This is a genomic window from Streptomyces sp. NPDC016845 (assembly GCF_044332585.1).
GTDB lineage: Bacteria > Actinomycetota > Actinomycetes > Streptomycetales > Streptomycetaceae > Streptomyces.
The window spans coordinates 1-115343 of record NZ_JBIRPI010000012.1 but is presented as its reverse complement, the minus strand read 5'-3'; the positions used below and the strand labels follow the sequence as shown (position 1 = coordinate 115343).

The window sequence follows — 115343 nt, the reverse complement described above, 5'->3', positions numbered from 1 at the left end:
CACGAGGAACGGGTCCTCCGCGAACCCGAGCCGGGCCATCTTCGCCTTGTACGCGTCGAGCCGCCCGCGCAACTCGGCGCGGACGGCCAGGGGCGCGGTCACCGCCGTCAACGACTCGCGGGCGCGCAGCAGTTCGTCGTCGGCCTTCGTCTCCAGGGATTCGAGGAGCGGCGAGAGCCGGTGCCACTGGCCGTGTCTGCGGTAGTCCGCCGCGCGCGCCAACTGCTCCTGCAACGCGATCGGCGGCCCCGACACCGCGGGCACCTCCGACGCGGCGATCTTCGCGAGGACCTCGCCGCGCGCCGATCTCGCCTCGGCGAGCGTACGGTCCGCGCGTGAGAGCACGTCCCGCAGCCGGCCGAGCCGGGCCTCGGCGTCCTGCCGCACCGTGAGCACGGCCTCGATCTCGCGCCGTACCTCTTCGAGGGCGCGCGCCTGCCGGTCGTACGCCGTCGTGTCCGGCCGCCCGCCGCCCGGGGCCGAGCTGCCGGGCGCCTTCTGCCAGTAAGTGAGCGGGTCCGAGACCACTTCCTCGCGCAGCCGGGTCAGCGCGGAGGTGATCCGCTCCAGGTCGTCCCCGGACGGATGCTCCCCGGGCCGTACGCCGACGGAGTGCGCGAGGCGGCGCGTGCGGTGCAGTTCGGCGGCGAGCAGGTCGATCCGGGCGGGCAGCGCCGACCACACCGCGTCGGCGGCGACGACCATGTCGAGGGACGACGCGTACAGCTCGTTCATCCGCTCCACGAGCCCGGCCAGGGTGAAGTGCTCGGACAGCTTCGCGGGACCGGTGATCGACTGCGCGCCGCCCGTGCCGTCACCCGCGCCCGGAGCGACCGTGACGGCCTCGCCGCGCAGCAGCTCCGTCAGCTGCGTGAGGTCCTCCCGGTTCGGCCACTTGCGCCGGGAGCGGACCTCACGCGCGGAGCGCAGCGCGCCCGTGTACGCGTCGAAGTACGTCCAGAGCAGCGTGATCGCCTGCTCGGCGGCGGCCCAGCGCTCCCGGGTGGCCCCGGTCAGCCGCGCGCCTTCGAGCAGGCGCCGCCCGGCGTGGTCCTGGAGCGCGAGCAGCGACGTCTCGATCGCCTCGTGCTCGGCACCGAGCCGGCCGAGGGCACGGTCCGCCTCGTCCCGGTCCATCACCGGACCAGGGGGTCCCGCGACGCCCATCGATCACCTCTCGCTTCTTTCGGTTCCCACATCGGACAGCGTGCCGGGCCGGTCACTTGTACTTGGGCGCGGGCGGTCCCTCCGACGCGCCGAGCGCGGTCTTCAGCCAGCGGTCGTACGACTTCTGCCAGCCGCCGCCCGGCTTGCGGTAGTCCTCCAGGACCTCGTTGACCCGGCGAACCAGGTCGTCCGAACCTTTCTTCATGGCGACGCCGTAGTACTCCTCGGTGAACGGCTCGCCCTTCAGCTGCACCGTGGGGTCCTGCGCGGCCTGGCTCGCCGCGAGGGCGCCGTCGGTGACCACCGCGTCGACCTCGCCGAGCTGGAGGCGCACCAGGCAGTCCAGCTGGTTCGGCACCGTCGTGGAGATGTCCGTGTCGTCGGGGATCTTCTTCTCCACCAGGCCCTGCTTCAGCGCGGTCTCGGCGGTCGAACCGGCCGCGGAGCAGACCCGCTTGCCGCCGAGCGTGTCGTCGAACCCGTCGATCTCCGACGCCTTCGGGGCGAGCACCTGCTGGCCGGTCTGGAAGTACGCGGTGGAGAAGTCGACGTCCTTCAGGCGGTCGCAGCTGATGGTCATCGTGCGGACCACCATGTCGACGTCGCCGCGCTGGATCGCGGGGATGCGCTGGTTCGTCGGGATGGCCTTGAAACGGATCTTGTCGGGGCTGCCGAGGATCTCCTTGGCGATCTCGTGCGCGAGATCGATGTCGAAGCCCTCCAGCTCACTGGAGCTGCCCGTGCTGTTCGGGTCGCGGTAGCCCCACCGGTAGCTGTTCTGGTCGACGCCGACCGACACGTAGCCCCGGTCCTCGATGTCCCGCACCGCGCCGCCGCTGTCGCTGCCGGAACGGCTCACGCTGCGCTCCGGCTCCTTGCCCGGCACGTCCGGATCACAGTCGTCGGCCGCGGCCTGGACACCGGCGGCGACACCACCGGCCCCGAGCCCCGTACTCGCGTCTCCGTGGCCGCCACCGCCGACGCCGCGCTGCGTCAGGGGGAGCACCAGCGCGAACACCACCGTCAGGGCGCAGGCCACCGCCATCGACGCCACGCCGCCCCAGCCGCGCAGACTCACCCCGCGGATGGATCGCTCCCGTCGTCGCCCTCGTGGCCTTCGTTCCCTCATCGCCGCACCCCCTCTCACCGGTACTCCGACAGCCTGCGCCCGATGCCGAGCACCGCGCCCACCGCGGCGAGCACCGCGAGCAGGGCCGCGCCGACGGGCAGCCCCGTCATCGCGTCACGGCCGCCGCCCGCCTCGCTGCTGAACTGACGCTGCTCGTGCGCGAGCGCCTTGTCGAGATTCTGGTCCACCAGATCGAAGCACTCACCCGTCGGCTTGTCCTGCTTCGAGCCGATGATCTTGTCGAGTGCGCCCTGGTAGTCACCCGCGTCGTCCTGCTCGCGCGCGTCCGTGTGGCGCTTGAGCCATTCCTTCATGCTTGCGTTCGCCCCGCCGACGGGCGTACGTCCCGCAGCGTCGTCGGCCAGCCCGTCCGCCGCCGTCAGCTTCGTCGCCAGCACGTCCATCTGCTTCTGGAAGTCGACGTCGTACTTGTCCTTGGTCTCGCCCTTGACGGTCGTCGTCTCGGCACCGCGGCTGACCAGCGTCAGGTTCTCGTTCCCGCGCGCCTTCAGGGAGGCGATGGACGCGTCGTGCAGCACGTTCAACGACCGTACGCCGTGGTCGTACGAGGCGTTGAGCCCGCTGCGCGCGACCGTGTGCCCCACGACGAGCCACAGCAGGACGACGACGGAGGCGGCCGTCGCGGCGAGCATCCCGTGGTTGAACACCCGGTTCGTGCGCCGGTAGTTGCGCCGCTGCGCCCACACCAGGACGCCGAGCGCGACCACGCCGAGCGTGATCGCGATCCAGGGGTACGGGGTCGCCGCGTCGTAGTCGTCGCGCAGCCGCTGGTTCTCGGTCGTGTAGAGATTCTCCGCCTCGGGGAGCATCTCGGTCTGCATCTTCTCGTTCGCGTACCGCAGATAGGCGCCGCCCAGCGGGAAACCCTGCCGGTTGTTGGCGCGGGCGCGCTCGATGAGGCCCTTGTACTGCGGCAGCAGCGTGTTGAGCTTCTTGATCGTCTCGGCCGAGGCGGTGCCCGGGTCGGTGCTGGCCGCGGCGGTCACGAGTTTCTGCGCGGCGGTACGGATGTTCTTCTCGTACCGGTCGCGCACGGCGGCGGGCTCCTGGCCCCCCGCCAGGAACCCGCTGGACGCGGCGGTGTTGGCGTCCGCCAGCGAGCGGTAGATGTCGGCCGCGTCCGCGCTCAGCGGCTGGCTGGAGTGCAGCACGTCGTCGGCCGCCGCCGACCGGTCCGTCATCTGCCACGCCGTCGTCGCCCCGAACGCGACGACGAGCAGCGCGAGCACCGCACCGATGATCCGCAGCCGCCCCGGCTCGGTGGTGGCCGCCGAACGCAGCCGGTCGACGCCTTCCGCCCAGGCGGTACGCCTCGCCGGCGCGGGGGTGGGTGCGGGCATGGCTGGTACCGGCCCCGGCGGCTGCGGTTGCGGCGGGCGCTGCTGCTGCGGAGGCGCGCTCGGCCTCGGCGGCGCGGCGCTTCCGTTCGGCGGGTATGTCACTCGACCCTCCCCCATGGAGTCGTACGTCGGCCGCAAGTATCGCTGCCGCGCCGGACATCCGCACAGCCATTGCCTGGATCTTGTTTTACGGCCCCTCCCTTGAACACGAACTGGGGAGGTGTTCGGTTCCCGAGCGCACGTTTCGCCCCGCGGGTTCGTCGTGGCTGGTCGCGCAGTTCCCCGCGCCCCCAAAATGCGCACTACGTGCGCCATGCCATGGGACCGCGGCTTCATGGGGCTGCGGCGAAGCCGCATGCCCCAGGGGCGCGGGGAACTGCGCGACCAGCCACGACGCAAGGCGCACCCGGCGACGGCCCCCCAGGCCCTACGGCGCGACCCTCACCCGGCGAAAGCGCCGCGCAACCTCGTATGGACCTCGGGCGGAGCCCCAACCGCGTCAAGCCCCAACAATCCCGCCCCCAGAACGGGCCGCTCGGACACCACCCGAACCACCGCCTTCGGCGCCCGCGCCGCCAGCAACTCCCCGATCCGGGAGTCCAGCTGAGGATGGCGCGCGGCCAGCACACTCCCGCCGAGCAGCACCGGAACCGCCTCCTCCAGCAGGCCGAGCCGCCGCAGGGCAACCGTCGACATGGCCACCACTTCCTCGGCCATCCTGTCCACGAGCCGCCGGGCCACCGGATCCCCGTCCGCCGCCGTGGCGAACAGCACAGGCGCACACTCATGCCGCCGCGCCGCGGGCAACCGCCCCAGATGCAACGCCTCGATCAGCGCGTACATGGAGGAGAGCCCGAAGTGCTCGGGGAGCGTGCGCATCAGGGCCGTACGCTCGCCGCGCCCGTCCTCGGCGCGCGCCGCGTACCAGAGCGCCTCGTCGGCGAGCCCTCCGCCGCCGCCCCAGTCCCCGGACATCTTCCCGATCGCGGGGAACCGTGCGGTACGCCCGTCGGGCAGCATGCCCACGCAGTTGATCCCGGCGCCGCACACGACGGCGACCCCGCGCGGCTCGGCGTCCTCCAGGAGCCCGGCCCGCAGCACGGCGAAGGTGTCGTTGCGTACGTCCACGCTCGCGGACCCGGACCAGCCACGCGCGCGTACCGCCCGTGCGAGCCCTTCCTCCTCGACCGGCAGATCGGCGTTGGCGAGACAGGCCGAGACATGGTCGACGGAGTCGACGCCCGCCTGCGCGAACGCCCGGCCGACCGCCTCCGCGAGGACGTCCACGGCCGTCTCGACGCCCACGACGGGCGGCTGGAACCCGCCGCCGCGGGCCAGGGCGACGACACTGCCGTCGGCCGCGACCACCGCTACGTCGGTCTTGCTGTTCCCCGCGTCGATGGCAAGGACGGTCATGCCCACGCGAGATGCTCCCGGTTGTGCGCGATCAGCTGGTCGGTGAGGTGCTCGGCGTACTCGATCTGGCCGATCAGCGGGTGCGCGAGCAGCGCCTTGAAGACACGGTCCCGGCCACCGCGCAGGGCGGCGTCCAGGGCGAGGTCCTCGTAGGCGGTGACATGGGCGACGAGACCCGCGTACAGCGGGTCGAGGCGAGGCACGGGCAGCGGCAGCGCGCCCTTGCCGTCGACGGCGGCCTGCACCTCGATGACGGCGTCGTCGGGGAGGAACGGCAGGGTGCCGTTGTTGTACGTGTTGACGACCTGGTGCGCGGAGCCGCCGCCGCCGAGCAGGGACGCGGCGAGATCCACGGCGGCCTCGCTGTAGAAGGCACCGCCGCGCTTGGCGAGCAGCGCGGGCTTCTCGTCGAGCGCCGGATCGCCGTACATGGCCAGCAGCTCGCGCTCCATCTCGGCGACCTGCGCGGCGCGCGACGGCTTGGTGCGCAGCTCTCGTACGACGGCGTCGTGCTGGTAGTAGTAGCGCAGGTAGTACGAGGGCACGACGCCGAGCCGGTCGACGATCGCGCGCGGCATGTGCAGGTCCTCGGCGATCGCGTCGCCGTGCTCGGCGATGAGGCGCGGCAGCAGGTCCTCGCCGCCCGGGCCGCCGAGGCGGACGCCCAGCTCCCAGGTGAGGTGGTTGAGGCCGACGTGGTCGAGGTGCACGTCACCCGGGGCCACGTCGAGCAGCTTGGCGAACTTGCGCTGGAAGCCGATGGCCACGTTGCACAGCCCGACCGCCTTGTGACCGGCCTGGAGCAACGCGCGCGTGACGATGCCGACCGGGTTGGTGAAGTCGATGATCCAGGCGTTCGGGTTGGTGCGGCGTACACGCTCGGCGATGTCGAGCACGACGGGCACGGTCCGCAACGCCTTCGCCAGGCCGCCGGCGCCGGTCGTCTCCTGGCCGACGCAGCCGCACTCCAGGGGCCACGTCTCGTCCTGGTCGCGCGCGGCCTGGCCGCCTACGCGCAGCTGGAGCAGCACGGCGTCGGCGTCGGCGACGCCCGCGTCCACATCGGACGTGGTACGTATGACGCCCGGGTGGCCCTGCTTGGCGAAGATGCGGCGGGCGAGTCCGCCGACCAGTTCCAGGCGGTCGGCGGCGGGGTCGACGAGCACGAGCTCCTCGACCGGCAGCGTGTCCCTCAGCCGCGCGAAACCGTCGATGAGTTCGGGGGTGTAGGTCGAACCTCCGCCGACCACTGCGAGCTTCATGAGCGAATACCGTCCTTAATCCTTGATCCTCGGTCCTCGGTCCTCAGCCCTTGACTCCGGTGAGGGTGACGCCTTCGACGAAGGCTTTCTGTGCGAAGAAGAAGACGATGCAGACCGGCGCCATCACGAGCAGCGTCGCGGCCATCGTCAGGTTCCAGTTGACGCTGTGCGCGGACTTGAACGATTCGAGCCCGTAACTCAGCGTCCAGGAGGCCGGGTTCTGGGCCGCGTATATCTGCGGCCCGAAGTAGTCGTTCCAGCAGTAGAAGAACTGGAACAGCGCGATCGCGGCGATGCCCGGCTTGGCCATCGGCACGACGATCTTCAGCAGGGTCCGCAGCTCACCGCAGCCGTCGACCTTCGCCGACTCGATGTACTCCTTCGGGATCGTCAGCAGGAACTGCCGGAGGAGGAAGATCGAGTACGCGTCGCCGAACGCCATCGGGATGATCAGCGGCCACAGCGTCCCGGAGAGGTGGAACTGCTGCGCCCAGACCAGGTACATCGGGATGACGATGACCTGCGGCGGCAGCATCATCGTCGAGATGACGAGGAGCATCGCCGTACGCCGCCCGCGGAAGCGGAACTTGGCGAGCGCGTAGGCGACGGGTATCGCCGAGCAGACGGTGAGGAGCGTGCCCAGGCCCGCGTAGAGGAGCGAATTCCTCCACCAGTCGAGGAACCCGTCGGTCAGGAAGACGGTCCTGTAGTTCTCCCAGTGCCAGGAGCTGGGCCACAGCTCGCCGCTCATCGCCTGGTCGTCGCTCATCACGGACGTCAGGAAGACGAAGACGAACGGCAGGACGAACAGCAGCGCGACGGCGACCGCGATGCTGTGCACGGCGATCCAGTGCAGGACGCGCTTGCGGCGGGCGCGGGCACCGGCCGGGCCTCTCTCGGGGGAGGTGGCGGCGGCGGTGGTGGCCGCCGGGCGCAGGGTCGTAGTGGTCATGGGGATCAGTCCTCCGCCGAGAGCAGGCCCGAGCGCTTGCGCATGAGCAGCATGGTCACGGCCATCGCGATGACGAACAGGACGAGCGAGAGCACGCACGCCGCGCCGGTGTTGAAGTTCTGGAAGCCCATCGAGTAGACGAGCTGGGGGACCGTCAGGGTCGAGTGATCGGGGTAGCCCGGCTGGATCACGGACCCGGGCCCGATGGAGACACCGGACGCGATCTTCCCGGCGACCAGCGCCTGCGTGTAGTACTGCATCGTCTGTACGACTCCGGTGACCACGGCGAACATCACGATCGGCGTGATCGACGGCCAGGTCACGAACCGGAACTTGCTCCAGGCACCCGCCCCGTCCAGCTCCGCGGCCTCGTACTGCTCCTTCGGTACGTCGAGGAGCGCGGCCATGAAGATGACCATGAGGTCGCCGATGCCCCAGAGCGAGAGCATGACGAGGGAAGGCTTGGCCCAGGCGGCGTCGTTGAACCAGTTGGGCCCCTCGATGCCGATCTTGCTCAGGACCTCGTTCACCGGCCCGGTGGCGGGGTTGAGCAGGAAGACGAAGGCGACGGTCGCTGCCACCGGCGGCGCCAGATACGGCAGGTAGAACGCGGTCCGGAAGAACCCGACGCCGCTCTTGATCTTCGTGACGAGCAGCCCGAGCGAGAGCCCGAAGACGACCCGCAGCGCCACCATGATCACGACGAGCCACAGCGTGTTCCACAGGGCGGGCCCGAACAGCGGCATGTCCTGGAACACGTACTTCCAGTTCCGCAGCCCCACGAAGGTGGGCGCCTTGATCTGGTTGTAGTGCATGAACGAGAAGTAGACGGTGGCAAGGAGCGGGTACGCGAAGAAAGCGCTGAACCCGATCAGCCAGGGCGAGAGGAAACCCAGCGTGCGCAGTCTGCGGCGCGCGGGCCGGGAGAGTGTGAGTGCCATGCGCGAGTTCCTGATTCTCAGTTCTGCGACTGCAGGGTGTCGGCGTCGATGAGCTTGTCGAGGCGTTGCAGCCCCTTCTTCAGATCCGGGACCTTCCCCGCCTCCTCGGTGTACGAGAAGTCCTGAAGCTGGACGACGTACATCCCGCCATTGGTCGACGGAGGCAGCACCTGGCTGTACTCGTTCTTCGCGATGTCGAGGAACGTACGGAACGTGGGGTCGGCGTCGAGTTCGGGCGAGGCGAGCGCAGCTTTGGTGGACGGCACGTTGTGAATGGCGTTGGCGAACGCGACGACCTGATCGGTGTCGGCGGTCAGGAACTTGACCAGCTCCCATGCGGCGTTCTGATGCTTGCTGCTGTGGGCGATACCGGCGACGGTGCCGGTCAGGTAGCCGCGCCCGTACGTCTCGGCCTGATCGTCGGGAACGGGCAACGGTGCGACGTCCCAGTCGAACTTCGCCTTGGCCTCGTTGAGCATCAGCCCGCGCCATTCACCGTCGAGATGCATGGCGAGCTTCCCGCTGAGGAATGCGTTCTGATTGGACATCTCGTCACCGAAGGAGGTCCGGAACCGCTCAAGGGCGTCGTATCCGCCCTGTGCGTCCATCAGCTTCTTCGCGGTGTCGAAGAACGCGTAGGTCGCCGGGTCCTTCGAGAGCCGCGACTTCCCGTCCTTGTCGAAGTACGTGGGCCCCCACTGGGCGAACAGCCGGTCGGGACTGTTCTGGTAGAGCCGGAAGTCGGGCATGAACCCGACGCGCTTGTACGAGTTGCCGTCCTTCGCCGTGAGCTTTTCGGCGTCGGCGATGAACTGGGACATCGTCTTGGGCGGGTGAGCGATGCCCGCCTCCTTGAAGGCGTCCTTGTTGTAGTACATCCCGAAGGCGTCGGCGAGCAATGGCAGCGCGCACTGGTTGCCTTTGTAGCTCGTGTAGTCGAGAAGGGACTGCGGAAAGACCTTCTCCTTGTCGAGCCCGGTCTTCTTCATGAACGGGTCGAGGTCGACCCACATGCCGGAGTCGCAGTACTGGCCGACGTTGTTGGTGGTGAAGGACGACACGACGTCGGGCGCTTCGTCGCCACCCGCGCGCAGCGCCTGGTTGACGGTGGCGTCGGAGACGTTGCCCGTGGCCTGCACGTGGATGTTCGGATGGGCCTTCTCGAAGCGGGCGATCGAGTCGTTGATCGCCTTGACCTCGCCGGGCGCCGACCAGCCGTGCCAGAACTTGATGGTCACCGGCTTCGTCGGATCGTCGTCGGCGCTGCCGGTACTCGGGTTGGCACAACCGGCGAGCAGCAGTCCGGCCGCGGCGAGCACGACGGGAGCGCGCAGGGGTATACGCCATCGGGGCATGGCGAACGTCCTTTACGTGTACGGGGATTGTTCTTCGAAAGGGGGCGGTTCTCTGGGCCCGTCAGGGGGTGTCAGGCGTCACTGGTGTCGAAGACGGTGGAGCGGGCCTGGGTGAGGGCGGTGCGCAGGGCGCCGGTGAGGATGGGATCGCCGTCGAGTTCGCTGATGCGCAACTGGGGGCGGGGCAGGGCGAGTCCGGTGAGCTCGGCCTCGACGCGCTCGCGCAGGGCGTCACCGCCGGCCTTGGCGACCTGCCCGGACAGGACGACGAGTTCGGGGTCGACCACGGCGACGACGGCGGCGAGCCCGGTGGCGAGCCGCCGGGCGACCTCGTCGAGGACGGGCGCCTGGGCGAGCGCGGCGGCGAGATCGGCGGCATCCGGAGCGAGTTGCCGTACGGCGGGGGCGGCGACGAGGCTCTGGAACCCGCCGCCCGCGTCCGTCCGGGCGGCGACGGCGTCACCGCCACGGGCCAGCGGGGCGCCGGGCAGCGGCATGTAGCCGATCTCCCCGGCACCGCCGGTCGCACCGCGCAGCAGGACGCCGCCGAGGACGATGGCGGCGCCGACGCCCTCATCCACGTAGGCGAGGACGAAGTCGTCATGGTCCTGCGCGGCGCCTTCGTACTGCTCGGCGAGGGCGGCGAGGTTGACGTCGTTCTCGATGGAGACGGGGGTGCCGAGCACTTCGGCGAGTTCGGCGCGCAGGGTGCGGGAGTGCCAGCCCGGCAGGTGGGGCGCGTAACGGAGCTGACCGGTGCCGGGGTCGATCGCGCCCGGCGTGCCGATGACGGTGGCGGTGAGATCGTCGTGCCCGAGCCCCGCCCGGCCGAGAGCCCCGTCGACGGCTTCGGCGACGAGCTGCGCGGTCCGGTGCCGTACGTCCTCGGCGACGGCGTGGGCCTCGATGCGGCACCGGCCGCGCTCGGCCCCGGTGATGTCGGCGACGACGGCGGTGATGCCGGTGGGGTCGGCGGAGAGCGCGGCCACGTGGGCGGCGCCGGGATCGATCTCGTAGAGCATGGCGTTCGGCCCCGGGCGCCCGCTCTGGCTCCCGGTGGTGCGCACGAGCCCGGCGGCTTCGAGCCGCCCGAGGATCTGCGAGGTGGTCGGCTTGGAGAGGCCGGTCAGCTCGCCGATACGGGTGCGGGTCAGCGGGCCGTGGGCGACGAGGAGGTCGAGCGCGGCGCGGTCGTTCATGACGCGCAGGACGCTTGGGGTTCCGGGGGTTCCGGGGGCGCCGGGGGTTGCCGCCATCGCCGCTCTGTCTCCTCGCTGCCACCATTGTTAGGAAAGTTTCCTATCGGCTGCGAGGAACGTAAGTCTCAGGTGACGGGGGCGTCAATAGGGGGTGGAGGCGAGGGGGCCAACTCGTTATCCGGGGTGTCGGCACCGGACGCCGACCGGCCTCAGCCCGCGAACGGGGCGGTGTCGAGGGTCGGGTAGGGCTCGGGCAGGGGAGCGGACGGCCCAGGTCGACCTCGGTGCGGGTCGTGTAGTGACCGTCGACCGGGACGGAGTAGCAGGCGGCCTGCTTGGCGTGCCGGTCGATCAGGACGCGAGCAACGCGCGGGTCCGTCCGTCCCGGTGAGCCACTCTGTACCCGTTGTCCACGCCGGCCAGGTCGAACCCGGCCAGGTGAAACTGGACGATCAGCTTGACTGCTCCGGCATTGTGACCATTCGAAGCTGACGGCATGCCGAGCGGAAGGGGGCGGCCGGACCTGCCTTGCGGCAAGCGGCCGCCCCCCCCACGAACTCTGTGACCCACCCACCCCCCAGACCCCCGCATACACGAAGACCCGGATCGAAGATCAGGCAGACACGCCTTCGATCCGGGCCAGGGCCTCGTCCGCGCCGAACGGCTGCAAGTACGGCAGCCAGCGCGGATCGCGATGTCCGGTCCCGATGATGCGCCAGGCCAGACCCGACGGCGGAGCCGGTTTGTGGCGCAGGCGCCAGCCGATCTCCACGAGGTGGCGGTCGGCCTTGGTGTGGTTGCAGCGGCGGCACGACGCCACCACGTTGTCCCAGGCGTGCAGACCCCCGCGGGAGCGCGGGATCACGTGGTCGACGCTGGTTGCGACGCCACCGCAGTACATGCACCGGCCGCCGTCGCGGGCGAACAGTGCACGCCGGGTCAGAGGAACGGGCCCCCGGTAGGGGACCCTGACGAACCGCTTGAGCCGGACCACGCTGGGAGCGGGGACGGTGCGTGTCGCGCTGTGCATGAAGGCGCCGGACTCCTCGAGGCACGTGGCCTTGTTCTCGAGGACGAGTACGAGCGCGCGGCGGAGCGGTACGACGCCGAGTGGCTCGTACGACGCGTTGAGGACCAGGACATGCGGCACGGATGCCTCCTTGTACGCCGGCGGCGCGTGGCTCGCGCCGGGACGATCTCGTAGCCAGTCTCCCCTCCTGGCTGGTCGTGGCGCCACCATCTCCACGTAACGGCCTTGGAGTGTTTTCGACCACACGTCCTTCATCCCCAGGTGAGCACCGTCTCTCCCTCGAACATCACAACGATCCCCACACAATGCCCCGTTAGTGTGGTGGGTCTGCCCGCTCCTGTCCCAGAGCCGTCCGCAAGGCCGAGCCGACTCAGAGCCGTCCCCCGAGCGGCGGGCATATGGCTACACCTGGAGGTACCTGCCGTGATCTTGTCCGTCCTGTCGGCCGTGGGGGCGAGCGACTCCGCGTCCGACTCCCCGCAACCCACCCTCAAGGACGCCCAGGAACAGGCCGGACAGGCCGCCAGCTGGGTCGAGCAGAACTGGTCCGCCTGGCTGGCCATCGGTCTGCGCGTGCTGCTCATCGTGGTCATCGCGTGCGTACTGCGCGTCGTCATACGCCGCACCATCACCAAGCTCATCGACCGGATGAACCGGACCGCGCAGGCCGTCGACGGCACCGCGCTCGGCGGGCTGCTCGTGAATGTGGAGCGGCGGCGGCAGCGTTCGCACGCGATCGGGTCGGTACTGCGTTCGGTCGCCTCGTTCCTGATCATGGGTACGGCGGCGCTGATGATCCTCGGCACGTTCGAGATCAACCTGGCGCCGCTGCTCGCGTCCGCCGGTGTCGCGGGCGTCGCGATCGGCTTCGGCGCCCGCAACCTGGTCACCGACTTCCTCTCCGGCGTCTTCATGATCCTGGAGGACCAGTACGGCGTCGGGGACAGCATCGACGCGGGCGTCGCCTCCGGCGAGGTGATCGAGGTGGGTCTGCGCGTCACCAAGCTGCGCGGCGACCAGGGCGAGATCTGGTACGTGCGCAACGGCGAGGTCAAGCGGATCGGCAACCTCTCCCAGGGCTGGGCCACCGCCGGTGTCGACGTCACCGTCCGCGCCGACGAGGAGCTGGACCGGGTGAAGGCGGTGCTCTCCGAGGCCGGCGAGGCGATGAGCAAGGCCGAGCCGTGGAACGAGATGCTGTGGGGCCCCGTCGAGGTGCTCGGCCTGGACAGCGTGCTGCTCGACTCGATGGTGGTCCGCGTCACCGCCAAGACCATGCCCGGCAAGTCCCTGACCGTCGAGCGCGAACTGCGCTGGCGGATCAAGCGGGCCTTCGACGAGGCGGGCATCCGGATCGTCGGCGGCGTCCCGGTCCAGGTGGACGGCGAGGCGCCGGTCGCCGACCCGACCGCGGGCATGGCGGCGCCCTCCGCCTACGCCTCCGCCACCTCGCCGCAGTCCCTCGCCGCCTCCCCGATACCGCCGACGAACCTGGCCAAGTAGCCGCCCGGCCCTCCTCGCGTGCGTGAGCCAAGCTCACGCCGTCCGCAGCCGGCCCGGTCGCACCGAGCGGCGCAGCAGCGGCAGCGCCGTCGCCGCCGCCAGGAGGCAGACCGCGTAGACCGCGAGCGGGACGAGGAGGGGCGGCGCCCAGGCGACGGCCTGGCCTGCGACGTCGGCGTACGCGATGTGGATGGCCGTGCCCCCGAGCGTGGCCAGGGCGAGCGCGGGCGCCAGCGGCAGCGCCGTCTCCAGGAGCAGCGCCCGGGTCAGGATCCGGCGCGGCACCCCGGCGGCGACCTGCGCGGCGAGCGCCCGGCGGCGCGTGGACAGCGACTCGGCCGTGCCCACGGCGACCGCCGCCACGCTGATCACCAGGGCGATCAGGACGGCCGCCGCGGTGAGGTCGAGGCCGAAGGTGTAGTAGTCCATCGGCGCGGCGGTACGGCCTTGGCGTTCGATGCCACGCAGGTCGGCCAGGAAGACCTGGCGGACTCCGACCAGGGCGACGCCGACGACCGAGACAAGGACGATCGCGGCGTGGCTGCGGGCCGCCGCCCACGGGTCCTCCTGGAGGCGGGCCGCGGCGAGCAGCACGGCGGGGTCGTCGGTGCGGTCGGCAAGGCGCCGGCCGATGGCCCGCGCCGACGCGCCCGCCACCCAGACGGCGCCCGCGCCGGTCAGCACGACCGCGCCGAGCACGAACAGCGGAAGTCCCGCGACACCGGCCCGGGAACCGCGGCTCATGAGCGCCCCGACGCCGAGGACGACGACGAGCGCGGGCAGGAACAGCGCGGTCAGCGGCCTGGGCCCGTGCCGCGGCCGCTCCCGGCGGACGTGCCCGAGCGGCGACGCGATGACCCGGTGCAGTGCGACCTCGCTCACCAGTGCGGCCAGCACGGGGATCAGCACGACGACGGCGACGAGGACCGGCCAGGCCACACCCGGCGGCGTCCAGCCCACGACCGGCAGCGCCACGGCGAACCCGGCGAACCCGGCCAGGGTCCCCGCCAGGCAGGCGAGCCCCGCCTCGAGCGCCGCGATCCGCCGCACCTGCTTCGGCCCGGCGCCCGCGAGCCGCAGGTTCGCCAGCCGCCGGTCGCGGTGGACCGCGCCGATCCGGGCGCACTGCCCGAGGAAGCCGAGCACGGGGACCAGCAGAAGCAGCAGCCCGGCGACGATCCCGTGCCGGGTGCCCGGCTGGTCGAGCAAGCCGTGGCCGTACGAGAACGAGTACTGGCCCCGGACGCTCAGCAGCGCGACGGCAACCGACGCGAACCCCGTCGCCACGGCCGCGCCGATCGCGGTGAGCGCGGCCCGCCGCCGTTCGAGCCGGTCGGCGCCGTGCGTCAGCAGCCAGGCGAGACGCATATCGGAGCGCAGACGTCTCGAACGCGTCGAACGCATGGGGCTTCTCGGACTCGTCGAACGCATCGGGCTGGACGGACTAGACGGGCTCGCCGGGCCAGACGGGCTCGCCGGACTCGACGAACGCGGCGCACTCGCTGAACTCGACGAACGCGGCGCACTCATCGCGTCACCTCCGCGGATGCGGCATCGCCCGCCACAGCGCCCGGGACCTGGATCCCGTACGCCCCGGAGGCGTCCTGCACACCCCCGTCGCGCAGGCTCACCTCCCGGTCCGCGTACGCCGCCACCTGCGCCTCGTGCGTCACGAGGACCACCGCCGTGTGCGTCTCGTGCGCGGTGTGGACCAGGGAGGTCAGGACCTGCTCCGTCGCGAGGGAGTCGAGCGCGCCGGTCGGCTCGTCGGCGAAGACGACCTTCGGCTCGGTGACCAGGGCGCGCGCGAGGGCGACCCGCTGGGCCTCGCCGCCGCTCATCTCGCCCGGCCGCAGCTCGCGCCGGCCGCGCACCCCGAACCGCTCCAGCCAGGCGTCGGCCTCGCCGCGCGCCGCCGCGCGGGGGCGGCCGGCGAGGAGCAGCGGCAGGGCGACGTTGTCCAGGGCCGTCAGCTCCGGGACGAGCTGCCCGAACTGGAAGACGATGCCGAAGTCGGTGCGGCGCAGCTCGCTCAGCCGTTCCTCGTCGAGCCGGCCGAGGTCGCGCCCGTCGTACGTCACCACGCCCGCGTCCGGGCGGACGATGCCGGCCAGGCAGTGCAGCAGCGTCGACTTGCCGCTGCCGCTGGCGCCCGTGACGGCGAGGATCTCGCCGCTGCGTACCTCGACGTTCGCGCCGCGCAGAGCGGGCGTGCTGCCGTACGACTTCGTGAGCCCCTCGGCGCTCAGCAAGGGGGACAAGGTGGTGCTCATGTGCCGGTGACCTCCGCGGTCAAGGTGGCGAGCCGGGCCGCGGTGGTGGTCATCCAGCGCAGGTCGGCGTCGAGGTGGACAAGGGCGTAGTCGGCGGAGAGGACGGTGGTGAGGTCTGCGCCGGGCGCGCTCTTCACGGCGGTCAGCTCCCGCATGCGCGCCATGTGCGCGGCGCGCTGGGCCAGCAGATGAGCGGCGGGATCGGCGCGCCGGGTGCCGGAGCCCCGCCCCGCGACGAGGATCGACACGACGACCTTGGCGAAGATCTCGTTGGCGACGTGCGGCGCGGGGGGCGTGATCTCACCGGCCCAGCCGAGGAGTTCGTCGCGGCCGCGCTCCGTGGCGCGGTACAGCGTGCGTTCGGGTCCGCCGTCGGAGTCGGTGCCGTCGACCTCCACGAGGCCGTCGCGGACGAGCCGTTGCAGCGTCGTGTAGACCTGCGCGTAGGCGAGGGGGCGGGCCTGCGGGAACCGCTCGTCGTGGCGCCGCTTCAGGTCGTAGCCGTGGCGCGGACCGGCGACGAGCAGACCGAGCAGGACGTGACGGGTGCTCATGCGCCACATTATGTACTGCGTATATGTACTGAGTACATAGCTCGGCAGGGTGGGTGACGAGTGGGCGAAGTTCTTCCGGTTTTCCGCGCTTCCTGGTCAACTTCTTCTTGCCGCCCACAATGTGAGCAGCAACACGTTGTCCGCCCGTACAGGTCTGCGGTCGTGTCCTTTGGGTAGGACTTCGGATCCAGCAGCCCTCTACCGAAGGAGGCCCTCGTGGCCGCATCGGCACACCTTCTGCTCTCGGCTCTCTCCAAACAGGCGGACACCACCACGGTGGGCGCCGACACCACCACCTGCTCCGCCGAGCCCCCGCTGACCAGCGAACCGCCCTTCGCCGACTACGCGCCGCTGACCTCCGAGCCGCCCCTCACCGACGCGGCCCCGCTGACCTCCGAGCCCACTTCGAGCGGCCTGGCCGCGGGATGAGCCTGGGCCGGCTCGCCGAGCTGTACGGCGTCGCCACCTCATACTCCCCAGCGCCGGACACCACCGTCCGCGCCTCCGACAAGGCGGTCACCGCCGCGCTCGCCGCGCTCGGCGTGGACGCGAGCACCCCGGACGCGGTGCGGGGCGCGCTGGCCGCGCGGGAGGCGGAAACGGCGGCGCGGTTGCTCCCGCCGACCGTGGTGTGGTGGCTGGGGCGCCCGAGCGAGGCGGGCCCGAAGGGGCCGGAGCAGCCGAAGGGATCCGAGGGGCCGGAGCGGCCGGAGCGGCCCGAATGGCTGAAAGGGCTGCCGGACGGCACGCGGTTGACCCTGACATCGAGCACGGCGTCCACGGCATCGGGTGCGTCACCGGCAGCGGAGCCGGGCGGCTGGACATACCGCCTCCGGAGCGGCGAGGGCCAGGCCGCCGACCAGCGACAGCCCCCGCCCGGCGTACACACGCTGACCGTCGAGACCCCGGCCGGCGTCACCGCGACGGCCCACCTCGTCGCCGCCCCGCGCAAGGCCCCGCTCCCGCCCGAGCGGACGCACGGCCTGCTCGTCCAGCTCTATTCCCTGCTCTCCAGCCGTTCCTGGGGCATGGGCGACCTCGCCGACCTGGCCGATCTGGCGTCCTGGTCGGCGCGTACGCACGGCACCGGTTTTCTGCAGGTCAACCCGTTGCACGCGGCGGTTCCCGCCGGTCCTGAGGGCGGCACGGACCCGTCCCCGTACCGGCCGTCCTCCCGCCGTTTCCCCGACCCCGTGCACCTGCGGATCGAGGACATCCCGGAGTACGCGTACGTCCCGTCGTACGCGGGCGAGGCCGCCCCGCTGCGTGACGCCGTGCTGCGCGACGCGGGCGGGCTCATCGACCGGGACGCCGTCTGGGCGCTGAAGCGGCAGGCGCTCGAAGCGGTGCACGCCGTTCCGCTCACGCCCGGACGCCGCGCCGCCTACTGGGACTTCCTCGCGGAGCAGGGCACGGCCCTGGAGGACCATGCCACGTACAGCGCGCTCGCCGAGGTGCACGGGCCCGACCGGCGGACCTGGCCGATCGCGCTCCAGGACCCGCGGTCCCCGGAGACGGCGCACGTGCGGCGCGAGCTGATGGACCGGGTCGACTTCCACAGCTGGCTGGCCTGGTTGACCGACACGCAGCTGGTCGCCGCGCAGCGGGCCGCCCGTGACGCGGGCATGCCGGTCGGGCTCGTGCACGACCTCGCGGTCGGGGTGCACCCGGGCGGCGCCGACGCGTGGGCGCAGCGCGACGTCTTCGCGCAGGGGATGAGCGTCGGGGCGCCGCCGGACGCGTTCAACGCGCGCGGCCAGGACTGGGGCCTGCCGCCCTGGCGCCCCGACCGCCTCGCCGAGACCGGCTACGCGCCCTTCCGCGACCTCCTGCGCCACCTGATGCGGCATGCGGGAGCCGTCCGTATCGACCATGTGATGGGCCTGTTCCGGCTCTGGTGGATCCCCGAGGGCGAGGAGCCGACCGAGGGGACGTACATCCATTACGACGCCGAGGCGATGCTGGCGGTGCTGCTCCTGGAGGCGTCGCGTTCGGGCACGTACGTCATCGGCGAGGACCTGGGCACGGTCGAGCCGGGCGTGCGGGAGCGGCTGCGCGAGGGCGGCGTCCTCGGCACGTCGGTGCTGTGGTTCGAGCGGAACTACCCGCCCGTCGGCGACGGCAGCCCGGTCCCGGCCGAGGAGTGGCGCACCGACTGCGTGGCCACGGCCACCACCCACGACCTGCCGTCCACGGCGGCCCGGCTCTCCGGCGACGACGTACGGCTGCGCGAGCAGCTCGCGCTCTCCACGGCGACGCCCGCCGAGGCGGCGGCGGAGATCGCGGAGTGGCTCGCCCTGTTCGCGCGGCTCGGGCTGCTGCCGCGCGGGTGTCAGGACGACGAGGAGGAGGCCGTGCGGGCGGTGCACCGTTTCCTGCTGCGCACTCCGGCGCGGCTCGTCGGCGTCTGGCTGCCCGACCTCGTGGGCGACCGGCGGCCGCAGAACCTGCCCGGCACCTGGGCCGAGTACCCCAACTGGCGGCTGCCGGTCGCCGACGCCACCGGTCGCCCCGTCACCCTGGAGGAGCTGACCGCCTCACCGCGCGCGCACGCGCTGCTCCAGGTGTTCGCGGGAACGGACACGCCCCTTACAGACCCCCCGGACGCGCGCGGCGTTTGAGCGTTCGCTACGTTGGCATCGTGGACAAGAAGAACGCCCTGCGCGCCGGCGCCCTGGCCTCCGGTACGACGCTGATGATGCTGCTCATGTCGTCCCCCGCGCTCGCCCTGACGCGCGACGACGGCGACGACCCGGGCCCGGGCCTGAGCGTGCTCGACACGCTCGGCCTCTACGTGGCCGCCCCGATCGTCATCTTCCTGGTGATCGCCGGTCTCGTGATGCTCGGCGACAAGTCGCGCAAGCAGCCGAAGCAGGGCTGAGCCGCAAGGCCGACCCGCAGAGTCTCCCCGTCGAGGGCACCCGTCGCGCATGCGTGACGGGTGCCCTCGACGCGTTTGCGGGGCGAACAGGGCTTCCTGGTTACCGCAGGGAGGCAGCACCATGGACGGGCCGCTACGGGCACCACCCGGAGACTCGCAGGAGGCCACCATGAACGGCACCGGGCACGAGGGCACCACGAACGACGGCACCACGAACGACCGCTCCGTCCTGGTCGTCGGCGCGGGCCCCACGGGGCTGCTGCTCGCCGGGGATCTCGCCGCCGCCGGGGTTCCCGTGACGGTCGTGGAGCGGCGCAGCCACGAGATCAGCAACCTCTCCCGCGCCTTCGTCGTGCACGCCCGCACCCTGGAGCAGCTCGACGCGCGCGGTCTGGCCGACGGGATCGAGGAGAAGGGGCAGCCCCTCGACCGGCTCCGCCTCTTCGGCAGCCTGTCGATCGACCTGGGCCGGCTGCAGTCCCGCTTCAAGCACCTCCTCGTCATCCCGCAGTACGAGGTCGAGAAGGCGCTGGAGCGGCGGGCCGTCGACGCCGGGGTCGCCTTCGCGTACGAGACCGAGGTGCTCGGCCTGGTCCAGGGCACGGACGGGGTCACGCTCCAGGTGCGGGGGAAGGGCGGGAAGCGGGCGGAGATGAGCGCGGCGTACGTCGTCGGCACCGACGGCATGCGCAGTGTCGTACGGGGCGCCGTGGGACTGCCGTTCCCCGGCAAGTCCGTGATCCGTTCCGTCGTCCTCGCCGATGTCCGCCTCGCGGAGCAGCCGGAGAACCTGCTCACGGTGAACGCGGTCGGCGACGCCTTCGCCTTCATCGCGCCCTTCGGCGACGGCTACCACCGCGTCATCGGCTGGCACCGGGCGCGCAACGTGCCCGACAGCGAACCCCTCGAACTCGACGAGATCAAGGAGATCGCCCGGCTCGCCCTCGGCCGCGACTTCGGCATGCACGACGCCCGCTGGATGTCCCGCTTCCACAGCGACGAACGGCAGGCGCCCGCCTACCGCGTGGGCCGCGTCCTGCTCGCGGGCGACGCCGCGCACGTCCACACCCCGGCGGGCGGCCAGGGCATGAACGTCGGCCTTCAGGACGCCGCCAACCTGGGCTGGAAGCTGGCGGCGGTCGTCAACGGCCGGGCGCAGGACGCCTTGCTGGACACGTACGAGGCCGAGCGCCACCCCGTCGGCAAGGCGGTGCTGCGCAGCAGCGGCGGCATCGTGCGGATGGCGATGGCGAAGCGGCCCTGGACGCTCGCCGCGCGCGCCGCCGTCACCGGCGTCCTGGGCCGGGTCGGCCCCGCCCGTGCCCGCGCGACCGGCCAGATCACCGGCCTCGGCGTCGCCTACCCAGCCCCGAAGGGCGCCCATCCGCTGGTCGGCAGGAGGGTGCCCGACGTGGCGCTCGCGGGCGGTACGCGGCTCTACGAGGCGTTGCGCGCGGGCCAGTTCGTGCTGATCCTGCCGGAGGGGACCGCGTACAAGAGCGACGGGGTCCGCGTCGCGCACTGGGCGAGCGACCGGCGCACCGCGCTGCTCGTACGGCCCGACGGATACGCGGCGTGGGCGGCGCGGGACGTGCCCGCGGAAGCGGGAGCGGAGGGCGGAACGGAACCGGGCGCGGAAGTGGGAGACAGGGGAGATAAGTCCACCGACTTGCCCGCGGACTTCGCCTCATACTCGTTGCGGTAGCCGGACGAGCAGGGGAGCTGGGCGACATGGCGAGCGCGGGGGACGTCAGACGGCAGGTGGAGGCGGTGCGGCGCAGTGCGCGGCTGTGGTGGCTGTCGGTGGTGGCGGTGCACTGGTCGACCATGGTGCACCTCGCCGTGTGGACCCCGGTCCCGGGGCTGCTGCCGAGCTCCGCCGCCGGGATGCGCCGCCTCGTCGACCGCGAACGGGCGCTCGCCGCCGAGTGGTCGGGGATCACGGTGGAGGCGACGCCCGCCCCGGCGACGCGCGAGAAGGAGAGCCGGAACCTCCTCGCCCGTTACCGGTGGCTGTTCGGGGACGCGCAGCGGTTCCGTGAGTGGCGGTGGACGACGATGTACTCCTTCGTCGGCGGCCTCATCGCCTGTGTTCCCGGTGCCCTCGTGCTGTACGGGGCGTGGGGCCTGTTCCTCGCCGTGTTCGGCCCGGACCTGTCGCGGGACGCAGGATGGGGCGGCCTCTGGTACATGTTCGTCCCGGTCCGGAACCTGCCGACCGGCGTCCTCGCGGGCCTGCTCGGCCTCGCCGTCGCCAGGGCAGGCCTGTACCTCGCGCCCGGCGCCGTCGACCGGCACGCCCGCTTCGTACGGGCCACGCTCGCCCCGAGCGAGCAGGAGCTGATGGCCGCCCGCATCGCGCACCTGTCGGCGACGCGCTCCGACGCCGTCGACACCTCCGCGGCCGAACTGCGGCGCATCGAGCGGGACCTGCACGACGGCGCGCAGGCCCGGCTCGTCGCGATGGGCATGACGCTCGACGCCGCCGAGCACCGGCTCGCCGACGACCCGGAGGCCGTCCGCGCCCTGCTCGCGGAGGCCCGTGCCTCCTCGGTCGCCGCGCTCCAGGAGCTGCGCGACCTCGTGCGCGGCATCCACCCGCCGGTCCTCGCCGACCGCGGGGTGGCCGACGCCGTACGGTCGCTGGCGCTGCTCAGCCCGTTGGACGCGGAGGTCACGGTCGATCTCGACGGGCGGCCCGACGCGCCCGTCGAGTCCGCCGTGTACTTCGCCGTCGCCGAGGCCGTGACGAACGCCGCCAAGCACGCCGACGCCGAACGGCTGTGGATCGACATCGGCTACGACACCGTCCGCGCCGCCCTGCGCGTCAGCGTCACCGACGACGGGCGCGGCGGCGCCGACCCGGCCCTGGGCAGCGGCCTGGCCGGCATCGAGCGCCGCCTCGCCACCTTCGACGGGGTCCTCGCCGTGAACAGCCCGCTCGGCGGCCCGACCCAGATCTCGATGGAGGTGCCGTGCGCGTTGTCGTCGCCGAAGACCACTTCCTGCTGAGGGACGGTCTCGTACGGCTCCTCGGTGCGTACGGTCATGAGGTCGTCGCCGCCGTCGACAACGGCGACGAGCTGCACAAGGTCCTCGTCGAGGAGCGGCCCGACGTGGCCGTGGTCGACGTACGGCTGCCGCCCGGCTTCAGCGACGAGGGCCTGCGCGCGGCCCTCGCCGCCCGCGCACGGGTTCCGGGGCTCCCCGTGCTGCTCCTCTCGCAGTACGTGGAGCCCCTGTACGCGCACGAGTTGCTGGCCGATGGCGCGGGCGCGGTCGGCTATGTGCTGAAGGACCGGGTGACGAACGGCTCCGAGTTCCTGCGCACCATCGAGCAGGTCGCGGGCGGCGGCACGGTGATGGACCCCGAGGTCGTCTCGAAGCTGTTCGCCCGCAAGGTCCGTGACCGCAGGCTCGGCTCGCTGACGGCGCGCGAGCGCGAGGTCCTGGGGATGCTCGCGCAGGGGCGCTCGAACGCGGGGGTCGCGGAGGCGCTGTTCGTCACCGAGAAGGCGGTCGCCAAGCACATCGGCAACATCTTCACGAAGCTCGGGCTGCTCCCGGGGGAGAGCGACAACCGGCGGGTGCTTGCGGTGCTGGCGTACCTGGAGGGCTGAAGCGCCCGAGCGGGTACTCCTCGTTCCGGCCCGCGTTCCCGGCCCGCGTTCCCGGCCCGTCACAGTGGCCCCGTCACAGGGGCCCCACCTCCATCAGCGGCAGCACCCGCCCCGGCAACGACCCGGAGGGGACCGTGCCGACCCGGCGACCGCCCATGGCCTCGTAGAACGGGACCGCGTTGGGGTCCGCGGCCCAGCCGAACCGGGCGAAACCGGCGGCGCGGGCCGCCTCCCGCACATGGCCGAAGAGGAGCCGCCCCACGCCGCCGCCGATCGCGTCCGGGTCGACGAACATCAGGCCCAACTCACCGCGCGGCGGCTGCCCTTCGAGCGTCGCCAGGCCGAGGAGCCGCCCGTCCGGCGCCTGCGCCACCACGGTCCTGCGCGCCTCGACCTCCTCCGGCCGCAGCGTCAGCTCGTCGACGCACGCCGCCATGAACGCCTCGTCGTACCCCCAGTGCGCCTTCGAGCGCAGGGCCAGCGCGCTCAGCTCGGCCGCCTCTTCGGGCCTGGCCGCCCGGATCCGTACCGGTTCCACCGGCTCCACCGTCCGTACCGTCTGCCGCATGACGTCAGCGTAAGTCGCCGCCGGGTTACGTTGTGGCGCATGAGCGAGTACGAGCCGGAGCCTGCACGGAGGGTGTCGACGAAGGCGCCCGACCGGTGGGACATCAAGAAGCTGGTCATCCTGCGGACGCTGCGGGAGCGCGGCACCGTCACCGCCACCGCGCAGGCGCTCCTGATGACGCCGTCCGCCGTCTCGCAGCAGCTCACCAACCTCGCCAAGCAGCTCGGCGTGCCCCTCCTCCAGGCCCACGGGCGACGGGTCCGGCTCACCGACGCCGCCCACCTCGTCCTCGCGCACGCGGACGCCGTCCTCGCCCAACTGGAGCGCGCAGACGCCGCGTTGGAGCAGTACATGCACGGGGAGGCGGGCGAGGTGCGGGTCGCCGCGTTCTCCACCGCCGTGCCCGCCCTCGTCGTGCCCGCCGTACGGGCGCTGCGCGCGGCGCACCCCGGGATCACCGTCCGCGTCCGCGAGGCCGAGGCGGGGGAGGCGTACGAGCTGCTCGCCTCCGGCGACGTGGACCTCGCGCTCTCGCTCGCCGCGCACGCGCCGACCGCCCGCGACCCGAAGTTCACGCGGGTGCCGTTGCTCGCCGACCCGCTGGATGTCGCCCTGCCCGTCGGCCACCCGCTGGCGGCGGAGCCGGGCCCGCGCCTCGCCGACCTCGCGGGCGAACCCTGGATCTTCGGCGGCTCCGGGCCCTGGTCCGAGATCACCATCGCCGCGTGCGAGGCCGCCGGGTTCGTGCCCGCGCAGGCGCACAGCGCGGCCGGGTGGACGGCGATCCTCGCCATGGTCGAGGCGGGGATGGGGGTCGCTCTCGTGCCGAGGATGGCGGCGGCGCGGCGGGACGGCGTGGTGATGTGCGCGCTGGGAGCCGACCGGCCCGTACGGCATGTGGTGGCGGCGGTGCGGAAGGGGGCGGAGGAGGGGGCGACGGTGCGGAGGGTGTTGGAGGCGTTGCAGGTGTGAGCGGTGCTTACGGGTATGCGGCGGCCCGGCCTGTTGTTGGACCTATTGTTCAGCTGACCTGAACGACAACCTCGTAAAGATTCGATGGACCTAAGTGGTCCGCCGGGGCGACAGTACCCGCATGACAACGACACCCGCCCATGAGGACCCGCACGCCAACGACGCCGCCCCCTACGCGGGCGGCGACCCGTACGCCGACTACCGCACCTTCGGTGACCCCACCGGGTTCGACCAGCTCGTCGACCTCGCCGACCGCCGGCTCGGCGCCGGGGTCATCGCCGCCAACGACGAGTTCTTCGCCCAGCGCGAGAACCTCCTTATACGTGAGCGGGCCGTCTTCGACCCCGAGCACTTCGGGCACAAGGGCAAGATCATGGACGGCTGGGAGACGCGGCGGCGTCGCGGCACGGCCGGCTCGCCGTTCCCGGCGCCGCAGGACCACGACTGGGCGATCGTGCGGCTCGGCGCGCCCGGCGTGATCCGCGGCGTCGTCGTCGACACGGCGCACTTCCGCGGCAACTACCCGCAGCGCGTCAGCATCCAGGCGGCGGCGGTGCCGGGGGCGCCCGGCCCCGAGGAGCTGCTCGCCGACGACGTGAAGTGGGAGGAGCTGGTTCCGCCGAGCCAGGTACGGGGCCACGCCGCCAACGCCTTCGCCGTCACCGGCGAGCGCCGCTTCACGCACCTGCGGGTCTGCCAGCACCCCGACGGGGGCATAGCCCGCCTCCGCGTGCACGGTGAGGTCGTACCCGACCCCGAGTGGCTCGACCTGCTCGGCACGTTCGACCTGGTCTCCGTACTCAACGGGGGTGTGTACGAGGACGCGTCCGACCGCTTCTACTCCTCCCCGACCCAGATCATCCTGCCCGGCACCTCCCGCAAGATGGACGACGGCTGGGAGAACCGGCGCCGCCGCGTCCACGGCACCAACGACTGGGTCCGCTTCCGGCTCGCCGCACAGGGGGAGATCCGCGCGGTCGAGATCGACACGGCTTACTTGAAGGGCAATTCGGCGGGGTGGGTCGCGTTGAGCGGGCGGGACGGGGAGTCCGGCGAGTGGTTCGAGATCATCCCGCGTACGCGGCTGCAGCCGGACACGTTGCACCGGTTCCCGCTGGGGGAGCGGGCGGTGGCCACACATGTGCGGCTGGACGCGTTCCCTGACGGGGGTGTGGCGCGGATGCGGCTGCACGGGGTGCTGACGGGTGCGGGGCGGGCGGCGCTGCGGGAACGGTTCGGCGGATAGGTGGGCCCGGGGTCTAGCGGCCCAGGCGGCGGGCTCGGTCGAAGCGGAGCAGTACGGCTACGGCCCGCCAGATGCCTGCGGCGCAACCCAGTACGGTGCCTGCCACGCGGATGCGGTGCTCTGTGTGCGGTGCCAGGTTCCAGATCCAGGTGGGGGCGGCGAACAGGGCGCAGAGGAGGCCCGCGAGCAGGGCGCCGGTGAACAGCGCGAAGCCGATCTCGACCGTCATCGCGTCCTTCTCCCAGCGTGATTCACGCCCCGAGTCCGCACCTTCGTCCATAGGGCGAGTGTCACACGGAGCGCCGTGGTCGGGGGCGTGGTCGGGCGAGCGCGCGTCTCGCCGCGCCTTCCCTCGCCCACGGCGCGCCCCTGAGATGTCGCACGAAGTGCGCATCTCAGGGGCGCGGGGAACTGCGCGACCGGCCACGACGAGACCCGCAGGCCGCGATGGACCGTGGCGGGGCAGACGGTGAACGGCTCCTCAGGGGGCCCGCCGGGTCGTAGCCGCGGCACGACTACGACCCGGCGGACGCGGAGCGCTACGCGTCCGCGGCCTGCGCGCGAAGCGCCCGCTCGACGCCGGCCCGCGACTCGGAGACCAGCCGCCGCAGCGCCGCGCTGGGCGACGCGGACGCCAGCCACTCGTCCGTCCGGGCCAGCGTCGGCTCCGACACCTGGACCGCCGGGTACAGCCCGATCGCGATCTGCTGGGCCATCTCGTGGGAGCGGGCGTCCCAGACCTCACGCAGCACGGAGAAGTACTTCTCGGCGTACGGCGCGAGCAACTCCCGCTGGTCGGTCTGGACGAAACCGCCGATGACCGCTTCCTGCACGGCGTTGGGCAGCTTGTCCGAGTCGATGACGGAGGCCCACGCCTCCGCCTTCGCCTCGGGGGTGGGCCGCGCCGCACGCGCGGTCGCCGCGTGCCGCTCACCGGCGGCGGTGCGGTCACGCTCGTACTCGCTGGCGATCTCCGGCTCGTCGAACCGGCCGACCGCCGCGAGCCGCTGCACGAACGCCCACCGCAGCTCGGTGTCGACGGCGAGGCCCTCGATGGTCTGGGTGCCTTCCAGCAACCCTTCCAGGACGTCGAGCTGCTCCGGCGTGCGGGCCGTCGCCGCGAACGCGCGCGCCCACGCGAGCTGGTGGTCGCTGCCCGCCTCGGCCGTACGGAAATGGGTCAGCGCCGCCTCTGTCCAGCGGGCGAGGAGGGTGTCGCGGTGGGCCGGGGCCGCGTACAGGTCGATGGCGAGCTTGACCTGGCGGTGCAGGGACTGCACGACGCCGATGTCGGACTCCTTGGCGATGCCGGAGAGGACCAGGTCGAGGTAGGCGCTGGTGGACAGCTCCGCGTCGCGGGTCATGTCCCAGGCGGAGGCCCAGCACAGGGCGCGCGGCAGGGAGGACTCGAAGTCGCCGAGGTGCTCGGTGACGACGGCGAGGGACTGCTCGTCGAGGCGGACCTTGGCGTAGGAGAGGTCGTCGTCGTTGAGCAGGATCACGGCCGGGCGGCGCTTGCCGACCAGCTCGGACACGGACGTCGACTCGCTCGCGGTGACGTCGAGTTCGACGCGCTCACCGCGCACGAGCTTGCCGCTCGCCTCGTCGAGGTCGTACAGGCCGATGGCGATGCGGTGCGGCCGCAGCGTCGAGGTGCCCTTCGCGCCCTCGGGCAGCGCCGGGGCCTCCTGGCGGACCGCGAAGGACGTGATGACACCCTGCTCGTCGGTTGCGATCTCGGGACGGAGGACGTTGATGCCGGCCGTCTCCAGCCACGCCTTCGACCAGGACTTCAGGTCACGGCCGCTGGTCTCCTCCAGGGCGCCGAGGAGGTCGGACAGGCGGGTGTTCTTGAAGGCGTGGCGCTTGAAGTACGCCTGCACGCCCCGGAAGAACTCGTCCTCGCCGACGTACGCGACGAGCTGCTTGAGGACGGAGGCGCCCTTGGCGTACGTGATGCCGTCGAAGTTGACGAGCACGTCGTCGAGGTCGTTGATCTCGGCCATGATCGGGTGCGTGGAGGGCAGCTGGTCCTGCCGGTAGGCCCACGTCTTCATGGAGTTGGCGAACGTCGTCCACGAGTGCGGCCACTTCGAGCCGGGCGCGTACGCCTGGCAGGCGGCCTCGGCGTAGGTGGCGAACGACTCGTTCAGCCACAGGTCGTTCCACCACTCCATGGTGACGAGGTCGCCGAACCACATGTGGGCCAGCTCGTGCAGGATCGTCGCGGCCCGCACCTCGTACGCCGCGTCCGTCACCTTCGAGCGGAACACGTACTGGTCGCGGATGGTGACCGCGCCCGCGTTCTCCATCGCGCCCGCGTTGAACTCCGGCACGAAGAGCTGGTCGTACTTGGCGAACGGGTAGGCGTAGTCGAACTTCTCCTGGAACCAGTCGAAGCCCTGCCGCGTCACCTCGAAGATCGCGTCCGAGTCGAGGTGCTCGGCGAGCGAGGGGCGGCAGTAGATGCCGAGCGGCACACTCTGCCCGGTCCCGGCGTTCTCGTACGAGGAGTGCACCGAGTGGTACGGGCCGACGATGAGCGCCGTCACGTACGTCGACATGCGGGGCGTCGGCTCGAAGACCCAGACGTCGTCCTTGGGCTCGGGCGTCGGCGAGTTCGAGATCACCGTCCAGCCGCTCGGCGCCTTCACGGTGAACTGGAACGTGGCCTTCAGGTCCGGCTGCTCGAAGCTCGCGAACACGCGCCGCGCGTCCGGCACCTCGAACTGCGTGTACAGGTACGCCTGCTCGTCGACCGGGTCGACGAAGCGGTGCAGGCCCTCGCCGGTGTTCGTGTAGGCGCAGTCGGCGACGACCCGCAGCTCGTTCGCCCCCTGCTCCAGACCGGCCAGCGCGATGCGCGAGTCCTGGAAGACGGCGGCGGTGTCGAGGGAGCGGCCGTTGAGGACCACCTCGTGCACGGTCGGCGCCACCAGGTCGATGAACGTCTCGGCGCCCGCCTCCGCGCTGTCGAAGCGCACGGTGGTCACCGAACGGTAGGTGCCGCCCTCCTGCGCGCCGGAGAGGTCGAGATCGATCTCGTACGAGTCAACGGTGAGCAGCTTCGCCCGCTGCTGCGCCTCTACGCGGGTCAGATTGGTGCCAGGCACGCGGTCATCTCCTAGTGCGGTTACGTGTCGTTCTGCGGTCGGGACGTTTCCGGTCATCCTTCCACGCGGGGGCGTACGAGCGCGATGTCCGTTTTCCGCCGGTGGACACGCGCGACCGGCACCAGTCTTCACCCATGACCAGGTACACCGCGCGCCCCATCGGGGAAGCCGCGCTCGAAGAACTCCGCACCACCGACGACGCGGGCCGCCCCTGCCGCCCGTACACCGCCACCGACGACGACGCGGGCTCCCCGCTGCGCTGCTGCCTGACGCCGATCCGCGAGGGGGAGCGCATCGCGCTCGTCTCGTACGCGCCGCTGCGCCGCTGGGCCGCCGCGACGGGCGCGGACCCGGGCGCGTACGACGAACAGGGCCCGGTCTTCCTGCACCCGGACGCCGGGGACTGCGCGGGCTACGTGGCCGACCCCGGCCGCTACCCCTTCGACCGGCCCGGCGCCCTGCGCACCCTGCGCCGCTACGACGCGCGCGGGCGCATCGCGGGCGGGCGGCTCCTGGAGATCCCCGCCGACGCGACGGCCGGGTTCGACGCGGCGCTCGACGAGGCGTTCGCCGGCCCGGACGTGGCCCTGGTGCACGTCCGGGCCGTCGAGTACGGCTGCCTGCACTTCGAGGTGCGGCGGCCGTAGAACACCACGGAACGGGCTACTTGGCGGCAGTCAGCTCCTGCGCCACCAGCTCCGCGATCTGCACCGCGTTCAGCGCGGCGCCCTTGCGGAGGTTGTCGTTGGAGATGAACAGCGACAGGCCGTTGTCGACCGTCTCGTCGCCGCGGATGCGGCCCACGTACGAGGCGTCCTTGCCCGCGGCCTGGAGCGGCGTCGGGATGTCGGACAGCTCGACACCGGGGGCGCCGGCCAGCAGCTCGGTGGCGCGCTCGACGGTGATCGGGCGGGCGAAGCGGGCGTTGACCTGGAGCGAGTGGCCGGAGAAGACGGGTACGCGGACGCAGGTGCCGGAGACCTTGAGGGCCGGGATCTCCAGGATCTTGCGGGACTCGTTGCGGAGCTTCTGCTCCTCGTCCGTCTCGTTCAGGCCGTCGTCGACGATGTTGCCGGCGAGCGGCAGCACGTTGAAGGCGATGGGACGCTTGTAGACGTCCGGCTCGGGGAAGTCGACGGCCCCGCCGTCGTGCGTGAGCTTGTCGGCGTCGGCGACGACCTTCTGCGCCTGCCCGTGCAGCTCGGCCACGCCCGCGAGGCCCGAACCGGAGACGGCCTGGTAGGTGGCGACGATCAGCGCCTCGAGACCCGCCTCGTCGTGCAGCGGACGCAGGACCGGCATCGCGGCCATCGTCGTGCAGTTCGGGTTGGCGATGATGCCCTTGGGGCGGTCCGCGATCGCGTGCGGGTTCACCTCCGAGACGACGAGCGGCACCTCGGGGTCCTTGCGCCAGGCCGACGAGTTGTCGATCACGACGGCGCCCTGCGAGGCGACCTTCTCGGCCAGCGCCTTGGAGGTGGAGCCGCCCGCGGAGAACAGGACGATGTCCAGGCCCGTGTAGTCGGCCGTCGAGGCGTCCTCGACGGTCACGCCGTCGAGCACCGTGCCCGCGCTGCGCGCCGAGGCGAACAGGCGCAGCTCGTCGACCGGGAACGCGCGCTCGACCAGGATCTTGCGCATGACCGTGCCGACCTGACCGGTGGCTCCGACGATTCCGACCTTCACAGGGGTTCCTCCGTGCTTGCGAGCGGCCATCCGGCCTGCGGGTGCGTCCATGATGTGTCTGTCCAGGGTCGCCTTGTCCAATCGATTGTCCGAGGTACGGGACGCGTGGGGTTCGCCACAGGACCGGTGCGAGATCCATGCGAACGTTTCGGCCCGTCCCCGCGTCGTAGGGCGGACGTGGGGGAGGGGAGGGGCATTGCTGCGCGGAAAACCATGGAGACGGTCACCGGACGTGACGGATCCGCTCGACACGAAGGTCGAGGACCGGGTGCGGGCCGTCCTGTCACTGGGCGGGGTGCCGTACGCGGACCTGCCGGACGGGGTGCAGCAGGTTCGGCTGCGGCTGCTCGAACGGGCGGCGAAGGGGCAGGACGCCCCGCGCGACGTCTCGGCCTGGGCGGCGGTCGTCGCCTCCAACCTCGCCATGGACTGGCACCGGGCGCGCCGCCGCCAGGAGCGGCTCGGGGAGCGGCTCGCCTCGCTGCGCCAGGAGGACGCGGGGGACACGGCCGACACCCGGGCCCTCTCGCTCGCCGTGGCCCAGGGCCTCGACGAGCTGCCCGACCAGCAGCGGCAGGTGGTCGTGCTGCGCTTCTACGCGGATCTGCCGGTCCGGGACATCGCGGCCGAGCTCGGCGTGCCCGAGGGCACCGTCAAGAGCCGGCTGCACACGGCCGTGCGCCTGCTGCGGGCGCGGCTGCACGAACAGGAGGTGGTGTGACGTGGAGGACAGCACACGCGAGGACCGGCTCCTGATGCTCGCGATCACCGGTGAGCCGCTGCCCGGCGACGTCGCGGACGACCCGGACGCCGCGGCGGTCGTGGCCGACGTCACGCTCCTGCGCGAGCAGATCAACGGTCTCGGCGGCGCGCTGGCGGCCCGCCCGGCCCCGGCCCCGAAGCCCGTACGCGCACCCGCACCCGCGCCCGCGCCGGTACGCCGCCGCAGGCCGTTGCGGATCGCGCTCGGCGGACTGGTCGCGGCCTGCGCCGTCACCGTGTTCGGCGGCATGGTGTGGCTCGGAGTGCAGGCGCCGGGCGGCGCGAGTGACAAAGGCGTCAGCTCCGACAGCGGCGCGGCCGGGAAATCGGGGGACGGATCCGGCGCGCACCAGCGCGCCCTGCACCTGGCCTGCCTGCGCTGGTCGCTCGAAGGCACCGTGAAGAGCGTGACGCCGCGCGCCGACGGCGACGTAGAGGTGGTCCTGGAGGCCAAGCGCTACTACCGGCCCGAGCGGTCGGCGGCCCGGCACCCGACGGTCAGCGTCACGCTGGACGGGTCGGCCCGCGCCGACCTGAAGCCGGGCACGTACACGCTCATCGCCGTCCCGCTGCACCCGCAGGACCGGCAAGGCCGTCAGGATTGGGCGACCGGCCCCGGCGTGGGCGACGCCCGCGACGACATCCTCGCGGCGCTCCCCGAGGCCCGGGGCCTGACCTGCCCGGGCCCGCAGGCGGGCTGACACGGCGACGGGGGCGGACGCCACTGGCGTCCGCCCCCGCGCTCAAGCCACCGGCCCGCTTACTCGGTGACCTTCTCGATCTTCACGCTGCCGACGCCCGCGGCGACCCCGCGCTCGTTCAGCAGCCGCACCTCGCCGAAGAACTCGCGGCCCTCCGGCGCGGCGGCGGCGGCGGTGACCTCGGCGGCCACGTCCGTGGACGCGCCGCTGGCCAGGGTCACCGTCTTGGTGTCGTCGACCTTCACCGTGCCGAGGGACGGCGAGTAGAACACGTCGACGTAGTCGTACGCGGTCGACCCGGACGGCACCGAGTAGCCCGCGACCTCGATCGTGTACGTGCCGGCGGCCGGCTTCGGGATGCTGACGGACTCCTCGGAGTCACCGTCGGCGGACGTCGCGACGACGTCGCCGGCCGCGTTCTTGACCGTCAGGTCGAGGTCGGCGGCCTGGTCGGAGACGTTGCCGATGGAGACGTCGAGCTTCTCGGCGCCCGCGGGCACCTCGACCGTCGAGGTCTGCGTGGCACCGTCGGCGATGGTCGGACGCGCCGACTTCGACGAGCCGAGCGGACCGCCCTCCAGCTTGCCGCCCTTGATGGCCGCGAAGTCGTTCGTGACCGTCCAGTCGACGGCGGCCGGGGCACCGACCTTCGCCTCGGGCAGCGTCTGCACCGCCGGGTCGAAGGTGGCGCCGAGGACCGACGCCTCAAGGGTGTACGGGTTGTCGAGCAGCGGCGACGTACGGCGCGACTCGACCTCGATCTCCCAGACACCGGCCTGCGGGTCCGCGTACGAACGCAGGTCCGGGCGGCAGGTGTTGGCCGGGTTCTCGTAGTTCGGGTAGCAGCTCGGCGTGGACGTGTCGTCGACCGGGACACCGTACGGGTGGATGGAGATGAAGCGGGTCTGGCTCGTGGCCTTGAGGCCGCTCATCCGCACCTGGAGCGCCTTGGCGCCCTCGGGGACCGTCAGGAAGTACGACTTGGTGCTGTTGCGCTGCACCGAGCCCGTGTCGCTGAACGAGTACGACGGCTTGGCCAGCGGCTTCGCGACGACGACCGTCGCCAGGACCTGCTGGTCGACGCCGGTGGTCAGCGGGTCGTTCACCTCCAGGATGGCGCTGTGCAGCCCGGCGGAGCCCGGCTTGGCCTGCACCTTGACGGTGACGGCCTTGTTCAGCGGCAGCGGGACGAGGCGCGAGCCGACGACGCGGAAGGTGTCACCCGAGTTGTTCTTCAGGGACAGCGTGTGCAGCACCGGCTTGGACGAGCCCGACGTACGCGTGATGGTCACGTCGTAGGTCTTCTTCTGCCCGGCCTTGAGGCCGCCCTCGCGGTCGTAGATGCCGGTGCCGAAGCCCGGCGTCTTCAGCGCGTAGTCGATCGCGGTGTCGACGGGCGCCTGCACGGTGTACGTGTGGGCGCTCGCGCCGCGCCGGATGGCGCTCCAGGCGTCCTCGATGTCGATGAGGCCGGAGCCCTCGGCGTACGCCTGCTCGCCCTTGATGTGCTTGGCGGTCGAGGTCAGCGCGGTGCGCAGCTTCGCCGGGTCCAGGGCGATGTGCTTCTGCTCGGCGGCGGAGAGCAGCAGCGCCGAGGCGCCCGCAGCCTGCGGCGAGGCCATCGAGGTGCCCTGGAGCATCGAGTAGCCGGCCGGGAGCGAGTAGCCCGCCTCGGCGGCCGGGGAGCCGGGCAGCCAGGTCTGCGTCGAGTTGATCGACGCGCCGGGCGCGGTGATCGTCGGGGTGAAGCCGCCGTCCTCACGCGGGCCGCGCGAGGAGAACGGCATCATCGCGTACGACTTCTCGACCTTGGAGCCGTAGTTGGCGGCCCAGGTCTCCTTGGAGATGGACGCGCCCACCGAGATGACCTTGTCGGCGAGGCCGGGGTCGCCGATGGTGTTGGCGCCGGGGCCCGAGTTGCCCGCGGAGATCACGAGCTGCACGCCGTAGGTGTCGATGAGGCGCGTGTAGAGCAAGGAGCGCGCGTTGTTGCCGTCGTTCAGCGCGGGCAGGCCGCCGATCGACATGTTGACGATGTCGACGCCGCGGTTGGCGACGAGGTCGATCATGCCCTCGGTCAGCGCGACGTTGGTGCAGCCGCCGGACCAGGTGCAGGCGCGCGAGGAGACGATCTTGGCGCCGGGGGCGGCGCCGTTCATGTTCTTGTTGCCGAAGAGCGAGTTGGCCGCGGTGATGCCCGCGACGTGCGTGCCGTGCTCGGACTCGATGACGCCGATGTTGACGAAGTCGCGCTTCTGGCCGACCCAGTCACCGCCGTACGGGTCCATGGGGACGTCCTTGCGGATCTCCACCACGAACGGCACGCGCTCGACGACGTCCGTCTTCGGGTCGTCCTTGCCGAAGTACCCGATCTGGTAGCCGTCCTTGTACGGCTTCATCGGGGTGTCGTCGGTGAAGTCGCCGTTGTCGTTCAGGTCGACGGTGACGGTGCCGGCCTTCGCGTCGTAGAGGACGCCCCACTTGTCGGTGGTGTCGCCGTCCCGGTTCAGGTCGCCCTTGGCGTCGCCGCCGGTCGTCGCGGACTCGGCGAAGGTGCTGAAGCCGAAGGTGCCCGCGGCCGACTTGTACGTACGGCCGCCCGCGGTGAACGTCGGCCCGGTCACCGAGGTGACCATCGGGCGCCAGGTGGCGTCGGCGTCGACGATCGGGTCGGTCGAGGTGACCCAGTCGACGATCTTGCGCTCGCCGGTCGTGGTCTTCTGCAGCGCCGGGTGACCGAGGTCGACGCCGGAGTCGAGAATGCCGATGGTGACCCCGCGGCCGTCGGCCTTCGGGTTGTCCTGCACGAAGTCGACCGCGCCCGTCTCGAAGGACGGGTTGTACGGGTTCTTCGCCGGGGTGTTCTTCCCCGGGCCGCTGTACGAGGAGCCGGAGCCCTTCTCCGCGGACTTCGACGCGCCCTTGGCGGTGTCGGCCGCCGGGGTCGGGTCGTCGAGCTGAATCTCCTGGCGCAGGTCGATGCCGTGCACGGAGGAGAGCTTCGCGGCGGCCTTGATGGCGGCGTCGGCGCGGCTCGTCGGCACGGTCGCCCGGACGTAGCCGAGCTTGTCGTAGGTGCGGCCCACGGAACCGCCCTTGACCGCGTCGAGCTCCTTGGCCACCTGCTCGGTGGCGCCCGGGGCGGTCGCGACCATGAGGGTCACGTTCTTCTCGCCGTCGGCCTTCGCCTTGGCGAGGAGCTGCGCGTCGTGCGCGCCGAGCTTCTCTCCGGCGGACTTGACGGCGGGGTCGGCGGACGGAGTGGTGCCTGCCGTGTCTGCGTCGGCGGCGAAGGCCATGGGTATCGGCCCGGCCGCGGTGAGCGCGGCCACCAGACCTGCGGCGGCCGCGAGCCGGGCCGCGCGTCTCGCACCGGATATGGGTGCGCGCTGGGGATCGGGGGTCATCAGCATCCCTGTACGTGAAGTGGGACAACGAGGGGGGTCGTACGTGAAGATCGTTCGTATGGCTGGATTGTTCGTAAGGCTCCGGAATTCGGTGCCGGATGACCGCTCAGCTTTATCTAAGTGCACATAGTTTGGGGAGAGTTGCCCGAGGCGGGATGGGGCCATGGCGTACTTCCGCCATACGCCATCAGGGATGAACCGGCCGCTAACCGGACGTAATTCTCCCCACCTCCGAACCCTCCGTGGAGAGCTCGAACTCTCCGTTAGCGTCGGGGGATGCACAAAGAGCTGAGGGTGGCGGCGTACGGCGTGTGCGTACGCGACGGACGGATCCTGCTCGCCCGCTGGGTCGCCGGGGACGGCACCAAGCGCTGGACCCTGCCGGGGGGCGGCATGGACCACGGCGAGGACCCCTACGACACGGTCGTCCGCGAGGTCGACGAGGAGACCGGCTACACCGTCGACCCCGTCACCTTCCTCGGTGTCCACACCGTCCTGCGCCGCTACCCCCGCAAGCTCGGCACGGTCGCCGACTTCCACGGCCTGCGCCTCGTCTACGAGGCCACCGTCACCGGCGGCACCCTGCGCCACGAGGAGAACGGCTCCACCGACATGGCCGCCTGGCACGACCTCGCCGCCGTGGACGGCCTGCCGCGCGTCGAACTCGTCGACGTGGGCCTGCGGCTGTGGCGCGAGCGCCCGCCGTCGGGGCACCTGCTTCCCTGAGAAGTGAACTCAGGGTGACGGTGCGGTGGGTGAGTTCCTCCCCGCGCATGACAACCCGGGGCCCCGGCCGCGCACGGTGATCCACGTACCGTGATCTGCGCTGCGCGTTGCGTCCCCGTTCACGCGCACGCCACCCCCGCTGCCAACGATCCAGTACGCCACTGTCGACGCGTTCGCACCCGGGGAGACCGCGCCATGTCGCGCCTACGCTCTGTCACCAAAGCAGCCGCCGCACTCGACCGCCGTACGCTCCTGGCCGCGACCGGCGCGGCGACGCTGACCGCCGGACTCGGCTACGCCCTCGCGCCGGGCGGCCCGGCCGCCGCCGCGGGGCCCGCGCCCGCCCGCACCCTCTCCTCCCGCCGCGCCCCCGCGGCCCCGCTCCTGCCGTACACGCGCGGCACGACCCTCGCCTCCGTCGCCACCGGAGCGGCCGGGTCCGGCTACCGCCGCCTCGGCGACGGACCGGCGTGGCAGCGCGTCGTCCGCTCCGAGCTGACGCCCGCCCGCTCCGGGCGCGAGGCCCGGCGCACCGCGCTCGCCGCCTTCGTGCAATTCACCGATCTGCACCTGGTCGACGTACAGCACCCGCTGCGCTACGAGTACCTGCGCGCCCAGACCGCCAGCGCCTGGCGCCCCCAGGAGGCGCTCTCGGTCGCCGGCGCGGTGTCGCTCGTCGAGCGGGTCAACGCGCTGCGCGGCGCGCCCGTCACCGCGTCCCCGCTCCACTTCGTGATGACGACCGGCGACAACACGGACAACAACTCCCGTACCGAGCTCGACTGGTTCCTCAAGACGATGAGCGGCGGCCGCATCACGCCCAACAGCGGCGACCCGCGCCACTACGAGGGCGTGCAGAACAGCGGCGTCCCGCTCTACTGGCAGCCGGACGCGGCCCAGCGCGACTCCGACAAGCAGCGCCACGGCTTCCCGCGCATCCCGGGCTTCCTGGCGGCGGCCATCGCCGAACTGCGCAGCCCGGGGCTGAACCTCCCCTGGTACTCCACGGTCGGCAACCACGACGCGCTGCCCGGCGGCTGCTACGCGCCCGGCGACTCCTTCTTCGCCGAGTTCGCCGTCGGCGGGCGCAAGCTGATGGAGCTGCCCGGATCGGCGTCCAAGGCGATCTGGGACAACGTCAAGCACGGCGGCGACCCCAAGGGCGCCGCCTTCCGCGACCTCCTGCGGAGCAGCACGCGCGCGATGCGCCGGGTCACCCCGGACGAGGCCCGCGCCCCGTTCACCCCCGCCGAGTACCTGGCCGCGCACCTCGACCCGGCGCACACGGGCCCGGGGCCCGTCGGCCACGGCTACACGCAGGACAATCTCGCCGCCGTCACCCAGTACTACACGTTCCGCGTCTCCGACGACGTGCTCGGCATCAGCCTCGACACGACCGACCCCGGCGGCCACTACGAGGGCTCGCTCGGCACGAGCCAACTCCGCTGGCTGGTCGCCCGGTTGACGGCCGCCGAGAAGAACGGTGACCACGTCGTCGTCTTCTCGCACCACACCAGCAGGTCGATGCGCAACCTCCGCGAGGACCCGCGCCACCCCGGCGAGCGGCGCCACGGAGGCAAGGAGCTCGCCGCCGTCCTCGGCCGCCACCGCCCGGTCCTCGCCTGGGTCAACGGGCACAGCCACAAGAACGCCATCACCCCGCACCCCGGCGACGACGGCACCGGCGGCTACTGGGAGGTCTCCACCGCGTCCCACGTGGACTTCCCCCAGCTGGCCCGGGTCATCGAGATCGCCGACAACCACGACGGCACCCTCTCCCTCTTCACCACCTGCGTCGAGTCCGCCGCCCCGCACCGCACCGACTTCACCGACCTCGGCCAGACCGGCCTCGCCGCCCTCTACCGCGAACTCTCCTTCAACGCCCCCGGCTCCCGCGCGACCCTCTCCGGCACCCCGGGCGACCGCAACACGGAACTGGTCCTGAAGAAGGGGTAGGGGTTCAGCGGGGCAGCACCACGACGTAGGCCGCCGGGTCCCGGTCGTCCGCCGCCATCAGCGCGGTGCGGACCACGGCCGCCTGCTGCTCGAGCGCGTCGCGCAGCTTGCGCGGCGTCAGGTGCACGACGGTGATGCCGAGCCGCTCCAGGTACTCGCGCTTGCGGGCGTACTCGCTCCACAGCGCGTCCTCGTCCTGGCGCGGCGCCCGGGTGTCCAGCTCCACGGCGACGGCGTGCTCGGGCCAGTACGCGTCGACGCCGCCGAGGTGCGGGCCGCCGGGCAGGCGCAGGTCCACGTTCCACAGCGGGTCGGGGAGCCCGTACCCGACGACCATGCGGTACAGCCGGTCCTCGGCGACGGCCCGTCCCTCGGCGAGCAGCGAGTCGACGGCGTCCACGACGTGCGGCCGGGTGAGCAGCCGGGCCTGCGTCAACTCCCTCACGACGGACGCCGGTTCGCAGTGCCCGCCGCGTACCGCCTCCGTCAGCAGGCGGCGTACGGCGGACGCGTCGGAGAGCTGCCCGATGGCGTCCGCGAGGGCGCGCGGTACGGGCGCGACCGGGACCCCGGTCAGCTGGACGGGTACCGGCATCGCGGCTGTGCGGACCAGCCGGGCGAAGTCGGTGGAGCGCAGACGGCGGGTGCGCGGTACGAGGACGTCGACGTGGTCGAGCGAGAGCAGCGGGGGAGCGGACACGAACCCGTGCAGGGCGAGCGCCGCGAGCCCGGTGACCATGGCCTCGGCGTACGGCAGGGCGGTCCCGGCACGGGCGTCACCGGCGTGGGCGTCACCGGCGAGGGGCTGCGCCGGTACGCCGCCCGTGCGGTGCGGCTGTGCGCGGTTCTCTTGGGCGCGGCCCGCGTACAGGAGCACCGCGTGCAGCCGTTCCTCGCCGGTCGCCGGTCCCGGGTGGAGGAGGAACACGCCCGGCAGGACCCGCTGCCAGGGCCCGCCGGGGCGGCACTGCCCCTGCGCCGCGGCGGCGGTGACCCCGTGGGCCCTGAGCTGCGCCGCGCTCATGACGCGCCGCTGGGAGTCGACGAGGTGGCCGAGGGGACGGGGCGAGAGGGGGGCAGGGGCGGCAGGGGTGGCGGGGGTGGCGGGGGTGGCGGGGGTGGTGTCGTGGTTCATGTCCCGGACCTTCCCGGACCGGGCGCCTCCGCTAACCGCTGTTACAGAGCCGTCGACAAAACCGGACAAGTTCGCCCTAAAGTCCGGGCGTCGAGGTGCCGAAAGAGCCAGGCCGCAGACGGGTTACGGGCAGTCGTCACCGCATTCGGTAACACCTGGCGAACGGCGCGGCGCCGGGCATTCGTCAACCCGGCGCCGCGCTCGCAACCCTCATGTACCTACTGCTGCACGGCTGTCGCGTCGCACGCCTGTCCGCGCAGCCCGCGCGCCAGGTCGTCCCGCGCCTCCAGGACGAGACGCCGGAGGGCGGGCGCCGCGTCCTCGTGCGCCGCGAGCCAGGCGTCGGCCCGCTCAAGCGTCTCCGGGGTGTCCTGGAGCGCCGGGAACAGACCGCGTACGACGTCCATGCCGATCTGGATCGAGCGCTTCTCCCAGACGCGCTCGATGACGTCGAAGTACTTCTGCGCGTAGGGCGCGGTGAGTTCACGCTGGGACGGCTGCTGGAACCCGGCGATGACCGCCTCCACCAGCGCGTTCGACAGCACGTCGGACTCGACGACCTGCGCCCACGACTGCGCCTTCACCGCCTGCGAGGGGCGCGCGGCCAGGCACCGCACCTGGTGGCGCTTGCCGGACGCGGTGTCGTCGCGGGTCAGTTCGGCGTTGAGCATCGCCTCGTCGGCGGCGCCGTACGTGGCGAGCGTGTCCAGGAACGACCAGCGCAGCTCCTGGTCGATCTCCAGACCGTCGATCTTCGCGCTGCCCGCGAGGAGACCCTGCAGCAACTGCAGATCGGCGGGGCTCGACGCGACCGACGTGAAGAACCGGGCCCAGGTCAGCTGGTGCTGGCTGCCGGGCTCGGCGTTGCGCAGCTCGCGCAGGGCGCCCTCGGCGAGCAGCCGGCCGCCCTCCTCGCGCCACGCCGGCACCGCGTAGTGGGTGAGCGCCGAGCGGGCCCAGGCGTGCAGCATCTGGAGCACGCCGATGTCCGACTCGCGCCCGGCGAACCGCAGGACGAGGCCGACGAAGTCGCGGGCCGGCATGAGCGCGTCGCGCGTCAGGTTCCACAGCGCGGACCAGCACAGGGCGCGGGCCAGGGGGTCGGTGATGTCGCCGAGCCGCTCGCGGAGCGTGGCGAGGGAGGTCTCGTCGAAGCGGATCTTGCAGTACGTGAGGTCGTCGTCGTTGACGAGGACCAGCTCGGGGGCGTCGGCCCCGGCCAGCTCCGAGACGACGGTGCGCGGCCCGTCGACGTCGACCTCGGCGCGCGCGTAGCGCTCGAGAGCGCCGTCGGGCGAGCGGCGGTACAGGCCGACGGCGACCCGGTGCGGGCGCAGCTCGGGGTGGGACTCGGCGGCCTCCTGGACCACGGCCAGCTCGGTGATCCGCCCCTCGCCGTTCAGAATCGCCTGCGGCGTGAGCGAGTTGACCCCGGCCGTCTGGAGCCACGACCCCGCCCACGACGTCATGTCGCGCCCGCTCGTCTCCTCCAGGACCGAGAGCAGATCGCCCAGGCGCGTGTTCCCGTACGCGTGGCGCTTGAAGTAGCGGCGCGCGCCCTCGAGGAACGCGTCGCGGCCCACGTAGGCGACGAGCTGCTTCAGGACGCTCGCGCCCTTGGCGTAGGTGATGCCGTCGAAGTTGAGCTTCGCGTCCTCCAGGTCGCGGATGTCCGCGGTGACCGGGTGGGTGCTCGGCAGCTGGTCGGCGCGGTACGCCCACGCCTTGCGGTTGTTGGCGAAGGTGATCCAGCCGTTGGTGAACCGGGTCGCCTCGACCATCGAGAACGAGCCCATGAAGTCGGCGAAGGACTCCTTCAGCCACAGGTCGTCCCACCACCGCATGGTGACGAGGTCGCCGAACCACATGTGGGCCATCTCGTGCAGGATCACGTTGGCCCGGCGCTCGTACGACGCCTGCGTCACCTTGCCGCGGAAGATGAACTCCTCGCGGAAGGTGACCATGCCCGGGTTCTCCATCGCGCCGAGGTTGTACTCGGGCACGAACGCCTGGTCGTACTTGCCGAAGGGGTACGGGTAGTCGAAGTTCTCGTGGAAGAAGTCGAGGCCCTGCTTGGTGACGAGGAAGATGTCGTCGGCGTCGAAGTAGGGGGCGAGACCCTTGCGGCACATGGCGCCGAGCGGGACGACGAGGGTCGAGCCGTCGTCGAGCGTGCGCTCGTAGGAGTCGGTCACGTAGTGGTACGGGCCCGCCACGACAGCCGTGATGTACGTGGAGACCGGCTTGGTCTCGGCGAACCGCCAGACGCCGTCGGTCAGCTCGCCGGTCCCGTTCGACCAGACGGTCCAGCCCTCGGGGGCCTGCGCGCTGAAGCGGTACGGGGCCTTGAGGTCGGGCTGCTCGAAGTTGGCGAAGACGCGCCGGGCGTCGGCGGGCTCGTACTGGGTGTAGAGGTAGACCTCGCCGTCCTCCGGGTCGACGAAGCGGTGCATGCCCTCGCCGGTGCGGGAGTAGGCGCACTGGGCGTCGACGACCAGTTCGTTCTCCTCGGCCAGGCTCTCCAGGTGGATACGGTTGCCGTCGAACACGGCGGCCGGGTCGAGGTCCTCGCCGTTGAGGGACACGGCGGTGACGGACGGGGCGATCAGGTCGACGAAGGTGGCGGCGCCCGGCTCGTTGGCGCGGAACCGGATCGTGGTCACGGAGCGGAAGGTGCGCGGCCCTTCACCGGTGGCCTCACCGACCGCGGAGCGCAGGTCGAGCGCGACCTCGTACCCGTCGACGGACAGCAGACCCGCCCGCTCGCGGGCCTCGTCGCGGGACAGATTCTCTCCGGGCACGGCGGCACTCCTTCGTGACGTTTCTCTTGTGGCCTGATGGGCGGCCCGACCTGTGGCCTGACCTGTGGCCTGACCTGTAAGCCTGTCCGGACCCTTGTGGGGCCGTTCGAACGCCTACGATCCTCGCACGCGGCTCCCGCGCCGGACATCCGGGAATGCACATGGCCGGGGCCGCGTTGCCGCAGGCAGAGACCACCCGGTGACTTCGTGATTTCCGAGGAGAGCAATGTCAGCTGTGGACGAGAAGACCCCCGTCGACTTCTGGTTCGACCCGCTCTGCCCCTGGGCCTGGATGACGTCGCGCTGGGTCCTGGAGGTCGAGAAGGTCCGCGACATCAAGGTCCGCTGGCACGTGATGAGCCTCGCCGTCCTGAACGAGCCGCGCCTGGAGGAGCTCCCCGAGGAGTACCGGGAGATGATGCGCACCCAGGCATGGGGCCCGGTCCGCGTCGTCATCGCCGCTCAGCAGGAGCACGGCGCGGAGGTCCTCGGCGACCTGTACACGGCGCTCGGCACCCGCATCCACAACCAGGGCCAGGGCCCGACGAAGGAAGCCGTCGCCGGCGCCCTCGACGACGCCGGCCTGCCCGCGTCCCTCCTCGACCACTGGGACGGCACCAAGTACGAGGAGGAGCTGCGCGCTTCCCACAAGGAGGGCATCGACCTGGTCGGCCAGGACGTCGGCACCCCGGTCATCGCGGTCCCCGGCGCGGACGGCGACCAGATCGCCTTCTTCGGCCCCGTCGTCACGCCCGCGCCCAAGGGCGAGGAGGCGGCCAAGCTGTGGGACGGCACGCTGCTGGTCGCCTCGGTCCCGGGCTTCTACGAGATCAAGCGGACCAGGACGCAGGGCCCGATCTTCGACTGACCCGCCCGGTCACCGGACCTGTCCGGTTGCTGGACCCGTCCGGTCACCGGTCCCGTCCGGTTTCTAGAGCTTGCGGGGGCCGCCGCCGAAGGGGCGCTTGTTGAAGCCTGTCCGCAGGTTCTGGCAGTCCCCGTCGTCGCCGTCGCACATCCAGAACTCATGGGGGTGCTTCACCCCGGCGGCCTTCACCAGCTTCCGTTGTTCCTCCTTGTCCAGCGGGTGGTGCGTCTCGTCGCCTCCGCAGGTCTCGCACGGCAGCTTCTTCTTGTGGGCCATCGGCGTCTCACCCCTCTGGATCGGACCTCTCCGGGTCAGCGGAAGGACTCGGGCAGATTGAAACCGTCGTCGGCCTTGAAGTGCCGCTGCACGCGCAGGCAGCCCTCGTGCGAACAGCGCCGGTAGTTCCAGGCGTCGGCCCGCCCGTGCCCCACCGTGGCGGCGACCGACGTCAGCTCGTCGGCGGTGAGCGTGCGGAACTTCTGGATGCTGTTTCCACAGTTGGGGCAGTGCTTCGAGGCGACGGTCATGTGCGACACATTCCACCGGAACCTCGCATACCGACAGCCCCCCGCGAGTCACGTCCTCGCGGGGGGCTGTCTTTTCGGCCGCCGCCCTGCGTGAAGGCTGAGAAGACGATCACGAGGCGGGGCGTATGGGGCGGCGCGCCCGTCAGGGGGCGAGCAGCAAGCTGTTCGTGCGCTCCTTCGCGGCCGCGTACCGCTTGGCGACGTCCTGCCAGTTGACGACCTGCCACATGGCCTCGATGAAGTCGACCTTCTGGTTCTTGTACTGCAGGTAGAAGGCGTGCTCCCAGGCGTCGAAGACGAGGATCGGGGTCGAGCCCTGACCGACGTTGCCCTGGTGGTCGTAGACCTGCTCGACGATGAGGCGGCCGCTGAGGGGCTCGTAGGCGAGGACGCCCCAGCCGGACCCCTGCGTCGTCGCCGACGCCTTGGTGAGCTGGGCCTTGAACTTGGCGAAAGAGCCGAAGGACTCGGTGATCGCGTCGGCGAGGTCGCCGACCCCGTCCGCGGCGAGCGGCTCGCCGCCGCCACCGTCCTTGGGGCTGTTCATGTTGTGCCAGTAGATGCTGTGCAGGATGTGGCCGGAGAGGTGGAAGGCCAGGTTCTTCTCCAGGCCGTTGACGGCGCCCCACGTCTCCTTGTCGCGCGCCTCCGCGAGCTGTTCGAGGGTGTCGTTCGCGCCCTTCACGTACGCCGCGTGGTGCTTGTCGTGGTGCAGCTCGATGATCTGCGGGTTGATGACCGGTTCGAGCGCCGCGTAGTCGTACGGGAGTTCAGGAAGCGTGTAGATCGCCATGTCGTCCGAGTCCTCCGGCTGAAGGGGCTGCAGTGCAGAGCTTATTGCAATTAATGTGCAAGTGCAGGCTAACAGCAGGAGTGGATCGGAGTTGATCAGCCCTCGGACCTGGGGCTCCGGGCCGCGGTCCGCACGCGAAGGACCCCCGGGCCGATCGGTCCGGGGGTCCTGGATGAGCGGGGGAGCAGGTCAGGCAGCCGCCCGTGACTCCGCCGCGCGCTGACGTACGTAGCCGACGACGGCCAGCACGATCGTCAGGCCGCCCGTGTAGTACAGCTGCAAGCGCGTGTCGTGCTCGCGGGCCATCAGGACGAAGACGACCACCATCGCGACGAGCGCCGCGACCGTCAGGTACGGGTACGCCCACATCTTCACGACGAGCTTCTCGGGCGCCTCGCGCTCCAGCTTGCGCCGCAGGATCAGCTGCGAGAACGCGATGAAGAACCAGACGACGAGGATGATCGCGCCGATGGTGTTGAGCAGCCAGGCGAAGACGTCGTCCGGGCGCCAGTAGCTGAGCAGCACGCACACGAAGCCGAAGGCGGCCGAGAGCAGGACGGCGACGCGCGGCACCCCGCCGGTGACCTTGCCGATCGCCTTCGGGCCCATGCCGCGGGCGACCAGCGAACCGGCCATGCGCGAGGCACCGTAGATGTTGGCGTTCATGGCGGAGAGCAGCGCGACGAGGACGACCACGTTCATGATCTGCCCCGCCCCCGGGATGCCCAGGTGGTCGAGGGTCGCGACGTACGGACCCTTGGTCGGGATCTCCTCCGCGGTCCACGGCAGGAGGACCACCACGACCGCCATCGAGCCGACGTAGAACAGCGCGATCCGCCACATCGCCGTACGGACCGCCTTGGCGACACCCTGCACGGGGTGCTCGGACTCGGCGGCGGCGATGGTGACGGTCTCCAGACCGCCGTACGCGAACACGGAGGCCAGCAGACCGACGATCAGTCCCTCCGTACCGTTCGGCATGAAGCCGCCGTGGCCGGTGAGGTTGGACATGCCGGGCGCGTCGACGTCCGGCAGGGCGCCGCACATGGCCAGGATGCCGATGACGAGGAAGAGCACGATCGCGCCGACCTTGAGCGTCGCGAACCAGAACTCGAACTCGCCGAAGTTCTTCACCGCCGCCAGGTTCGTCCCGGTGAACAGCAGCATGAACAGGGCGACCCAGGCCCACTCGGGCACACCCGGCACCCAGCCGTGCACGATGCCCGCCGCGCCGATCCCCTCCAGGCCGACGGCCACGCACAGCAGGAACCAGAACGCCCAGCCCGCGGTGAACCCGGCCCACGGCCCGATCGCCCGTTCGGAGTGCACGGAGAACGAGCCCGACGCCGGGTACGCCGCCGCCATCTCGCCCAGCATGCGCATCACGAGCATGACGAGGGCGCCGGATATCGCGTACGCGAGGATGATCGACGGTCCTGCCGCCGCGATGGCGGTACCGGAGCCGACGAAGAGCCCGGCGCCGATCACGCCACCGAGCGCGATCATGGAAAGATGGCGCTGCTTGAGGCCGGGCGAGAGCGACGACGCGTCGGCCGGCTGGGCGCCGCGGGACGCGGCCGTATCTTCGGCGGCGGGGGGCCGCGCGGACGTCCGAGACATGGATTAGCCCTGTTCAGTAGCTGAGACGGGGAGAGCGTCGACCTGATAAGGCCCACATAAAACGGCCACAGTCTGAGCGGACGCACCGCTCAGTGGGAATACGTTTCCGTTATACGGACACGAAGCTCACACATAGCGACGCGGACATTCACGAGCTGTGACGTTCACGAGCTGTGGGGCCCGATGCTCTGCGGCCGGCTCATGTGCCGTCAAGGCACACGTGTCCCGATGGCCTCTGTGGGCCACCACGCATCACGGTCGACGTGCCGGTGTCCCCTCGGGGCCACGGCCTGGCGGCAACCGCTCAGGCGCGCCGCGCCCGCAGCTCGCGCACGCCCGCGACCGCGAGGACGACGGCCGTCGCCCCCGTCGACCACAGCAGCTGAGGCCGCGCCGTGTCGTCGGTCAGCATCAGCCCGAACACCGCGGCCATCGCGGCGAGCGCCGCCCAGGTCAGCCACGGGAACGCCCACATCCTCAGCACGAGCCGCTCGGGCGCCTCGGCCTCGAGGCGGCGCCGCAGCCGCAGTTGCGAGGCGGCGATCAGCGCCCACACGAACAGCAGTACGGCGCCGACGGAGTTGAGCATGTAGAGGAAGACCGTGTCCGGCCACTCCAGATTGAGCAGTACGGAGACGAACCCGAACGCCACCGACGCGAGGACCGCCCGGCGCGGCACGCCACCCGCCACCTTCAGCAGCCCCTTCGGCGCCTCGTCGCGCTCGGCGAGCGAGAAGATCATCCGGGAGGAGCCGTAGAGGTTGGCGTTCAGCGCCGAGAGCAGCGCCACGAAGACGACGATGTTCATGATCTGCCCCGCCGACGGCACCCCGACGGAGTCCAGGACGGTGACGTACGGGCTGATGCCCGCCTTCTGTGCCGTCCAGGGCAGCACCGTCACGATCACCAGCATCGAGCCGACGTAGAAGAACAGGATGCGGAACACCGCGCTGCGCACCGCCCGCGCCACCGACCGCACCGGGTCCTCGGACTCCGCCGCCGCGATCGTGACGACCTCCAGACCGCCGAACGCGAAGACGACCGCGAGCACCCCGGAGACGACGCCCTGCCAGCCGCGCGGCAGGAACCCGCCGTCACCGGTCAGATGGGAGAGGCCCACCGCGTCCGTGCCGGGGAGCAGCCCGAAGACCGCCAGCGTGCCGAGGACCAGGAACGCGATGATCGCGACGACCTTGAGCGTCGCGAACCAGAACTCGAACTCGCCGAAGTTCTTCACCGCGGCCAGGTTCGTCGCCGTGAACACCACCATGAACAGCAGCACCCACGCCCACTGCGGCACCGCCGGCACCCAGCCGTTGGCGATCTGCGCGGCGCCCGTCGCCTCGACGGCGAGCACGACCACCAGCATGAACCAGTACAGCCAGCCCGCGCTGAACCCGGCCCACCGCCCGAGCGCCCGCTCCGCGTGCACCGAGAACGAGCCGGACACGGGCATCGCCGCCGACATCTCGCCGAGCATCCGCATCACGCACATCGCGAGCGCGCCCGCGATCAGGTACGAGACGACGATCCCGGGCCCGGCGACCGCGATCCCGGCCCCCGACCCGACGAACAGCCCCGCGCCGATGACACCGCCGAGCCCGAGCATGGTCAGATGGCGCTGCTTGAGCCCGCCGGAGAGGGGTTCGTCGGAAGATCCGTCAGGCGATCCTCCGAGAGGTGCGTCGGACGTGACTTGGTCGTGCATGAGGTGATCGGCCGGCTCTCGGTGCTCACGGATGAATTGGCGGGAACCTACAGTCTCCCCGCCGAGCGCCCCGCACCGCAAAACGGCCTGTGACTACCCGTGTCGTCAGTGACGAGCATCACCCCGTACGAGGTGTACGTACGGCTCTTTGTACAGAGCCCACCAATCGGCGCCACGACCCTTTGTCGAGCGGTGACCGTGATCGGCTCGACCGCCCTGGGATAGCGTCACGGAGTCCCACCCTGCCCGCTCGCCCGCAAGGCGCCCACAGATACGCGGAGTCCCCATGAGCACCGCCACCTCCACCGCAGCAGTCGCCCGCCCGGGCAAGGTCCTGGCCGACCTCCTCCCCGCGTCCCGCACCAAGGACATCGCCCTGGTCGTCGGCGGCGCCGCGCTCACCGGCATCGCCGCGCAGATAGCGATCCCCGTGCCGGGCTCGCCGGTGCCGGTCACCGGGCAGACCTTCGCCGCGCTCCTCGTCGGCACCGCGCTCGGCGCCCGCCGCGGCTTCCTCTCGATCGCCCTGTACGCGCTCGCGGGCATGGCCGGCGTGCCGTGGTTCGCCGAGGGCGGCTCCGGCGCCTCGATGCCGTCGTTCGGCTACGTGCTCGGCATGCTGCTCGCGGCGACCGTCGTCGGCGCCCTGGCCCGCCGCGGCGGCGACCGTTCGGCGCTGCGCACGGTCGGCACGATGGTGCTCGGCGAGGCGATCATCTACGCCATCGGCGTCCCCTACCTGGCCCTCTCCACCGGCATGAGCCCGACGGCGGCGATCGCCGCGGGCCTCACCCCGTTCCTGATCGGCGACGCGGTGAAGGCGGCCCTGGCGATGGGCGCGCTGCCGACGGCGTGGAAGCTGGCCGGCAAGTAGGCAGTCGGCTCAGCTCAGGTTGTAGTTCCTCCGGAAGAGGTTCGCCGGGTCGTACGCGGCCTTCAGACCGGCGAGCCTCTTCCGCGTTCCGGCGTCGTACAGCCCGTCCGTACGGTCGCCGCCGCCGAAGGCGAAGTTGAGCGACCGCCCGAGCGTGTGCGGGGCGACGGCGCCGAAGGCGCGGGCGTGACGGTCCCGCGCCGCCTCCTTCGAGGACCCGTCCAGCGGCGACAGGATCCGCACCAGCCAGCCCGCGTCCCGGTAGGGCACCGCGTTCGGCGCGGGGCGGGCCAGGGCGCCGCCGAGGTGGTTGAGCTGGACGACGTGCATCGCGTCGGCGGCGGGCCCGCACAGGGCGAGCAGCTCGGCGGCGGCGGAGACGTCCAGCTCGCTCAGCAGCACACTGTCCCCGTAGTACGCGTGCGGGAAGGCCGGGTCGTTGTGGATCGTGTGGCTCTCGCCGTACGGCATCTCGCGCAGCGTGTCCGTGACGGCGGGCCCGAGCGCGGCGCGCAGCGGCGCCACGAGCCGCTCGCCCTCCTCGGCGGTGCCGGTGAACGCGATCCGCACCGAGACCAAGTACCGCCCGCGCAGGTGCGGCGGCAGCCGCGGCAGGTCCGGGTGGACGAGCGCGGCGAGCGAGGAGGTGAGGGCGGACGGGACGGTCGCCGCCCAGTCCGCGTACGCGCGAAGGAGATCCGCGGGGTCGGAGGCCCGGCCGTCGAGGGCGAGAAAGCCCCCGTAGAGGCGGGTGACCGGGGCGAGCCCGACCTCGAGCGCGGTGACCACGCCGAGCTGGGCGCCGCCGCCGAGCAGGCCCCAGAACAGCTCGGGATCGTGGTCGGCGGTGACGTGCCGGGCGGTGCCGTCGGCGGTCACGACGTCGACGGAGCGCACGTGATCGGCGGTGTAGCCGAACTCCCGGCCGAGGATGCCGAGCCCGCCGCCGAGGACGTAGCCGACGACGCCGACGCTCGGCGCCGATCCGTTGAGCGGGGCGAGTCCGTGCGCGGCGGCCGCCTCGGCGACGGCGCCCCAGCGGACCCCGGCGCCGACCCGTACGGTGCGGGCCACCGGGTCCACGGCGATCCCGTCCATCCGGCGCGTACTGATGAGGACCCCGCCGTCGGCGTCGCCGGGCAGGCCGTGGCCCGTCGCCTGGACGCCGACGGGGAGCCGTTCGGCCGCCGCGTGGCGGACGGCGGCCAGTACGTCGTCGGGTCCGGCCGCGGCGTGAATCACGTCGGGCCGCTGGGTGAACCCTGTCTGGAACCCGGCGAGTTCGTCGTCGTAGCCGGGGTCGCCGGGGCGGAGCGTGCGGCCGCTGCCGGGGGTGGGGCGCGTTGTCGTCATGGCGCGTACTGTCCACGCATAACCTGACAACGGCCGTCAGCTTTTCCGTCGGCTGTCTGACGGCTTCTCCGTCGGCGTCTCCGTCGGCTTTTCCGTCGGTTCTTCGCGGAGTCAGGCGGTCGGCTTGCGCGAGGACCACCACAGTCCGGCCCCACCGGCGGCGATCAGCGCCGCCCCCGCCGCGCCGAGTGGCAGTACGTCACGCCCGGCGCCCGTCGACGGCAGCGTCTCCTCCTCACCGTCGCCCTCGCCGCCGCCGCTCTGGTCCCCGGCCGGGGACGCGGGCTTGTTCTCGGTGCCGAGGAGCAGCGGAGTGACCGGCGCGTTGGGCGAGGGGCTCGTCGCGCCGAACGGGACGGGGCCCTGCTGCCAGAACCTCTGCTTGCCGTCCGCGCTCTCGACCGGCAGACAGATCTTCCCGGTTTTCGTGAGATCGAATGTCGCGGCGACTTTGTACGACTTCGATTTCCCGGCCGCGAGATTGTCGACCGGGCAGGTGAATCCGCTGTTCGAGCCCTCCGGCAGATCGGCCGTGCCGATCGCGGTGCAGCCCGGGACCTCCTTGATCGCCATTCCGTCGAAACCGACGACGAGGAGATTGACCTTGCCGCTGTCCTTGGTCCCCTGATTGCTGACGCTCGCGACGAGATCACTGGTTTCCTTGGTCGAATTGTCGACCGAGATCTTCTCGGAAAGACCCGTGGACAGTTTCACGCCCGCGGGCGCCTCGTCCATGACCTTGCCGCCCTCGTCGCTGCCCGGCGTCTCACCGGCGGTCGCGGTGAAAGGCAGGATCATCACCGTCGAGATCGTCGCGGTAAGCAGTGTCGCCGCTATTTTGGCCTGGCGCCCTGTATTCATGTCGGTCCCCCCGGATCGTCCGAATTCGCAGTACTTGAAGAGTTACCACAAGATTTCTCCCCACTATGCTGGGACGGCGCGATGTGTCGATTCTGGGTGTCGTGTTTCGGGGGTGCAGTCGATTGCCAGGAAATGCGGGCGGAGGCGTCCAGGGGCTGGTGGTGGCAGCGCGCTACCGCCTGGACGAACACATAGGCCAGGGCGGAATGGGGCGGGTGTGGCGGGCGGTCGACGAAATGCTCGACCGGCCCGTCGCGGTGAAGGAGATGCGCATCGACGGGCTCGACCCGGAGGACGCGCGCACCCGCCGCGAGCGCACCCTGCGCGAGGCGCGCGCGACGGCCCGTATCGACCACCCCAACGTGGTGCGCGTCTACGACGTCGTGGACGAGGGCGAACGCCTGTGGATCGTGATGGAGCTGGTCGCCGGCCGCTCCCTGGAACAGGTGCTCGTCGAGGACGGCCCGCTCGGCGTGGACGCGGTCGCGGAGATCGGCCGGGGTCTGGCCGAGGCGCTGATCCCGGTCCACGCGGGCGGCGTCCTGCACCGGGACATCAAACCGGGCAACGTCATGCTGGAGCGGGCCGGGCGGCGCCGCGTCATGCTCACCGACTTCGGCATCGCCGCGATCCAGGACACGACGGCGCTGACCATGGTCGGCATGCTCGTCGGCTCACCCGACTACATGGCGCCCGAACGGGTCTCGGGCCGCCCGCAGGGACCGCCCTCCGACCTGTGGTCCCTGGGCACGACCCTGTGCGCCGCGCTGGGCGGCCGTTCTCCGTTCAGCCGTGACACGACCCTGGCCACGCTCCACGCCGTCCTCTACGAGGAGCCGCAGCTCCCTGCCGGGGCGGGGCGCCTCGGGCCGCTTCTGACGGCCCTGCTGGCGAAGGAACCGGAGGACCGCCCGGACCTGGACGCGATCCTGGAGGCGCTCACCCCGGCACCGCCACCCCAGCCCGCACCGGCACCCGAAGCCTCCGGCACCCGGACTCTCGACATCGGCCTGCGCCGCCCCATTGGGGGGACACCGGCACCGGCGGAGGCGCCCTCGCCGGAACGGGAACGGGAGCGAGAGCCGGGGCCCGCGCCCGCGCCCGCGCCCGAGCCCGAGCCCGAGCCCGAGCCCGAGCCCGAGCCCACAGCAGGGTTCTCATCCGAACCAGGGCTCGACACCGGGCCGGACGCTGGGCCCGCCTTTGGGCCCGCCTTTGGGCCGGATACCGGGCCGGACACCAGGCCCGACACCGGGCCGGACACCAGGCTCGACGCCGGGCCGGACGCCGGGCCGGACGCTGGGCCCGCCTTTGGGCCCGCCTTTGGGCCGGATACCGGGCCGGACACCAGGCCCGACACCGGGCCGGAAACCAGGCTCGACGCCGGGCCGGATACCGGGCCGAACACCGGACCCAACACCAGGCCCGCCCCCGCCTCCGAAGCCCGGACCCGCCCCGCCAAGCCCCCACCCGGCGGCGGTGGCCACGATCTCCTCGGGCCGCCCGCCCCCGTCCGGCCGCCGTCCCGCCGCCGCGCTCCCCTGATCGCCCTCGTCGGCGTCCTGGCCGCCGGTGTCGCCGCGGCCCTCGCGCTCACGCTCCCGGGGGACGACTCGTCCGGCGGAGAAGCCGGAGGCGGCGGGGGAGCGACGGCGACGTCCCCGCCGCCCACCGTCGAGGGCACCTCCCGCCCCCCGGGCGGCTCCCCGTCGCTGCCGCCCGGTTCGCGCCGCGAGGCCGGATACGCGTGGGTGCCGCCGAAGGGGTGGGAACGGGTGGTGAAGACGGCGTCCGAGGTGCACTACACGTCACCGGACGGCACCCAGGAACTCGTCGCCCAGTCGGCGCTCGCGAAGGACGACCTCCTCGCGACCTGGAAGAAGGCGGAGCTGGGCGCCCACCAGGGCCAGGACTACGAGAAGATCCGCCTGGACCGGACGACGTTCAGGGGCCGCCCCGCCGTGGTCTGGGAGTACCTCTTCACCCTCGAGGGCGAGCGCTGGCACGCCGAACTCCTCGGCTTCGAACAGGGCTCGCGGTCCTACCAGATCGGCACCTGGTACCGCCCGCAGGAGCAGGGCCCGGCGCGAAAGGTGTACGAGCGGGTGAAGCGAACCTTCACCGTGCTCGGCCCCTCCGGCGCCTGACGACCCCGCGCCTCATCTCATCTACCGGTGCGGGGCCGGACCCTCTCCCGTACGAGGGAGAACACGACCACGAAGACCGCCACCAGCAACGACAGCAGCACCTGCTCGCGCCCGGCGTCGTCCGTCAGCATGTACACGAGGACGAACGAGATCATCGCGATCGTCGCCCACGTCAGATACGGGAACAGCCACATCTTCACGACGAGCTTCTCGGGCTGCTCGCGCAGGATGATGCCGCGCATCCGCAGCTGCGTGAAGCAGATGACGAGCCACACGAACAGGGCGACGGCGCCGGAGGAGTTGAGCAGGAAGTCGAAGACGGTGTCCGGCCACTGGTAGTTGAACCAGACGGCGAGGAACCCGAAGACGACCGAGCCGAGGATCGCGACGCGCGGCACACCCCGCGACGTGGTCCGCGCGAACGCCTTCGGCGCGTCCCCGCGCCGCCCGAGCGAGAACGCCATGCGGGAGGCGGTGTAGAGCCCGGAGTTCAGACAGGACAGGACGGCGGTGAGCACGATGACGTCCATGACCTGCCCGGCGTGCGGGATGCCGATGGAGTTGAGCGCGGCGACGTAACTACCGTCCTTGAGGATCGAACCGTCGTTCCACGGCAGCAGGGTCAGCACGACGAAGATCGAGCCGAGGTAGAAGATGCCGATGCGCCAGATGACGGAGTTGGTGGCGCGGGTGACGGCCTTCTGCGGGTCCTCGGACTCGCCGGCGGCGAGCGTGACGATCTCGCTGCCCATGAAGGAGAAGACGACCATGAGGACGCCGGTCAGGATGGCGCCGGGCCCCTCGGGGAAGAATCCGCCCGCGTCGGTCAGATGGCCGAACCCGTTGCCCGGGTTGTCGGAGCCGGGCAGCACTCCGAACACGGCGAGCAGGCCGACGATCACGAACGCGCCGATCGCGACGACCTTGATCCCCGCGAACCAGAACTCGAACTCGCCGTAGCTGCCGACCGCCGCCAGGTTCACCGCGGTGAGCACCAGCATCACGATGAGCGCCCAGCCCCATTGCGGCACGCCCGGTATCCAGCCGTTCAGGATCTTGGCCCCGGCGGTCGCCTCGACGGCGAGCACCACGACCCAGAAGAACCAGTACAGCCAGCCGATGGAGAACCCGGCCCAGCGCCCGAGCGCCTGGTCGGCGTAGGCGGAGAAGGACCCCGAGGTCGGCCGTGCCGCGGCCATCTCGCCGAGCATGCGCATGACCAGTACGACCATGGCCCCGACCAGGGCGTACGAGATGAGGATGGCGGGCCCGGCCGCCGCGATGCCGGAGCCGGAGCCGACGAAGAGGCCGGCGCCGATCACACCACCGATGGCGATCATCGACAGATGGCGGTTCTTCAGCCCGGCTTGCAGGCCGCCGTCACCACCTGACCCCTCGGGACGTGGGGGTGATGTGTCTTCCGTCGCAAGGGGTGACTGCGAAGTCATGAACGGATCCTTAGGTTCTCGGGGTGCGAGCCCTGGCATTCAAAACCGAGAAGCGCGCCGAGCGGAAGACCCGGCTCCGGATTTTTGCCGTATGACCATGGTTCTGCCCCCGGTCGCGGCTACCCGCCCTCCGGCGTGCCACACTCGGACCCATGCGCGTGTACCTCGGCTCGGATCATGCCGGCTACGAACTCAAGAACCACCTGGTCGACTGGCTCACGGCCCACGGCCACGAGCCCGTCGACTGTGGACCCCACATCTACGACGCGGTGGACGACTACCCCCCGTTCTGCCTCCGCGCCGCGGAGCGGACGGCGGCGGACCCGGACTCCCTCGGCGTCGTGATCGGCGGCTCGGGCAACGGTGAGCAGATCGCCGCGAACAAGGTCAAGGGCGTCCGCGCGGTGCTCGCCTGGAGCGAGCAGACCGCCGCGCTCGGCCGCGAGCACAACAACGCGAACGTGATCTCCGTCGGCGGCCGGATGCACACCCAGGACGAGGCGACGAAGTTCGTCGAGATCTTCCTCTCCACCCCGTACTCGGGCGAGGAGCGCCACCAGCGCCGCATCGACATGCTGTCGCGCTACGAGGAAACGGGCGAGCTGCCGGCGATCCCGCCGCACCACCCCAACTAAGCCCCTCCGGGGGTACCTCCCGGCGTCGGCCGGGGGAGATCGAGGAGCGGGGTCCGGGGCAGAGTCCCGAGTCCTGGACCCCCCATGTCCCTGAAAGGATCAGTCTTGCCCGAGGGCCACACCATCCACCGCCTGGCCCAGGACCACGCCGATCGCTTCGTCGGCCAGACCGTGCAGGTCAGCAGCCCGCAGGGCAAGTTCTCCGACGCGGCCGCACTCCTGACCGGCCAGGAACTCACCCGCACGGAAGCCCACGGCAAACACCTCTTCCTCCAGTTCGGCGAGGGGTTCGACGGCGCCCCCTGGGTCCACATCCACCTGGGCCTCTTCGGCAAGTACACCCTCGGCGACACCCCGGCCCCGCCGCCCACGGACACCGTCCGACTGCGCCTGCTCACGGAGACGTCCTTCTCGGACCTGCGAGGCCCCACGGCCTGCGCCCTGATCACGGACGCCGAGAAGGACGCGATACACGACCGCCTGGGCCCCGACCCGCTGCGCCCGGACGCCGACCCGGCCAGGGCCTACGCGCGCATCTCCCGCAGCCGTACGACGATCGCCGCGCTCCTGATGGACCAGAAGGTGATCGCGGGCGTCGGCAACGTCTACCGGGCCGAGGTCCTCTTCCGCCACGGCATCGACCCGTACACCCCGGGCAAGGACCTCACGCAGGCGCAACTGACCGCCATCTGGGACGACTTGAAGATGCTGATGCGCGAGGGCGTCCGCCTCAACCGCATCGACACGGTCCGCCCCGAGCACACGCCCGAGGCGATGAACCGCCCGCCCCGCGTCGACGACCACGGCGGCGAGGTCTACGTCTACCGCCGCGCGCCGCACCCCTGTCACCTGTGCGGAACCGAGATCCGCACGGCGGAGCTGGCGGCCCGCAACCTCTTCTGGTGCCCGGCCTGCCAGCCGGACCGTAACCGGATCTAGCCGGTTCCAGCCGGGTTCAGCCGGTTCCAGCCGGATCTAGAACCCGTGCTGGAGCCACGGCGCGACCGGCGACCCGAACGCCACCGTCGCCTCCGCCAGCGCACCCTCGCGCAGCTCCCGCACCCGTCCGGCCCCGGCCAGCTCGGCCAGCGAGACGTCACCGAGGTAGGCGGCGCCCAGCTCCCGTACGGTCAGGGCGAGGTCGGCGGCTTCCTCCGTACGCTCGCAGGACGCGCCCTTCGCGTCGCCGGACAGCCGCCACCGCCCGCTGTTCCAGGGGCAGAAGCGGTCCTCGACATCGAGCACCACGTCCACGGGCGTGAGATACGTACGCGCTTCGAGGGCGGCCCCGACATCCACCAGACGTACGTGCATCGAGTCCCGCACCCGTACCTCGCACCGCCGGACGTCGGAGACGAGGGAGAGCACCGGATCGTCCACGGGGCGGTTGCGCGCCTCCACCGTGACCGTCAGGTCGATGTCGCACAGGAACCGCCACAGCGCCGCGTACGCCGCCGGGTCGAGCGCCATGACGTCCCGCGCCTGGATGCGGCCCTTCGGCCCCGCCCACTCCGACGCCGGCTTGTTGTGGAACCGGGCGAAGCCGACCGTCTCCCCGCCCCGCTCGGCGACGACGCACAGCAGCGGTGACGCCCCGCCGCGCTCCTCCGGCGCGTCGAGCAGCGGCAACCGCTCCCAGCCGGGCGTCCGCGCGAGCATGCCGGGCCGTGTGCCGATCGTGCGCAGGTACACCGCCTCGCACCGCTCGGCCGCCCCGGCGGCGTCGACGAACCGCAGCGTCACGTCGTCGGCCCCGGCGGGGGCCTGGATCCGGACGCGGGTGGAGTCGATGGTCAGCGACGCCTGCCGGGTGCCCGCGCCGTAGCCGAACCGGCCGTAGATCGCGGGCTCGGACGCGGTGAGGACGGCGAGGGGCTCACCCCAGGCCCGTACGTCGTCGAGCTGGCGGCGCATCATCGACGTGAGGATGCCGCGCCTGCGGTGCGTCGCGGCGACGCTCACCATCGTCACGCCCGCCGCGGCCACGAACGCGCCGCCCGGCACCGCGACCCGGAACGTGTACGCGCCCGCCGTGCCCACGCACTCCGCGCCGTCCCACACCCCGACCGAGCGGTCGAGCTCCGTCAGGTCGTCCCACAGCCGGCGCTCCTGCGGCGACTCGGCCACTCCGCCGAAAGCCAGCTCGAGCCGGCCGTACCAACCCTCGAACTCGTCCTCGCGCAGCACCCGTAAGTCGGTCGTCATGGGCTATCCCTACCAGGACGAGCCGGACATGAGCGAGCGAATTTCCGCAGTGGCTCGCCGTGCCCGGGTGTGCCCGAAAAGGGGGACAAGTGGGACCACCCGTGCACAGATCCGGGCCCGGTGGATAAGGTCCACGAGCAATGGCCGTACGAAGAGAGCGGCGCGCGGGCGAGCAGCGCGCGGCGGCGGAGACGTTTCCGGCCCGGTTGAAGATGCGTGTGCACCGGGTCCGCACAGCCGTGCGCAAATCCGGGGTGGACTACTTCCGGGGCGACGGCTCGGACTGGATCGCCCTCGCCGGGCTGCTCCTCACCGTGCCCCTCATCACCCTCTGCACGATCCTCGACCCCGTCTGGTGCACGCCCACCGTTCTCGTCCTGCCGATCGTCGCCGGCGGCCTCGTGCTGCGTCCGGCGAGCCTGCTCGGCCTGTACGCGGCCGCCGCGGCGGCGCTGATCGTGGAGTCCGTCCAGCTGGGCCCGTACTCGCAGCGCGCGGCGGGCGTCACGCCCGGCACCGTGCTCACGGTCGCCGCCTGCGGGTTCTTCGGGCTGCTCATAGCGCAGTTCCGCAGCCGGGTCGGGGTGCCCTGGCGGCGCGGCGGCACCATGCTCTTCGACCTGCGCGAACGCATCCGTACGCAGAGCCGCCTGCCGAAGCTTCCGCCGGGCTGGCACCGCGAGATGGCGCTGCGGCCGGCCGGCGGGCAGTCGTTCTCCGGCGACTTCGTGGTCGCGGCCCGCACGCACAACGGCCGCACGCTGGAAGTCGTCCTCACCGACGTGTCGGGCAAGGGGATGGACGCGGCGTCGCGGGCCCTGCTGCTCGCCGGGGCCTTCAGCGGGCTGCTCGGCTCGTTGCCTCCGCACGCGTTCCTGCCGGCGGCCAACGGGTATCTGCTCCGCCAGGACTGGGACGAGGGTTTCGCCACCTCCATCCACCTGGTCCTGGACCTGGAGTCGGGCGACTACGAGCTCTACTCGGCAGGTCACCCACCGGGGCTCCAGCTCAGTGCCGGGACGGGCCGCTGGGAGGAGAAGGCCGCGGAGGGCCCTCTTCTCGGTGTCTACGACGGGGCGGAGTTCGACGCGACGAAGGGGACGTTGCGCCCCGGCGATGTCCTGATGCTGTTCACCGACGGCCTCGTCGAGACGTCCGAGCGCGACATCGCGGAGGGCATCGACCGGTTGACGGGCGAGGCCGACCGCTACGTCCAGGGTGGCTTCCACGGAGCCGCCTGGCATCTGATCGAGGCGGTGGCCAAGGACGTGAACGACGACAGGGCGCTGCTGCTGATCTGCCGGGACCAGTAGGCCTCCGGCTCCGCTGTGAGGCCCGGCCGGGCGTCTGCCGTGTCCTGTCGCGTTGCCGTGCGCGGGCGACGTCGTGGCTGGTCGCGCAGTTCCCCGCGCCCCTCAGATGCGCACTTCGTGCGCCATCCTTGCGCCGCTCCTGAAGGCGCGGCGAAGCCGCATGCCTTCAGGAGCGCGGAGAACTGCACGACCAGCCACGACGAGAGCCCCAGCGGGCCCCGCTGTCGCGGACCCCTACGGCGGGAGGCCGGTCATACCCCCGCTCCGACGCGGTCGAGCTCTGGCTCAGCCGCAGTCTTCCGCCCCCCGGGCAACACACGGGCCAGCCAAGCGGAGCGCCCCGCCGCGAGGGGCCCGAGAACCGCGAGCACCAGCACATACCCCGCGATGAACGGGGACAGCCGCTCGTCGAGTCCCGCCCCGGCGGCCATGGTGGCCAGGATCAGAGCGAACTCGCCCCGCGCCAGAAGCGTCGTAGAGATATTGGCGGCGGGCCCGGGCCCGAACCCGTACACCCGGGCCGCCCCGAGCCCCGCCAGCACGTTCATCACGAGCGTCACAGCGACAGCGCCGAGTACGGGCCAGATCACGGTCGGCAGGTCACCGGGGTCGATGGACAGCCCGAACGCGAAGAAGAAGATGGCGCCGAAGGCGTCCCGCAGGGGATGGACCAGTTTGAGGATGCGCTCGCCGGACGCGGTCGACCCGAGCATCAGGCCGACCATGAACGCCCCGATCGCGTCGGCGACCCCGAACCATTCCGAGACCCCGGCGACGAAGACGGCCGCGCCGAGGAAGGAGATGACGAGGAGCTCGTCGTCCCGGGTATTGAAGAGCTTGCCGACGATCCGCGTGCCGAAGCGCGCCACGAGGGCGAGCAGCAGCAGGAACCCGAACGCCTTGCCCCCGTCCATGACCGCCGCGGCCGGCGAGTCCGCACCGGACAGGATGGGTTGCAGGGCCGCCAGGTACAGCGCCAGGAAGATGTCCTCGACCACGATGATGCCGAGGATCGGCTTCGTCTCGGGGTTGCCGAGCCGCCCGGTGTCCACGAGGACCTTGGTGACGATGGCGGACGAGGAGATGCCGAGCACCCCGGCGAGGACCAGAGCTTCGGAGGTGCCCCAGCCGAGGGCGAATCCGAAACCGAGGCCGGCGCCGACGTTCAGCGCGAGGTACGTCGCTCCGGCGACGGCCATCTTGCGGCCGCCCGCCTTGAGATCGTCCAGATGGAATTCGAGACCGAGGTAGAAGAGCAGCAGCACCAGGCCGAGCGCGGAGAGCATCTCCAGTTCGTGCGGGTCGGAGACGAGCACGACGCCTGGTGTGTGCGGGCCGAGGAGGATCCCGGCCAGGATGAACAGGGGGATGGTGGGGAGTCCGATACGCCCGCCGAGGCGCGCGAGGACGGCGGCGGCGAGAAAGGCGCCGCCCATGGCGATCAAGGTGTCTGCGTGTCCGATGGGCCCGTTCCTCTCTTCGCGGCACGCGTGTCCGTGCAGGCACGCGTGCCGTTGCAGGCATTAGGCAAAGGATAGGTCAAGAAAGCGTCAATACTTAGCTTACCAAAACAGTTCTGCGGGGTCCCCGCCCTGCGCGAAGTGGGGTTCTCCCCACCCTTCATCCGCCAGCCGCCCTCATGGTCGCCGCGCCCCCGTCTCCGTAGCTTCGAAGCACCGAAGCCACCCACTCGGCGACGGCGACGCGACGCGGCGACGACAGCCATGACGAGGACGAAAGGCGGACCCCATGGGCCTGCGCAAGAAGCGGCAGCACGACCGGACCGGCGCTCCCGCGCCCGCCGCCGGGGACTGGGCCGTGGAGCTGCGCGGAGTGCGCCGCAGTTACGGCCGAGGCGGCAACGCCGTACACGCCCTGCGCGGCATCGACCTCGCCCTGCCCAGCGGCACGTTCACCGCCGTGATGGGCCCCTCCGGGTCCGGCAAGTCGACCTTCCTGCAGTGCGCGGCGGGCCTGGACCGCCCCACCGACGGCACCGTCGCCCTCGGCGGCACCACGATCACCGGCCTGAGCGAGAACAAGCTCACCGCCCTGCGCCGCACCCGCCTCGGCTTCGTCTTCCAGGCGTTCAACCTGCTGCCCAGCCTCACCGTCGAGCAGAACGTGCTGCTCCCGATGCGCCTGGCAGGGCTCCGCCCCGACAAGCGCCGCGCCGCGGAGGTCCTCGCGCAGGTCGGCCTCGCCGACAAGGGGCGGCGCCGTCCGGGCCAGCTCTCCGGCGGCCAGCAGCAGCGCGTCGCCATCGCCCGCGCCCTGGTCACCAGGCCCGACGTGATCTTCGCCGACGAGCCGACCGGCGCCCTGGACACCATCACGGCGGCCGAGATCCTGAGCCTGCTGCGCTCCGCCGTCGACCGGATGGGCGCGACCGTCGTCATGGTCACGCACGACCCGGCGGCCGCCACCCACGCGGACCGCGTCCTGTTCCTCGCCGACGGCGCGCTCGTCGACCACCTGGAGGGCGCCGGAGCCGACCGTATCGCCGCCCGCATGCGCACCCTGGCCGTACCGGCGCCCGAGGGCACCTTCATGAAGGCGGCCGCCTGATGTTCCGTCCCAACGGCCTCGCCCGCGCCGCCGTCCGGTTCAAACCGGCGGCGTTCGTCGGCACGTTCGTCGCCCTGATGATGTCCGCCCTGATCGTCTCGGCCTGCGGCATCCTCCTGGAGACGGGGCTGCGGGCCTCGGTCCCGGCCGACCGGTACGCGGGCGCCCCCGTCGTGGTCGCCGCCGACCAGCGCGCCCACTACGTCGTCGGCTCCGGTGAGGACCGCGAGGACGAGGCGGCCCCGCTGCCGGACCACGCCCGCCTCGCCGACTCCCTGGTGGCCAAGGCGGCCTCGGCCCCCGGCGCACGCGAGGCCGTCGCCGACCTGACCTACCCCGTGCACCTCAAGGGCGCCTCCGTCACCGCCCACAACTGGGGCTCCACCGCCTTCACCGGCGAACGCCTGACCTCGGGCCGCGCCCCGCACGACGGCGAGATCGTCATGGCCGGCGCGCACGCGCGCCCCGGCGACCGCGTCACGCTCACCACGCCGACGGGCCCGCACACGTACCGCGTCTCCGGCACGACGACCGGCACCTCGACCCTCTGGCTCACGGACGCCGAGGCGCTCGCCGTCTCCGGCCACCCGGGCCGTGTGGACGCCATCGCCGTCCTGCCCGAGGACGGCGTCAGCACCGCCGACCTGAAGGCCCACGTGGAGAAGGCCGTCGCGGGCACCGCCGCCAAGGTGCACACCGGCGACGACCGCGGCGCCGCCGAGGACGCCATGCTCGCCTACGGCGAGGAGGCCCTGATCGCCCTCGGCGGCTCGTTCGGCGGCGTCGCCACGGCCGTCGCCGTGTTCACCGCCGCCGGTACGGTCGCCCTCTCCGTCGGCCAGCGCGCCCGCGAGTACGCCCTGCTGCGCGCCATCGGCACCACCCCGCGCCAGATCCGCCGCACCATCGCCACCGAGACCCTCCTGGTCGCACCGCTCGCCGGCGCGCTCGGCTGCCTGCCCGGCATCGCGCTGGCCCGCTGGTGGTTCGGCCAGCTCCGGGCGAAGGGCGCGGTCCCGGACGCCGTCCAGCTCTCGGTCTCGTGGATCCCGCTGGTCACCGCCGTCGGCACAGCTGTCCTGACCGGTCTCCTCGCCGGATACACGGCGGCCCGCCGCCCCTCCCGCATCAAGCCGGGCCAGGCCCTGGCCGAGGCGTCCGTCGAGCGGCTGCGGCCCGGCTGGATCCGTACGCCGCTCGGCGTCGCGGCGGCGGTCGGCGGCGTCTTCCTCGCGATCCTCGCCGCCGACCTGAGCGGCGACGACGCGGCCAACGCGGCGCTCGGCGTCGTCATGTGCTTCATGCTCGCCGTGGCGCTGCTCGGCCCGCTCGTGGCCCGCCTCGCCGCCGCGCTCTTCGGCCTCCCGCTGCGCGGCGCCGGCGCCCCGGCCTCGCTCGCGGCCGCCAACTCCCGCAGCAACGCCCGCCGCCTCGCCTCCGCGATCACCCCGATCGTCCTCGCGATGGCCTTCGCCTCGGTCCTCGTCTTCATGCACACGAGTGAGGACCACGCGGCGGCGGGCCAGCAGAAGGCGGGCATCACGGCCGACCACATCGTCACGTCGGACGCGGGCCTGGCCCCCGGCTCGGTCGCCCGGGCCGCCGAGGCGCCCGGTGTCTCGTCCGCCGTCGGCCTGCTCAAGACCTCGGTCCTCGTCCCGGCGGGCTCGGGCGGCGACCGCTGGCTGGAGGCGGCGTCGGCGCAGGCGGTCACCGGCACCGCCCGAGATTTCGCCCGCGTCCAGGACCTCAAGGTCACCAAGGGCGCCATCGACCTCGCCGACCCGGACACGGTGGCCCTGGACGCCTCCCTCGCGCGCTCCGCCCACGTCCACGTCGGCGACCGCCTCGCCCTGCGCCTGCCCGACGGCACAAAGGCGTCCCCGAAGGTCTCGGCCACGTACGAGCGCGGCCTCGGCCTCTCCGAGGTGACGCTGCCGCGCGCCGCGCTGACCGGCCACCTCACGGACCCGTACGACACCGAACTGTGGACGAAGGGCGGCACGACCCGGGCCCTTGCCGCCATCGGCACTCCGCTCGACCGGGCCGACTACGCGACCGCCCAGTCCCTGGACCGCAAGCTCAACGCCTGGGCCAACACCACCATGGCCGCCGTCCTCGGCGGATTCGCGGCGCTCGCCGCCGTCAACACGCTGGTCATGACCGTCCTCGACCGGCGCCGCGAACTCGGCACCCTCCGCCTGATCGGCTCCACCCGCCGCCAGGTGCTCCGCATGATCCGCTGGGAGGCGCTCCTGGTGGCCTGCTCGGGCATCGTCCTCGGCACGGGCATCGCGTTCGCGACCCTCGTCCCGATGATGAACGGCCTCACCGGCGAGAACCCGTACGTCCCGCCCCTGCTGTACGGATCCTTCGCGGGCGCCGCCCTGCTCCTCGGCCTGGCGGCGACAGCCCTGCCCGCGCGTCTGGCGCTGCGGGAGACGCGCTGACCCCGGCTACGCGCGCGTGCCGCCCCGGCAATCCCGGCTACGCGCGCGTGCCGCCTCGGCGGGGTCCTTCCGGAAGGCCCACGCCATTCCCGGCTCCATGGCGAAGCGGAAGACCCGCCGCACCGGCGGCGTGCACAACAGCGTGACGACCGCCGCCGCGACGACCGTGACGGCGACCTCCCCGTACGGGGTATGCGTCCACCCCGCGTCGAACCAGCCCCAGAACCGGGACCCCTTCGCCAGGAACCCGTGCAGGAGGTAGCCGTACAGCGTCCCGGCGCCGAGCACCGTGAACCACGTCCGGCGCCCCGGCACCCACGCGAGGAAGCACACCGTCAGCACGAGCGAGCAGCCGAGCAGGGCGAGCGTCATGACGATCCCGGCCCACCACGGGGCGCCCAGCTCCTGCGCGCTGTCGCGGTGGTAGAGCCAGGCGGACGTCATCCGGGGCGCGGCCCAGTACGCCAGCACGAGCGCGCCCGCCACGACCGGCACGGAGAGGATCCGCACCTCACGCCGCCGCACCAGCTGGAAGTGGACCGGCTTCAGGAACAGGCCGAGCACGAAGAACGGCAGGAACTGGAGCACGCGCTGCAGGTCCAGGTCGTCCCCGATGCCGGGGGAGACGGACGCGAGCACGGCGATGAGAAGCGCGACGGGGACCGGCCACCGGACGACCCTCCACAGCGGCGTGGTGAGCCGCCACACGAACAACGCGACGAGGAACCAGGTCAGGAACCACGGATCGAGCAGGGTGAAGGGCGCGTCGGGATCGTCCCCCGCGATCCGCCGAAAGACGGTGTACGCGCTCTCGAAGAGGACGTACGGGACAGCGACCCCGGTGATCAGCCGCTTCAGCCGGTCCGGCCGCAGGTCGAAGCCGCGCGAGAAGAAGCCCGAGATGACGATGAACGCCGGCATGTGGAACGCGTAGACGAACATGTACAGCGCCTCCGCCGTGCGGCTGCCGTCCGTCAGGGGCTCCCAGCAGTGCCCCGTCGCGACCAGGACGATGGCGAGGTACTTGGCGTTGTCGAAGAACGGGTCCCGCTGCCGCCGCCCGGGCCCCGTGCCCTTGGCGGCCTTGACGGCTTCTGCGGCAGGGGTGGCGGCGGGGGCGGGGTCCGCGACGACGGGGAGCAGAGCGGTGCGGGACATCTGAGGCACCCTAGTGGCGCGCTCGTGAAGGGGTAAAACCCCTGAGCCCGGCGTGTTATGCGGCATTTAAGCGGTATTAGCGCGGGCGATAACGGGCAGATCGCCCGCAGGAATTCCCTCGAAAGCCGCCTGCGCGGACGGCGCGCTCATGACCTGCCCGCAACGTCCATATTCGGCCGCGCGATTCTCGGGATTTCCTGTGACCGCGACGCGGAGGAAATGCGGCAGAACCGGGACCGATATGCGGACGGCGGGCGCGGGCCGCCCGCTCCGCCATGGAAACGATCAAGCCGATTTCGGCGCTCCCGCACCCCTCTCCGCGGCCCCGGCGACGTGCACGGGTCAGATGCCGCAAGGGCAGTGGGGCCACGCGCACCCACGCGCGCGTGGCCGACGTTACGTCACCGGCCGCATACAGACGCTCTGTTGGTGGCACGATGGTTCTGGCGGGGGGAGTGCGGGGCTGAGCCCCCCGGGCCGGGAGAGCGGACCGACCTAGGGTGTGATCAGTGTGGCCATTTCGCTGTCAGTGGTGCTGTTGTTGGCGATCGTCCTCGTGGTGCTGATGCGCGGCGGCTCGATCAAGGCAGGGCCCGCCGTGGTGGCGGTCCTCTTCGGCTTCTTCCTGGCCTCGACCGGAATGGCGCCCGCGATCAACAACTTCCTCAACTCCGTCGCGGACAGCATCAGCGCCATAAAATTCTGAGCGCCCGGCGCGCACCGGCGGACGGACCCCGGAAAAGCACTCAAGGCCAGGCGGAGAGCGAACTCTCCGACCTGGCCCTGAAGCATGTGGAGCGGGCGACGGGAATCGAACCCGCGTAGCTAGTTTGGAAGACTAGTGCTCTACCATTGAGCTACGCCCGCACACAACGCGCACCCAGGTCGGCGAAGTCGTCGACCCGCGGCACGGTAGGCATCGTAGCGGGTCCGTGGCCCCGCCCGCACACCCCATCACCCCGCACCGGGGCGCACCCCGCGCTGCCGCGCCGCAATACGGCAGCCGCGCTGCCTGCGGGCATGTACCCTACGTGTCGCACCGACGGGGTGTGGCGCAGCTTGGTAGCGCGTCCGCTTTGGGAGCGGAAGGCCGTGGGTTCAAATCCCGCCACCCCGACCAGCGTTGCCGCGGCGACACGACGACCGCGGATCCTCCACGGGCGTCCTCGCCGGAACGAACCCCAAGATCGCATTGTGGGTGTGCTCCGGCGTGCCGTTACTATGCAAGCTGCATGCCCGTGTGTCTCTAAGCCGGGCACGATCCCTAAAGTCAGCCCCCAAGGAGACCGAACCGTGAAGAGCGCCGTCGAGACCCTGAACCCGACTCGGGTTCGGCTCAGCATTGAGGTGCCCTTCGAGGAGCTCAAGGACAGCCTCGACGCGGCGTACAAGAAGATCAACCAGCAGGTCACGGTGAAGGGCTTCCGCAAGGGCAAGATCCCGGCCCGCGTCATCGACCAGCGGTTCGGCCGCGGTGCGGTCCTGGAGGAGGCGGTCAACGACGCGCTCCCGAAGTTCTACACCGAGGCGGTCAACGAGGCGGAGCTCAACGTCCTCGGCCAGCCCGAGGTCGACATCACGGAGCTGAAGGACGGCGAGACGCTGAACTTCACCGCCGAGGTCGACGTCCGCCCGACCGTCGAGATCCCGGACTACTCCGGCATCGAGGTCGAGGTCGACGCCGTCGAGGTCACCGAAGAGGACATCGAGAAGTCGGTGGAGCAGCTCCGCGACCGCTTCGCCTCGACCTCCCCGGTCGAGCGCGCGGCCGAGGACGGCGACGTCGTCACCATCGACCTGGAGGCCAAGGTCGAGGGCGAGGTCCTCGAGGACGGCGTCGCCTCCGGCGTCTCCTACACCATCGGCTCCGGCGAGCTCCTCGACGGCATCGACGACGCCGTCAAGGGCCTGGAGGCCGGTGGCGAGGCCACCTTCACCTCCGAGCTGAAGGGCGGCTCCGCCGAGGGCAAGGAGGCCGAGGTCACCGTCAAGGTCACCCAGGTCGCCGCCCGTGAACTCCCGGCCCTGGACGACGAGTTCGCCCAGCTCGCCTCCGAGTTCGACACCCTCGACGAGCTGAAGGCCGACAGCCGCAAGCGCCTCGAGAACATGAAGCAGTACGACCAGGCGACGCAGGCCCAGGAGCGTGTCCTGGAGAAGCTGCTCGAGCTGGTCGAGGTCCCCGTCCCCGAGAAGCTGCTCGAGGACGAGGTCCAGACCCGCAAGCACAACCTGGAGCACCACCAGCTCGGCCAGATGGGCCTCGACCTCGAGAAGTACCTCGAGATCCAGGGCAAGACGGCCGAGGAGTTCGACGCCGAGACCCGTGAGCAGGCGGTCAAGGGCATCAAGACGCAGTTCGTCCTTGACGAGCTCGTCAACAAGGAGAAGCTGAACGTCAGCCAGGAGGAGCTCACCGAGCACCTTATGCGCCGCGCCGCCTCCTCCGGCATGTCCCCCGACCAGTTCGCCCAGGCCGTCGTCGAGGGTGGCCAGGTCCCGATGCTCGTCGGCGAGGTCGCCCGCGGCAAGGCCCTGGCCGTCGTGGTCGAGGCCGCCACGGTGAAGGACACCAACGGCGAGATTGTCGACCTGGAGGACGACGAGGACGCTGCCGCCGAGGAGCAGGCGGAGGAGTCCTCGGAGGCCGCCGCCGAGGAGAAGACGGAGGCCTGAGAGCCTCCCCTCCGGTAAGCAACGCGACAGGCCCCCCGGGACGGTTTCCGGGGGGCCTGTCGCGCCCTGCCAGGGGCGCGGGGAACTGCGCGCTCAGCCACACACGGCGCGCACACGCCGTGGGCCCTCAGGCGGCAGACGTGACTGCGCGTCCGTCGTGGCCGGCCGCGCAGTTGCCCGCGCCCCTGACGGGGCACGTGGACCCTGCGCTCACAGCGAACAGCTGACTTCGCGGGATTCCCCGAAGGGACCCGCGCGTTAGGGTCCATGAATACGAGGGCAGGGGAGTCCCCTAGCGAGGGCCCCGGCCTCAGTAAGAGACGCGAGACGGCACGAGGCCGTCAGAGACGAGCAGGTGGATACGTGACGAATCTGATGCCTTCCGCCGCCGGAGAGCCGTCCATCGGTGGTGGCCTCGGCGACCATGTCTACAACCGACTGCTCGGCGAGCGGATCATCTTCCTCGGCCAGCAGGTCGACGACGACATCGCGAACAAGATCACCGCGCAGATGCTGCTCCTTGCCGCCGACCCGGACAAGGACATCTACCTCTACATCAACAGCCCCGGTGGATCGGTCACGGCCGGCATGGCGATCTACGACACCATGCAGTACATCCCGAACGATGTCATCACCATCGGCATGGGTATGGCGGCCTCGATGGGCCAGTTCCTGCTCACCGGCGGCACGGCGGGCAAGCGCTTCGCGCTCCCGAACACCGACATCCTGATGCACCAGGGCTCCGCCGGCATCGGCGGTACGGCCTCGGACGTCAAGATCCAGGCCGAGTACCTGCTGCGTACGAAGCACCGCATGGCGAGGATCACGGCCGAGCACTCCGGCCAGTCGGTCGAGACGATCATCCGTGACGGCGACCGCGACCGCTGGTACACCGCCGAGGAGGCCAAGGAGTACGGCCTCATCGACGAGATCATCTCTGCCGCTACGGGTGTTCCGGGCGGCGGCGGCACGGGCGCCTGATTCGGTTCGCACCGAACTCAGCGCCGGCCCCCAAGCCCTCTGCCTCCCTCACCAGGACGGAACACCGAGACATGAACAACTTCCCCGGCAGCGGCCTCTACACCGGCCCGCAGGTCGACAACCGCTACGTGATCCCGCGCTTCGTCGAGCGCACCTCGCAGGGCGTGCGTGAGTACGACCCGTACGCGAAGCTCTTCGAGGAGCGCGTGATCTTCCTCGGCGTGCAGATCGACGACGCGTCCGCCAACGACGTCATGGCGCAGCTCCTGTGCCTGGAGTCGATGGACCCGGACCGCGACATCTCCATCTACATCAACAGCCCCGGTGGCTCGTTCACGGCCCTCACGGCCATCTACGACACCATGCAGTTCGTGAAGCCGGACATCCAGACGGTCTGCATGGGCCAGGCCGCTTCGGCCGCCGCCGTGCTGCTCGCCGCGGGCACCCCCGGCAAGCGCATGGCCCTGCCGAACGCGCGCGTGCTGATCCACCAGCCCTCCGGCGGCACCGGCCGCGAGCAGCTCTCCGACCTGGAGATCGCGGCCAACGAGATCCTCCGGATGCGTACGCAGCTGGAAGAGATGCTGGCCAAGCACTCGACGACCCCGCTGGAGAAGATCAGCGAGGACATCGAGCGTGACAAGATCCTGACGGCCGAGGACGCGCTCGCGTACGGCCTGGTCGACCAGATCATCTCGACGCGCAAGATGAACAACGAGGCAATCGCCTGACAAGGCGTTGTATCGTCTGCCACTCCCCGGCACGGTTCACGTAAGAAGTGAACCGTGCCAAGGGGGGCCCGAACGGGGGGCCCGGCAAGGTACCGTCGGATACAGGCACCAGGAGCCGCTGAACGTGGCGTCTCCCAGGCGAAGGGGAAGCACCTCGTGGCACGCATCGGTGACGGCGGCGATCTGCTCAAGTGCTCGTTCTGCGGAAAGAGTCAGAAGCAGGTAAAGAAGCTCATCGCAGGTCCCGGTGTATACATCTGCGACGAGTGCATCGACCTCTGCAACGAGATCATCGAGGAAGAGCTCGCGGAGACGAGCGAAGTGCGCTGGGAGGAACTGCCCAAGCCACGCGAGATCTCCGAGTTCCTCGAGGGTTACGTCGTAGGCCAGGAGTCCGCCAAGAAGGCGCTCTCCGTGGCGGTCTACAACCACTACAAGCGCGTCCAGGCCGGTGAGAACGGCGGGGCGGCGGGCCGCGACGACGCGATCGAACTCGCGAAGTCCAACATCCTGCTCCTCGGCCCGACCGGCTCGGGCAAGACGCTCCTCGCCCAGACGCTCGCGCGGATGCTGAACGTGCCGTTCGCCATCGCCGACGCGACGGCGCTCACGGAGGCCGGGTACGTCGGCGAGGACGTCGAGAACATCCTCCTGAAGCTCATCCAGGCCGCCGACTACGACGTCAAGAAGGCCGAGACGGGCATCATCTACATCGACGAGATCGACAAGGTGGCCCGTAAGTCGGAGAACCCGTCGATCACGCGCGACGTGAGCGGCGAGGGCGTCCAGCAGGCCCTCCTGAAGATCCTCGAGGGCACGACGGCCTCGGTCCCGCCGCAGGGCGGCCGCAAGCACCCGCACCAGGAGTTCATCCAGATCGACACGACGAACGTGCTGTTCATCGTGGGCGGCGCCTTCGCCGGTCTGGAGAAGATCATCGAGTCGCGGGCCGGCGCCAAGGGCATCGGCTTCGGCGCGACGATCCACTCCAAGCGCGAGCTGGAGGAGAAGGACCAGTTCCAGGAGGTCATGCCGGAGGACCTGGTGAAGTTCGGGATGATCCCCGAGTTCATCGGCCGCCTGCCCGTGATCACGTCGGTCCACAACCTCGACCGCGAGGCGCTCCTCCAGATCCTGGTCGAGCCGCGCAACGCCCTGGTCAAGCAGTACCAGCGCCTCTTCGAACTCGACGGCGTCGAGCTGGACTTCGAGCGCGAGGCCCTGGAAGCCATCGCCGACCAGGCGATCCTGCGGCGCACGGGCGCGCGCGGTCTCCGGGCGATCATGGAGGAAGTCCTCCAGTCGGTGATGTACGAGGTCCCGTCCCGCAAGGACGTCGCCCGCGTCGTCATCACGGCCGAAGCCGTCCACTCGAACGTGAACCCGACGCTGATCCCGCGCGACGCGCGGGGCGGCGGCAGCGGCGAGCAGAAGTCGGCGTAGCCGCGTAGTAGTCGAGACATGCGAAGAGGGGCCCCGCGCGGGGCCCCTCTTCTGCGCTGTCAGCGGCTTTACACCGGGACGCGGATCTCCTTGCGGAGCTTGGCGGCGATGTCGGACGCCGACTTCAGCTCCGGCGCCTTTCCGCTCATCATCTCCGCGATCTCCATCGAGACGACCGTCGAGAGCGTGCTGTGGTCGCTCCAGATGCACACAGGCATGCGCATCTCCTTGGGCGTCGTGGCACCGGCGGCCGAGTCGTCGCCGGGTTCGAATTTGATCTCCTGGCACTTCAGGACGTAGTCGTCCGTGCTGAAGTCGGTCGGGTCGCCGACGAGCGTGGCCTTGCCGTCGTCGCCGCTGCCCTTCGCGATCTCCAGTGCGCCCTTCTCGAACATACCGTCGACAAGCTTGCCCGGGTCCTCGATCTCCCCGTACGCGCCCTGGAACTGCAGCACCTTGCTGCCCAGCGGGTTGGAGGAGTCCTTGACCTGGTACGAGCCGCTGACCGGCTTGCCGTTCTTCAGGCCCTGCTTCTCGGCGTCCTTCATGTCCTCCTCGTTGAAGCCGTCGGAGGAGGACGTGTCCTTCTTGTACTCGGTCAGCACCGTCGCCGGGGCCGTCAGCTTGTGAGCGCCGTCGTCGGCCACCGAGGCGCTGCCGCCGCCCCCGCCGAACACGAAGTACGCGCCCACGCCGAGCGCGGCGACCACGGCGACCGCGCCGATGATCAGGCCCGTCTTCTTCTTGCCGCCACCCTGCGGCGGGGCCGGCGGGTACTGGGCGTACGGGTCGCCGGGCTGCTGCCCGTAGGGGCCCGGCTGCTGCGGCTGGCTGTAGGGCTGCTGCGGCGGAACCCCGGGCGGGCCCTGCTGCGGGTAGCCGTAACCCGGCTGCGGCGCCTGCTGCGGGTACCCGTAGCCGGGCTGCGGTGCCTGCGGCGGCTGGCCGTACGGTCCGGGCTGCTGCGGCTGCTGGCCGTACGGCCCGGGCTGCTGCGGCTGCTGCGGCTGGCCTCCGTAGGGGCCCGGCTGGTTGTAGCTCATTGGTTGGGTTCCTCCCCGCTGCTTATGTGCTCCCGACATCCTGACGTACGCGCGTGCGGTTCGTTCCCCCGGAATCGGTTTCAGTACGGACCTGTGACCCCTCTAAACTGACCCCGTGACCGAGAACTCTCAGCAGCAGAACCCAGCGCCCACCTCCGAACTGCCGACCCAGTACGCGCCGGCCGAGGTAGAGGGGGCGCTGTACGAGCGCTGGGTAGAGCGCGGCTACTTCACCGCTGACGCCAAGAGCGAGAAGCCGCCGTACACGATCGTCATCCCGCCGCCGAACGTGACGGGCTCGCTCCACCTCGGCCACGCGTTCCAGCACACGCTGATGGACGCCCTGACGCGCCGCAAGCGCATGCAGGGGTTCGAGGCGCTGTGGCTGCCGGGCATGGACCACGCCGGTATCGCGACGCAGAACAAGGTGGAGCAGCAGCTCGCCGAGGAGGGCAAGTCGCGCCACGACCTGGGCCGCGCGGAGTTCGTCGACCGCGTCTGGCAGTGGAAGAGCGAGTACGGCGGGAAGATCCTCGGCCAGATGCGCCGCCTCGGTGACGGCGTCGACTGGTCGCGTGAGCGGTTCACGATGGACGAGGGCCTGTCGCGCGCCGTCCAGACCATCTTCAAGCGGCTCTACGACGACGAGCTGATCTACCGCGCCGAGCGCATCATCAACTGGTGCCCGCGCTGCCTGACCGCCATCTCGGACATCGAGGTGGACTACCAGGACGACGACGGCGAGCTGGTCTCGCTGAAGTACGGCGAGGGTGACCAGAGCGTCGTCGTCGCGACCACCCGTGTCGAGACGATGCTGGGTGACACGGCGGTCGCCGTCCACCCGGACGACGAGCGGTACGCGCACCTCATCGGCAAGCGCATCAAGCTGCCGCTGACGAACCGCACGATCCCGGTCGTCGCGGACGAGCACGTCGACCCGGAGTTCGGGACCGGCGCCGTCAAGGTGACGCCCGCCCACGACCCGAACGACTTCGCCATCGGGCAGCGGCACGACCTCGAGACCATGACGATCATGGACGAGCGCGGGGTCATCACGGTCCCGGGCCCGTTCCAGGGTCTCGACCGGTTCGAGGCGCGCGCCGCCATCGTCGACGCCATGCGCCAGCAGGGCCGCGTCGTCGCCGAGAAGCGCCCGTACGTCCACTCCGTCGGCCACTGCTCGCGCTGCCGGACCACCATCGAGCCGCGCCTCTCCCTCCAGTGGTGGGTCAAGGTCGAGACGCTGGCGAAGGCCGCCGGTGACGCCGTCCGCGACGGCCGCGTCACGCTCCACCCCAAGGAGATGGAGAAGCGGTACTTCGACTGGGTCGACAACCTCAACGACTGGTGCATCTCGCGCCAGCTGTGGTGGGGCCACCGCATCCCGGTCTGGTACGGGCCCGAGGGCCAGGTCGTCTGCGTCGGCCCCGACGAGGAGCCGCCCGGCACCGAAGCCGAGGGCTGGACCCAGGACGAGGACGTCCTCGACACCTGGTTCTCCTCCGGGCTGTGGCCGTTCTCCACGCTCGGCTGGCCCGAGCAGACCCCTGACCTGGAGAAGTTCTACTCGACCGACGTCCTGCTCACCGGCCACGACATCATCTTCTTCTGGGTCGTCCGGATGATGATGTTCGGTCTGTACGCGATGGACGGCGAGGTCCCGTTCAAGACGGTCGCCCTGACCGGTCTCGTCCGCGACGAGAACGGCAAGAAGATGTCGAAGTCGTTCGGCAACGTGGTGGACCCGCTGGACTGGATGGACAAGTACGGCTCGGACGCGCTGCGCTTCACGCTCGCGCGCGGCGCCAACCCGGGCACGGACGTGCCCATCGGCGAGGACTGGGTCCAGGCGTCCCGCAACTTCGCCAACAAGATCTGGAACGCCACGCGCTTCGCGCTGATGAACGGCGCGACGATCGAGGGCCCCCTGCCGGAGCCGTCGGAGATGACGGCCACCGACCGGTGGATCCTGTCGCGGCTCAACAAGACGGTCGCCGAGGTCGACGCGTTCTACGACGACTACCAGTTCGCCAAGGTCTCGGACTCGCTCTTCCACTACGCGTGGGACGAGGTCTTCGACTGGTACGTGGAGCTGTCGAAGACGACGTTCATGGCGGGCGGTGAACCGGCCAAGGTGTCCAGCCGGGTCCTCGGTGAGGTCCTGGACGTGACGCTGCGCCTGCTCCACCCGATCGTGCCGTTCGTCACCGACACGCTGTGGACGACGCTGACCGGCCGCGAGTCCGTCGTGATCGCCGACTGGCCGAAGGACAGCGGCTTCCGCGACGACGCCGCCGAGCGCGAGATCGAGACGCTCCAGCGGGTCGTCACCGAGGTCCGCCGCTTCAAGGGCGAGCAGGGGCTCAAGGCGGGCCAGCGCGTCCCGGCCCGGCTCACGCTCGACGGCACGGCGCTCGCCTCGCACGAGACGGCCATCCGCCAGCTCCTCAAGCTCCAGCCGGAGGGCGAGGAGTTCCAGGCGACGGCGACGCTGCCGGTGGCCGGCGCCGAGGTGGCGCTCGACCTGTCCGGCGCCATCGACGTGGCCGCCGAGCGCAAGCGCCTCGCCAAGGACCTCGCCGCCGCCGAGAAGGACAAGGCGCAGGCCGAGGGCAAGCTGGGCAACGAGAAGTTCCTCGGCAAGGCCCCCGAGAAGGTCGTCGAGGGCATCCGCGCCCGCCTCGCCAAGGCGGACGAGGACATCGCCCGCATCCAGGCGCAGCTGGAGCGTCTGCCGCAGGCGTAAGGCGTAGGAAGCGTAGGGCTACGCGGTCGAAGGCCCCGGAACCGAACGGTTCCGGGGCCTTCGGCCGTGGCGGGCCGGCGTCAGGACTTGCTCAGGCCCAGGTGCCGCAGTTCCACGTCGGCCAGCGCCGCGAGCACCGCCGGGTCCGCCTCCCGCCACCCCTCCGCGAGGCGGCCGGGCCCCGCGTCGGTGAAGCGGGCGAGTTCGTCGAGGGGGCGGACCAGGGCGCGCAGGGCGAGGAGTTCGCGGCCGTCCTCGGTGGCGGCCAGTTCGCGGGCGGCGGCGGCCTGCCGGGTCCAGCGGATGCGCCGCGGCAGCCACAGCGCGAGCAGCAGCCCGACCGGGACGACGAACAGGGCGGTCGCCGCGAGCACGGCGAGGGCCTGCACGGGCGCGGTCCCGGACGGCGCGGCGTCGGCGAGCCGGCCCCCGGCGTCGTGCAGGGTGCCGGTCATCCGGGGGCCGAGCAGCGGGAGTTCGGCGCGGTCGTGCGGGGCGGTCCTGCCGGGGAGGCCGATGAGCCGGTGCGCGGTCACCGCGGCCCCCGCCCACAGGGCGATCCAGAGCAGGGCCGCGCCGTCGCCGATGATCTGCCGTGCGCGGCGGCCGGGTTGTTGTGCGTACCACATGGCCCGATGGGTACACCGCGGGCGCGGGCCGAACGGGTCACCGCGCCGCAGGCCCGCGCGAAGATCCGCCGGAGGGCCCTACGCCCGTCCGCCCGAGGTGCTCAGGCCGCGCTCATCACCCGCTGCAACTCGTCGAAGTCCTCGACGCAGCGGCCGCAGCCCATGGCGACGCTGTTCAACGGGTCCTCCGCGACGAACACGGGGATGCCCGTCGCCGACGTCAGGCGCAGGTCGAGGCCGGGCAGCAGCGCGCCGCCGCCCGTCAGGACGATGCCGTGCTCCATGATGTCGCCGGACAGCTCGGGCGGGCACTCCTCCAGGGTGGCCCGCACCGCGGCGATGATCGCCTCGACCGGCTCGTCGAGGGCGCCCCGTACCTCCTGCACCGTCAGGTCGACGGTCTTGGGCAGCCCCGCGACCTTCTCGCGCCCGCGCACGGTGAACGCCCGCATCTCGAACGCCTCTTCGCCGGGCACGGGCCACGCCGAGCCGATGCCGACCTTGACGTCCTCCGCGGTGCGCTCCCCGATGAGCAGGCCGTGCGCCTTGCGTACGTGGTCGATGACGGCCTCGTCGAAGCGGTCGCCGCCGACCCGCAGCGACTGCGCGGTGACGACGCCGCCCAGCGAGATGACGGCGACCTCGGTGGTGCCGCCGCCGATGTCGACGACCATCGAGCCGCGCGGCTCGGCCACCGGCAGACCCGCCCCGATCGCCGCCGCCATCGGCTCCTCGATCAGGTGCACGGCGCGCGCCCCGGACCGCTGGGCGGCGTGCACGATGGCGCGCCGCTCGACGGGCGTGACCCCGCTCGGCACGCAGACGACCATGCGGGTACGCGGCCTGCGCCCCGGCACGGCCTTGCGGACGAAGTGCCGGATCATCTCCTCGGCGGCCTCGTAATCGCTGATGACGCCCCCGCGCAGCGGCCGGATCGCGGTGATGGTGCCGGGGGTGCGGCCGATGGTCTCCTTCGCCTCGCTGCCGACGGCGAGCACCCCGTGGCCGCCTTCCCTGACGGCGACGACCGAGGGCTCGTTCAGCACGATGCCCTGACCGCGTACGTAGAGGAGGGTGTTGGCGGTGCCGAGATCAATCCCTATGTCCATGATCGCCAAGTTTGCCATGGGTGGTGCCGTCGGTGCTGTCGGCGACCCTCCGTAGACTGGCGTACGTGAGTGACCTCCCCCCGCGCGACAGCAGCGACGACGAGACCGCCGGCGAGCCCGGCCCCGACGCCTTGGACGCCTTCGAGGAGATCGTGGGCGCCGAGACCGACCGCGACCCCGACCTCGCGGTGATCGAGGCGGGCAGCCGCACCCTGCGCGCCCGGGGCGGCGCGCCGCACGGCGACGACGTTCCCGCGCGCCCGCAGGACCCCGAGGTGGAGAAGGCGCTGCGCGCGGTCGAGGCCGATCTCGCCACGCGCTGGGGCGAGACGAAGCTGGAGCCGTCCGTCGCCCGCATCGCCGCCCTGATGGACGTGTTGGGCGAGCCGCAGCGCGCGTACCCCTCCATCCACATCACGGGGACGAACGGCAAGACGTCCACGGCCCGCATGATCGAGGCGCTGCTCGCCGCCTTCGACCTGCGCACCGGCCGCTACACGTCGCCGCACGTCCAGTCGGTCACCGAGCGCATCAGCCTGGACGGCGCCCCGATCCCGTACGAGCGGTTCATCGAGACGTTCGACGACATCAAGCCGTACGTCGAGATGGTCGACGCTCAGCAGGAGTTCCGGCTCTCCTTCTTCGAGGTGCTCACGGGCATGGCGTACGCGGCGTTCGCCGACGCGCCGGTGGACGTCGCGGTCGTCGAGGTCGGCATGGGCGGCAGCTGGGACGCGACGAACGTGATCGACGGCTCGGTCGCCGTCATCACCCCCATCGACCTCGACCACACGGACCGGCTCGGCTCCACGCCCGGCGAGATCGCGGGCGAGAAGTCCGGGATCATCAAGCAGGACGCGACCGTGATCATGGCGCAGCAGCCGGTCGACGCGGCGCAGGTCATCCTGAAGGCGGCCGTGGAGAAGGACGCGACGGTCGCGCGCGAGGGCCTCGAGTTCGGCGTGGTCGCGCGCCAGGTCGCCGTCGGCGGCCAGTTGGTGACGCTGCGCGGCCTGGGCGGTGAGTACGAGGAGATCTTCCTGCCGCTGCACGGCGCGCACCAGGCGCACAACGCGGCGGTGGCGCTGGCCGCGGTCGAGGCGTTCTTCGGCATCGGCTCGCAGCACGCGCGCCCGCTCGACATCGACACGATCCGCACGGCGTTCGCCTCGGTCACCTCGCCGGGCCGCCTGGAGGTCGTGCGGCGCTCGCCGACGGTCGTCCTCGACGCCGCGCACAACCCGGCGGGGGCGCGGGTCACCGCCGAGGCGATCAGTGAGGTCTTCGACTTCAGCCGGCTCGTCGGGGTCGTCGGGGCGAGCGCCGACAAGAACGTACGGGAGCTGCTCGAAGCGTTCGAGCCGATCTTCGCGGAGATCGTCGTCACGCAGAACTCCAGCCACCGGGCGATGGACGCGGACGAGCTGGCCGCCGTCGCGGTGGAGGTCTTCGGGGACGAGCGGGTGCAGGTCGAGCCGCGGCTCGACGACGCGTTGGAGGCCGCGATCACTCTTGCCGAGGAAGAGGGCGAGTTCGCGGGCGGGGGTGTGCTCGTCACCGGGTCCGTGATCACGGTCGGCGAGGCCAGGCTGTTGCTGGGGAAGGGCTGATCCGCTGTGCGTACGTTGTGTTCCTCGACCCTGATCGGTGAGTTCTTCCTGATCGGGTTCGCCGGGCTGGTGGCGATGAAGGACCCCGATCTGTCCTCCGGGGTGGTCTGGACGGTGTGCGGGGTCGCCATGGTGGTGAGCGTGCTGCTGTGCGGTGTGCTGTCGCGGCCGGGTGGTGTTCAGGCGGGCTGGGCGCTGCAGATCGCCTTGATCGTGAGCGGGTTCTGGGTGCCGCTGATGTTCTTCATGGGGGTCGTCTTCGCCGCGCTGTGGTGGGCCTCGGTCCATTTCGGGCGGAAGGTGGATGTGGCGAAGGCGAAGTGGGCCGAGCGGAACGCCAGCGCGGCGTAGGTCCGGTGGATCGCCGGGCGCGGCTTTCGTCGTGGCTGGTCGCGCGGTTCCCCGCGCCCCTGGAGTGCGCGCTGCGTGCGGCGCTCTCTCTCGTCGGAGGTTGCGGCGCCGTCGTGGTTGCTCGCGCAGTTCCCCGCGCCCCTGGGGTGCGCACTTCGTGCGCCGGCTCGGGGAGGCGCGGGTGAGGCGGGGCCCAGGGTGTTGCGGCGGAGCCGCATGCTTCGGGGGTGCGGGGCGGTATCGATCAGCGGCTCCGCCGTGGGGCGCGACCAGGCACGACGAGAGGCGCACTCGGCAACCTCCCGGCGGGCCCGCGGCGCGTCACCTGTAATCTCAGGCGCACCGCACCAACAGGCCGCACAAGGAGTCCAGCCAAAATGACCCAGCGCACGCTCGTCCTGCTCAAGCCCGACGCGGTCCGCCGCGGCCTGATCGGCGAGATCGTCGGCCGTATCGAGCGCAAGGCCGGCTGGACGATCAGCGCCCTGGAGCTGCGCAGCCTGAGCCAGGAGACGCTGGAGCAGCACTACGGCGAGCACAAGGGCAAGCCGTTCTACGAGCCGCTGGTCGCGTTCATGTCGTCGGGCCCGGTCGTCGCGCTGGTCGTCGAGGGCGAGCGCGTGATCGAGGGTGTACGCCAGTTGGCGGGTCCGACGGATCCGATCGCCGCCGCGCCGGGTTCGATCCGCGGCGACTTCGGTGTCATCGTCCGGGAGAACCTGATCCACGCCTCGGACTCGGAGGAGTCCGCCGCGCGCGAGCTGAAGATTTTCTTCCCGGGCCTGGTCTGACCCCTGTTCGAGCGGTGCGGTCTCGCCTGATGAGACCAGCTGTAACAACTTTCTGACGCCCTGTCAGGCGCCCGCCGCGACTGACCTGGAGCGGCCCGAGAAATTGGGCCGCTCTTTGGCATATGCGGCCCGATCGGGGGAACGCAACCCTCCGTCGGCACGTCCCCATTAGCGGGGCGGGGTTTCATCTGCTGACAATGGCGAAGACCCTCGCGCCGTGCCCGTGCAGGCGAGACTACGATGGAAGCCTCCACGCCACACGCGTCCACCTCTCGCCTACCTGACAAGCAATCACACGCTCCACTTGGGGAAGGCCAGACGAATCCTGATGGGGAACTCAATGTCGTTCATCGGCCGTGACATGGCTGTCGACCTCGGGACCGCCAACACGCTGGTGTACGTCAGGGGTCGAGGGATCGTGCTCAATGAGCCGTCCGTGGTCGCGATCAACACCAACACCGGTGGCATCCTCGCGGTCGGCGCCGAAGCCAAGAAGATGATCGGCCGTACGCCGGGCAACATCGTGGCGGTGCGTCCCCTGAAGGACGGCGTGATCGCCGACTTCGAGATCACCGAGCGGATGCTCCGCTACTTCATCCTGAAGATCCACAAGCGGCGCTACCTCGCCCGCCCCCGCGTGGTCGTGTGCGTGCCGTCCGGTATCACCGGCGTCGAGCGCCGCGCGGTCATCGAGGCCTCCTCGCAGGCCGGCGCCCGCCAGGTGCACATCATCGAGGAGCCCATGGCGGCCGCCATCGGCTCCGGCCTCCCGGTCCACGAGGCCACCGGCAACATGGTGGTGGACATCGGCGGCGGCACCACCGAGGTCGCCGTCATCTCGCTCGGCGGAATCGTCACGGCACAGTCCATCCGCGTCGCGGGCGACGAGCTGGACAACGCGATCATCCAGCACATCAAGAAGGAGTACTCGCTCCTCCTCGGTGAGCGCACCGCCGAACAGATCAAGATCACCATCGGCTCCGCGTACGACCTCGACTCCGACGAGCACACCGAGATCCGCGGCCGCGACCTCGTGTCGGGGCTGCCGAAGACCGTCGTCATCTCGGCGGCGGAGGTCCGCAAGGCCATCGAGGAACCGGTCAACGCGATCGTGGACGCGGTCAAGACCACCCTCGACAAGTGCCCGCCGGAGCTCTCCGGCGACGTCATGGACCGCGGCATCGTGCTGACCGGTGGCGGCGCCCTGCTGCGCGGCCTCGACGAGCGGCTGCGCCGCGAGACCGGCATGCCGATCCACATCGCCGAGGACCCGCTGGACAGCGTGGCGCTCGGCTCCGGAAAGTGCGTCGAGGAGTTCGAGGCCCTCCAGCAGGTGCTGGACGCCTCGCCCCGTAGATGATCAGGGTGCGTACACCCGAAAGGGCGGTCCGCCGTACGAGTGCCTGCCACTTCGTGCGGCGGATCGTTGATATATAGGCAGAGCATAAATCCCCAGAATCCGCCTGAATTCCCCCTGAATTCGATCGAGGAAGGCACGCCGCCGCACGTGAGGGACACACGAGAGAGCCGGCTGCTCCTGGTGCTGCTGGTCGCCATCGCGTTCGCACTGATCACGATGGACATCCGCGGCGGTGAGGACTCGCCGGTCGACGGTGCCCGCCAGGCCGCCGCCAAGGTCTTCGGCCCGGTGGAGAATGGCGTGTCCGGCGCGGTCGACCCCGTCGGCAACGCCATCGGCGCGGTCCGCGACTCCGGCGAGCGGCACGACCGCATCAGCCAACTGGAGCGCGAGAACGCCGCGTTGAAGGCCAGACTCGGCAGCGACGACCGCAACCGCAGCAAGATCCGCCAGCTCGACACCATGCTGAAGACGGCGGGCACGGGCCAGTACGGCATCAAGGGCGCCCAGGTCATCGCCATAGGGTCGGCGCAAGGTTTCTCCTGGACCGTCACCATCGACGCGGGCGCCGACGACGGCCTCAAGCGCGACATGACGGTGCTCAACGGGGACGGGCTCGTCGGCCGCGTCACCACCGTCGGCCCCAGCACGGCCACGGTGCTGCTCGCCAACGACCCGGACTTCACCGTCGGCACCCGCATGGAGAAGACCGACGAGCTCGGCTTCACCTCCGGGCAGGGCGACCGCCCGCTCCGCGTCCAGCTGCTCAACGGCAAGGCCAAGGTCAAGAAGGGCGACCGGCTCGTCACCTTCGGCTCCCAGGCCGACAAGCCGTTCGTGCCCGGCGTGCCCGTCGGCACGGTCGTCCGCGTCGATCCGTCCGGCGGCGACCTGACCCGTACCGTCTACGTCCAGCCCTACGTCGGGTTCACCAAGCTCGACGTCGTCGGCGTCGTCGTGCAGCCCCCGCGCACCGACCCCCGCGACACGGTCCTGCCGTCCAAGCCCGCCAAGCCGAAGCCCGCGCCGACGGTCACCGTCACCGTCACCCCGTCCGCGCCCGCGGGCGGCACCGCCGACAACGGCTACCAGCAGTAGTCAGGAGGAGCAAGACCCATGCGCTTCAACCGGATGCTGCTCTCCGCCGGCCTCGTCGTCGTCGCCCTCGTCGTCCAGGTCTGTGTCCTCGCCCGGCTCCAACTCCCGGGCGCCGTGCCGGACCTGCTGCTCCTGACCGTCCTCGGCCTCGCCCTGGTCTACGGCCATGTGGGCGGCGCCCTCGTCGGCTTCGGGGCCGGTCTCCTCGCCGACCTCGCCCCGCCCGCCGACCACGCCGCGGGCCGCTACGCCCTCGTGCTCTGCGTCATCGGCTACCTCGCCGGTCTCGCCAAGCCGGACAACGGGAAGCTGCGCTCGGCCGCCGGGCCCATGCTCGTGGTCGTCGCCGCCGCCGTCGGTACGACCCTGCTCTACGCGGGCGTCGGCGCCCTCGTCGGTGACACCGCCGCCCGCCACGTCGGCCTCGGCTCCCTGCTGTTCACCGCCGCGCTCTACGACCTGCTGCTCGCGCCCTTCGTCGTACCCGGCGTGATGGCGCTCGCCAGACGCGCCGAACACGATCCGCTCTCCGACACCTCCACCGGCTCCGCCAAGGCCGCCGACGTCTCCGCGGGCTGGCTCTCCACCGGGACCGGCCTGCGCATCGGCAACCAGCGCGGCGGACTGCGCACGAAGACCGCCAAGGCGCGCGCCGCCCGAGCCGGACGCATCAAGGGGGTCAAGCGCCTGTGAGTACCGGTCGGCCGGCGCCCGCGCCGCACAGCTTCCGCGTGTACAGGTACCCGTACACATACACGTACCCGTACCGGTACTCGCACACGTACCCGTACTCGTACTGAGAGGGGGGCCCACCACCGTGACCAACATCCCCGAGACGGGCCGGACACCGCGCGTCCAGATCCGGCTCATCGTCCTGCAGATCCTCGTCCTCTCCCTCCTGCTCACCCTCGGCGGCCGTCTCTGGTACCTCCAGATCCGCAACGGCGACGAGTACGCGAAGGAAGCCTCCGGCAACCACGTGCAGCAGGTCGTCACGCCCGCCGTGCGCGGCTCGATCCTCGACGCCCGCGGCGTGCCCATCGCCGACAACGAGACCCGGCTGGTGGTCTCCGCCTCCCGCACCGACCTGATGAAGATGGACGACGACGGCAAGGCGGTCCTCGCCAAGCTCGCCGCCGTCCTCGGTATGAAGGCCAAGGAGGTCGAGGAGAAGGTCCGGCTGTGCGATGCCAAGACGCCGCAGCCCTGCTGGAACGGCTCCCCGTACCAGCCCATCCCGATCACCGACGAGGCCACGCCCAAGCAGGCGCTGCAGATCCGCGAGCGCGGCGAGGACTTCCCCGGCATCACCGCCGAACCGACCGCCGTGCGCCGCTACGCGGGCCCCGGCGGCTCCAACACCGCGCAGGTCCTCGGCTACCTCTCCCCGGTCACCGACGCGGAGATCGAGAAGGCCAAGGACAGCGAATCGCCCTACCTCCGCTCCGACCAGGTCGGCCGCTCGGGCCTCGAGCGCACGTACGACAAGGAGCTGCGCGGCAAGGCGGGCGTCACCCGCTACGAGGTCGACAACCTCGGCCGCGTCATCGGCCGCGCCGACAGCGACAAGGCCGAGTCGGGGGCGAACGTCGTCACGTCGATAGACGCGCGCGTGCAGTCCGTCGCCGAGTACGAGCTGAACGAGGCGATGAAGGAGGCCCGCAAGGGCTTCGACAAGAACACCGGGACGAACTACAAGGCCGACTCCGGCGCCGTCGTCGTCCTGGAGGCCAAGACCGGCCGTGTCGTCGCCATGGCCTCCAACCCGTCCTACGACCCGAACGCCTGGGTCGGCGGCATCTCCGGCAAGGACTACGCCGACCTCACCGGCAAGAAGTCCAACTACCCGCTGTTGAACCGGGCCATCCAGGGCCAGGCGGCCCCCGGCTCGATCTTCAAGGTCATCTCGACGTCGGCGGCGGTCAAGGCCGGTTACGAGTTCAACGGGAGCTACCCGTGCACCAGCTCGTACTCGATCGGCGGCCAGGTCTTCAAGAACTTCGAGTCGGCGGACCACGGGTCGATCAACCTCGGCCGCGCCCTGGAGGTCTCCTGCGACACCGTCTTCTACGGCCTCGCGCACAACGAGTGGAAGAAGGACGGCGGCCTCAAGGGCAACAAGGACACCCAGGACTGGTTCTACAAGACCGCCCACCAGTTCGGCCTCGGCAAGGAGACCGGCATCGACCTGCCCAACGAGGTCACCGGCCGGGTCCCCGACCGCCAGTGGAAGCAGCGGTTCTGGAAGGCCAACAAGGACTCCTGGTGCAAGTCCGGCAAGAAGGACGGCGACTACGTCCAGAAGCTGAACTACGAGAACTGCCTCGAAGGCAACCTCATGCGCGCCGGTGACGCCGTCAACTACTCCATCGGCCAGGGCGACACCCTCGTCACGCCGATACAGATGGCGTCGATCTACGCCGCCATCTCCAACGGCGGCACCCTGCACCAGCCCGAGGTCGGCAAGGCGGTCGTCAGCGCCGACGGCAAGCAGGTCAGCGAGATCGAGCCGAAGACCAACGGCAAGCTCCCGATGAGCCACACGACCCGCGACCAGATCGACAAGGCCCTCGCGGGCGTGGCGACCCAGGGAACGGCCGCCTGGCGCTTCCAGAACTGGCCGCAGGACAAGATCCCCATGCACGCCAAGACCGGTACGGCCGAGGTCTACGGCAAGCAGACGACCTCGTGGTTCGCCACGTACACCAAGGACTACTCGATCGTCATGACGATCTCCCAGGGCGGTACGGGTTCGGGCGCGTCCGGCCCCGCCGTCCGCAAGATCTACGACGCGATGTACGGGCTCGACAGCAACGGCAAGCAGGACCTCAAGAAGGCGCTGCTGCCCAAGCCGCAGACCGCCCTGCCCAAGATCGACCGGGACGGTTCGATCGACGCGCCGGAGATCAAGCCGTACAAGCCGCAGAAGGAAGTGCCGCCCGAGCAGCAGCAACTGGCGGGCGCCCTGCCCGCGAACGCGTACGGCAGAAGGGACTGACCCGCATGGCCGGCACCAATGGCTTCTCCGTCTCCGGGTACGGTCCCCAGCGCTCCACCATGTCGCGGCTGCTCGCCCGTGACTCGCTGGTGCGGCGCCTCGACTGGCCGATACTGTTCTCCGCCCTCACCCTGTCGATGATCGGCGCGGCGCTCGTCTTCTCGGCGACGCGCAACCGCACCGAGCTCAACCAGGGCGACCCGTACTACTTCCTCCTCCGCCACCTGCTCAACACCGGCATAGGGCTCGCCCTGATGGCGGGGACGATCTGGCTCGGCCACCGCACCCTGCGCGGCGCCGTCCCGATCCTCTACGGCATCTCCGTCTTCCTGGTGCTGCTCGTCCTCACCCCGCTCGGCGCGACCGTCAACGGGGCGCACGCCTGGATCATCATCGGCGGCGGCTTCTCGCTCCAGCCCTCCGAGTTCGTGAAGATCACGATCATCCTGGGCATGGCGATGCTGCTCGCCGCGCGCGTGGACGCCGGTGACCGGGACCACCCCGACCACCGGACCGTCCTCCAGGCGCTCGGGCTCGCCGCCGTCCCCATGGCCGTCGTCATGCTCATGCCGGACCTCGGCTCCGTCATGGTCATGGTGATGATCGTGCTCGGCGTGCTGCTCTCCTCCGGCGCGTCGAACCGGTGGGTGCTCGGCCTCATCGGGGTCGGTGCGGCGGGCGCCGTGGCGGTGTGGCAGCTGGGCGTCCTGGACGACTACCAGATCGCCCGCTTCGCCGCCTTCGCCAACCCGGCGCTGGACCCGGCGGGCGTCGGCTACAACACCAACCAGGCACGCATCGCGATCGGGTCGGGCGGCCTGTCCGGCGCGGGCCTCTTCCACGGTTCCCAGACCACGGGCCAGTTCGTGCCCGAGCAGCAGACCGACTTCGTCTTCACGGTGGCCGGCGAGGAGCTCGGCTTCGTCGGAGCGGGCGCGATCATACTGCTGCTCGGCGTCGTCCTCTGGCGCGCCTGCCGCATCGCCCGCGAGACGACGGAGCTGTACGGCACGGTCGTCGCCGCCGGCATCATCGCCTGGTTCGCCTTCCAGGCGTTCGAGAACATCGGCATGACCCTCGGCATCATGCCGGTCGCGGGGCTGCCCCTGCCCTTCGTCTCGTACGGAGGATCGTCGATGTTCGCGGTGTGGGTGGCGGTGGGGCTGCTGCAGTCGATCCGGGTGCAACGGCCCTTGTCGGCGTAGACCTCCGGTGGTCCGCGGCTCCGGGCGCGCAGTCCCCCGCGCCCCTTCGGTGGCGCTGCCCCCTATCGGCGTTCAAAAGTGACGTCTAAATTCGAATCATGGCGGAGACGAAGCGCGAGATCGAGCGGAAGTACGACGCCCCGGACGAGGGCTTCCGGCTGCCGGACCTGCACAAGGTCCCAGGCGTCGCGGAGGTCGTCGACAAAGGTGTCGTCGAACTCGACGCCGTGTACTACGACACGCCGGATCAGCGGCTCGCCGCGCAGAAGATCACGCTGCGGCGGCGCACCGGCGGTGACGACGCGGGCTGGCATCTCAAGCTGCCCGTCGCGGTCACCGACGGCGTACGGGACGAGGTGCGGGCGCCGCTCTCCGACGAGGTGCCGCGCGCACTGACGGGGCTCGTGCGGTCCCGGGTGCGCGGCGCGCAGCTCGGCCCCGTCGTACGGCTGCGGTCGTCCCGTGACGTCACCCATCTGGCCGACGCCGGCGGCACCGTACTCGCCGAGGTCTGCGTCGACGCCGTACGCGCGGAGCGGATCGGCGGCGAGCAGGCCACCGAGTGGACGGAGATCGAGGTCGAGCTGGCCGACGACGGCGACCCCGCGTTCCTCGGCAAGGTCGAGAAGCGGCTCCGCAAGGCCGGGGTCGAGCGCTCCGCCGCCTCCTCGAAGCTGGCCCGCGCCATGGACGAGACCGGGATCCGCAGCCCGGAGACGCTCGTCGTGGCCAAGCCCGTCACCGCCGGGGAGCACATCCTCGCCCGGCTGCGCGAACAGCGTGACGCCCTCGTCGAACTGGACCCCGCCGTCCGCCGCGACCTGCCCGACGCCGTGCACCAGATGCGGGTCGCGACCCGGCGCCTTCGCAGCGTGTTCAAGACGTACAAGAAGGTCCTCGACCCGGCCGTGACGGAGCCGGTGGGGGAGGAGCTGAAGTGGCTCGCCGGGGAACTGGGCATCGACCGCGACCGCGAGGTGCTGACCGAGCGGCTCACCGCCCGGATCGACGCGCTGCCCCGCACCCTGCTGCTCGGCCCCGTACGCGGACGGCTGCGGTTCTGGGCCGTCGCCCGCCGCCTCGGCTCGCGCAGGCACACCGTCGCCGTGCTCGACGGCCGGCGCTACCTGGCGCTCCTCGAAACCCTCGACGCGCTGCTCGCCGCCCCGCCGCTGCTGCCCGCCGCCGACCGCCCGGCCGCGAAAGTGCTGGTCAAGGCGGCGCTCAAGGACCACGCCCGGCTCGCCGCCCGGGTCGAGCACGCCCTCTCCCTCGCACCCGGCACCGACCGCGACCACGCCCTGCACGACGCCCGCAAGGCCGCCAAACGCGCCCGGTACGCCGGGGAGACCGGCATCCCCGCGCTCGGCAAGCAGTCCAAGAAGTTCGCGAAGCGCGTCAAGAAGGTGCAGTCGGTGCTCGGTGACCACCAGGACTCCGTCGTCGCCCGCGAAGCGCTGCGCGACCTGGCGATCCAGGCGCACGCCGCCGGGGAGACCGCCTTCGCGTGGGGCCTGCTGTACGGGCAGGAGCAGGCGGCCGCGGCCGACGGTGAGCGCGCGCTGCCCGAGGTGTGGAAGCGGGCGGAGAAGCCGCGCTTGTCGGCGGGTTAGGCTTGAGGGTCACCCCTGCCAGCTCACAAAGGTCCACGGTTATGCCTGCCGAAGCCGCCGCCGCGGCACCCCAAGTGGTCGAGTCTGTGTTTCCGCAGCTCGAAGCGCTGCTCCCGCATGTGCAGAAGCCGATCCAGTACGTCGGCGGAGAACTGAACTCCACGGTCAAGCCGTGGGAGTCCGCCGATGTCCGCTGGGCGCTGATGTACCCGGACGCGTACGAGGTCGGTCTGCCCAACCAGGGCGTCATGATCCTCTACGAGGTCCTGAACGAGCGCGAGGGCGTCCTCGCCGAGCGCACCTACAGCGTCTGGCCGGACCTCGAAGCGCTGATGCGCGAGCACCAGGTGCCGCAGTTCACGGTCGACTCGCACCGCCCGGTCAAGGCGTTCGACGTCTTCGGCCTGAGCTTCTCCACCGAGCTCGGCTACACGAACATGCTGACCGCGCTCGACCTGGCGGGCATTCCGCTGGAGTCGAAGGACCGTACGCTCGACGACCCGATCGTCCTCGCGGGCGGCCACGCGGCGTTCAACCCGGAGCCGATCGCGGACTTCATCGACGCGGCGGTCATCGGCGACGGTGAGCAGGCCGTCCTCGACATGACCGAGATCATCCGCGCGTGGAAGGCCGAGGGCCGCCCCGGCGGCCGCGAGGAGGTGCTGTTCCGCCTCGCGAGGACGGGCAACATCTACGTGCCCGCGTTCTACGACGTCGAGTACCTGCCCGACGGGCGGATCGGCCGCATCGTGCCGAACAGGTCGGGCGTGCCGTGGCGGGTCTCCAAGCACACCGTCATGGACCTCGACGAGTGGCCGTACCCGAAGCAGCCGCTCGTACCGCTCGCCGAGACGGTCCACGAGCGGATGTCCGTCGAGATCTTCCGCGGCTGCACCCGCGGCTGCCGCTTCTGCCAGGCCGGCATGATCACGCGCCCCGTGCGGGAGCGAAGCATCACCGGCATCGGCGAGATGGTCGAGAAGGGTCTCAAGGCGACCGGCTTCGAGGAGGTCGGCCTGCTCTCGCTCTCCTCCGCTGACCACAGCGAGATCGGCGACATCGCCAAGGGCCTCGCGGACCGGTACGAGGAAGACAAGATCGGCCTCTCGCTCCCGTCCACCCGCGTCGACGCCTTCAACGTGGACCTGGCCAACGAGCTGACCCGCAACGGCCGCCGCTCGGGCCTCACCTTCGCCCCCGAGGGCGGCAGTGAGCGCATGCGCAAGGTCATCAACAAGATGGTCTCGGAAGAGGACCTCATCCGCACCGTCGCCACCGCGTACGGCAACGGCTGGCGTCAGGTGAAGCTGTACTTCATGTGCGGCCTGCCCACCGAGACCGACGAGGACGTCCTCCAGATCGCCGACATGGCGATGAACGTCATCCAGAAGGGCCGCGAGGTCTCCGGCGCCAACGACATCCGCTGCACGGTGTCGATCGGCGGGTTCGTGCCCAAGCCGCACACCCCGTTCCAGTGGGCGCCGCAGCTCTCCGCCGAGGAGACGGACGCCCGTCTCACGAAGCTCCGCGACAAGATCCGCGGCGACAAGAAGTACGGCCGCTCCATCGGCTTCCGCTACCACGACGGCAAGCCCGGCATCGTCGAGGGCCTCCTCTCCCGCGGCGACCGCCGCATCGGCGACGTCATCCGCGCGGTCTACGAGGACGGCGGCCGCTTCGACGGCTGGCGCGAGCACTTCAGCTACGACCGCTGGATGGAGTGCGCCGCCAGGACGCTGCCCGCCCACGGCGTCGACGTCGACTGGTACACGACGCGCGAGCGCACCTACGAGGAGGTCCTGCCCTGGGACCACCTGGACTCCGGTCTCGACAAGGACTGGCTCTGGGAGGACTGGCAGGACTCGCTCGACGAGACCGAGGTCGACGACTGCCGCTGGACACCCTGCTTCGACTGCGGCGTCTGCCCGGCGATGGACACGTCCATCCAGGTGGGCCCGACAGGCAAGAAGCTGCTGCCGCTGACGGTCGTGAAGTAGACCCCGCGTACGCGTACGTACGCGAAGGGGCGGCCGGTCGACTCCGACCGGCCGCCCCTTCGGCGTAAGCCCTGCGCGTGGGCGCTACTTGCTCACGGCGAACCGCATCAGGGCGACCTCGTCGCCCTGCTTGATCTTGCCCGTCGTGTTGATGACCTCGAGCTTCCAGGCGCCGCCCGGGGCGCGCACCGCCTTCGCCACCGCGCAGCCGTTGTCCGTGCTCATCATGGACGGCCAGATGTCGGCGACCTGCTGGCTGCTGCCGCCCGTGGCGTCATACACCTTGATGCTGACATTGCGCGCCTTCTGGAACGAGCTGCCCTTCTTGAACGCGGCGGCGACGAACACGATCGCCGTGATGTTCTGCGGGACGCGCGCGAACTCGACGGTGACCGTCTCGTCGTCCCCGTCACCCTTGCCCGTCTGGTTGTCACCCGAGTGCACCATCGAGCCGTTGCCCAGCGGGTCGAGCGAGTCGAGACCGGCCAGGCGCACCGGGTCGGCACCCTGCATCGCGATGGCGATCAGGTCCAGGTCCGTGCCCTGCTTGCGGCGCAGGGCGCCCATGACGCCGCCGCTGCTCCCGGAGGTGGGGTCCCACGAGACCCCGATGGACAGGTGCGTCACCCCGTCCAGGTCCGCCGGGCCGTCTTCCTTCGTGAGCGTGATCATGCGAGGAGCCCCCTCGTAGTGGCTGGTTACAAGCGCAGATTGTGCCTATACGACACGGTCAACGTCCATCGGTGCCCGTGAGTGCCCGTGCGGGGGAACCGGACGGCGCACGTGGACGTAGTCTTGGTAGCAGCACGACCGTACTCACGAAGGATCAGGACACTGGGCAAGCGACAGCCCGTAGGCCCGCCGCCCGCACCCGCGGTGCAGCGCATCCGACTGCGCTACACCAAGCGCGGCCGCCTCCGGTTCACCAGCCACCGAGACTTCCAGCGCGCCTTCGAGCGGGCGCTGCGCCGCGCCGAGGTGCCCATGGCGTACTCGGCGGGGTTCACGCCGCACCCGAAGGTGTCGTACGCCAATGCCGCACCCACCGGCACGGGCAGTGAGGCCGAGTACCTGGAGATCGCGCTCACCGCGCAGCGCGACCCCGACACGCTGCGGAAGCTGCTCGACGAGTCGATGCCCGTCGGCCTCGACATCGTCGACGCCGTCGAGGCCCGTACCTCGGGCCTCGCCGACCGGCTCGCCGCCTCCGTGTGGGAGCTGCGGCTCGACGGAGTGAGCGTCGAGGAGGCCGGGCGCGCCGCCGAGGCGTTCCGGGCCGCCGGGACCGTCGAGGTCCAGCGGCGGACGAAGAACGGCATCCGTACGTTCGACGCCCGTGAGGCTGTAGCGAGTCTCGAGGCCGCCGACGCGCAGGTCGATAGGCCCGGTGACAGGGCCTGTGCGATACTGCGGCTGGTTGTTCGGCACGTGACGCCTGCCGTACGACCCGACGACGTCCTGTCCGGTCTCCGCGCCGTGGCTGACCTGGCGCCGCCGGTCCCCGCAGCGGTGACCAGGCTGGCGCAGGGGCCTTTCGATGAAGAGACCGGCACGGTGACCGACCCGCTCGCGCCCGACCGCGAGGCAGTCCAGGCCCCCCGACCGGAGGCCACCGGAACTGCCGCCGCGACGGCGTCTGCCGTGGAAGGTCCCGCGTAAGGCGGTCGTCGTAGCGCCGCCCTCGTACTCGGGAGCCACCTGGGTCGGGCAGCGCACCCACCCAAGGACTTTCGCCAGGCCGTACGTACAAGGCGTACCGGAACCGGCGAGAACAGACAGAGAGCCCCCGTGCGGCGCCCGCGCCCCGGACCGGCGGCACCGCGCCAACCGCGCGAGCCGCAGGCGTCACCGGTCATCCGGATGAGGCGCGGCGCCCGGGGGCCGACGGGAGACACACCCGCATGCCCGAGCAGAACGAAGCCACCGGCCCCGAGCTGGACAGCCCCAGCGACACCCTGCCCCCGCGCCGTCGGCGCCGGGCCGCGTCGCGCCCCGCGGGTCCGCCCGCCGGCAAGGCCGCCGCTGTCGAGAGCGCGCCGGCCATACCGGCCGCCGCCGCGGACGCCGAGTCCGAGCCCGCCGCGTCCCCGGCCGCCGAGACGCCGGCGCAGGACGCCGCGCCCGCCGCCCGCCCGCGCCGCCGCGCCACCCGCCGCGCCTCCGCGCCGTCCGGCGCGCCCGTGCCGGCTGAGACGGCCGTGACGGATGAGACGTCCGCGCCGGCCGAGGCGGACGAGACCGTGCAGGCCGTCGCCGCCCCGGCCACCCCGCAGGAGCTCACCGAGCCCGCGGCGGAGGAGCCCGCCCCGCGCCGCAGCCGCCGCCGCGCCACGCGCGCCGTGTCGACACCGGTCGCCGAGCCGGGACAGAGCAGCGACTCGCAGAGCACGGAGCAGGCCGCGCCCGCCGAGGCCGCCCCCGCCGCCGAGCCGGAGGCCGCCGCCGAGGCGCCCGCGCCGCGCCGCCGCCGTGCCACGCGCGCCACGTCCGCGCCGACCGCCGAGGCCCCGGCCCCGGCCCAGGCCCCGGCCGAGACCGCGCCGGTCGCCGCCGAGCCGGAGGCCGCCGCCGAGGCGCCCGCGCCTCGTCGCCGCCGTGCCACCCGCGCCACGTCCACGCCGACCGCCGAGGCCCAGGCCCCGGCCCCGGCCGAGACCGCGCCGGTCGCCGCCGAGCCGGAGGCCGCCGCCGTCGCCGAGGAGCCCGCGCCGCGCCGCCGTCGCCGCGCCACCCGTACGGTCTCCGCGCCCACCGCCACCGCCGAGGCCACGGCGACTTCGGTGGCCGAAGAGGTCGCCGAGGCGCCGCAGGAGCCTGTCGTCGCCGAGCAGCCCGCCGCCGAGGAGCCGGCCGAGGACGCCGCGCCGCGCCGCGCCCGCCGCCGTGCCACCCGCGCCGTCGCCGCTCCGGAGGCCCCGGCCGCCGAGCCGGTGGCGGAGACCGCCGCGCAGGCCGAGGCCGCTGAGGAGCCCGCGCCGCGTGGCCGTCGCCGCGCCACCCGCAAGGCCGCCGGCGGCTTCGCCGAGCCGAAGGCCCAGCGGGCCGCGTCGAAGGCCCGCGACGAAGAGGGCGGGGGCCGTCCGAAGCGGCCGTCCGTCGCCGTCTTCCAGGCGCCCGTCTTCACCGAGCCGATGTTCCAGACGCCGGAGCGCGCCGCCGCCGCTGCCGCGGCCGAGGCCGCCGAGGAGGAGCCCGCGGCCGTCGAGCCCGCCGCCGGTGCCGCCGTCGTCGCCGCCGAGGAGGAGCAGGGGCCGCGCCGCCGCCGCCGCAAGCGCGGGGGTGACGAGCAGCAGCAGCCCGTCGAGCAGCCGCCCGTCGAGGCGGACACGCAGGTCGCGGCCGAGGATCCCGTCGAGCCCGCCGAGGCGGACGAGCCGGGCGACGACCTCGACGAGCACGACAACGAGAACGGTGACCGTCCGGCCCGTCGCCGCCGCCGCGGTGGCCGCCGCCGTCGCCGCGGCGACTCCGCCGACGCCGAGAACGAGCAGGACGAGCCCGGCGACACGGACGCCGACACCGACGCCGGGCAGGACGAGTCCGCCGACACGGACGGCGACACCGCCGCCGACAGCACGGACGACCACGCCGAGCAGGACGAGCACCACGGCCACGACGAGCGCGACGACAGCTCCGCCTCCGGGTCGAGCAGCAGCCGCCGTCGCCGTCGTCGCCGCCGCCGCGCCGGGGACGCCGCCCCCGAGAGCGAGCAGCAGGGCGCCGACGACCCGGAGCGCACGGTCGTCAAGGTCCGCGAGCCGCGCAAGAAGGACAGTTTCGCCGAGCGTGAGCGCTCGTCGACATCCTCGGACGAGGTGCAGTCCATCAAGGGCTCCACGCGTCTGGAGGCCAAGAAGCAGCGCCGCCGCGAAGGCCGCGAGCAGGGCCGCCGCCGCGTGCCGATCATCACCGAGGCCGAGTTCCTGGCGCGCCGCGAGGCCGTCGAGCGCGTGATGGTCGTCCGCCAGAACGGCGAGCGCACCCAGATCGGCGTGCTCGAGGACGACATCCTCGTCGAGCACTACGTCAACAAGGAGCAGTCGACCTCGTACGTCGGCAACGTCTACCTGGGCAAGGTCCAGAACGTGCTGCCGTCGATGGAGGCCGCCTTCATCGACATCGGCAAGGGCCGCAACGCCGTGCTCTACGCCGGTGAGGTCAACTTCGAGGCGCTCGGCATGGCCAACGGGCCGCGCCGCATCGAGACCGCCCTCAAGTCGGGCCAGTCCGTGCTCGTGCAGGTCACCAAGGACCCGATCGGCCACAAGGGCGCCCGCCTGACCAGCCAGATCTCGCTGCCCGGCCGCTACCTGGTCTACGTGCCCGAGGGCTCGATGACCGGCATCAGCCGCAAGCTCCCGGACACCGAGCGGGCGCGTCTGAAGACCATCCTCAAGAAGATCGTCCCCGAGGACGCGGGCGTCATCGTGCGCACCGCCGCCGAGGGCGCGAGCGAGGACGAGCTGAGCCGCGACGTCGAGCGTCTGCAGGCCCAGTGGGAGGACATCCAGAAGAAGGCCAAGCAGATCTCGACGTCGTCGCCGAGCCTGCTCTACGGCGAGCCGGACATGACCGTCCGCGTCGTGCGCGACATCTTCAACGAGGACTTCTCCAAGGTCATCGTCAGCGGTGACGAGGCGTGGGAGACCATCCACGGCTACGTCAACCACGTGGCGCCCGACCTGGCCGACCGCCTGAGCCGGTGGACCAGCGAGGTCGACGTCTTCGCGACGTACCGGATCGACGAGCAGCTCGCCAAGGCGCTCGACCGCAAGGTGTGGCTGCCCTCGGGCGGCTCCCTGGTGATCGACAAGACCGAGGCCATGATCGTCATCGACGTCAACACCGGTAAGTTCACCGGCCAGGGCGGCAACCTCGAGGAGACCGTCACCAGGAACAACCTGGAGGCGGCCGAGGAGATCGTGCGCCAGCTGCGCCTGCGCGACCTGGGCGGCATCGTCGTCATCGACTTCATCGACATGGTCCTGGAGTCCAACCGCGACCTGGTCCTGCGCCGCATGCTCGAATGCCTGGGCCGCGACCGCACCAAGCACCAGGTCGCCGAGGTCACCTCGCTCGGCCTGGTCCAGATGACCCGCAAGCGCGTCGGGCAGGGCCTTCTGGAGTCCTTCTCCGAGACCTGCGTGCACTGCAACGGGCGCGGCGTCATCGTCCACATGGAGCAGCCCGTGTCCGGCGGTTCCAACGGCGGCAAGCGCAAGAAGCGCCGCGGTGGCAACGGCGGGGAGCACGGCCAGGACCACGGTCACGAGCACAGCCACGACCAGGGTCACGAGCACGAGGCCGCGCAGGCCGCCGCCGAGCCGGTCGAGACCGAGGCGGAGGTCGCCGCGGAGGCGGCCGCCCCCAAGGCGCTCACCGAGCCCGAGTTCGCCCCGGACGAGGAGCTGTACTCCAGCGCCGCCGAGGCGGAGGCCGCGGCGAGCCGTGGTGGCCGTTCGCGTCGCCGTGCCACGCGCCGCGCGTCGGCCCCGGCGGGTGCGCCGAAGGAGCCGGTGGTCGCCGAGGCGCCCGAACCGCAGCCCGAGCCGGTCGTCGAGGCGCCCGCGCCTGAGCCCGTACGGGAACCCGTGCGGGACGAGGCTCCCGCGCCGCGTTCGCGTCGCCGTGCCACGCGCAAGGCGAGCGCGCCCGCCGGCGCCCCCAAGGCGTCCTCCGAGGAGGCCGCCGCGGTGACCGTCACCGAGCCGGTGAAGCCGGTGCGGGCCGAGGAGCCGGCCGCCGAGGCGCCCGTACAGGCCGAGCCCGCCCAGCAGGAGGCCCCCGCGCCGCGTCCGCGTCGCCGTGCCGTCCGTAAGGCCACCGCTCCCACCGCGTCCGAGGAGGCGGCCGTCCTGGTCGTTCCGTCGGCCACGGAGGAGGCCCCGAAGGCCGAGGCCGAGGCGGAGCCGGTGGAGACGGAGGGCGCCGAGGAGGCGCCCGCCGCCAAGAAGACGGCCCGCAAGACGGCCAAGAAGGCGACGGCGAAGAAGGCCGCCACCAAGAAGACCGCGGCCAAGAAGACGGCCGCGAAGAAGACGACGGCCAAGAAGGCGGCGAAGACCACCACCGCCAAGAAGACGGCCGCGAAGAAGACCGCGGCGGCCGGGCAGCAGGCGCCGTCCGGCGTCACGGCAGCGGCCGACGAGGCCTGACCCACCGGACGCCCCCGTACAGCGCACCGCTGTACGGGGGCGTCGTCCGTTCCGCGAAGGGCCGGTTTGACCCTTGTCGGGCCGGACCCGTAATCTTGACCGTCGGCGTGTCCATCGAGACGCCGCACTCCCGTAAACCTTTTTCCTCCGGGCGTATCCCCCTGGGATCTCCTGGAGAGGCCGCATCCGTGCGGCTGGACTGCGGGGGTCCCGTTCCGAGCGAAAGAGAGATCCGCGTGTACGCCATCGTGCGCAGCGGTGGTCGCCAGCACAAGGTTGCTGTCGACGACATCGTTGAGGTTGACAAGATCCCCACGGCCAAGGTCGGCGACACCGTAGAGCTCTCTACGCTGCTCGTTGTCGACGGCGACGCCGTGACCAGCGACCCGTGGGTGCTGGCCGGGATCAAGGTCCAGGCCGAGGTCGTGGACCACCACAAGGGCGCGAAGATCGACATCCTTCGCTACAAGAACAAGACCGGCTACCGCCGTCGTCAGGGCCACCGCCAGCAGTACACGGCGATCAAGGTCACTGAGATCCCCGCGGCTGCGAAGTAAGGGTAGGGACTGAGACATGGCACACAAGAAGGGCGCATCGTCCACTCGGAACGGGCGCGACTCCAATGCTCAGCGGCTCGGCGTGAAGCGCTTCGGCGGCCAGACCGTCAACGCCGGTGAGATCCTGGTCCGCCAGCGCGGCACCCACTTCCACCCGGGCAACGGTGTGGGTCGTGGCAAGGACGACACGCTGTTCGCGCTCGACGCCGGTGCGGTGGAGTTCGGTACCCACCGTGGCCGCAAGGTCGTGAACATCGTTCCGGTCGCCGCCTGACGGGCGTAGCAGACCAGTTCTTTTCGCGAGGCGGACCTCACTTCCCTCTGGGGAAGCGGGTCCGCCTTTCGCGTGTTGCCCATGGATGCAGCACGCTGTAGTAACCACGTACGTTTCTGGAGGCACTGACCAATGACCACCTTCGTGGACCGCGTCGAACTGCATGTCGCCGCGGGTAGCGGAGGCCACGGCTGTGCCTCCGTCCACCGTGAGAAGTTCAAGCCGCTCGGCGGCCCGGACGGCGGCAACGGCGGCCGTGGCGGCGACGTCATCCTGGTCGTGGACCAGTCGGTGACGACGCTCCTCGACTACCACCACTCTCCGCACCGCAAGGCCACCGCGGGCAAGCCCGGCGAGGGCGGCAACCGCTCCGGCAAGGATGGTGAGGACCTGGTCCTGCCCGTCCCCGACGGCACCGTCGTCCTCGACAAGCAGGGCAACGTCCTCGCGGACCTCGTCGGCCAGGGCACGACCTTCATCGCTGCCCAGGGCGGCCGCGGCGGCCTCGGCAACGCGGCGCTCGCCTCGGCCCGCCGCAAGGCCCCCGGCTTCGCCCTCCTCGGCGTCCCCGGCGACCTGCGTGACGTCGTCCTCGAACTGAAGACGGTCGCGGACGTGGCCCTGGTGGGCTACCCGAGCGCCGGCAAGTCCTCGCTCATCTCGGTGCTCTCGGCCGCCAAGCCGAAGATCGCCGACTACCCCTTCACGACGCTGGTCCCCAACCTCGGCGTCGTCACCGCGGGCGCCACGGTCTACACGATCGCCGACGTCCCCGGCCTCATCCCGGGCGCCAGCCAGGGCAAGGGCCTCGGCCTGGAGTTCCTGCGCCACGTCGAGCGCTGCTCGGTCCTCGTGCACGTCCTGGACACGGCGACCCTGGAGTCCGACCGCGACCCCGTCTCCGACCTCGACACCATCGAGGCCGAGCTGCGCGAGTACGGCGCGGGCCTGGAGAACCGGCCGCGCCTCGTCGTCCTGAACAAGATCGACGTGCCCGACGGCCAGGACCTCGCCGAGATGGTCAGGCCCGACCTGGAGGAGCGCGGCTACCGCGTCTTCGAGGTCTCCGCCGTCGCCCACAAGGGCCTCAAGGAGCTGTCGTTCGCCCTTGCCGAGTTGGTGGGCACCGCGCGCGCCGCGAAGCCGAAGGAGGAGGCGACCCGCATCGTCATCCGCCCGAAGGCCGTGGACGACTCCGGCTTCACCGTCGTGCGCGAAGAGGTCGAGGGCGAGCCGCTGTTCCGCGTGCGCGGCGAGAAGCCGGAGCGCTGGGTGCGCCAGACCGACTTCAACAACGACGAGGCCGTCGGCTACCTCGCCGACCGCCTCAGCCGCCTCGGCGTCGAGGACCAGCTGATGAAGGCGGGCGCGCGCAACGGCGACGGCGTCGCCATCGGCCCCGAGGAGAACGCGGTCGTCTTCGACTGGGAGCCCACCATGATGGCGGGCGCCGAGATGCTCGGCCGCCGTGGCGAGGACCACCGTATGGAGGCGCCGCGACCGGCCGCCCAGCGCCGCCGCGACCGGCAGGCGGAGCGGGACGAGGCGGAGCAGGAGTACGACGAGTTCAAGCCGTTCTGACCTTGATCAGGCGGTCCGGCCCTGTTCGGGCCGCCTGGGGCTTTTGACGTGGTACGGGCCTGAGGTCTTTGACGCGGTACGGGCCTGAGGCTTCTGACGCGGTACGGGAGAGGGCCCGGGGAGATCATCTCCCCGGGCCCTCTCCCGTACGCCTGTGCGTAGGCGTTACGGCGTCAGCGCGTCCGCGTCCTCCGACTCCGGCGCCGCCTCCGAGGCGATCGCGTCGGCCACCTGCTCCTCGACGGAGTCCTCACGCTGCGCGGGGATCTCCGTGTCGCCGCGCGCGGCCATCCGGGCGCGGCGCTCGTCGGCCCGCTCGCACAGGGCGCGTACGGCCCCGTTGAAGCGGTCGATGGACGGCGGGTCCGTGGGGCCCAGGAGCTGCTCCTTGAGCTCCAGACGGGCCTCGCTGTACACGTCGTCGGCCTCGCCGCGCACGGCCGCGAGAAGGGCGGGTACGTCCTGGGCGTCCGGCGCGAGGATCGTCGCGGCGCTGACCGTGGGGAATCCGGCGCGGAACTCGGCCTCGGTGAGGCCGGAGGTGTTCGCGACGGCGTACGGCTTCTCGCTGGCCAGCCAGTCCGAGACGACCGAGGACACGTCGGAGACGAGCACGTCGGCCTGGTTGAAGCAGGTGAAGATCGCGGGCCGGGCGTCGGTGACGACGAGGTGCTCCCACTCGGGGAACGAGGCCCAGTACGCCTGCTCCCACGCCGCGGTCGCCTCGGCCACGGCTGCCTGCCGGCCGCCGTCGGGGCTGCCCTGGAGCAGCATCTTCTCCATGTCGTCGGCGCTGGTGCGGAACGCCGTCGAGGTCAGCTTGTCGAGCTCGGCGGTGCGGCGGACCAGCTCGGCGGCGGCCGCGGGTCCCGGCCGGGCGCCGGAGCGTCGTGTGTTGGCCTCGCGGATCATCGCCATGATGCGCTCGTTGGCGGCGCCCGCGGCGGGGACCTGTGAACCGGTCATCGGGTGCGGCTTGTAGACGAGGCGCACGCGGTCGTCGGCGAGCAGGTGGCGGACGATGTTCTCACCGGCCAGGATCACCGAGGTGTTGCCGGGGTTGCCGTCCCAGCCCTCCCACGTGGGCGCGTAGAGGACGGTGGTGAAGGGCTTCTCGGCCGGGCCGGACGCGGTCCGGATGGGGGAGAGCTGCGGGCGGCCCACCTCGACGACGTCCTTGTCCTCGACGCCGACGTCGGCCAGCTGGTAGCGGTCGCGGGCGGCGGGGCCCGCCACCCACACCTCGTCGTAGGCCTTGGCGTACGGGTTGCAGGACGAGAGCTTGTCGGACTCGCCGTGGTTGATGAACGCGTGCTTGATCGTCGGGATGCGCAGCACCTGCGAGGTCTTCGCGGCGTTCGCGGGGTGCAGCATCATCTTCAGCGTCGAGTTCTCCAGGGAGAACATCGTGGCGACCTTCGGGAAGCAGATGATCGGCACGTCGGTGGCGTCGATCTTGTTGACCATGAAGCGCTCGCGCAGCACGATCAGCGGCTTGCCGTCCACGTCGGCGAGGGTGGAGAGCCACATGTTCGCCTGGTACGCGGAGGTCGTGCCGCCCGAGAAGTACATGGCGACGGTCGGCTTGTACTCCGCGAGCCACTTGTCGAGCCACTCCATGACCTTGGCCTCGCTCAGCGACCGCTTCCCGGGCAGCAGCCAGGTGGCCAGGTAGAGCGTGCCGCCGCCGAAGAGGGCGATGGAGAGGCCGATGCCGATGCCGCCCCAGTAGGCGTCGGTCGTCGCGGCCGTGATCAGCAGGCCCGCGGTGGCCGGGATCGAGAAGGCGAGCAGGCGGTGGCTGGGCCGACGGGCCAGGATGCGCGGCGGGGCGGCGGACAGGCGCAGCGCCGAGGCGTCGATGTTGCGGGTGAGGATCGGCAGCGTACGGGTGCGGCGGACCAGGACCGCGGCGGCCTGGCAGCCGAAGTGCAGCACGTACACGGCGAGGAGCGCGAAGAGGAGCGGCGCCTGCTCACCCGTCGGGTCGATGCCGTCGACGCGCAGCAGGCCGACGAAGATCAGCATGTCGCGCAGCAGCTGTCGCACGGTGACGTCGAAGCGCACCTTGGCCAGGAGGGACAGCAGGCCCGGCTGCCGGTACTGCAGATACGTGTCGAGCGCGAGGCCGGCCGCGCTCGCGGCGACGAACACCGGGACGTTCGGGAGGGACGCGCTGACGAGCTGGGCCACGAAGAGCGCGAACATCGCCAGCAGCGCTGAGAGCTGCACGATGCGGCGCGGGGCAAGTCCGGCGGAGGGCACGGGCTGGGCTCCTGGCAGAGATAGGAGGGGAACAGGAGGGAAACAGCAGAGGATCGGTAGGGGGTCAGGCGTGAAAAGGCTGACCACTGACCGTATGACTTCGAGCGGTCCCGTAGCAATCCTCCGTGACGGCAATCACCCGAAAAAGGGGCAAAGGGCACGCAACTCGGGGGACCATTTCCCCGTCGGAGCTGTCCGCCCCTCGAAACCCGGCTCCACTCGCGTGGGCACGTCACGTACATTGCGGTCCATGTCAGGGGCAACACGTGCGGCACGGCAGGGTGTGGCGGAAGCGCGCCGGATCGTCGTCAAGGTCGGATCGTCATCGCTCACCACGGCCGCGGGGGGCCTGGACGCCGACCGGGTCGACGCCCTCGTGGACGTCCTCGCCAAGTATCACGGCGGCCCGTCGGGCGGCCCCTCGGGCGGCCCCTCGGGCGGCCCCTCGGGCGGTGGAGGCAAGGAGATCGTCCTCGTCTCGTCCGGTGCCATCGCCGCCGGGCTCGCGCCGCTCGGCCTCACCCGCCGCCCCAAGGACCTGGCCCGCCAGCAGGCCGCCGCCAGCGTCGGCCAGGGCCTCCTCGTGGCCCGCTACACCGCCTCCTTCGCGCGCTACGGCGTCCGCGTCGGCCAGATCCTCCTGACCAGCGACGACATGGCACGCCGCACCCACCACCGCAACGCCTCGCGCACCGTCGACCAGCTCCTCACCATGGGCGCCCTGCCGGTCGTCAACGAGAACGACACCGTCGCCACCGACGAGATCCGCTTCGGCGACAACGACCGGCTCGCCGCCCTCGTCGCCCACCTCGTCCACGCCGACCTGCTCGTCCTCCTCTCCGACGTCGACGGCCTCTACGACGGCGATCCGAGCAGGCCCGGCACCTCCCGCGTCGCCGAGGTGCGCGGCCCCGCCGACATCGCGCACGTCAAGATCGGCAGCGCCGGGAAGGCGGGCGTCGGCACCGGCGGCATGGTCACCAAGGTCGAGGCCGCCTCCATCGCCGCCGCCGCCGGCATCCCCGTCGTCCTCACCAGCGCCAGCCACGCCGCCGACGCCCTCGCCGCCCGCGACACCGGCACCTACTTCCACCGCACGGGCCGCCGCAGCGCCGACCGGCTGCTCTGGCTCCAGCACGCGTCCACACCGCGCGGCTCCCTCACCCTGGACGACGGCGCCGTCCAGGCCGTCGTCGAGCGCCGTACGTCGCTGCTCCCGGCCGGGATCGCGGCCGTCGAGGGCGAGTTCAGCGCGGGCGACCCGGTCGAGCTGCGGGACGGCGAGGGCCGCGCCGTCGCCCGCGGCCTCGTCAACTTCGACGCCAAGGAGATCCCGCAACTCATCGGCCGCTCCACCCGTGAACTGGCCCGCGCCCTCGGCCCCGCCTATGAGCGCGAAGTCGTACACGCGGACGACCTGGTCCTCCTCCGGGCGTGATCCGGGGGCCGACCGCCTTCGAAAGCGTTGTGCAATCGGCCGAAAGCCTGCCACCCGCGGGGGACCTTCCGTAAAACCACCCCAAGACGGTTCGCGTCCTGCTCAACTCTTGATGCAGGCAGTTCATGCAGAGCATGTTCACGCAGTGCGTGTGCACGCGGACATGCGGAGAGTTCCGCACGACCATTGCGCAAAGGAGGCCGTCGTGAGACGAGCGCGCCCGGGGGCGACGCCCCGAGCGTCGGCGGAGCGGGCACTGACCAGCGTGGCCGCCGGGGACGCCTACGAGGGGGAGGCCGCGGGGGACGCGGGACCCGACAGCAGGGGCGTGGCCGAAGAGGGCCCCCGGCTCTGGCACATCACGCTCACCGTCTCCGGCGCCGAGACGCCCCTCGCCGAGGTCCGCCGCGGCCTCGAACAGCTCGCTCACGACCACCCCTTCCTCCTGACCAGCCGTTACGCCGTCGACCACGCGGAGATCCGCTACTGGGAGGAGGCCCGGGACCTGCACGACGCGGCGGCCGTCGCGCTGCGCCTGTGGGGCGAGCACCGCCAGACCTCGCAGCTGCCGCCCTGGGAGATCGTCGGCCTGGAGGTCATCGACCGCGAGACCTACCACCACCGCATCGCCGAGGGCCACGGACCGCTGCCGGCGACCCCGGTGGGCGTGCACCCTTTTTGAGGACGCCGCTCCGGCAAGCCCTGGCCCGCGCGAAGATTGAACGTACACATTCTTGACGGGCGCCACATTTCGGGCGGACACCCGTTTCAAACGACTCTCCCGCGCCGGCCTGCCCCTTTTCGGCCATGTCTCACCTCCCGGAACAGGATCTGGACGCCCGCCCGGCCCCCGCTACCCTGCGGTGCATGACGTCGCCTTCGCTCAACCCGTACGACTCGATGACCCCCGTCACCCGGGCCGCCTACCGCGCCCGCGGCGCCGCCAACGACCTCGCCCCGCTGCCGCGCGCCGAGAAGGACGACGCGCTCGCGGCCATCGCCGACGCCCTGGAAGTGCGCACCGCGGAGATCGTCGAGGCCAACGCCGAGGACATCGCGCGCGCCCGCGAGGCCGGCACCAGCGAGTCGATCATCGACCGCCTCACCCTCACCCCCGAGCGGGTCCGCGCCATCGCCTCCGACGTGCGCGACGTCATCGCCCTGCCCGACCCGGTCGGCACCGTCGTCCGCGGCAACACCCTCCCGAACGGCATCGACCTGCGCCAGGTCCGCGTCCCGCTCGGCGTCGTCGGCATCATCTACGAGGCCCGGCCCAACGTCACCGTCGACGCCGCCGCCCTCTGCCTCAAGTCCGGCAACGCCGTCCTGCTGCGCGGCAGCTCCTCCGCCTACGCCTCGAACACCGCGCTCGTGCGCGTGCTCCGCGACGCCGTCGGCGGCAGCGGCCTGCCCGCCGACGCGATCCAGCTCGTGCCCGGCGACAGCCGCGACTCGGTCACCGAGCTGATGCGCGCCCGCGGCCTCGTCGACGTCCTCATCCCGCGCGGCGGCGCCTCCCTCATCAAGAACGTGGTGGAGAACTCGATCGTCCCCGTGATCGAGACCGGCACCGGCAACTGCCACGTCTACGTCGACGCCCACGCCGACATCGACATGGCCGTCGACATCCTGATCAACTCCAAGGCGCAGCGGCCTTCCGTCTGCAACGCCGCCGAGACGCTCCTCGTCCACCAGGACATCGCCGACACCTTCGTGCCGCGCGCCCTGGACGCCCTCGCCGACGCCGGCGTCACCGTCCACGCCGACCCGCGGATCCTCGCCTACGCCGACCGCTCCAAGGCCACCGTCGTCGAGGCGACCCACGAGGACTGGGAGACCGAGTACCTCTCGTACGACATCGCGGCCGCCGTCGTCGACGACCTCGACCGGGCCGTCGAACACATCCGCCTCTGGTCCTCGGGACACACCGAGGCCATCGTCACCACCGACCAGCGCGCCGCCCGCCGCTTCACCCAGTTGGTCGACTCCACGACCGTCGCGGTCAACGCCTCCACCCGCTTCACCGACGGCGGCCAGTTCGGCTTCGGCGCCGAGATCGGCATCTCCACCCAGAAGCTGCACGCCCGCGGCCCCATGGGCCTGCCCGAGCTGACGAGCACCAAGTACATCGTCACCGGCGACGGCCACACCCGCTGAGCAGCGACTTCCACGGTGAATTTCCGTACCGTCTGCCCAAATTGACCCCTCCGGTCTACTCTGGACGGGTGCCGGAGGACGTGGGGGGCGCGCCGTTCCCGGACGGCTGGGAGCCCGACGACGACCACGACCGCGGGGGCTGGGACGAAGAGTTCGCCTCCGTGGTCTTCGACGAGGACTTCGTGCAGGCCGCCGAGGTCCATGAGCCCACCGCGGTCGAACGGCTGCTCGCCGCGGCCCAGGCCCGCGCCGACGCCCAGGAGGCCGAGGCCCGCAGAGCCCGCACCCGCCGCGGCCCCGACGACGACTTCTACGACGACGCCGACGGGTACGGCCCGGGCGGCGCGACCGGATTCGGCCGCCTGCACGACGACGCCGACGCCCTGTACGAGGAGGGCTTGGAGCAGGACGGCCGGGGCGGCCCGCACACCGGCATGGTCCGCTGGCGCAGGCCCGTCGCCTGGGCGCTCGCCCTGCTCATGGGCGTCGGCATGGTCGCCCTCGCCTTCACCGCCGTCTACCGGGGCGCCTCGTCGGGCCGCCAGGAACAGGTGCCGCCGCCCGCGACGACCGAACTGGAGAAGGGTCTTCCAGGTCCGCCCTCCGCCTCGGTCGACCACTCCCGGCCTGCGGTTTCGGCGGTTCCCCGGACCCCCTGAGCGGCGCCGGTCACGGACGGCGGAAGTTGTCGCGCACGAGGGCGTTTACTCAACGACCCGGGGACCTAACCTGAAGGTATGGGCGGCCCAGGAGACCCCCCGGAGGGGACACCGGAAGGTGGCCCCACCGGCGGCGGCGGAAGCGAGGACGAATACGGGTCCGTCGTGTTCGACGAGTCCTTCGTCCGCGCCGCCCGCCTCCAGGAGTTCTCCGCCCAGGAGCGCATCTCCGACCACGCGCCCGCCGTACGCCGCACGCCCGCGCTGCGCCGCGGCCTCACCCGCCAGGCCGTCATCCTCGTCGTCCTGATCGTCATCGCCTTCGGCACCGCGATCTACATGGGCGTCCGCAGCCCCTACCGCGCGACCCCGTCCGCCCGCGACCCCGAACAGCTGCGGATGACGGTGATCCCGCTCGCCCCCGACACCAAGGTGCCCGGCGCCGCCTCCGTCCGTGAGCTGTACCGGCACAGCCCCGCCGCCCGGTTCGGCACCGCCGCCGACGGCATCACGCTGCCGCCCGCGGGCCGGCGCACCGCGCACTTCTCCGACAGCCAGGTCGTCACCGCCCTGACCACCGTCAAGGACTACCTCGTCGACTCCTCGCTCGACCCGGACGTGCTCACCGGGGGAGCGGTCAGGACCGTCCGCATGCTCGTCGACCCCGGGCAGCTCGACCAGTTCGACCAGAGCTTCGACCGGCCCGCCATGGACGGGCGGCACGCCGCGACCGGCTGGCTCGTCCGCTTCGACCCGGCCGAGGCAGAACTCGCCGACCCGCACATCCGCGTACGCGGCACCCTGAACGCCGAGGAGACCGCGACGGACACCCTCGAGGTCACCTCGGACCACACCTTCGTCTACGCGCTGCGCCCGGTCGGCGCCGCCGTCGGCGACGGGGCCCGGGCCTCCCTGTTCACCGTCCGCCGCGCGCTGCACTTCCGCTTCGACCGCGACGACCTGCGCAACCACCAGACCGAGCTGCTCGTCTCCTACGTGCAGGCCGGGCCGCTCTCCTGCTCCGCCGACCAGTCCGAGCACCTGCACCCGCTGCTCGCGGGCCAGACGGCGACGCAGGACGGCCCGGCGGGCACCGACCCGTTCGCGACGGGCAGTGCGACCGCGCTGTGCGGCGCGCTCGCACCCAGCGCCCAGCCGTCCGTCTGACCCCTTCTCGCCACTGGTCCGGGGTCAGTTCTCCGCGTCGTCCGCTTCTTGTTCTTGTTCCTGCCAGTGGCTCGGGGGTCAGCTCTCGGTGTCGTCGGCCGAGCCGTGGTTGCCGTCGTTGCCGCCGCCCTTCGTCCCGCCGGTTCCGCCGGTTCCGCCGGCCGTCCCGCCGGTTCCGCTGCCCGTCCCCCCGGTTCCGCTGCCCGTCCCGCCGCCGTTGCCGAAGCCGCCGAAGCCGCGCCGGACCCGGCCGCCGAGGTCGCCCGCGCCGCCCGCGATGTCGCTGACCAGCTTCATCAGCGGGTCCTTCGAGTTCTTCATGTGGTCGGTGTAGTGCGCGGCCGACTCGCGGAAGGAGTCGGTCACCGAGGCGTCCTTGTCCTCGGTGCGGCGCGGGTAGTGCCCGTCCATGAGCCGCTGGTAGTCGCGGGTCTCCGCCCACTTCTTCAGCTCGGCGGCGCGCACCGTCGTGAACGGGTGGGAGCGCGGCATCACGTTCAGGATCTTCAGGACGGAGTCGCGCAGGTCGCCCCCGGCCTCGTACTCCTCGGCCTGCTTGAGGAACGCGTCCACGTTCATCTCGTGCAGGTGGTTGCCGCCCGCGATCTTCATCAGGCCGCGCATGGAGGCTTTGAGGTCCTGGCCGACCAGCAGACCGGCGCGGTCCGCCGAGAGCTCGGACTTGCGGAACCACTCGCGCAGCGCCGTCACGATCGCCATGATCGCGAGGTTGCCGAGCGGGATCCACGCCACGCGCAGCGCGAGGGTGGTCAGGAACAGCAATATCGTCCGGTAGACCGAGTGGCCGGACAGCGCGTGGCCCACCTCGTGGCCGACGACCGCCCGCATCTCCTCCTCGTCGAGGAGCTCCACCAGACCGGTGGTGACGACGATGATCGGCTCGTCCAGGCCGATGCACATCGCGTTCGGCTGCGGGTCCTGGTTCACGTACATCGGCGGGACCTTCTCCAGGTCCAGGATGTAACAGGCGTCCCGCAACATCGAGTTCAGGTGCGCGAACTGGTCGTCCGAGACGCGCACGGAGTCCGACAGGAACAGCAGACGCAGACTGCGCTCCGGCAGCAGGCCGCTCAGCGCCTTGAAGACCGTGTCGAAGCCGGTCAGCTTGCGCAGCGCCACCAGCGCCGAGCGGTCCGCCGGGTGTTCGTACGCGCGCGAGGAGATTCCGGGGAAGCGCCTGCGCTGCCTGCTGGGTACGTGGTCGCTGTGCTCGTTCGGTACGTCGGGCATGGGCCCCCCATGTCGATGGCATGTCGATGCGCGTGTCGGTACGCGTGAAGGTACGGCTCGGTACGGCTCCGTACCTATGTGGACGCGCGTGTCGCTGTGTTCGGTTGTGCCCCCGAGGCGGGATCCACATTAAGCGGAGTTACCGTGGCGGGGCAGCACACAGAAGGAGCGAACCGTGATGGATCACCACTCAGCCGGCGCGGGCCTCGGCCACGCCGTCGCCGCCGCGTCCGATCAGGGGCCTGGCAGCCTGCTGCGCATCGTGCTGGTCGTGGCCATATTGGGCGCCGTGTTCATGGCCTGGTTCCTGCTGCGGGGTTACAAGCGCGACGACTGAGTCCCGGACCGGGCCCAGCACCGGCCGCGAGTTTTGGACCCGTACGGCAGAGTCGGCGTGAGCGCCGCGAGGGCCCCCGCTTACGATGGTCGTGAAGTCTTTATCCCGATCACACCCGATCCCACACCGGATAGGTCCTGCTGACGATGAGCCTCCCAAGCACCGCTGCCCAGCTGGCCACTCTCGCTGCCGAGGGCGGCGAGCACGGCGGCAACCACGAGAGCATCAGCCCCCTTGTGACGGGTGGTGCCGCGTTCATCATCCTGATCCTCCTGCTGTGGATCACCACCCGCTTCAACCGCGACCGCTGAGCGGACCGCTCAGGCCCACGGCGCGAACCACTCGGACCGGGCCAGTAGGCTCTGCACGCATGGGAGCGCAGGACATGCCTACCGGCCCGGTCAACAGCCCGGCCGGCGGCCCGGACCACGAGCGGGAATCGCCCGCCAAGCGACGCCTCGGCGTCATGGGCGGGACGTTCGACCCGATCCACCACGGACACCTGGTGGCGGCCAGTGAGGTCGCCGCGCAGTTCCACCTCGACGAGGTGGTCTTCGTACCGACCGGGAAGCCGTGGCAGAAGAGCGACAAGACCGTGTCGCCGCCCGAGGACCGTTATCTGATGACGGTCATCGCGACCGCCGAGAACCCGCAGTTCTCCGTGAGCCGCATCGACATCGACCGCGGCGGTCCGACGTACACCACGGACACCCTGCGCGATCTGCGCGCGCTCAACCCGGACACGGACCTCTTCTTCATCACGGGCGCCGACGCCCTGGGCCAGATCCTCACCTGGCGTTACACCGAAGAGCTCTTCTCCCTGGCACACTTCATCGGCGTCACCCGGCCCGGCCACCCGCTCACCGATCCGGGGCTTCCCGAGGGCGGTGTCTCGCTCGTCGAGGTGCCGGCGCTCGCGATCTCGTCCACGGACTGCCGGGACAGGGTCGCCAAGGGGGATCCCATCTGGTACATGGTGCCGGACGGGGTGGTGCGCTACATCGACAAACGCCGGCTGTACCGAGGCGAATGACCCTGCACCGCCGAGAGGGGCATCGGTGAACGACCGCTACGACGGTTACGACCAGCGTGACGAGAGTTACGAGCTGGTCGGCTACGACGAGTTCGGCCGGCCGGTGTACCGGCAGGCCCAGCAGACGCCGTCGTACGAACAGAACGCGCAGAACGCGCAGAACGCGCAGAACGCAGGCTACGGGTACGGGTATGGGTACGGGCACGATCCGTACGCGACGGGGCAGCAGCAGCCGGTGCAGCAGCCGGTGCCGCAACAGCCTGCGCAGCAGCAGCAGCCGGCGCAGTCCTACGACCCGTATGCGAACGGGGATCCGTACGCTGCCGGAGGGCATTACGCCACCGGCGCCTACGACCCGTACGGGCAGGCACAGCAGGCGCAGCAAGCACAGCAGGCGCCTCAGCAGACCGAGCAGGCGACCGCCTACATCCCGCAGCAGGCGGCGCCACCACAGGAACAGCAGGTCCAGCGGGGCGAACCGGACCAGCGAGGCGAACCGGAACCGGACCGGGACTACCGCACCGAGCAGTTCTCCTTCGTCGAGGAGCCGGACGAGAACTCCGAAGACGTCATCGACTGGCTGGCGTTCACCGAGTCGCGCAGCGAGCGGCGCGAGGAGGCGCGGCGCCGCGCCCGCGGCCGGGTCGTCGCGCTCATCGTCGTCCTCGCGCTGTGCCTGGTCGGCGGCGTCGGGTACCTCGCCTACGCGGGCAAGCTGCCCTTTCTGTCGAAGGACGACAAGAAGGCGGGCGGCGCCGCCGCGACCGGCCCGCAGAACCGTGACGTCATCGTCGTCCACCTGCACAACACCAAGGGCGGCGGCACGTCCTCGGCGCTGCTCGTGAACAACGCCACGACGAAGCAGGGCAGCACCGTCCTGCTGCCCAACTCCCTTGCCCTGAGCGGCGACGACGGCACGGCCACCACCCTCGGCAAGTCCGTCGACGAGGACGGCTCCTCCGGCACCAGCGGCGCCGTCGACACTCTGCTCGGGACGGAGATCGAGGGCACCTGGCGGCTCGACACCCCGTACCTCAACAACCTCGTCGAACTCGTCGGCAACATCGAGGTCGACACGAACACCGACGTGCCCGACCCGGCCAAGAAGGGCACCACCCTCGTCCACAAGGGCGAGGCGCAGACCCTCAGCGGCCCGATGGCCGTGGCGTACGCCACCTACCGGGGCAAGGGCGAGGCGGAGACGGCCCAGCTCATGCGGTTCGGGCAGGTCATGCAGGCGGTGCTGCGCAAGCTGTCGTCCGACCCGCAGGCCGCGACGACCACCGTGCAGACCCTCGCGCAGATCCTCGACCCGTCGCTGACCGAGAAGGACCTCGGCGCCTTCCTCGCCAAGCTCGCCGACCACGCCAAGGAGGGCGACTACAAGACCGCCCTGCTGCCGGTCCAGCAGAACGGCAGCCTCTCCGAGGAGAGCGCGGACTCCGTCGTGAAGGACGTCCTCGGCGGCACCGTCAAGGCTCCCGCCGCCGGTGACTCGCTGCGCGTCGCCGTCAAGAACGCGACCGGCGCCGCCTCCCGCACCGAGAAGGCCCGTGTCGCCCTGGTCAACGGCGGCTACACCTTCGTCTCGGGCGGCAACGCCGGCTCGGTCGCCGCGTCCCAGGTCACCTACGGCGACGACGCCCGCAAGCAGGACGCCGTCGAGGTCGCCAAGACGCTCGGCCTGCCGACGTCGGCGGTGAAGAAGGACGAGGCCGCGTCCAACGCGGACGTCTCCGTCGTCCTCGGCCAGGACTACAGCGCCTCGTGACGTCCGGCCTGTGACGCCTTCCGGCGGCCCCGGAATCCGCAGAAATCGCCGCGGGCCGGGGCCGCCGGGAAAGCCGTAAGGCCATCCGGCGGTCCGTGAGACCCTTGAGGTACCCCCGGCAGTGACATCTCGGGGGCTCTGACCGCCGACCGAAAGCCTTGTAGTGACCGCCACTGACCGTTCCCTCGAGCTCATCACCGTCGCCGCGCAGGCGGCCGCCGACAAGCTCGCGCACGACATCATCGCCTACGACGTCAGCGACGTGCTGTCCATCACGGACGCCTTCCTGCTCGCCTCAGCGCCCAACGACCGCCAGGTCAAGTCGATCGTCGACGAGATCGAGGAGCAGCTGAACAAGCAGCTCGGCACCAAGCCGGTCCGCCGCGAGGGCGACCGCGACGCCCGCTGGATCCTGCTCGACTACGTCGACATCGTCGTCCACGTCCAGCACAGCGAGGAGCGCGTCTTCTACGCCCTGGAGCGGCTCTGGAAGGACTGCCCCGAGCTGGAGCTGCCCGCCGACGCCAAGGCCACCCGCGGCAAGGCCGCCGAACACTCCCAGCGCGAGCAGGCCGCGGCAGAGGCGGAGGAGATGCGCGACCTCGGCGGTGAGCTGCTTTGACCAGCGGCTCCGTCCGGGGCCGCCGCGTCGTACTGTGGCGGCACGGCCAGACGTCCTGGAACCTGGAGCGCCGCTTCCAGGGCAGCACGGACATCGAGCTGACCGCGACCGGTGTCGCCCAGGCCCGCCGCGCGGCCCGGCTGCTGGCCTCGCTGAAGCCGGACGCCGTCGTCGCCTCCGACCTGAAGCGGGCCGCGGCCACGGCCGCCGAGCTGGCCGCCCTGACCGGCCTCGACGTCACGTACGACGAGAACCTGCGCGAGACGTACGCCGGTGAGTGGCAGGGCCTCACGCACGACGAGATCATCGCCCGGTACGGCGAGCAGTACGCCGCGTGGAAGCGCGGCGAGCCGGTGCGCCGCGGCGGCGGCGAACTGGAGACCGAGGTCGCCGACCGGGCCGCGCCCGTCGTGCTGCGGCACGCGGACAAGCTCCCGGAGGACGGCCTGCTCGTCGTGGTCAGCCACGGCGGCACCATCCGCACGACCATCGGCCGCCTCCTGGGTCTGGAGTCCCCCCACTGGGAGGGGCTCGGGGGCCTGACGAACTGCTGCTGGTCCGTCCTCGGCGAGGGCGCCCGCGGCTGGCGGCTGCTCGAACACAACGCGGGCACGCTGCCCGAGCCGGTCCTCGGCGACGACGACTGAGCCGGTCCCCGCGGGGGGAGCGGGGGCCGGATTTCACTTTCCGGCAGGTCGCAGGCTAAAGTTCTTCTTGTTCGGGCCGCCGGGAAAACAACCGGGGGAAAGAACACGGCAAGGGGCTATAGCTCAGTTGGTAGAGCGCCTGCATGGCATGCAGGAGGTCAGGAGTTCAATTCTCCTTAGCTCCACAGAAAGTATCCGAGAGATACCGAAGATCCCGTCCCGTCAGGGGCGGGATCTTTTGTCGTCCGCGCGCAATGCGCCCAGAAGCGCGCGCGTCTCCTCGTCCACCGGCGAATACACCACGATCCGGCACTCCGGCATGTTGTCGACCGACAGGGACGTCGAGGTCATGCGCAGCTCCCCGTCGAGCGCCTGGTGCCGGAACGTCTTGATGTACTTGCCGGGCGGTGCGACGTCGCCGCCCCGCCACAGGCCGTCGAAGCAGTCGCTGGCGTCGGACAGGGCGCGGATGAACTCCTCCCAGGCCGGCTCGCCCACATGCCGCCCGTACGCCGAGCGCAGGATGCCCACCATCACCGGCAGCTCGTCCTCCCGGAAGAGCAGCGGGCACAGCTCGTCCGGTGTCACGAACAGCGTCCACATGGCGTTCGCCACCCGCCCCGTCCCGGTCTCCCGCAGGTCCGCGGGGACCGGGAAGAGCAGGCGGTAGGCGAGGTTCGTCGCCAGCAGGTCGTACCGCGCGTTGTAGACCACCGCCGGAAGCGGGTCCATGGCGTCGAGAATGCCCTGCACATCCGCCGCGACCGTCTGCGCGGCGGTCTCCGGCGCCGCGTCGTACGCCACCCCCGCCAGCTGGTACAGGTGCTCCCGCTCCGGCCGCTCCAGGCGCAGCGTGCGCGCCACCGCGTCCAGGACCTGCGGCGAGGCGTTGATGGGACGGCCCTGCTCCAGCCACGTGTACCAGGTGACGCCGACGCCGGAGAGCTGCGCGACCTCCTCGCGGCGCAGCCCGGGGGTGCGCCTGCGTGGGCCCGGTGCCATGCCGACGTCCTGCGGGGTCACTCTGGCGCGGCGGCTGCGCAGGAAGGCGGCCAGTTCCGGCCTGCGGCGGTGGGTCACGCGTCCTGCCGTGTCCTTCGCCCTGTGCTCCGCCGTGTGCTCTGCCGTGTGCTCCGCCTTGTGCCCTGCGGCAGGGTCCGTCGCGGTCATCGTCCTCACATCCCCCATCGTGCGCGCCGGTCACGCGCCCCGAAAGGCGTGTACCGGGTGCTGGCGGTACCAGCATCAGCGGGCTCTCACGACCCGGGCCCGGCCGCCGCCAGGCTCGCACCATGACGACAACCACTCCGGAGAGCCCGCGCTCCCCAACTCCCGAATCCAGTAAAGCCGCCGCCACTGACAACGGCACGGCGGACCGTCGCGGCAGGCTGCTCGCGGTGGTCCTCACCGCCCAGTTCATGGCCGTGCTCGACGTGTTCATCGTGAACGTCGCCGCCCCCACCCTGCGCACCGAGCTGCATGCGTCGGGCGCCGCGTTGCAGCTGGTCATCGCCGGTTACACCATCACGTACGCGGTACTCCTGATCACCGGCGCGCGCCTCGGCGACCTGTTCGGGCACCGCCGGGCCGTGCTCGCCGGGCTCGCGCTGTTCACCGCCGCCTCGCTCGCCTGCGGACTGGCGCAGAGCAGCGGCCAGTTGATCGCGTTCCGCATGGCGCAGGGCGCGGGCTCGGCGCTGATGATCCCGCAGGTGCTCAGCCTCATCCAGCGCCACTCGACCGGCGAGGTCCGCACCCGCGCGCTCGGCGCCTACGCGGCGGTCCTCGCCGTCGGCGCGGCGGCCGGGCAGGTGCTCGGCGGCGTCCTGGTCAGCGCCGACCTCCTCGGCACCGGCTGGCGCGCGGTGTTCCTGGTGAACGTGCCGGTGGGCCTGGCCCTGCTCGCCCTGGGCCACCGCGAGCTGCCCCGCGACGGCGCGCACGGGGCGGAGCGGGCGCGCCCCCTCGACCTGCCGGGGCTCCTCCTGCTCGGCGGCGCCGTCTGCCTGCTCACGGTGCCGCTCGTGCTCGGCCAGGAGTCGGACTGGCCGGTGTGGTCCTGGCTGTGCCTGGCCGGCTCCGTCGTGGTCTTCGCGCTGTTCTGCGCCTACGAGGCCGCTCTCGCCCGGCGCGGGGGCGCACCGCTGATCGCGCCGCGGGTGCTGCGCGTGCCCGGCATCGGTCTGGCTGTCCTCCAGATCCTCGTGGCGATGGCCGTCAACGCCGGTTTCCTGTTCACGCTGACGCTGCATCTTCAGAGCGGCCTGGGGTACAGCGCGCTGCGCGGCGGCCTGACGTTCGCGCCCGCCGCCGTGGTGTTCGGCGCGGTCGGGCTGACCTGGCGGCGCTGGCCCGCTCGGTGGCAACGGGCGCTGACCCCGGCCGGGTTCGTGCTCGCGGCGGCCGGGGCGCTCGGTACCGGGCTCGCGCTGCGGGGCGGCGGAGACGGCGGTCTCTGGCTCTACGTGTCCTTCACGGCGCTCGGCGCCGGTCTGTCCCTCGGCTTCAGCCCGACGCTCACCCGGGCGCTCGCGACAGTGCGGTCGCAGGACGCGGCCGACGCCAGCGGGCTGCTCGCCACAGTGACGCAACTCGGCCAACTTCTGGGGGTGGCCGCTTTTGGCGCACTTTTCCTCCATCGCGTTGAAACGGCCGGAGCCCCCGGGGCGTATACCTCTGCGGACGCGCTCCTGATGTGCACCTATGCGCTGGCGGGAGCGGCCGCCCTGGGCGCCGTATCCGGACTGGTACGCAGGCGTCGCTGACCGTATTGCTCCGGCCGTGGCAGAATCGGACGGCCGGAAGGGGGCTGAGTCCGACCGGTGCGAACGGCCCGAGGGGAGGAACCGCACGATGCCCTTGAGCATCATCGAGGAGACCGACCGTCTCCTCGGCGTCCCCGTGCCACCTGCGAAGTCCTCGTCGGCCCTGCGGTTCCCGCCCCGATCCTCCGGTGATGTGCCCCCTGTCATGGATGTTCTCCTCGACTGTCCGTCCTGCGGCTCCCTCCACGTCGCCCAGATGCTGGGCGACAACGGCGGGATCTCGTACGTGTGCACGGCCTGCGGCCACAGCTGGAGCTGAGCGGATAGACATGGGTGCACACAGGCGGAAGTGCGATTGGTGCGGCAGCGGCACGCCCATCGTGCGCGACATGGAGCCGACGAACCCGAACTACCAGTACTGGTGCGAGGAGTGCGCGCGGGCGCTGGTCATAAAAGGCGACCCGATCGAGACGTACCGCGAGCTGGAGGGCGAGCCGATCTACGGCCGCCTCCTCGACGAGCACTGCACGCTCAAGCGGTTCTATTCGTTCGCCCGAGCCTGACCGCGTACGCCGCGTAGACCAAGAACGCGCAGCCCGCTCCCGCGTAGAGCGCCGACAGTAGTAACTGCGCTCCGTTCTGTCGCAGTTCGAGTCGTCCACTGCCGTGCGGCACCCACCACAGGGCGTACGTGCAGAACAGCGCGGCCAGCGACGCGGCGGCGCGCCGGCGGCCCGACTCCCACACCAGGAGGGCCAGCGGCACGCACCACACCCAGTGGTGCGACCAGGAGACCGGGCTGACCAGGAGCGCGGTCGTCGCGCACGCCATCACGGCCTCGGCCCGCCGTCCGCGCAGCGCCGCCGTGACGGCGACGGTCAGGCCCAGCAAGGCCGTCACCGCGGCGGCGAGCGCCCACCACGGGCTCGGGTCGCCGGTGTGCAGGAGGCGGGCCAGGACGCCGCGCAGCGACTGGTTCGCGGTGTCCTCGGCGTGCCCGGCCCGGCCCGCGTCGAAGATCATCCGGGTCCAGAAGCGCCGGGAGTCGGACGGCAGCGCGATGGCGGCCAGCGTCGTGGCGCCGAGGAACGCGCACGAGGCCACGCACGCGTGCCGCAGCCACGGCCGCCAGGCATCCCGCCCGGTGACGGCCAGCGCGACGCCGGTGACCAGCAGGAAGACGACGAACAGGGCCGGCGTCAGCTTGATGGCGGCGGCCGCCCCGATGCCCACCCCGGCCCAGCGGTTCCCCGGGCGCCGCGTCAGGTCCCACAGGATCAGCACGGTCAGGAGGAGATTGACCTGCCCGTAGCGGAGCGTCGTCCACACCGGTTCGCACCACACGGCGCCCGCCGCCAGCCACAGGGCGTGCTCCGCGCCCGCGCGCCGCCCCACGAGCCGCAAGGAGAGCTGCGCGAAGGCGACAAGGAGCGCGAGGTTCGCGACGGTCGCGGCGGCGCGCATGGCGGCGACGTCGAGGAGCGTCAGCGGCGCGAAGAGCAGAGCGGCGAACGGCGGGTACGTCGTGGGCAGCCGGGCGTGCGTCGTGCGCAGCGCGTACAGGTCGCCGCCGGCCCGCACGGTCGCGCCCTCCGCCCGGTAGACCATCAGGTCGATCATCGATACATGGGCGGCTCGCTGGGCCAGCCAGAAGCCCCCGAAGGAGAGCAGGCAGACGGCCAGGGCCACGGGTACACGGCGAGGGGCACGGGACAGGACGAGCGCGGTCACGTCAGGCGACCCTAGTGGTCGCAACCCACGTCTATCCGCCCAGAGCGGGTCAGATGGGAAACGATTTGGTGATGCACCTGGGTGACCGTGTAATGTTGGCGTCGCCGCCGGGGAAACCGACAGGGGAACCGGTCGGAACACCGCAAGGGGCTATAGCTCAGTTGGTAGAGCGCCTGCATGGCATGCAGGAGGTCAGGAGTTCAATTCTCCTTAGCTCCACAAGAGTTCGCAGCAGAAGAGTTCGAAACAGTACGGAAGCGGGGGCGGCGCAGGGCTGGGCCCCGGCACTGTGTGGCAGTCGACAAAGC

At 71.3% G+C, this 115343-nt stretch carries 96 protein-coding genes and 4 tRNA genes (1 of these 100 running past the window's edge); 60 read left to right on the top strand and 40 right to left on the bottom strand.

What is annotated here, in order from left to right:
* The 10 genes from ACH4RC_RS26295 to ACH4RC_RS26250 all read right to left on the bottom strand — a co-directional run.
* Positions 1 to 1167, bottom strand: the 5' portion of a protein-coding gene (locus ACH4RC_RS26295) for a hypothetical protein (RefSeq protein WP_398205332.1). Its footprint begins 159 nt before the window's first position; 1167 of the gene's 1326 nt are visible here — the first part of the coding sequence; the start codon lies at positions 1165 to 1167; its stop codon lies off the left edge, out of view.
* A gap of 52 nt (positions 1168 to 1219) precedes the next feature.
* Positions 1220 to 2296 (bottom strand): glutamate ABC transporter substrate-binding protein, encoded by a 1077-nt coding sequence (locus ACH4RC_RS26290; protein ID WP_398205330.1) that lies wholly within the window; start codon positions 2294 to 2296, stop codon positions 1220 to 1222.
* Positions 2297 to 2310: 14 nt separating this feature from the next.
* Positions 2311 to 3759, bottom strand: coding sequence for a hypothetical protein (locus ACH4RC_RS26285; RefSeq protein WP_398205328.1), 1449 nt, complete (start codon positions 3757 to 3759; stop codon positions 2311 to 2313).
* A gap of 339 nt (positions 3760 to 4098) precedes the next feature.
* On the bottom strand, positions 4099 to 5073 hold the full coding sequence (locus ACH4RC_RS26280; RefSeq protein ID WP_398205456.1) for an N-acetylglucosamine kinase: 975 nt from the start codon (positions 5071 to 5073) through the stop codon (positions 4099 to 4101).
* Entirely contained in the window at positions 5070 to 6335 is a 1266-nt protein-coding gene (locus ACH4RC_RS26275; protein WP_398205326.1) for a 6-phospho-beta-glucosidase, read from the bottom strand. The genes ACH4RC_RS26280 and ACH4RC_RS26275 overlap by 4 nt, the downstream gene beginning before the upstream one ends.
* Positions 6336 to 6378: 43 nt before the next feature.
* The gene (locus tag ACH4RC_RS26270; protein ID WP_398205324.1) at positions 6379 to 7287 is read right to left on the bottom strand and encodes a carbohydrate ABC transporter permease; all 909 of its coding nucleotides are present in this window, start codon (positions 7285 to 7287) and stop codon (positions 6379 to 6381) included.
* Between the two features lie 5 nt (positions 7288 to 7292).
* A complete protein-coding gene (locus tag ACH4RC_RS26265) occupies positions 7293 to 8228 on the bottom strand; it encodes a carbohydrate ABC transporter permease (RefSeq protein ID WP_398205323.1) in 936 nt (311 codons plus the stop codon).
* Between the two features lie 17 nt (positions 8229 to 8245).
* Positions 8246 to 9583 carry an ABC transporter substrate-binding protein gene (locus ACH4RC_RS26260; RefSeq protein ID WP_398205321.1) on the bottom strand — a complete coding sequence of 446 codons (1338 nt, stop codon included), beginning with the start codon at positions 9581 to 9583 and terminating at the stop codon, positions 8246 to 8248.
* 71 nt (positions 9584 to 9654) lie between these two features.
* The gene (locus ACH4RC_RS26255; protein WP_398205319.1) at positions 9655 to 10839 is read right to left on the bottom strand and encodes an ROK family transcriptional regulator; all 1185 of its coding nucleotides are present in this window, start codon (positions 10837 to 10839) and stop codon (positions 9655 to 9657) included.
* 556 nt (positions 10840 to 11395) lie between these two features.
* On the bottom strand, positions 11396 to 11932 hold the full coding sequence (locus ACH4RC_RS26250; RefSeq protein WP_324769927.1) for an HNH endonuclease: 537 nt from the start codon (positions 11930 to 11932) through the stop codon (positions 11396 to 11398).
* A 303-nt stretch (positions 11933 to 12235) separates the two neighbouring features.
* On the opposite strand from ACH4RC_RS26250, the gene ACH4RC_RS26245 reads away from it, so the two are divergent.
* Entirely contained in the window at positions 12236 to 13315 is a 1080-nt protein-coding gene (locus tag ACH4RC_RS26245; protein WP_398205317.1) for a mechanosensitive ion channel family protein, read from the top strand.
* Positions 13316 to 13348: 33 nt separating this feature from the next.
* Here ACH4RC_RS26245 and ACH4RC_RS26240 read toward each other — a convergent pair whose 3' ends face one another.
* The 3 genes from ACH4RC_RS26240 to ACH4RC_RS26230 form a co-directional block, all read right to left on the bottom strand.
* Positions 13349 to 14719, bottom strand: coding sequence for an FtsX-like permease family protein (locus tag ACH4RC_RS26240; protein ID WP_398205316.1), 1371 nt, complete (start codon positions 14717 to 14719; stop codon positions 13349 to 13351).
* 122 nt (positions 14720 to 14841) lie between these two features.
* The gene (locus ACH4RC_RS26235; protein WP_398205314.1) at positions 14842 to 15588 is read right to left on the bottom strand and encodes an ABC transporter ATP-binding protein; all 747 of its coding nucleotides are present in this window, start codon (positions 15586 to 15588) and stop codon (positions 14842 to 14844) included.
* On the bottom strand, positions 15585 to 16142 hold the full coding sequence (locus ACH4RC_RS26230) for a PadR family transcriptional regulator (protein WP_398205312.1): 558 nt from the start codon (positions 16140 to 16142) through the stop codon (positions 15585 to 15587). The genes ACH4RC_RS26235 and ACH4RC_RS26230 overlap by 4 nt, the downstream gene beginning before the upstream one ends.
* A gap of 216 nt (positions 16143 to 16358) precedes the next feature.
* Between ACH4RC_RS26230 and ACH4RC_RS26225 the strand changes: the two genes are divergently transcribed.
* The 6 genes from ACH4RC_RS26225 (at position 16359) to ACH4RC_RS26200 (ending at position 22643) form a co-directional block, all read left to right on the top strand.
* Entirely contained in the window at positions 16359 to 16571 is a 213-nt protein-coding gene (locus ACH4RC_RS26225; protein WP_398205311.1) for a hypothetical protein, read from the top strand.
* Positions 16568 to 18763, top strand: a complete 2196-nt coding sequence (gene malQ, locus ACH4RC_RS26220; RefSeq protein ID WP_398205309.1) for a 4-alpha-glucanotransferase — start codon at positions 16568 to 16570, stop codon at positions 18761 to 18763. The genes ACH4RC_RS26225 and malQ overlap by 4 nt, the downstream gene beginning before the upstream one ends.
* Positions 18764 to 18783: 20 nt before the next feature.
* Positions 18784 to 19023 (top strand): hypothetical protein, encoded by a 240-nt coding sequence (locus ACH4RC_RS26215; RefSeq protein WP_398205308.1) that lies wholly within the window; start codon positions 18784 to 18786, stop codon positions 19021 to 19023.
* Between the two features lie 169 nt (positions 19024 to 19192).
* Positions 19193 to 20728: an FAD-dependent monooxygenase gene (locus ACH4RC_RS26210; protein WP_398205306.1), complete on the top strand. Its 1536-nt coding sequence runs from the start codon at positions 19193 to 19195 to the stop codon at positions 20726 to 20728.
* A 26-nt stretch (positions 20729 to 20754) separates the two neighbouring features.
* Positions 20755 to 22035 (top strand): histidine kinase, encoded by a 1281-nt coding sequence (locus ACH4RC_RS26205; protein WP_398205304.1) that lies wholly within the window; start codon positions 20755 to 20757, stop codon positions 22033 to 22035.
* Entirely contained in the window at positions 21999 to 22643 is a 645-nt protein-coding gene (locus ACH4RC_RS26200; RefSeq protein WP_398205303.1) for a LuxR C-terminal-related transcriptional regulator, read from the top strand. Before ACH4RC_RS26205 ends, ACH4RC_RS26200 begins: the two co-directional genes overlap by 37 nt.
* Positions 22644 to 22716: 73 nt before the next feature.
* On the opposite strand, the gene ACH4RC_RS26195 is transcribed toward ACH4RC_RS26200, so the two are convergent.
* Positions 22717 to 23211, bottom strand: a complete 495-nt coding sequence (locus ACH4RC_RS26195; RefSeq protein WP_398205301.1) for a GNAT family N-acetyltransferase — start codon at positions 23209 to 23211, stop codon at positions 22717 to 22719.
* A gap of 39 nt (positions 23212 to 23250) precedes the next feature.
* Between ACH4RC_RS26195 and ACH4RC_RS26190 the strand changes: the two genes are divergently transcribed.
* Together ACH4RC_RS26190 and alc are read left to right on the top strand one after the other, a co-directional pair.
* Positions 23251 to 24183, top strand: a complete 933-nt coding sequence (locus tag ACH4RC_RS26190) for a LysR family transcriptional regulator (RefSeq protein WP_398205299.1) — start codon at positions 23251 to 23253, stop codon at positions 24181 to 24183.
* A 121-nt stretch (positions 24184 to 24304) separates the two neighbouring features.
* Positions 24305 to 25429, top strand: a complete 1125-nt coding sequence (alc, locus tag ACH4RC_RS26185) for an allantoicase (protein ID WP_398205297.1) — start codon at positions 24305 to 24307, stop codon at positions 25427 to 25429.
* Positions 25430 to 25442: 13 nt separating this feature from the next.
* Here the strand turns inward: alc and ACH4RC_RS26180 are convergent, their stop codons facing one another.
* Positions 25443 to 25709: a DUF6332 family protein gene (locus ACH4RC_RS26180; RefSeq protein WP_398205295.1), complete on the bottom strand. Its 267-nt coding sequence runs from the start codon at positions 25707 to 25709 to the stop codon at positions 25443 to 25445.
* Positions 25710 to 25968: 259 nt separating this feature from the next.
* On the bottom strand, positions 25969 to 28542 hold the full coding sequence (gene pepN / locus ACH4RC_RS26175) for an aminopeptidase N (protein WP_398205294.1): 2574 nt from the start codon (positions 28540 to 28542) through the stop codon (positions 25969 to 25971).
* 134 nt (positions 28543 to 28676) lie between these two features.
* Here pepN (ACH4RC_RS26175) and ACH4RC_RS26170 point away from each other — a divergent pair, with 134 nt between their 5' ends.
* The gene (locus ACH4RC_RS26170; protein WP_398205292.1) at positions 28677 to 29189 is read left to right on the top strand and encodes a DUF1203 domain-containing protein; all 513 of its coding nucleotides are present in this window, start codon (positions 28677 to 28679) and stop codon (positions 29187 to 29189) included.
* A 16-nt stretch (positions 29190 to 29205) separates the two neighbouring features.
* Here ACH4RC_RS26170 and ACH4RC_RS26165 read toward each other — a convergent pair whose 3' ends face one another.
* A complete protein-coding gene (locus ACH4RC_RS26165) occupies positions 29206 to 30228 on the bottom strand; it encodes an aspartate-semialdehyde dehydrogenase (protein WP_398205454.1) in 1023 nt (340 codons plus the stop codon).
* A 196-nt stretch (positions 30229 to 30424) separates the two neighbouring features.
* Here ACH4RC_RS26165 and ACH4RC_RS26160 point away from each other — a divergent pair, with 196 nt between their 5' ends.
* Positions 30425 to 30949, top strand: coding sequence for a sigma-70 family RNA polymerase sigma factor (locus ACH4RC_RS26160; RefSeq protein WP_398205290.1), 525 nt, complete (start codon positions 30425 to 30427; stop codon positions 30947 to 30949).
* Between the two features lies 1 nt (position 30950).
* The gene (locus ACH4RC_RS26155; RefSeq protein ID WP_398205289.1) at positions 30951 to 31691 is read left to right on the top strand and encodes a hypothetical protein; all 741 of its coding nucleotides are present in this window, start codon (positions 30951 to 30953) and stop codon (positions 31689 to 31691) included.
* A gap of 59 nt (positions 31692 to 31750) precedes the next feature.
* On the opposite strand, the gene ACH4RC_RS26150 is transcribed toward ACH4RC_RS26155, so the two are convergent.
* Positions 31751 to 35098, bottom strand: coding sequence for a S8 family serine peptidase (locus ACH4RC_RS26150; RefSeq protein WP_398205287.1), 3348 nt, complete (start codon positions 35096 to 35098; stop codon positions 31751 to 31753).
* A 276-nt stretch (positions 35099 to 35374) separates the two neighbouring features.
* Between ACH4RC_RS26150 and ACH4RC_RS26145 the strand changes: the two genes are divergently transcribed.
* Both ACH4RC_RS26145 and ACH4RC_RS26140 read left to right on the top strand, forming a co-directional pair.
* On the top strand, positions 35375 to 35824 hold the full coding sequence (locus ACH4RC_RS26145) for an NUDIX hydrolase (RefSeq protein ID WP_398205286.1): 450 nt from the start codon (positions 35375 to 35377) through the stop codon (positions 35822 to 35824).
* A gap of 195 nt (positions 35825 to 36019) precedes the next feature.
* On the top strand, positions 36020 to 37780 hold the full coding sequence (locus ACH4RC_RS26140) for a TIGR03767 family metallophosphoesterase (protein WP_398205285.1): 1761 nt from the start codon (positions 36020 to 36022) through the stop codon (positions 37778 to 37780).
* 4 nt (positions 37781 to 37784) lie between these two features.
* On the opposite strand, the gene ACH4RC_RS26135 is transcribed toward ACH4RC_RS26140, so the two are convergent.
* Both ACH4RC_RS26135 and pepN (ACH4RC_RS26130) read right to left on the bottom strand, forming a co-directional pair.
* A complete protein-coding gene (locus ACH4RC_RS26135) occupies positions 37785 to 38915 on the bottom strand; it encodes a hypothetical protein (RefSeq protein ID WP_398205283.1) in 1131 nt (376 codons plus the stop codon).
* 218 nt (positions 38916 to 39133) lie between these two features.
* Positions 39134 to 41716 (bottom strand): aminopeptidase N, encoded by a 2583-nt coding sequence (gene pepN / locus ACH4RC_RS26130; RefSeq protein WP_398205281.1) that lies wholly within the window; start codon positions 41714 to 41716, stop codon positions 39134 to 39136.
* A gap of 226 nt (positions 41717 to 41942) precedes the next feature.
* Between pepN (ACH4RC_RS26130) and ACH4RC_RS26125 the strand changes: the two genes are divergently transcribed.
* Positions 41943 to 42584: a DsbA family protein gene (locus tag ACH4RC_RS26125; protein WP_398205279.1), complete on the top strand. Its 642-nt coding sequence runs from the start codon at positions 41943 to 41945 to the stop codon at positions 42582 to 42584.
* 63 nt (positions 42585 to 42647) lie between these two features.
* Here ACH4RC_RS26125 and ACH4RC_RS26120 read toward each other — a convergent pair whose 3' ends face one another.
* The 5 genes from ACH4RC_RS26120 to ACH4RC_RS26100 form a co-directional block, all read right to left on the bottom strand.
* Positions 42648 to 42860, bottom strand: coding sequence for a hypothetical protein (locus tag ACH4RC_RS26120; RefSeq protein ID WP_398205277.1), 213 nt, complete (start codon positions 42858 to 42860; stop codon positions 42648 to 42650).
* A gap of 35 nt (positions 42861 to 42895) precedes the next feature.
* Positions 42896 to 43111 (bottom strand): hypothetical protein, encoded by a 216-nt coding sequence (locus tag ACH4RC_RS26115; protein WP_398205275.1) that lies wholly within the window; start codon positions 43109 to 43111, stop codon positions 42896 to 42898.
* A 142-nt stretch (positions 43112 to 43253) separates the two neighbouring features.
* The gene (locus ACH4RC_RS26110; RefSeq protein ID WP_398205273.1) at positions 43254 to 43904 is read right to left on the bottom strand and encodes a superoxide dismutase; all 651 of its coding nucleotides are present in this window, start codon (positions 43902 to 43904) and stop codon (positions 43254 to 43256) included.
* A 189-nt stretch (positions 43905 to 44093) separates the two neighbouring features.
* Entirely contained in the window at positions 44094 to 45524 is a 1431-nt protein-coding gene (locus tag ACH4RC_RS26105) for an amino acid permease (RefSeq protein WP_398205272.1), read from the bottom strand.
* Positions 45525 to 45828: 304 nt separating this feature from the next.
* Positions 45829 to 47232: an amino acid permease gene (locus ACH4RC_RS26100; RefSeq protein WP_398205270.1), complete on the bottom strand. Its 1404-nt coding sequence runs from the start codon at positions 47230 to 47232 to the stop codon at positions 45829 to 45831.
* Between the two features lie 286 nt (positions 47233 to 47518).
* On the opposite strand from ACH4RC_RS26100, the gene ACH4RC_RS26095 reads away from it, so the two are divergent.
* A complete protein-coding gene (locus tag ACH4RC_RS26095; RefSeq protein WP_398205268.1) occupies positions 47519 to 48106 on the top strand; it encodes a biotin transporter BioY in 588 nt (195 codons plus the stop codon).
* A 9-nt stretch (positions 48107 to 48115) separates the two neighbouring features.
* Here the strand turns inward: ACH4RC_RS26095 and ACH4RC_RS26090 are convergent, their stop codons facing one another.
* Together ACH4RC_RS26090 and ACH4RC_RS26085 are read right to left on the bottom strand one after the other, a co-directional pair.
* On the bottom strand, positions 48116 to 49459 hold the full coding sequence (locus ACH4RC_RS26090) for an FAD-binding oxidoreductase (RefSeq protein WP_398205266.1): 1344 nt from the start codon (positions 49457 to 49459) through the stop codon (positions 48116 to 48118).
* 111 nt (positions 49460 to 49570) lie between these two features.
* Positions 49571 to 50320: a hypothetical protein gene (locus ACH4RC_RS26085; protein ID WP_398205264.1), complete on the bottom strand. Its 750-nt coding sequence runs from the start codon at positions 50318 to 50320 to the stop codon at positions 49571 to 49573.
* A 206-nt stretch (positions 50321 to 50526) separates the two neighbouring features.
* Here ACH4RC_RS26085 and ACH4RC_RS26080 point away from each other — a divergent pair, with 206 nt between their 5' ends.
* The gene (locus ACH4RC_RS26080; RefSeq protein WP_398205452.1) at positions 50527 to 52467 is read left to right on the top strand and encodes a protein kinase; all 1941 of its coding nucleotides are present in this window, start codon (positions 50527 to 50529) and stop codon (positions 52465 to 52467) included.
* A gap of 17 nt (positions 52468 to 52484) precedes the next feature.
* Here the strand turns inward: ACH4RC_RS26080 and ACH4RC_RS26075 are convergent, their stop codons facing one another.
* On the bottom strand, positions 52485 to 53915 hold the full coding sequence (locus tag ACH4RC_RS26075; RefSeq protein ID WP_398205262.1) for an amino acid permease: 1431 nt from the start codon (positions 53913 to 53915) through the stop codon (positions 52485 to 52487).
* Positions 53916 to 54067: 152 nt separating this feature from the next.
* Here ACH4RC_RS26075 and ACH4RC_RS26070 point away from each other — a divergent pair, with 152 nt between their 5' ends.
* The gene (locus ACH4RC_RS26070) at positions 54068 to 54550 is read left to right on the top strand and encodes a ribose-5-phosphate isomerase (protein ID WP_398205260.1); all 483 of its coding nucleotides are present in this window, start codon (positions 54068 to 54070) and stop codon (positions 54548 to 54550) included.
* Between the two features lie 105 nt (positions 54551 to 54655).
* The gene (locus ACH4RC_RS26065) at positions 54656 to 55489 is read left to right on the top strand and encodes an Fpg/Nei family DNA glycosylase (RefSeq protein WP_398205258.1); all 834 of its coding nucleotides are present in this window, start codon (positions 54656 to 54658) and stop codon (positions 55487 to 55489) included.
* Positions 55490 to 55525: 36 nt separating this feature from the next.
* Here the strand turns inward: ACH4RC_RS26065 and ACH4RC_RS26060 are convergent, their stop codons facing one another.
* Positions 55526 to 56755, bottom strand: a complete 1230-nt coding sequence (locus tag ACH4RC_RS26060) for a GNAT family N-acetyltransferase (protein ID WP_398205256.1) — start codon at positions 56753 to 56755, stop codon at positions 55526 to 55528.
* A gap of 140 nt (positions 56756 to 56895) precedes the next feature.
* Between ACH4RC_RS26060 and ACH4RC_RS26055 the strand changes: the two genes are divergently transcribed.
* Positions 56896 to 58068, top strand: coding sequence for a PP2C family protein-serine/threonine phosphatase (locus ACH4RC_RS26055; protein ID WP_398205255.1), 1173 nt, complete (start codon positions 56896 to 56898; stop codon positions 58066 to 58068).
* 251 nt (positions 58069 to 58319) lie between these two features.
* Here the strand turns inward: ACH4RC_RS26055 and ACH4RC_RS26050 are convergent, their stop codons facing one another.
* Positions 58320 to 59504: a cation:proton antiporter gene (locus ACH4RC_RS26050; protein WP_398205253.1), complete on the bottom strand. Its 1185-nt coding sequence runs from the start codon at positions 59502 to 59504 to the stop codon at positions 58320 to 58322.
* A 313-nt stretch (positions 59505 to 59817) separates the two neighbouring features.
* Between ACH4RC_RS26050 and ACH4RC_RS26045 the strand changes: the two genes are divergently transcribed.
* Together ACH4RC_RS26045 and ACH4RC_RS26040 are read left to right on the top strand one after the other, a co-directional pair.
* Positions 59818 to 60636 carry an ABC transporter ATP-binding protein gene (locus ACH4RC_RS26045; RefSeq protein WP_398205251.1) on the top strand — a complete coding sequence of 273 codons (819 nt, stop codon included), beginning with the start codon at positions 59818 to 59820 and terminating at the stop codon, positions 60634 to 60636.
* Positions 60636 to 63086 (top strand): FtsX-like permease family protein, encoded by a 2451-nt coding sequence (locus tag ACH4RC_RS26040; RefSeq protein WP_398205249.1) that lies wholly within the window; start codon positions 60636 to 60638, stop codon positions 63084 to 63086. The genes ACH4RC_RS26045 and ACH4RC_RS26040 overlap by 1 nt, the downstream gene beginning before the upstream one ends.
* A 6-nt stretch (positions 63087 to 63092) precedes the next feature.
* Here the strand turns inward: ACH4RC_RS26040 and ACH4RC_RS26035 are convergent, their stop codons facing one another.
* Positions 63093 to 64244, bottom strand: a complete 1152-nt coding sequence (locus ACH4RC_RS26035) for an acyltransferase family protein (protein WP_398205247.1) — start codon at positions 64242 to 64244, stop codon at positions 63093 to 63095.
* Positions 64245 to 64755: 511 nt separating this feature from the next.
* Between ACH4RC_RS26035 and ACH4RC_RS26030 the strand changes: the two genes are divergently transcribed.
* On the top strand, positions 64756 to 64950 hold the full coding sequence (locus ACH4RC_RS26030; protein WP_207822950.1) for a hypothetical protein: 195 nt from the start codon (positions 64756 to 64758) through the stop codon (positions 64948 to 64950).
* Positions 64951 to 65037: 87 nt separating this feature from the next.
* Here ACH4RC_RS26030 and ACH4RC_RS26025 read toward each other — a convergent pair.
* Positions 65038 to 65111, bottom strand: a tRNA-Gly gene (locus ACH4RC_RS26025).
* 176 nt (positions 65112 to 65287) lie between these two features.
* Here ACH4RC_RS26025 and ACH4RC_RS26020 point away from each other — a divergent pair.
* The 5 genes from ACH4RC_RS26020 to clpX all read left to right on the top strand — a co-directional run bounded on the left by ACH4RC_RS26020 (position 65288) and on the right by clpX (position 70075).
* Positions 65288 to 65364, top strand: a tRNA-Pro gene (locus ACH4RC_RS26020).
* A 173-nt stretch (positions 65365 to 65537) separates the two neighbouring features.
* A complete protein-coding gene (tig, locus tag ACH4RC_RS26015; RefSeq protein ID WP_398205245.1) occupies positions 65538 to 66920 on the top strand; it encodes a trigger factor in 1383 nt (460 codons plus the stop codon).
* A gap of 375 nt (positions 66921 to 67295) precedes the next feature.
* Positions 67296 to 67901, top strand: coding sequence for an ATP-dependent Clp protease proteolytic subunit (locus ACH4RC_RS26010; RefSeq protein ID WP_398205451.1), 606 nt, complete (start codon positions 67296 to 67298; stop codon positions 67899 to 67901).
* A 71-nt stretch (positions 67902 to 67972) separates the two neighbouring features.
* The gene (locus tag ACH4RC_RS26005; RefSeq protein WP_398205243.1) at positions 67973 to 68632 is read left to right on the top strand and encodes an ATP-dependent Clp protease proteolytic subunit; all 660 of its coding nucleotides are present in this window, start codon (positions 67973 to 67975) and stop codon (positions 68630 to 68632) included.
* Positions 68633 to 68788: 156 nt separating this feature from the next.
* A complete protein-coding gene (clpX, locus tag ACH4RC_RS26000) occupies positions 68789 to 70075 on the top strand; it encodes an ATP-dependent Clp protease ATP-binding subunit ClpX (protein WP_398205242.1) in 1287 nt (428 codons plus the stop codon).
* A gap of 68 nt (positions 70076 to 70143) precedes the next feature.
* Here clpX and ACH4RC_RS25995 read toward each other — a convergent pair whose 3' ends face one another.
* Positions 70144 to 71118 (bottom strand): hypothetical protein, encoded by a 975-nt coding sequence (locus ACH4RC_RS25995; RefSeq protein WP_398205240.1) that lies wholly within the window; start codon positions 71116 to 71118, stop codon positions 70144 to 70146.
* A 115-nt stretch (positions 71119 to 71233) separates the two neighbouring features.
* On the opposite strand from ACH4RC_RS25995, the gene ACH4RC_RS25990 reads away from it, so the two are divergent.
* On the top strand, positions 71234 to 73864 hold the full coding sequence (locus ACH4RC_RS25990) for a valine--tRNA ligase (protein WP_398205238.1): 2631 nt from the start codon (positions 71234 to 71236) through the stop codon (positions 73862 to 73864).
* Positions 73865 to 73944: 80 nt separating this feature from the next.
* On the opposite strand, the gene ACH4RC_RS25985 is transcribed toward ACH4RC_RS25990, so the two are convergent.
* Both ACH4RC_RS25985 and ACH4RC_RS25980 read right to left on the bottom strand, forming a co-directional pair.
* Positions 73945 to 74493: a hypothetical protein gene (locus tag ACH4RC_RS25985; RefSeq protein ID WP_398205236.1), complete on the bottom strand. Its 549-nt coding sequence runs from the start codon at positions 74491 to 74493 to the stop codon at positions 73945 to 73947.
* Between the two features lie 101 nt (positions 74494 to 74594).
* A complete protein-coding gene (locus ACH4RC_RS25980; protein WP_398205234.1) occupies positions 74595 to 75602 on the bottom strand; it encodes a rod shape-determining protein in 1008 nt (335 codons plus the stop codon).
* A gap of 65 nt (positions 75603 to 75667) precedes the next feature.
* Here ACH4RC_RS25980 and ACH4RC_RS25975 point away from each other — a divergent pair, with 65 nt between their 5' ends.
* From ACH4RC_RS25975 to ACH4RC_RS25930, 10 genes are all read left to right on the top strand, one after another.
* Entirely contained in the window at positions 75668 to 77212 is a 1545-nt protein-coding gene (locus ACH4RC_RS25975; protein WP_398205232.1) for a bifunctional folylpolyglutamate synthase/dihydrofolate synthase, read from the top strand.
* A 6-nt stretch (positions 77213 to 77218) separates the two neighbouring features.
* A complete protein-coding gene (locus ACH4RC_RS25970; RefSeq protein ID WP_398205230.1) occupies positions 77219 to 77563 on the top strand; it encodes a DUF4233 domain-containing protein in 345 nt (114 codons plus the stop codon).
* A 377-nt stretch (positions 77564 to 77940) separates the two neighbouring features.
* Complete coding sequence (gene ndk / locus ACH4RC_RS25965; RefSeq protein WP_398205229.1) at positions 77941 to 78354, top strand: nucleoside-diphosphate kinase; 414 nt, start codon at positions 77941 to 77943, stop codon at positions 78352 to 78354.
* A gap of 340 nt (positions 78355 to 78694) precedes the next feature.
* A complete protein-coding gene (locus ACH4RC_RS25960) occupies positions 78695 to 79714 on the top strand; it encodes a rod shape-determining protein (protein ID WP_018531437.1) in 1020 nt (339 codons plus the stop codon).
* A 147-nt stretch (positions 79715 to 79861) separates the two neighbouring features.
* Entirely contained in the window at positions 79862 to 80812 is a 951-nt protein-coding gene (mreC, locus tag ACH4RC_RS25955) for a rod shape-determining protein MreC (RefSeq protein WP_398205227.1), read from the top strand.
* An 18-nt stretch (positions 80813 to 80830) separates the two neighbouring features.
* Positions 80831 to 81505: a rod shape-determining protein MreD gene (gene mreD / locus ACH4RC_RS25950; RefSeq protein WP_398205225.1), complete on the top strand. Its 675-nt coding sequence runs from the start codon at positions 80831 to 80833 to the stop codon at positions 81503 to 81505.
* A gap of 124 nt (positions 81506 to 81629) precedes the next feature.
* Complete coding sequence (mrdA, locus tag ACH4RC_RS25945) at positions 81630 to 83810, top strand: penicillin-binding protein 2 (protein WP_398205223.1); 2181 nt, start codon at positions 81630 to 81632, stop codon at positions 83808 to 83810.
* Positions 83811 to 83815: 5 nt separating this feature from the next.
* Positions 83816 to 85015, top strand: coding sequence for a rod shape-determining protein RodA (gene rodA, locus ACH4RC_RS25940; RefSeq protein WP_398205221.1), 1200 nt, complete (start codon positions 83816 to 83818; stop codon positions 85013 to 85015).
* Positions 85016 to 85113: 98 nt separating this feature from the next.
* Complete coding sequence (locus ACH4RC_RS25935) at positions 85114 to 86628, top strand: CHAD domain-containing protein (RefSeq protein WP_398205219.1); 1515 nt, start codon at positions 85114 to 85116, stop codon at positions 86626 to 86628.
* Positions 86629 to 86669: 41 nt separating this feature from the next.
* A complete protein-coding gene (locus tag ACH4RC_RS25930; RefSeq protein ID WP_398205217.1) occupies positions 86670 to 88625 on the top strand; it encodes a TIGR03960 family B12-binding radical SAM protein in 1956 nt (651 codons plus the stop codon).
* An 84-nt stretch (positions 88626 to 88709) separates the two neighbouring features.
* Here ACH4RC_RS25930 and ACH4RC_RS25925 read toward each other — a convergent pair whose 3' ends face one another.
* Entirely contained in the window at positions 88710 to 89297 is a 588-nt protein-coding gene (locus tag ACH4RC_RS25925; RefSeq protein ID WP_398205215.1) for a TerD family protein, read from the bottom strand.
* A gap of 204 nt (positions 89298 to 89501) precedes the next feature.
* Here ACH4RC_RS25925 and ACH4RC_RS25920 point away from each other — a divergent pair, with 204 nt between their 5' ends.
* From ACH4RC_RS25920 to obgE, 5 genes are all read left to right on the top strand, one after another.
* Positions 89502 to 90284, top strand: a complete 783-nt coding sequence (locus ACH4RC_RS25920) for a TIGR03936 family radical SAM-associated protein (protein WP_398205213.1) — start codon at positions 89502 to 89504, stop codon at positions 90282 to 90284.
* A 242-nt stretch (positions 90285 to 90526) separates the two neighbouring features.
* Complete coding sequence (locus ACH4RC_RS25915; RefSeq protein ID WP_398205211.1) at positions 90527 to 94780, top strand: Rne/Rng family ribonuclease; 4254 nt, start codon at positions 90527 to 90529, stop codon at positions 94778 to 94780.
* Between the two features lie 236 nt (positions 94781 to 95016).
* Complete coding sequence (gene rplU, locus ACH4RC_RS25910; RefSeq protein ID WP_361075264.1) at positions 95017 to 95337, top strand: 50S ribosomal protein L21; 321 nt, start codon at positions 95017 to 95019, stop codon at positions 95335 to 95337.
* A gap of 16 nt (positions 95338 to 95353) precedes the next feature.
* Positions 95354 to 95611, top strand: a complete 258-nt coding sequence (gene rpmA, locus ACH4RC_RS25905; RefSeq protein ID WP_026245994.1) for a 50S ribosomal protein L27 — start codon at positions 95354 to 95356, stop codon at positions 95609 to 95611.
* A 132-nt stretch (positions 95612 to 95743) separates the two neighbouring features.
* Positions 95744 to 97192, top strand: a complete 1449-nt coding sequence (gene obgE / locus ACH4RC_RS25900; RefSeq protein ID WP_398205209.1) for a GTPase ObgE — start codon at positions 95744 to 95746, stop codon at positions 97190 to 97192.
* A gap of 165 nt (positions 97193 to 97357) precedes the next feature.
* On the opposite strand, the gene ACH4RC_RS25895 is transcribed toward obgE, so the two are convergent.
* Positions 97358 to 99457, bottom strand: coding sequence for a hypothetical protein (locus ACH4RC_RS25895; RefSeq protein WP_398205207.1), 2100 nt, complete (start codon positions 99455 to 99457; stop codon positions 97358 to 97360).
* A gap of 250 nt (positions 99458 to 99707) precedes the next feature.
* Here ACH4RC_RS25895 and proB point away from each other — a divergent pair, with 250 nt between their 5' ends.
* From proB to ACH4RC_RS25870, 5 genes are all read left to right on the top strand, one after another.
* Positions 99708 to 100895 (top strand): glutamate 5-kinase, encoded by a 1188-nt coding sequence (gene proB / locus ACH4RC_RS25890; protein ID WP_398205205.1) that lies wholly within the window; start codon positions 99708 to 99710, stop codon positions 100893 to 100895.
* 163 nt (positions 100896 to 101058) lie between these two features.
* A complete protein-coding gene (locus ACH4RC_RS25885) occupies positions 101059 to 101577 on the top strand; it encodes a hypothetical protein (RefSeq protein ID WP_398205449.1) in 519 nt (172 codons plus the stop codon).
* Positions 101578 to 101762: 185 nt separating this feature from the next.
* A complete protein-coding gene (locus ACH4RC_RS25880) occupies positions 101763 to 103052 on the top strand; it encodes a glutamate-5-semialdehyde dehydrogenase (protein ID WP_398205203.1) in 1290 nt (429 codons plus the stop codon).
* Positions 103053 to 103093: 41 nt separating this feature from the next.
* Positions 103094 to 103711 (top strand): hypothetical protein, encoded by a 618-nt coding sequence (locus ACH4RC_RS25875; protein ID WP_398205201.1) that lies wholly within the window; start codon positions 103094 to 103096, stop codon positions 103709 to 103711.
* A gap of 78 nt (positions 103712 to 103789) precedes the next feature.
* Positions 103790 to 104878 carry a hypothetical protein gene (locus ACH4RC_RS25870; protein WP_398205200.1) on the top strand — a complete coding sequence of 363 codons (1089 nt, stop codon included), beginning with the start codon at positions 103790 to 103792 and terminating at the stop codon, positions 104876 to 104878.
* 78 nt (positions 104879 to 104956) lie between these two features.
* Here ACH4RC_RS25870 and ACH4RC_RS25865 read toward each other — a convergent pair whose 3' ends face one another.
* The gene (locus ACH4RC_RS25865; RefSeq protein ID WP_398205199.1) at positions 104957 to 106129 is read right to left on the bottom strand and encodes a M48 family metallopeptidase; all 1173 of its coding nucleotides are present in this window, start codon (positions 106127 to 106129) and stop codon (positions 104957 to 104959) included.
* Positions 106130 to 106307: 178 nt separating this feature from the next.
* Between ACH4RC_RS25865 and ACH4RC_RS25860 the strand changes: the two genes are divergently transcribed.
* The 7 genes from ACH4RC_RS25860 (at position 106308) to ACH4RC_RS25830 (ending at position 110724) form a co-directional block, all read left to right on the top strand.
* Positions 106308 to 106466 (top strand): hypothetical protein, encoded by a 159-nt coding sequence (locus ACH4RC_RS25860; RefSeq protein WP_398205198.1) that lies wholly within the window; start codon positions 106308 to 106310, stop codon positions 106464 to 106466.
* A 146-nt stretch (positions 106467 to 106612) separates the two neighbouring features.
* A complete protein-coding gene (locus ACH4RC_RS25855; protein WP_398205196.1) occupies positions 106613 to 106777 on the top strand; it encodes a hypothetical protein in 165 nt (54 codons plus the stop codon).
* 59 nt (positions 106778 to 106836) lie between these two features.
* Complete coding sequence (gene nadD, locus ACH4RC_RS25850) at positions 106837 to 107499, top strand: nicotinate-nucleotide adenylyltransferase (protein ID WP_398205195.1); 663 nt, start codon at positions 106837 to 106839, stop codon at positions 107497 to 107499.
* A 25-nt stretch (positions 107500 to 107524) separates the two neighbouring features.
* A complete protein-coding gene (locus tag ACH4RC_RS25845) occupies positions 107525 to 109270 on the top strand; it encodes an LCP family protein (RefSeq protein ID WP_398205194.1) in 1746 nt (581 codons plus the stop codon).
* A gap of 163 nt (positions 109271 to 109433) precedes the next feature.
* Positions 109434 to 109892, top strand: a complete 459-nt coding sequence (rsfS, locus tag ACH4RC_RS25840) for a ribosome silencing factor (RefSeq protein WP_398205192.1) — start codon at positions 109434 to 109436, stop codon at positions 109890 to 109892.
* Entirely contained in the window at positions 109889 to 110539 is a 651-nt protein-coding gene (locus ACH4RC_RS25835) for a histidine phosphatase family protein (protein WP_398205191.1), read from the top strand. Before rsfS ends, ACH4RC_RS25835 begins: the two co-directional genes overlap by 4 nt.
* A gap of 112 nt (positions 110540 to 110651) precedes the next feature.
* Positions 110652 to 110724, top strand: a tRNA-Ala gene (locus ACH4RC_RS25830).
* 37 nt (positions 110725 to 110761) lie between these two features.
* On the opposite strand, the gene ACH4RC_RS25825 is transcribed toward ACH4RC_RS25830, so the two are convergent.
* Positions 110762 to 111709 carry a helix-turn-helix transcriptional regulator gene (locus ACH4RC_RS25825; RefSeq protein ID WP_398205190.1) on the bottom strand — a complete coding sequence of 316 codons (948 nt, stop codon included), beginning with the start codon at positions 111707 to 111709 and terminating at the stop codon, positions 110762 to 110764.
* A 122-nt stretch (positions 111710 to 111831) separates the two neighbouring features.
* Here ACH4RC_RS25825 and ACH4RC_RS25820 point away from each other — a divergent pair, with 122 nt between their 5' ends.
* From ACH4RC_RS25820 to ACH4RC_RS25810, 3 genes are all read left to right on the top strand, one after another.
* Positions 111832 to 113304, top strand: coding sequence for an MFS transporter (locus tag ACH4RC_RS25820; RefSeq protein ID WP_398205188.1), 1473 nt, complete (start codon positions 111832 to 111834; stop codon positions 113302 to 113304).
* A gap of 88 nt (positions 113305 to 113392) precedes the next feature.
* Positions 113393 to 113623, top strand: a complete 231-nt coding sequence (locus ACH4RC_RS25815) for a hypothetical protein (RefSeq protein ID WP_398205187.1) — start codon at positions 113393 to 113395, stop codon at positions 113621 to 113623.
* A gap of 10 nt (positions 113624 to 113633) precedes the next feature.
* Entirely contained in the window at positions 113634 to 113867 is a 234-nt protein-coding gene (locus tag ACH4RC_RS25810) for a hypothetical protein (protein ID WP_398205186.1), read from the top strand.
* Here the strand turns inward: ACH4RC_RS25810 and ACH4RC_RS25805 are convergent.
* Positions 113836 to 115035: a glycosyltransferase 87 family protein gene (locus tag ACH4RC_RS25805; RefSeq protein ID WP_398205184.1), complete on the bottom strand. Its 1200-nt coding sequence runs from the start codon at positions 115033 to 115035 to the stop codon at positions 113836 to 113838. The genes ACH4RC_RS25810 and ACH4RC_RS25805 overlap by 32 nt on opposite strands.
* Positions 115036 to 115181: 146 nt before the next feature.
* Between ACH4RC_RS25805 and ACH4RC_RS25800 the strand changes: the two genes are divergently transcribed.
* A tRNA-Ala gene (locus tag ACH4RC_RS25800) sits at positions 115182 to 115254 on the top strand.
* The last annotated feature ends 89 nt before the right edge of the window (positions 115255 to 115343 follow it).

What these genes read in the sequence shown, in the direction of transcription:
- ACH4RC_RS26135 (WP_398205283.1), bottom strand. Translation starts at nt 38,915, where the DNA reads ATGAACCACGACACCACCCCCGCCACCCCCGCCACCCCCGCCACCCCT.
- ACH4RC_RS26055 (WP_398205255.1), top strand. Translation starts at nt 56,896, where the DNA reads ATGGCCGTACGAAGAGAGCGGCGCGCGGGCGAGCAGCGCGCGGCGGCG.
- ACH4RC_RS25820 (WP_398205188.1), top strand. Translation starts at nt 111,832, where the DNA reads ATGACGACAACCACTCCGGAGAGCCCGCGCTCCCCAACTCCCGAATCC.
- ACH4RC_RS25960 (WP_018531437.1), top strand. Translation starts at nt 78,695, where the DNA reads ATGTCGTTCATCGGCCGTGACATGGCTGTCGACCTCGGGACCGCCAAC.
- ACH4RC_RS26180 (WP_398205295.1), bottom strand. Translation starts at nt 25,709, where the DNA reads ATGGACGAAGGTGCGGACTCGGGGCGTGAATCACGCTGGGAGAAGGAC.
- ACH4RC_RS25825 (WP_398205190.1), bottom strand. Translation starts at nt 111,709, where the DNA reads ATGACCGCGACGGACCCTGCCGCAGGGCACAAGGCGGAGCACACGGCA.
- ACH4RC_RS25860 (WP_398205198.1), top strand. Translation starts at nt 106,308, where the DNA reads ATGGATCACCACTCAGCCGGCGCGGGCCTCGGCCACGCCGTCGCCGCC.
- ACH4RC_RS25995 (WP_398205240.1), bottom strand. Translation starts at nt 71,118, where the DNA reads ATGAGCTACAACCAGCCGGGCCCCTACGGAGGCCAGCCGCAGCAGCCG.
- ACH4RC_RS26005 (WP_398205243.1), top strand. Translation starts at nt 67,973, where the DNA reads ATGAACAACTTCCCCGGCAGCGGCCTCTACACCGGCCCGCAGGTCGAC.
- ACH4RC_RS26040 (WP_398205249.1), top strand. Translation starts at nt 60,636, where the DNA reads ATGTTCCGTCCCAACGGCCTCGCCCGCGCCGCCGTCCGGTTCAAACCG.
- alc (WP_398205297.1), top strand. Translation starts at nt 24,305, where the DNA reads ATGACAACGACACCCGCCCATGAGGACCCGCACGCCAACGACGCCGCC.
- ACH4RC_RS26240 (WP_398205316.1), bottom strand. Translation starts at nt 14,719, where the DNA reads ATGCGTTCGACGCGTTCGAGACGTCTGCGCTCCGATATGCGTCTCGCC.
- ACH4RC_RS26280 (WP_398205456.1), bottom strand. Translation starts at nt 5,073, where the DNA reads ATGACCGTCCTTGCCATCGACGCGGGGAACAGCAAGACCGACGTAGCG.
- ACH4RC_RS25985 (WP_398205236.1), bottom strand. Translation starts at nt 74,493, where the DNA reads ATGTGGTACGCACAACAACCCGGCCGCCGCGCACGGCAGATCATCGGC.
- ACH4RC_RS26190 (WP_398205299.1), top strand. Translation starts at nt 23,251, where the DNA reads ATGAGCGAGTACGAGCCGGAGCCTGCACGGAGGGTGTCGACGAAGGCG.
- ACH4RC_RS25855 (WP_398205196.1), top strand. Translation starts at nt 106,613, where the DNA reads ATGAGCCTCCCAAGCACCGCTGCCCAGCTGGCCACTCTCGCTGCCGAG.
- rodA (WP_398205221.1), top strand. Translation starts at nt 83,816, where the DNA reads ATGGCCGGCACCAATGGCTTCTCCGTCTCCGGGTACGGTCCCCAGCGC.
- ACH4RC_RS26125 (WP_398205279.1), top strand. Translation starts at nt 41,943, where the DNA reads ATGTCAGCTGTGGACGAGAAGACCCCCGTCGACTTCTGGTTCGACCCG.
- ACH4RC_RS25870 (WP_398205200.1), top strand. Translation starts at nt 103,790, where the DNA reads ATGGGCGGCCCAGGAGACCCCCCGGAGGGGACACCGGAAGGTGGCCCC.
- ACH4RC_RS26035 (WP_398205247.1), bottom strand. Translation starts at nt 64,244, where the DNA reads ATGTCCCGCACCGCTCTGCTCCCCGTCGTCGCGGACCCCGCCCCCGCC.
- ACH4RC_RS26210 (WP_398205306.1), top strand. Translation starts at nt 19,193, where the DNA reads ATGAACGGCACCGGGCACGAGGGCACCACGAACGACGGCACCACGAAC.
- ACH4RC_RS26260 (WP_398205321.1), bottom strand. Translation starts at nt 9,583, where the DNA reads ATGCCCCGATGGCGTATACCCCTGCGCGCTCCCGTCGTGCTCGCCGCG.
- ACH4RC_RS26050 (WP_398205253.1), bottom strand. Translation starts at nt 59,504, where the DNA reads ATGGGCGGCGCCTTTCTCGCCGCCGCCGTCCTCGCGCGCCTCGGCGGG.
- ACH4RC_RS25930 (WP_398205217.1), top strand. Translation starts at nt 86,670, where the DNA reads ATGCCTGCCGAAGCCGCCGCCGCGGCACCCCAAGTGGTCGAGTCTGTG.
- ACH4RC_RS25935 (WP_398205219.1), top strand. Translation starts at nt 85,114, where the DNA reads ATGGCGGAGACGAAGCGCGAGATCGAGCGGAAGTACGACGCCCCGGAC.
- ACH4RC_RS25885 (WP_398205449.1), top strand. Translation starts at nt 101,059, where the DNA reads ATGCGGAGAGTTCCGCACGACCATTGCGCAAAGGAGGCCGTCGTGAGA.
- ACH4RC_RS26045 (WP_398205251.1), top strand. Translation starts at nt 59,818, where the DNA reads ATGGGCCTGCGCAAGAAGCGGCAGCACGACCGGACCGGCGCTCCCGCG.
- obgE (WP_398205209.1), top strand. Translation starts at nt 95,744, where the DNA reads ATGACCACCTTCGTGGACCGCGTCGAACTGCATGTCGCCGCGGGTAGC.
- ACH4RC_RS26145 (WP_398205286.1), top strand. Translation starts at nt 35,375, where the DNA reads ATGCACAAAGAGCTGAGGGTGGCGGCGTACGGCGTGTGCGTACGCGAC.
- ACH4RC_RS26060 (WP_398205256.1), bottom strand. Translation starts at nt 56,755, where the DNA reads ATGACGACCGACTTACGGGTGCTGCGCGAGGACGAGTTCGAGGGTTGG.
- ndk (WP_398205229.1), top strand. Translation starts at nt 77,941, where the DNA reads ATGACCCAGCGCACGCTCGTCCTGCTCAAGCCCGACGCGGTCCGCCGC.
- rpmA (WP_026245994.1), top strand. Translation starts at nt 95,354, where the DNA reads ATGGCACACAAGAAGGGCGCATCGTCCACTCGGAACGGGCGCGACTCC.
- ACH4RC_RS26275 (WP_398205326.1), bottom strand. Translation starts at nt 6,335, where the DNA reads ATGAAGCTCGCAGTGGTCGGCGGAGGTTCGACCTACACCCCCGAACTC.
- ACH4RC_RS25925 (WP_398205215.1), bottom strand. Translation starts at nt 89,297, where the DNA reads ATGATCACGCTCACGAAGGAAGACGGCCCGGCGGACCTGGACGGGGTG.
- ACH4RC_RS26230 (WP_398205312.1), bottom strand. Translation starts at nt 16,142, where the DNA reads ATGAGCACCCGTCACGTCCTGCTCGGTCTGCTCGTCGCCGGTCCGCGC.
- ACH4RC_RS26290 (WP_398205330.1), bottom strand. Translation starts at nt 2,296, where the DNA reads ATGAGGGAACGAAGGCCACGAGGGCGACGACGGGAGCGATCCATCCGC.
- ACH4RC_RS26090 (WP_398205266.1), bottom strand. Translation starts at nt 49,459, where the DNA reads ATGACGACAACGCGCCCCACCCCCGGCAGCGGCCGCACGCTCCGCCCC.
- ACH4RC_RS25865 (WP_398205199.1), bottom strand. Translation starts at nt 106,129, where the DNA reads ATGCCCGACGTACCGAACGAGCACAGCGACCACGTACCCAGCAGGCAG.
- ACH4RC_RS26110 (WP_398205273.1), bottom strand. Translation starts at nt 43,904, where the DNA reads ATGGCGATCTACACGCTTCCTGAACTCCCGTACGACTACGCGGCGCTC.
- malQ (WP_398205309.1), top strand. Translation starts at nt 16,568, where the DNA reads ATGAGCCTGGGCCGGCTCGCCGAGCTGTACGGCGTCGCCACCTCATAC.
- ACH4RC_RS26010 (WP_398205451.1), top strand. Translation starts at nt 67,296, where the DNA reads ATGCCTTCCGCCGCCGGAGAGCCGTCCATCGGTGGTGGCCTCGGCGAC.
- ACH4RC_RS26095 (WP_398205268.1), top strand. Translation starts at nt 47,519, where the DNA reads ATGAGCACCGCCACCTCCACCGCAGCAGTCGCCCGCCCGGGCAAGGTC.
- ACH4RC_RS26080 (WP_398205452.1), top strand. Translation starts at nt 50,527, where the DNA reads ATGGGGCGGGTGTGGCGGGCGGTCGACGAAATGCTCGACCGGCCCGTC.
- ACH4RC_RS25915 (WP_398205211.1), top strand. Translation starts at nt 90,527, where the DNA reads ATGCCCGAGCAGAACGAAGCCACCGGCCCCGAGCTGGACAGCCCCAGC.
- ACH4RC_RS26195 (WP_398205301.1), bottom strand. Translation starts at nt 23,211, where the DNA reads ATGCGGCAGACGGTACGGACGGTGGAGCCGGTGGAACCGGTACGGATC.
- ACH4RC_RS26235 (WP_398205314.1), bottom strand. Translation starts at nt 15,588, where the DNA reads ATGAGCACCACCTTGTCCCCCTTGCTGAGCGCCGAGGGGCTCACGAAG.
- ACH4RC_RS25810 (WP_398205186.1), top strand. Translation starts at nt 113,634, where the DNA reads ATGGGTGCACACAGGCGGAAGTGCGATTGGTGCGGCAGCGGCACGCCC.
- nadD (WP_398205195.1), top strand. Translation starts at nt 106,837, where the DNA reads ATGGGAGCGCAGGACATGCCTACCGGCCCGGTCAACAGCCCGGCCGGC.
- ACH4RC_RS25880 (WP_398205203.1), top strand. Translation starts at nt 101,763, where the DNA reads ATGACGTCGCCTTCGCTCAACCCGTACGACTCGATGACCCCCGTCACC.
- ACH4RC_RS25815 (WP_398205187.1), top strand. Translation starts at nt 113,393, where the DNA reads ATGCCCTTGAGCATCATCGAGGAGACCGACCGTCTCCTCGGCGTCCCC.
- ACH4RC_RS26120 (WP_398205277.1), bottom strand. Translation starts at nt 42,860, where the DNA reads ATGGCCCACAAGAAGAAGCTGCCGTGCGAGACCTGCGGAGGCGACGAG.
- ACH4RC_RS26265 (WP_398205323.1), bottom strand. Translation starts at nt 8,228, where the DNA reads ATGGCACTCACACTCTCCCGGCCCGCGCGCCGCAGACTGCGCACGCTG.
- mreD (WP_398205225.1), top strand. Translation starts at nt 80,831, where the DNA reads ATGCGCTTCAACCGGATGCTGCTCTCCGCCGGCCTCGTCGTCGTCGCC.
- ACH4RC_RS26075 (WP_398205262.1), bottom strand. Translation starts at nt 53,915, where the DNA reads ATGACTTCGCAGTCACCCCTTGCGACGGAAGACACATCACCCCCACGT.
- ACH4RC_RS26115 (WP_398205275.1), bottom strand. Translation starts at nt 43,111, where the DNA reads ATGACCGTCGCCTCGAAGCACTGCCCCAACTGTGGAAACAGCATCCAG.
- ACH4RC_RS26270 (WP_398205324.1), bottom strand. Translation starts at nt 7,287, where the DNA reads ATGACCACTACGACCCTGCGCCCGGCGGCCACCACCGCCGCCGCCACC.
- ACH4RC_RS26170 (WP_398205292.1), top strand. Translation starts at nt 28,677, where the DNA reads ATGACCAGGTACACCGCGCGCCCCATCGGGGAAGCCGCGCTCGAAGAA.
- ACH4RC_RS26255 (WP_398205319.1), bottom strand. Translation starts at nt 10,839, where the DNA reads ATGGCGGCAACCCCCGGCGCCCCCGGAACCCCCGGAACCCCAAGCGTC.
- ACH4RC_RS25980 (WP_398205234.1), bottom strand. Translation starts at nt 75,602, where the DNA reads ATGGACATAGGGATTGATCTCGGCACCGCCAACACCCTCCTCTACGTA.
- proB (WP_398205205.1), top strand. Translation starts at nt 99,708, where the DNA reads ATGTCAGGGGCAACACGTGCGGCACGGCAGGGTGTGGCGGAAGCGCGC.
- ACH4RC_RS26150 (WP_398205287.1), bottom strand. Translation starts at nt 35,098, where the DNA reads ATGACCCCCGATCCCCAGCGCGCACCCATATCCGGTGCGAGACGCGCG.
- ACH4RC_RS26205 (WP_398205304.1), top strand. Translation starts at nt 20,755, where the DNA reads ATGGCGAGCGCGGGGGACGTCAGACGGCAGGTGGAGGCGGTGCGGCGC.
- ACH4RC_RS26105 (WP_398205272.1), bottom strand. Translation starts at nt 45,524, where the DNA reads ATGTCTCGGACGTCCGCGCGGCCCCCCGCCGCCGAAGATACGGCCGCG.
- ACH4RC_RS26140 (WP_398205285.1), top strand. Translation starts at nt 36,020, where the DNA reads ATGTCGCGCCTACGCTCTGTCACCAAAGCAGCCGCCGCACTCGACCGC.
- ACH4RC_RS26085 (WP_398205264.1), bottom strand. Translation starts at nt 50,320, where the DNA reads ATGAATACAGGGCGCCAGGCCAAAATAGCGGCGACACTGCTTACCGCG.
- ACH4RC_RS26070 (WP_398205260.1), top strand. Translation starts at nt 54,068, where the DNA reads ATGCGCGTGTACCTCGGCTCGGATCATGCCGGCTACGAACTCAAGAAC.
- ACH4RC_RS26100 (WP_398205270.1), bottom strand. Translation starts at nt 47,232, where the DNA reads ATGCACGACCAAGTCACGTCCGACGCACCTCTCGGAGGATCGCCTGAC.